At 52.5% G+C, this 115,343-nt stretch carries 106 protein-coding genes and 1 pseudogene (2 of these 107 cut by a window edge); 61 read left to right on the top strand and 46 right to left on the bottom strand.

The window, feature by feature from the left end; translation table 11 throughout:
- From ACUVOF_RS19015 to ACUVOF_RS18915, 21 genes are all read left to right on the top strand, one after another.
- A protein-coding gene (locus ACUVOF_RS19015) for a glycosyltransferase (RefSeq protein WP_447045830.1) crosses the window boundary here: on the top strand, nt 1-845 show its 3' portion. The gene continues 352 nt to the left of window position 1, outside the view; only the last 845 of its 1,197 coding nucleotides appear in the window; its start codon lies beyond the left edge, outside the window; its stop codon occupies nt 843-845.
- A 99-nt stretch (nt 846-944) separates the two neighbouring features.
- Nucleotides 945-2,024: a dTDP-glucose 4,6-dehydratase gene (gene rfbB / locus ACUVOF_RS19010; protein ID WP_447045829.1), complete on the top strand. Its 1,080-nt coding sequence runs from the start codon at nt 945-947 to the stop codon at nt 2,022-2,024.
- Nucleotides 2,021-2,887, top strand: coding sequence for a glucose-1-phosphate thymidylyltransferase RfbA (rfbA, locus tag ACUVOF_RS19005; protein ID WP_447045828.1), 867 nt, complete (start codon nt 2,021-2,023; stop codon nt 2,885-2,887). The genes rfbB and rfbA overlap by 4 nt, the downstream gene beginning before the upstream one ends.
- A complete protein-coding gene (locus tag ACUVOF_RS19000) occupies nt 2,884-3,963 on the top strand; it encodes a DegT/DnrJ/EryC1/StrS family aminotransferase (protein ID WP_447045827.1) in 1,080 nt (359 codons plus the stop codon). Before rfbA ends, ACUVOF_RS19000 begins: the two co-directional genes overlap by 4 nt.
- On the top strand, nt 3,960-5,144 hold the full coding sequence (locus tag ACUVOF_RS18995) for an ATP-grasp domain-containing protein (RefSeq protein ID WP_447045826.1): 1,185 nt from the start codon (nt 3,960-3,962) through the stop codon (nt 5,142-5,144). Before ACUVOF_RS19000 ends, ACUVOF_RS18995 begins: the two co-directional genes overlap by 4 nt.
- 69 nt (nt 5,145-5,213) lie before the next feature.
- Nucleotides 5,214-6,212: an NAD-dependent epimerase/dehydratase family protein gene (locus ACUVOF_RS18990; RefSeq protein WP_447045825.1), complete on the top strand. Its 999-nt coding sequence runs from the start codon at nt 5,214-5,216 to the stop codon at nt 6,210-6,212.
- Between the two features lie 8 nt (nt 6,213-6,220).
- The gene (locus ACUVOF_RS18985) at nt 6,221-7,693 is read left to right on the top strand and encodes a lipopolysaccharide biosynthesis protein (protein WP_447045824.1); all 1,473 of its coding nucleotides are present in this window, start codon (nt 6,221-6,223) and stop codon (nt 7,691-7,693) included.
- A complete protein-coding gene (locus tag ACUVOF_RS18980; protein ID WP_447045823.1) occupies nt 7,686-8,714 on the top strand; it encodes a glycosyltransferase in 1,029 nt (342 codons plus the stop codon). The genes ACUVOF_RS18985 and ACUVOF_RS18980 overlap by 8 nt, the downstream gene beginning before the upstream one ends.
- A 433-nt stretch (nt 8,715-9,147) precedes the next feature.
- Nucleotides 9,148-10,068 (top strand): glycosyltransferase family A protein, encoded by a 921-nt coding sequence (locus ACUVOF_RS18975; protein ID WP_447045822.1) that lies wholly within the window; start codon nt 9,148-9,150, stop codon nt 10,066-10,068.
- On the top strand, nt 10,065-11,210 hold the full coding sequence (locus tag ACUVOF_RS18970) for a glycosyltransferase (protein WP_447045821.1): 1,146 nt from the start codon (nt 10,065-10,067) through the stop codon (nt 11,208-11,210). The genes ACUVOF_RS18975 and ACUVOF_RS18970 overlap by 4 nt, the downstream gene beginning before the upstream one ends.
- Nucleotides 11,200-11,844 (top strand): sulfotransferase family 2 domain-containing protein, encoded by a 645-nt coding sequence (locus ACUVOF_RS18965; protein ID WP_447045820.1) that lies wholly within the window; start codon nt 11,200-11,202, stop codon nt 11,842-11,844. The genes ACUVOF_RS18970 and ACUVOF_RS18965 overlap by 11 nt, the downstream gene beginning before the upstream one ends.
- A gap of 3 nt (nt 11,845-11,847) precedes the next feature.
- Nucleotides 11,848-12,930: a glycosyltransferase family 4 protein gene (locus tag ACUVOF_RS18960; protein WP_447045819.1), complete on the top strand. Its 1,083-nt coding sequence runs from the start codon at nt 11,848-11,850 to the stop codon at nt 12,928-12,930.
- A gap of 26 nt (nt 12,931-12,956) precedes the next feature.
- Nucleotides 12,957-14,198 (top strand): ArnT family glycosyltransferase, encoded by a 1,242-nt coding sequence (locus ACUVOF_RS18955; protein ID WP_447045818.1) that lies wholly within the window; start codon nt 12,957-12,959, stop codon nt 14,196-14,198.
- A 3-nt stretch (nt 14,199-14,201) separates the two neighbouring features.
- Complete coding sequence (locus ACUVOF_RS18950) at nt 14,202-15,314, top strand: glycosyltransferase family 4 protein (RefSeq protein ID WP_447045817.1); 1,113 nt, start codon at nt 14,202-14,204, stop codon at nt 15,312-15,314.
- Nucleotides 15,311-15,979 carry a sugar transferase gene (locus ACUVOF_RS18945; protein WP_447045816.1) on the top strand — a complete coding sequence of 223 codons (669 nt, stop codon included), beginning with the start codon at nt 15,311-15,313 and terminating at the stop codon, nt 15,977-15,979. Before ACUVOF_RS18950 ends, ACUVOF_RS18945 begins: the two co-directional genes overlap by 4 nt.
- Nucleotides 15,976-16,809 (top strand): aldolase/citrate lyase family protein, encoded by an 834-nt coding sequence (locus ACUVOF_RS18940; RefSeq protein ID WP_447045815.1) that lies wholly within the window; start codon nt 15,976-15,978, stop codon nt 16,807-16,809. Before ACUVOF_RS18945 ends, ACUVOF_RS18940 begins: the two co-directional genes overlap by 4 nt.
- A complete protein-coding gene (locus tag ACUVOF_RS18935; protein ID WP_447045814.1) occupies nt 16,806-17,792 on the top strand; it encodes a D-2-hydroxyacid dehydrogenase in 987 nt (328 codons plus the stop codon). Before ACUVOF_RS18940 ends, ACUVOF_RS18935 begins: the two co-directional genes overlap by 4 nt.
- Nucleotide 17,793: 1 nt before the next feature.
- Nucleotides 17,794-18,843, top strand: a complete 1,050-nt coding sequence (gene galE / locus ACUVOF_RS18930) for a UDP-glucose 4-epimerase GalE (protein WP_447045813.1) — start codon at nt 17,794-17,796, stop codon at nt 18,841-18,843.
- A 2-nt stretch (nt 18,844-18,845) separates the two neighbouring features.
- On the top strand, nt 18,846-20,123 hold the full coding sequence (gene tviB, locus ACUVOF_RS18925; RefSeq protein ID WP_447045812.1) for a Vi polysaccharide biosynthesis UDP-N-acetylglucosamine C-6 dehydrogenase TviB: 1,278 nt from the start codon (nt 18,846-18,848) through the stop codon (nt 20,121-20,123).
- Between the two features lie 179 nt (nt 20,124-20,302).
- A complete protein-coding gene (locus ACUVOF_RS18920; RefSeq protein WP_447045811.1) occupies nt 20,303-20,473 on the top strand; it encodes a lasso RiPP family leader peptide-containing protein in 171 nt (56 codons plus the stop codon).
- Between the two features lie 191 nt (nt 20,474-20,664).
- Complete coding sequence (locus ACUVOF_RS18915) at nt 20,665-21,696, top strand: hypothetical protein (protein ID WP_447045810.1); 1,032 nt, start codon at nt 20,665-20,667, stop codon at nt 21,694-21,696.
- Nucleotides 21,697-21,798: 102 nt separating this feature from the next.
- On the opposite strand, the gene ACUVOF_RS18910 is transcribed toward ACUVOF_RS18915, so the two are convergent.
- The 7 genes from ACUVOF_RS18910 to ACUVOF_RS18880 form a co-directional block, all read right to left on the bottom strand.
- Entirely contained in the window at nt 21,799-22,272 is a 474-nt protein-coding gene (locus ACUVOF_RS18910; protein ID WP_447045809.1) for a lasso peptide biosynthesis B2 protein, read from the bottom strand.
- 8 nt (nt 22,273-22,280) lie between these two features.
- Nucleotides 22,281-22,574: a PqqD family peptide modification chaperone gene (locus ACUVOF_RS18905; protein WP_447045808.1), complete on the bottom strand. Its 294-nt coding sequence runs from the start codon at nt 22,572-22,574 to the stop codon at nt 22,281-22,283.
- Nucleotides 22,575-22,760: 186 nt separating this feature from the next.
- Nucleotides 22,761-22,904 (bottom strand): hypothetical protein, encoded by a 144-nt coding sequence (locus tag ACUVOF_RS18900; RefSeq protein WP_447045807.1) that lies wholly within the window; start codon nt 22,902-22,904, stop codon nt 22,761-22,763.
- Between the two features lie 620 nt (nt 22,905-23,524).
- Nucleotides 23,525-23,668, bottom strand: coding sequence for a hypothetical protein (locus tag ACUVOF_RS18895; RefSeq protein WP_447045806.1), 144 nt, complete (start codon nt 23,666-23,668; stop codon nt 23,525-23,527).
- Between the two features lie 96 nt (nt 23,669-23,764).
- Nucleotides 23,765-25,705, bottom strand: a complete 1,941-nt coding sequence (locus ACUVOF_RS18890; protein ID WP_447045805.1) for an asparagine synthetase B family protein — start codon at nt 25,703-25,705, stop codon at nt 23,765-23,767.
- The gene (locus tag ACUVOF_RS18885) at nt 25,702-27,363 is read right to left on the bottom strand and encodes a cobaltochelatase CobT-related protein (protein WP_447045804.1); all 1,662 of its coding nucleotides are present in this window, start codon (nt 27,361-27,363) and stop codon (nt 25,702-25,704) included. The genes ACUVOF_RS18890 and ACUVOF_RS18885 overlap by 4 nt, the downstream gene beginning before the upstream one ends.
- A 10-nt stretch (nt 27,364-27,373) precedes the next feature.
- Nucleotides 27,374-28,309, bottom strand: coding sequence for an AAA family ATPase (locus tag ACUVOF_RS18880; RefSeq protein WP_447045803.1), 936 nt, complete (start codon nt 28,307-28,309; stop codon nt 27,374-27,376).
- Nucleotides 28,310-28,732: 423 nt separating this feature from the next.
- Here ACUVOF_RS18880 and ACUVOF_RS18875 point away from each other — a divergent pair, with 423 nt between their 5' ends.
- Genes ACUVOF_RS18875 through ACUVOF_RS18865 form a run of 3 tightly spaced genes read left to right on the top strand, consistent with a single transcriptional unit; the run spans nt 28,733 to nt 33,085 of the window.
- A complete protein-coding gene (locus ACUVOF_RS18875; RefSeq protein ID WP_447045802.1) occupies nt 28,733-29,929 on the top strand; it encodes a nucleotidyltransferase domain-containing protein in 1,197 nt (398 codons plus the stop codon).
- Between the two features lie 21 nt (nt 29,930-29,950).
- Nucleotides 29,951-31,771, top strand: a complete 1,821-nt coding sequence (locus ACUVOF_RS18870) for an ABC transporter ATP-binding protein (RefSeq protein WP_447045801.1) — start codon at nt 29,951-29,953, stop codon at nt 31,769-31,771.
- Nucleotides 31,772-33,085: an O-antigen ligase family protein gene (locus ACUVOF_RS18865; protein WP_447045800.1), complete on the top strand. Its 1,314-nt coding sequence runs from the start codon at nt 31,772-31,774 to the stop codon at nt 33,083-33,085.
- A 47-nt stretch (nt 33,086-33,132) separates the two neighbouring features.
- On the opposite strand, the gene ACUVOF_RS18860 is transcribed toward ACUVOF_RS18865, so the two are convergent.
- The 7 genes from ACUVOF_RS18860 to ACUVOF_RS18830 all read right to left on the bottom strand — a co-directional run bounded on the left by ACUVOF_RS18860 (nt 33,133) and on the right by ACUVOF_RS18830 (nt 43,493).
- Nucleotides 33,133-34,443, bottom strand: coding sequence for an esterase-like activity of phytase family protein (locus ACUVOF_RS18860; RefSeq protein ID WP_447045799.1), 1,311 nt, complete (start codon nt 34,441-34,443; stop codon nt 33,133-33,135).
- Between the two features lie 350 nt (nt 34,444-34,793).
- A complete protein-coding gene (locus ACUVOF_RS18855; RefSeq protein ID WP_447045798.1) occupies nt 34,794-36,302 on the bottom strand; it encodes a YifB family Mg chelatase-like AAA ATPase in 1,509 nt (502 codons plus the stop codon).
- 101 nt (nt 36,303-36,403) lie between these two features.
- Nucleotides 36,404-37,312, bottom strand: a complete 909-nt coding sequence (locus tag ACUVOF_RS18850; protein ID WP_447045797.1) for an ABC transporter substrate-binding protein — start codon at nt 37,310-37,312, stop codon at nt 36,404-36,406.
- Between the two features lie 173 nt (nt 37,313-37,485).
- Nucleotides 37,486-39,588 (bottom strand): TonB-dependent siderophore receptor, encoded by a 2,103-nt coding sequence (locus ACUVOF_RS18845; RefSeq protein ID WP_447045796.1) that lies wholly within the window; start codon nt 39,586-39,588, stop codon nt 37,486-37,488.
- A gap of 159 nt (nt 39,589-39,747) precedes the next feature.
- On the bottom strand, nt 39,748-40,752 hold the full coding sequence (locus tag ACUVOF_RS18840; RefSeq protein WP_447045795.1) for an AraC family transcriptional regulator: 1,005 nt from the start codon (nt 40,750-40,752) through the stop codon (nt 39,748-39,750).
- A 49-nt stretch (nt 40,753-40,801) separates the two neighbouring features.
- On the bottom strand, nt 40,802-42,997 hold the full coding sequence (locus ACUVOF_RS18835) for a TonB-dependent receptor (protein ID WP_447045794.1): 2,196 nt from the start codon (nt 42,995-42,997) through the stop codon (nt 40,802-40,804).
- 139 nt (nt 42,998-43,136) lie between these two features.
- Nucleotides 43,137-43,493 carry an accessory factor UbiK family protein gene (locus tag ACUVOF_RS18830; RefSeq protein ID WP_447045793.1) on the bottom strand — a complete coding sequence of 119 codons (357 nt, stop codon included), beginning with the start codon at nt 43,491-43,493 and terminating at the stop codon, nt 43,137-43,139.
- 357 nt (nt 43,494-43,850) lie between these two features.
- Here ACUVOF_RS18830 and ACUVOF_RS18825 point away from each other — a divergent pair, with 357 nt between their 5' ends.
- The 3 genes from ACUVOF_RS18825 to glnK all read left to right on the top strand — a co-directional run bounded on the left by ACUVOF_RS18825 (nt 43,851) and on the right by glnK (nt 46,018).
- Complete coding sequence (locus tag ACUVOF_RS18825; RefSeq protein ID WP_007112359.1) at nt 43,851-44,189, top strand: P-II family nitrogen regulator; 339 nt, start codon at nt 43,851-43,853, stop codon at nt 44,187-44,189.
- 72 nt (nt 44,190-44,261) lie between these two features.
- Nucleotides 44,262-45,509: an ammonium transporter gene (locus tag ACUVOF_RS18820; RefSeq protein ID WP_447045792.1), complete on the top strand. Its 1,248-nt coding sequence runs from the start codon at nt 44,262-44,264 to the stop codon at nt 45,507-45,509.
- A gap of 170 nt (nt 45,510-45,679) precedes the next feature.
- Nucleotides 45,680-46,018, top strand: coding sequence for a P-II family nitrogen regulator (glnK, locus tag ACUVOF_RS18815; RefSeq protein ID WP_027957942.1), 339 nt, complete (start codon nt 45,680-45,682; stop codon nt 46,016-46,018).
- Between the two features lie 182 nt (nt 46,019-46,200).
- On the opposite strand, the gene ACUVOF_RS18810 is transcribed toward glnK, so the two are convergent.
- On the bottom strand, nt 46,201-46,977 hold the full coding sequence (locus ACUVOF_RS18810; RefSeq protein ID WP_447045791.1) for a ferredoxin--NADP reductase: 777 nt from the start codon (nt 46,975-46,977) through the stop codon (nt 46,201-46,203).
- Nucleotides 46,978-47,157: 180 nt separating this feature from the next.
- Between ACUVOF_RS18810 and ACUVOF_RS18805 the strand changes: the two genes are divergently transcribed.
- Nucleotides 47,158-48,084, top strand: a complete 927-nt coding sequence (locus ACUVOF_RS18805) for a LysR family transcriptional regulator (RefSeq protein ID WP_447045790.1) — start codon at nt 47,158-47,160, stop codon at nt 48,082-48,084.
- A gap of 4 nt (nt 48,085-48,088) precedes the next feature.
- Here the strand turns inward: ACUVOF_RS18805 and ACUVOF_RS18800 are convergent, their stop codons facing one another.
- The 6 genes from ACUVOF_RS18800 to phnD all read right to left on the bottom strand — a co-directional run bounded on the left by ACUVOF_RS18800 (nt 48,089) and on the right by phnD (nt 54,036).
- Complete coding sequence (locus ACUVOF_RS18800) at nt 48,089-49,954, bottom strand: methyl-accepting chemotaxis protein (protein WP_447045789.1); 1,866 nt, start codon at nt 49,952-49,954, stop codon at nt 48,089-48,091.
- A 124-nt stretch (nt 49,955-50,078) separates the two neighbouring features.
- Nucleotides 50,079-50,510: a host attachment protein gene (locus ACUVOF_RS18795; RefSeq protein WP_447045788.1), complete on the bottom strand. Its 432-nt coding sequence runs from the start codon at nt 50,508-50,510 to the stop codon at nt 50,079-50,081.
- A 77-nt stretch (nt 50,511-50,587) separates the two neighbouring features.
- Nucleotides 50,588-51,397 carry a phosphonate ABC transporter, permease protein PhnE gene (gene phnE, locus ACUVOF_RS18790; protein WP_447045786.1) on the bottom strand — a complete coding sequence of 270 codons (810 nt, stop codon included), beginning with the start codon at nt 51,395-51,397 and terminating at the stop codon, nt 50,588-50,590.
- Nucleotides 51,391-52,203 carry a phosphonate ABC transporter, permease protein PhnE gene (gene phnE / locus ACUVOF_RS18785; RefSeq protein ID WP_447045785.1) on the bottom strand — a complete coding sequence of 271 codons (813 nt, stop codon included), beginning with the start codon at nt 52,201-52,203 and terminating at the stop codon, nt 51,391-51,393. The genes phnE (ACUVOF_RS18790) and phnE (ACUVOF_RS18785) overlap by 7 nt, the downstream gene beginning before the upstream one ends.
- Nucleotides 52,190-52,987: a phosphonate ABC transporter ATP-binding protein gene (gene phnC / locus ACUVOF_RS18780; RefSeq protein ID WP_447045784.1), complete on the bottom strand. Its 798-nt coding sequence runs from the start codon at nt 52,985-52,987 to the stop codon at nt 52,190-52,192. The genes phnE (ACUVOF_RS18785) and phnC overlap by 14 nt, the downstream gene beginning before the upstream one ends.
- A 56-nt stretch (nt 52,988-53,043) precedes the next feature.
- Nucleotides 53,044-54,036: a phosphate/phosphite/phosphonate ABC transporter substrate-binding protein gene (phnD, locus tag ACUVOF_RS18775; RefSeq protein WP_447045783.1), complete on the bottom strand. Its 993-nt coding sequence runs from the start codon at nt 54,034-54,036 to the stop codon at nt 53,044-53,046.
- A gap of 174 nt (nt 54,037-54,210) precedes the next feature.
- On the opposite strand from phnD, the gene ACUVOF_RS18770 reads away from it, so the two are divergent.
- Nucleotides 54,211-54,807 carry a histidine phosphatase family protein gene (locus tag ACUVOF_RS18770; RefSeq protein ID WP_447045782.1) on the top strand — a complete coding sequence of 199 codons (597 nt, stop codon included), beginning with the start codon at nt 54,211-54,213 and terminating at the stop codon, nt 54,805-54,807.
- Nucleotides 54,808-55,006: 199 nt separating this feature from the next.
- Here ACUVOF_RS18770 and ACUVOF_RS18765 read toward each other — a convergent pair whose 3' ends face one another.
- The 6 genes from ACUVOF_RS18765 to hemE all read right to left on the bottom strand — a co-directional run bounded on the left by ACUVOF_RS18765 (nt 55,007) and on the right by hemE (nt 61,500).
- Nucleotides 55,007-55,735: an amino acid ABC transporter ATP-binding protein gene (locus ACUVOF_RS18765; RefSeq protein ID WP_447045935.1), complete on the bottom strand. Its 729-nt coding sequence runs from the start codon at nt 55,733-55,735 to the stop codon at nt 55,007-55,009.
- Between the two features lie 123 nt (nt 55,736-55,858).
- Entirely contained in the window at nt 55,859-56,959 is a 1,101-nt protein-coding gene (locus ACUVOF_RS18760; protein ID WP_447045781.1) for an amino acid ABC transporter permease, read from the bottom strand.
- A 15-nt stretch (nt 56,960-56,974) separates the two neighbouring features.
- A complete protein-coding gene (locus ACUVOF_RS18755; RefSeq protein WP_447045780.1) occupies nt 56,975-58,165 on the bottom strand; it encodes an amino acid ABC transporter permease in 1,191 nt (396 codons plus the stop codon).
- A 99-nt stretch (nt 58,166-58,264) separates the two neighbouring features.
- Entirely contained in the window at nt 58,265-59,290 is a 1,026-nt protein-coding gene (locus tag ACUVOF_RS18750; protein WP_447045779.1) for an amino acid ABC transporter substrate-binding protein, read from the bottom strand.
- A 231-nt stretch (nt 59,291-59,521) separates the two neighbouring features.
- On the bottom strand, nt 59,522-60,388 hold the full coding sequence (gene speE, locus ACUVOF_RS18745) for a polyamine aminopropyltransferase (protein WP_447045778.1): 867 nt from the start codon (nt 60,386-60,388) through the stop codon (nt 59,522-59,524).
- Complete coding sequence (gene hemE / locus ACUVOF_RS18740; RefSeq protein ID WP_447045777.1) at nt 60,388-61,500, bottom strand: uroporphyrinogen decarboxylase; 1,113 nt, start codon at nt 61,498-61,500, stop codon at nt 60,388-60,390. The genes speE and hemE overlap by 1 nt, the downstream gene beginning before the upstream one ends.
- A 249-nt stretch (nt 61,501-61,749) precedes the next feature.
- Here hemE and ribA point away from each other — a divergent pair, with 249 nt between their 5' ends.
- The 5 genes from ribA (at nt 61,750) to cheZ (ending at nt 65,977) form a co-directional block, all read left to right on the top strand.
- Nucleotides 61,750-62,385: a GTP cyclohydrolase II gene (gene ribA, locus ACUVOF_RS18735; protein ID WP_447045776.1), complete on the top strand. Its 636-nt coding sequence runs from the start codon at nt 61,750-61,752 to the stop codon at nt 62,383-62,385.
- Nucleotides 62,386-62,512: 127 nt separating this feature from the next.
- Nucleotides 62,513-63,682, top strand: a complete 1,170-nt coding sequence (locus tag ACUVOF_RS18730) for a zinc-dependent alcohol dehydrogenase (RefSeq protein WP_447045775.1) — start codon at nt 62,513-62,515, stop codon at nt 63,680-63,682.
- A 23-nt stretch (nt 63,683-63,705) separates the two neighbouring features.
- Nucleotides 63,706-64,227: a hypothetical protein gene (locus tag ACUVOF_RS18725; protein ID WP_447045774.1), complete on the top strand. Its 522-nt coding sequence runs from the start codon at nt 63,706-63,708 to the stop codon at nt 64,225-64,227.
- Between the two features lie 208 nt (nt 64,228-64,435).
- Complete coding sequence (trhA, locus tag ACUVOF_RS18720; protein WP_447045773.1) at nt 64,436-65,116, top strand: PAQR family membrane homeostasis protein TrhA; 681 nt, start codon at nt 64,436-64,438, stop codon at nt 65,114-65,116.
- Nucleotides 65,117-65,290: 174 nt separating this feature from the next.
- Nucleotides 65,291-65,977 (top strand): protein phosphatase CheZ, encoded by a 687-nt coding sequence (cheZ, locus tag ACUVOF_RS18715; RefSeq protein ID WP_447045772.1) that lies wholly within the window; start codon nt 65,291-65,293, stop codon nt 65,975-65,977.
- A gap of 8 nt (nt 65,978-65,985) precedes the next feature.
- On the opposite strand, the gene ACUVOF_RS18710 is transcribed toward cheZ, so the two are convergent.
- From ACUVOF_RS18710 to ACUVOF_RS18690, 5 genes are all read right to left on the bottom strand, one after another.
- Nucleotides 65,986-66,609: a glutathione S-transferase family protein gene (locus tag ACUVOF_RS18710; protein WP_447045771.1), complete on the bottom strand. Its 624-nt coding sequence runs from the start codon at nt 66,607-66,609 to the stop codon at nt 65,986-65,988.
- A gap of 95 nt (nt 66,610-66,704) precedes the next feature.
- The gene (djlA, locus tag ACUVOF_RS18705; RefSeq protein ID WP_447045770.1) at nt 66,705-67,469 is read right to left on the bottom strand and encodes a co-chaperone DjlA; all 765 of its coding nucleotides are present in this window, start codon (nt 67,467-67,469) and stop codon (nt 66,705-66,707) included.
- A 58-nt stretch (nt 67,470-67,527) separates the two neighbouring features.
- On the bottom strand, nt 67,528-69,450 hold the full coding sequence (gene dxs / locus ACUVOF_RS18700) for a 1-deoxy-D-xylulose-5-phosphate synthase (protein WP_447045769.1): 1,923 nt from the start codon (nt 69,448-69,450) through the stop codon (nt 67,528-67,530).
- Between the two features lie 2 nt (nt 69,451-69,452).
- A complete protein-coding gene (gene ispA / locus ACUVOF_RS18695) occupies nt 69,453-70,346 on the bottom strand; it encodes a (2E,6E)-farnesyl diphosphate synthase (RefSeq protein WP_447045768.1) in 894 nt (297 codons plus the stop codon).
- The gene (locus ACUVOF_RS18690; RefSeq protein WP_113270489.1) at nt 70,340-70,630 is read right to left on the bottom strand and encodes an exodeoxyribonuclease VII small subunit; all 291 of its coding nucleotides are present in this window, start codon (nt 70,628-70,630) and stop codon (nt 70,340-70,342) included. The genes ispA and ACUVOF_RS18690 overlap by 7 nt, the downstream gene beginning before the upstream one ends.
- Nucleotides 70,631-70,878: 248 nt before the next feature.
- Between ACUVOF_RS18690 and serA the strand changes: the two genes are divergently transcribed.
- Nucleotides 70,879-72,123, top strand: coding sequence for a phosphoglycerate dehydrogenase (gene serA / locus ACUVOF_RS18685; RefSeq protein WP_113270490.1), 1,245 nt, complete (start codon nt 70,879-70,881; stop codon nt 72,121-72,123).
- An 81-nt stretch (nt 72,124-72,204) separates the two neighbouring features.
- Here serA and ACUVOF_RS18680 read toward each other — a convergent pair whose 3' ends face one another.
- The gene (locus ACUVOF_RS18680) at nt 72,205-72,894 is read right to left on the bottom strand and encodes a pirin family protein (protein WP_447045767.1); all 690 of its coding nucleotides are present in this window, start codon (nt 72,892-72,894) and stop codon (nt 72,205-72,207) included.
- A gap of 208 nt (nt 72,895-73,102) precedes the next feature.
- On the opposite strand from ACUVOF_RS18680, the gene trhO reads away from it, so the two are divergent.
- The 5 genes from trhO (at nt 73,103) to ybiO (ending at nt 78,906) form a co-directional block, all read left to right on the top strand.
- The gene (trhO, locus tag ACUVOF_RS18675; RefSeq protein ID WP_447045766.1) at nt 73,103-74,053 is read left to right on the top strand and encodes an oxygen-dependent tRNA uridine(34) hydroxylase TrhO; all 951 of its coding nucleotides are present in this window, start codon (nt 73,103-73,105) and stop codon (nt 74,051-74,053) included.
- A 58-nt stretch (nt 74,054-74,111) separates the two neighbouring features.
- Nucleotides 74,112-74,918: an enoyl-CoA hydratase gene (locus ACUVOF_RS18670; RefSeq protein ID WP_447045765.1), complete on the top strand. Its 807-nt coding sequence runs from the start codon at nt 74,112-74,114 to the stop codon at nt 74,916-74,918.
- A gap of 155 nt (nt 74,919-75,073) precedes the next feature.
- Entirely contained in the window at nt 75,074-75,895 is an 822-nt protein-coding gene (locus tag ACUVOF_RS18665) for an IclR family transcriptional regulator (protein ID WP_447045764.1), read from the top strand.
- A gap of 16 nt (nt 75,896-75,911) precedes the next feature.
- Complete coding sequence (locus tag ACUVOF_RS18660; RefSeq protein WP_447045763.1) at nt 75,912-76,343, top strand: YqaA family protein; 432 nt, start codon at nt 75,912-75,914, stop codon at nt 76,341-76,343.
- 172 nt (nt 76,344-76,515) lie between these two features.
- Nucleotides 76,516-78,906: a mechanosensitive channel protein gene (ybiO, locus tag ACUVOF_RS18655; protein ID WP_447045762.1), complete on the top strand. Its 2,391-nt coding sequence runs from the start codon at nt 76,516-76,518 to the stop codon at nt 78,904-78,906.
- A gap of 131 nt (nt 78,907-79,037) precedes the next feature.
- Here ybiO and ACUVOF_RS18650 read toward each other — a convergent pair whose 3' ends face one another.
- A complete protein-coding gene (locus tag ACUVOF_RS18650) occupies nt 79,038-79,796 on the bottom strand; it encodes an SDR family oxidoreductase (protein WP_447045761.1) in 759 nt (252 codons plus the stop codon).
- 181 nt (nt 79,797-79,977) lie between these two features.
- Between ACUVOF_RS18650 and folK the strand changes: the two genes are divergently transcribed.
- Both folK and ACUVOF_RS18640 read left to right on the top strand, forming a co-directional pair.
- Nucleotides 79,978-80,424, top strand: a complete 447-nt coding sequence (gene folK, locus ACUVOF_RS18645; RefSeq protein ID WP_447045760.1) for a 2-amino-4-hydroxy-6-hydroxymethyldihydropteridine diphosphokinase — start codon at nt 79,978-79,980, stop codon at nt 80,422-80,424.
- A gap of 72 nt (nt 80,425-80,496) precedes the next feature.
- Entirely contained in the window at nt 80,497-81,315 is an 819-nt protein-coding gene (locus ACUVOF_RS18640) for a flagellin N-terminal helical domain-containing protein (RefSeq protein ID WP_447045759.1), read from the top strand.
- A 25-nt stretch (nt 81,316-81,340) separates the two neighbouring features.
- Here the strand turns inward: ACUVOF_RS18640 and ACUVOF_RS18635 are convergent, their stop codons facing one another.
- Entirely contained in the window at nt 81,341-82,894 is a 1,554-nt protein-coding gene (locus ACUVOF_RS18635; protein WP_447045758.1) for a BCCT family transporter, read from the bottom strand.
- A 280-nt stretch (nt 82,895-83,174) separates the two neighbouring features.
- On the bottom strand, nt 83,175-83,903 hold the full coding sequence (locus ACUVOF_RS18630) for a DUF481 domain-containing protein (protein ID WP_447045934.1): 729 nt from the start codon (nt 83,901-83,903) through the stop codon (nt 83,175-83,177).
- A gap of 142 nt (nt 83,904-84,045) precedes the next feature.
- Here ACUVOF_RS18630 and ACUVOF_RS18625 point away from each other — a divergent pair, with 142 nt between their 5' ends.
- The 10 genes from ACUVOF_RS18625 to urtE (ACUVOF_RS18580) all read left to right on the top strand — a co-directional run bounded on the left by ACUVOF_RS18625 (nt 84,046) and on the right by urtE (ACUVOF_RS18580) (nt 95,874).
- Entirely contained in the window at nt 84,046-85,755 is a 1,710-nt protein-coding gene (locus tag ACUVOF_RS18625) for an ATP-binding protein (RefSeq protein ID WP_447045757.1), read from the top strand.
- On the top strand, nt 85,748-86,479 hold the full coding sequence (locus ACUVOF_RS18620; RefSeq protein ID WP_447045756.1) for a response regulator: 732 nt from the start codon (nt 85,748-85,750) through the stop codon (nt 86,477-86,479). Before ACUVOF_RS18625 ends, ACUVOF_RS18620 begins: the two co-directional genes overlap by 8 nt.
- Before the next feature lie 172 nt (nt 86,480-86,651).
- Nucleotides 86,652-87,653, top strand: a complete 1,002-nt coding sequence (locus ACUVOF_RS18615; RefSeq protein WP_447045755.1) for a Bug family tripartite tricarboxylate transporter substrate binding protein — start codon at nt 86,652-86,654, stop codon at nt 87,651-87,653.
- The gene (locus tag ACUVOF_RS18610; protein ID WP_447045754.1) at nt 87,653-88,105 is read left to right on the top strand and encodes a tripartite tricarboxylate transporter TctB family protein; all 453 of its coding nucleotides are present in this window, start codon (nt 87,653-87,655) and stop codon (nt 88,103-88,105) included. Before ACUVOF_RS18615 ends, ACUVOF_RS18610 begins: the two co-directional genes overlap by 1 nt.
- Complete coding sequence (locus ACUVOF_RS18605) at nt 88,105-89,634, top strand: tripartite tricarboxylate transporter permease (RefSeq protein WP_447045753.1); 1,530 nt, start codon at nt 88,105-88,107, stop codon at nt 89,632-89,634. The genes ACUVOF_RS18610 and ACUVOF_RS18605 overlap by 1 nt, the downstream gene beginning before the upstream one ends.
- Before the next feature lie 413 nt (nt 89,635-90,047).
- On the top strand, nt 90,048-91,409 hold the full coding sequence (gene urtA / locus ACUVOF_RS18600) for an urea ABC transporter substrate-binding protein (protein ID WP_447045752.1): 1,362 nt from the start codon (nt 90,048-90,050) through the stop codon (nt 91,407-91,409).
- Between the two features lie 105 nt (nt 91,410-91,514).
- The gene (urtB, locus tag ACUVOF_RS18595; RefSeq protein ID WP_447045751.1) at nt 91,515-93,158 is read left to right on the top strand and encodes an urea ABC transporter permease subunit UrtB; all 1,644 of its coding nucleotides are present in this window, start codon (nt 91,515-91,517) and stop codon (nt 93,156-93,158) included.
- A gap of 3 nt (nt 93,159-93,161) precedes the next feature.
- Nucleotides 93,162-94,334, top strand: a complete 1,173-nt coding sequence (urtC, locus tag ACUVOF_RS18590) for an urea ABC transporter permease subunit UrtC (protein WP_447045750.1) — start codon at nt 93,162-93,164, stop codon at nt 94,332-94,334.
- Nucleotides 94,331-95,167, top strand: coding sequence for an urea ABC transporter ATP-binding protein UrtD (urtD, locus tag ACUVOF_RS18585; protein WP_447045749.1), 837 nt, complete (start codon nt 94,331-94,333; stop codon nt 95,165-95,167). Before urtC ends, urtD begins: the two co-directional genes overlap by 4 nt.
- On the top strand, nt 95,167-95,874 hold the full coding sequence (gene urtE, locus ACUVOF_RS18580) for an urea ABC transporter ATP-binding subunit UrtE (RefSeq protein ID WP_447045748.1): 708 nt from the start codon (nt 95,167-95,169) through the stop codon (nt 95,872-95,874). Before urtD ends, urtE (ACUVOF_RS18580) begins: the two co-directional genes overlap by 1 nt.
- Nucleotides 95,875-95,934: 60 nt before the next feature.
- Here the strand turns inward: urtE (ACUVOF_RS18580) and ACUVOF_RS18575 are convergent, their stop codons facing one another.
- The 7 genes from ACUVOF_RS18575 to ACUVOF_RS18545 form a co-directional block, all read right to left on the bottom strand.
- Complete coding sequence (locus ACUVOF_RS18575) at nt 95,935-96,855, bottom strand: metal ABC transporter permease (protein ID WP_447045747.1); 921 nt, start codon at nt 96,853-96,855, stop codon at nt 95,935-95,937.
- Nucleotides 96,852-97,958 carry an iron chelate uptake ABC transporter family permease subunit gene (locus tag ACUVOF_RS18570; RefSeq protein WP_447045746.1) on the bottom strand — a complete coding sequence of 369 codons (1,107 nt, stop codon included), beginning with the start codon at nt 97,956-97,958 and terminating at the stop codon, nt 96,852-96,854. Before ACUVOF_RS18570 ends, ACUVOF_RS18575 begins: the two co-directional genes overlap by 4 nt.
- Before the next feature lie 3 nt (nt 97,959-97,961).
- Nucleotides 97,962-98,744, bottom strand: coding sequence for a metal ABC transporter ATP-binding protein (locus tag ACUVOF_RS18565; protein WP_447045745.1), 783 nt, complete (start codon nt 98,742-98,744; stop codon nt 97,962-97,964).
- 24 nt (nt 98,745-98,768) lie between these two features.
- On the bottom strand, nt 98,769-99,737 hold the full coding sequence (locus tag ACUVOF_RS18560) for a metal ABC transporter solute-binding protein, Zn/Mn family (RefSeq protein WP_447045744.1): 969 nt from the start codon (nt 99,735-99,737) through the stop codon (nt 98,769-98,771).
- A 201-nt stretch (nt 99,738-99,938) separates the two neighbouring features.
- Entirely contained in the window at nt 99,939-101,309 is a 1,371-nt protein-coding gene (locus ACUVOF_RS18555; RefSeq protein WP_447045743.1) for a PepSY-associated TM helix domain-containing protein, read from the bottom strand.
- Nucleotides 101,310-101,392: 83 nt separating this feature from the next.
- The gene (locus tag ACUVOF_RS18550) at nt 101,393-103,525 is read right to left on the bottom strand and encodes a TonB-dependent copper receptor (RefSeq protein ID WP_447045742.1); all 2,133 of its coding nucleotides are present in this window, start codon (nt 103,523-103,525) and stop codon (nt 101,393-101,395) included.
- Nucleotides 103,526-103,600: 75 nt separating this feature from the next.
- Nucleotides 103,601-104,038 (bottom strand): DUF2946 domain-containing protein, encoded by a 438-nt coding sequence (locus ACUVOF_RS18545; RefSeq protein ID WP_447045741.1) that lies wholly within the window; start codon nt 104,036-104,038, stop codon nt 103,601-103,603.
- 121 nt (nt 104,039-104,159) lie between these two features.
- On the opposite strand from ACUVOF_RS18545, the pseudogene urtE (ACUVOF_RS18540) reads away from it, so the two are divergent.
- From urtE (ACUVOF_RS18540) to ureG, 9 genes and pseudogenes are all read left to right on the top strand, one after another.
- Nucleotides 104,160-104,833: pseudogene (gene urtE, locus ACUVOF_RS18540) on the top strand (urea ABC transporter ATP-binding subunit UrtE).
- A 193-nt stretch (nt 104,834-105,026) separates the two neighbouring features.
- Nucleotides 105,027-106,394 carry a diguanylate cyclase gene (locus ACUVOF_RS18535; RefSeq protein WP_447045740.1) on the top strand — a complete coding sequence of 456 codons (1,368 nt, stop codon included), beginning with the start codon at nt 105,027-105,029 and terminating at the stop codon, nt 106,392-106,394.
- 329 nt (nt 106,395-106,723) lie between these two features.
- Complete coding sequence (locus tag ACUVOF_RS18530) at nt 106,724-107,608, top strand: urease accessory protein UreD (RefSeq protein WP_447045739.1); 885 nt, start codon at nt 106,724-106,726, stop codon at nt 107,606-107,608.
- Between the two features lie 27 nt (nt 107,609-107,635).
- Nucleotides 107,636-107,938 (top strand): urease subunit gamma, encoded by a 303-nt coding sequence (ureA, locus tag ACUVOF_RS18525; protein ID WP_066320888.1) that lies wholly within the window; start codon nt 107,636-107,638, stop codon nt 107,936-107,938.
- A 25-nt stretch (nt 107,939-107,963) separates the two neighbouring features.
- A complete protein-coding gene (locus tag ACUVOF_RS18520; protein WP_447045738.1) occupies nt 107,964-108,332 on the top strand; it encodes an urease subunit beta in 369 nt (122 codons plus the stop codon).
- Nucleotides 108,329-110,044, top strand: a complete 1,716-nt coding sequence (gene ureC, locus ACUVOF_RS18515) for an urease subunit alpha (RefSeq protein ID WP_447045737.1) — start codon at nt 108,329-108,331, stop codon at nt 110,042-110,044. The genes ACUVOF_RS18520 and ureC overlap by 4 nt, the downstream gene beginning before the upstream one ends.
- 9 nt (nt 110,045-110,053) lie before the next feature.
- Nucleotides 110,054-110,587 (top strand): urease accessory protein UreE, encoded by a 534-nt coding sequence (ureE, locus tag ACUVOF_RS18510; protein ID WP_447045736.1) that lies wholly within the window; start codon nt 110,054-110,056, stop codon nt 110,585-110,587.
- Nucleotides 110,577-111,308: an urease accessory protein UreF gene (locus ACUVOF_RS18505; RefSeq protein ID WP_447045735.1), complete on the top strand. Its 732-nt coding sequence runs from the start codon at nt 110,577-110,579 to the stop codon at nt 111,306-111,308. The genes ureE and ACUVOF_RS18505 overlap by 11 nt, the downstream gene beginning before the upstream one ends.
- 45 nt (nt 111,309-111,353) lie before the next feature.
- The gene (gene ureG / locus ACUVOF_RS18500; RefSeq protein ID WP_447045734.1) at nt 111,354-112,010 is read left to right on the top strand and encodes an urease accessory protein UreG; all 657 of its coding nucleotides are present in this window, start codon (nt 111,354-111,356) and stop codon (nt 112,008-112,010) included.
- 60 nt (nt 112,011-112,070) lie between these two features.
- On the opposite strand, the gene ACUVOF_RS18495 is transcribed toward ureG, so the two are convergent.
- The 3 genes from ACUVOF_RS18495 to ACUVOF_RS18485 all read right to left on the bottom strand — a co-directional run.
- Complete coding sequence (locus ACUVOF_RS18495) at nt 112,071-113,936, bottom strand: TRAP transporter large permease (RefSeq protein WP_447045733.1); 1,866 nt, start codon at nt 113,934-113,936, stop codon at nt 112,071-112,073.
- Nucleotides 113,937-114,017: 81 nt separating this feature from the next.
- Nucleotides 114,018-115,010 carry a TRAP transporter substrate-binding protein gene (locus tag ACUVOF_RS18490; RefSeq protein WP_447045732.1) on the bottom strand — a complete coding sequence of 331 codons (993 nt, stop codon included), beginning with the start codon at nt 115,008-115,010 and terminating at the stop codon, nt 114,018-114,020.
- Between the two features lie 83 nt (nt 115,011-115,093).
- On the bottom strand, nt 115,094-115,343 hold the final stretch of the coding sequence (locus tag ACUVOF_RS18485) for an SDR family oxidoreductase (RefSeq protein WP_447045731.1). The gene runs 515 nt beyond the window's last position; only the last 250 of its 765 coding nucleotides appear in the window; its start codon lies beyond the right edge, outside the window; it ends in the stop codon at nt 115,094-115,096.

Raw genomic sequence — 115,343 nt, 5'->3', positions numbered from 1 at the left:
ATAATGGCGTATTTGGCGCTTATTTAAAGAAATTAGGATTTGCAAAAAAACTGGTAGTGACTTTTCATGGCCATGATGTTTCTTCCGCTTTGCAAGCCAGTACCTCTAAAAATATTTATAAACCTGTTTTTGAAGAGGCGGATCTGATTTTACCTGTGAGTGAGTATTGGAAAGATAAATTACTTGATATGGGGGCTCCCGAATCACGTGTGTTTGTGCATCGTGTTGGTATTGATGTTAATCGCTTTAGCTATAGAGAACGTGTTGCGAGTTCGAGCCCATTGAGAATAATTACAACGGCACGTTTTGTGGAAAAAAAAGGGATTTCCTACGCACTTCAGGCCGTAGCTAAGGTGAAAAATGATCATCCTGAAATTGCTTTTTATTACGACATCATAGGAGAAGGTCCCTTATCGGAAGAAATTGAGGATTTAGTCATCTCGCTTGAAATTACTGACTGTGTAACACTTCATGGCGGACTGCCCCATGGAGAAGTGCAAAAACTACTGTCTGATGCTGATGTCTTTATTTTACCTAGTGTTAAAGCTAAAAATGGCGACCAAGAAGGCATTCCTGTCTCACTAATGGAAGCGATGGCATCTGGAATGCCTGTATTGTCCACTTTACATAGCGGTATTCCCGAATTAGTTGAAAATGATGTCTCAGGATATCTCGTTCCCGAAAAAGATGTTAACGCACTAGCCGAAAAAATTGTCTGTCTCGCCGAACAGCCAGAATCATGGACGAAGCTAGGGGAAGCAGGTCGATCAAAAGTCGAGCAGGATTATAATAAAGATCATCAAAACACTCGTCTTATTGACATGTACCATAAGCTTATTGGTTAAGAAATAGTTTTAAAAGGCTTCACCTACTACTTAGCAGGGCGTTAGATTACACCGCTATAGCCTTAAAATATCTATTGTTAGTATTACACAAGGACTATTATGAAACTGCTGATTACCGGTGGCGCTGGGTTTATTGGCTCTGCCGTTATTCGTTATCTAATTGAACATACGTCGCATCATGTGGTTAATCTGGATAAGCTGACCTATGCAGGAAACTTGGATTCATTAGTCAAGGCGGCACAAGATCCACGCTACCTTTTTGAGCAAGTCGATATCTGTGATCAAGCCGAGTTAGAGCGAGTATTTAGCGAACACCAGCCCGACGCGGTTATGCATTTGGCCGCTGAGAGCCATGTGGATAGGTCAATCGATGGGCCTGTGGCGTTTATACAAACCAATATTGTTGGTACCAGCACGCTTCTGGAAGTTGCCCGTACTTACTGGCAGGCATTGAACGCCGAACGTAAAGCAGCCTTTCGCTTTCATCACATTAGTACCGATGAAGTATATGGCGATCTAGAAGGCCCAGAGGGCTTATTTACCGAGCAGACACCCTACGCGCCCAGCTCACCTTATTCGGCGAGTAAGGCAAGTTCGGATCATCTAGTGCGTGCCTGGCACCGCACCTATGGTTTGCCCGTAGTGCTTACTAACTGCTCCAATAATTATGGTCCTTATCATTTTCCTGAGAAGTTGATCCCGCTCGTCATTCTCAACGCCTTGGAAGGCAAAGCCCTTCCTGTATATGGAAAAGGTGAGCAAATCAGGGATTGGCTATTTGTAGAAGATCATGCCCGAGCCCTTTACACCGTGGTAAGCGAAGGAGAAATCGGAGAGACCTACAATATTGGCGGGCACAACGAAAAACAGAATATTGACGTTGTGCACACCATCTGTGACCTCTTGCAGGAGTTGGTGCCACCTACGGAGGGTGTTGGTATTACCCACTACCGAGAGCTTATTACCTTTGTAACGGACCGCCCAGGCCACGACCTACGTTATGCCATTGATGCCAGCAAAATCGAAAAGACATTGGGCTGGCGGCCGCAGGAAACCTTTGAGTCTGGAATTCGTAAAACGGTGAAGTGGTATCTCGACAATCGGGAATGGTGCCAGCGTGTACAAGATGGCTCGTACCAGCGTCAACGACTAGGCATGGCATCGGAGGCGACTGCATGAAAGGCATTATTCTGGCCGGTGGGTCCGGCACACGGCTTTACCCGATTACCATGGGCGTATCCAAGCAGCTGCTCCCCATTTATGACAAGCCGATGATCTATTACCCCCTCTCGGTATTAATGCTCGCGGGGATCCAGGAAATACTGATTATCTCGACCCCAGGTGATCTAAGCAGCTTTGAGCGCCTGTTAGGTGATGGCAGCAAGTTCGGTATTCAACTTAGCTACGCCGCCCAACCAAGCCCCGATGGTCTGGCACAGGCCTTTATTATTGGTGAGTCATTCATCGGAGATGACAGCGTTTGTTTGGTCTTGGGCGACAATATCTTTTACGGTCAAGGGTTCTCACCCAAGCTGAAAGAAGCTGCCGCGCTAACCAGGGGCGCTACTGTGTTCGGCTACCAGGTAAAAGACCCCGAACGTTTCGGCGTGGTTCAGTTTGATCGCAACAAACGAGCTATCTCAATTGAAGAGAAGCCCGAACAGCCAAAGTCGCATTATGCAGTTACAGGCCTCTACTTCTATGACAACGATGTCATCAATATCGCCAAACAAGTGAAGCCTTCTCACCGCGGCGAGCTCGAAATTACCAGTATTAATCAGGCCTACTTAGAACGGGGTGATCTGAACGTCCAGCAATTAGGGCGGGGGTTTGCCTGGCTTGATACAGGGACTCATGAAAGCTTGCTGGAAGCGGCCCAATTTGTAGAAACTATTGAGCGCCGGCAAGGCTACAAGATCGCTTGTTTGGAGGAGATTGCTTGGCGTAACGGCTGGTTAAGCACCGATGATGTAAAAGCGGCAGGCGACCGGTTAGCCAAAAACGGCTATGGGCAATACCTGTTGGATATTATTAAACCATGATCCCCGTGACTAAACCCTATCTACCCAGTCGAGAAAAGCTGAACCATTACTTGGATGGTATTTATGAGCGGGAATGGCTGACTAATAACGGGCCTCTGCTACAGGAACTCACTCAGCGCCTTGAAGCTTATCTAGGGGTTAAAAACCTACTATTAGTCAGTAACGGAACACTGGCACTACAGATTGCTTATCGAGTGTTGGGCATTAGTGGGCAGTCCACTTATGCTGAAGCTATTACGACGCCCTTTACATTTGCGGCTACCGCCAGTTCGTTGAAATGGGAAGGCGTCGCGCCGATTTTTACCGACATTCATGCGGATAGCTGGTGCCATGACCCCGCTGGTATTGAAGCCGCTATTAACGAGAATACTCGCGGTATTGTGCCTGTTCATGTATTTGGGAACGCGTGTGAGGTAGAGCAAATTGATGCGCTGGCACAGCGGCACAATCTCAAGGTGGTCTACGATGCTGCCCACGCGTTTAATGTCACCTACCGTGATAAGAGCCTGCTTTGCTACGGGGACGCCGCTACGCTCAGCTTCCACGCCACTAAGCTTTTCCATAGCGTGGAAGGCGGTGCCATTGTCTTCAAGCGCCAGGAAGATCTAGAGCGGGCTAAACAAATGATTAATTTTGGCATTACCGGTGCGGATACTATTGGCGAAGTAGGTATTAATGCCAAGATGAATGAATTGCAGGCAGCCATGGGGCTATGTGTGCTGGATGAGATTGAACAGAACCTCGCCGGTAGGCAAGCCGTGTGGGAAAGCTACGCAGACTCGCTGAATGGCAAAGCCAAGTTTCAACAGCGTCAGCCACATGTAAGCAACAATTATGCTTACTTTCCAGTCCTGTTAAATAGCGAGGCTGAAGTCAAGGCGCTTATTGAACGGTTAAACGAGCGAAAGATTTATCCACGCCGTTATTTTTATCCTTCACTCGATACACAGCCACAGTTTGGCGATCAATACTGCCCAGTATCGCGGAATATTGCCCAACGAATTGCCTGTTTACCTCTGTATCAGCGCATGACAAAAAATGATATTGCGAGCGTTGTAGGGGGGTGGAGTAAATGAAACAGCCAAAAAAACTGCTGGTGTTAGGTGGCTCGCCGTTCCAAGTCCCGTTGATCGAAAAAGCCAAAGAGATGGGGCTCTACGTAATAACGTGTGATTACCTACCCGAAAATCCTGGGCATGCATTAGCCGACGAATACCATAATGCGAGTACTACCGATAAAGAGGCGATACTAGCCTTAGCGCATAAGCTAGAGATAGATGCAATTACCACGTTTTGCTCTGATCCTGCAGTCCCTACCGTTGGCTATGTCGCTGGCCAGCTAGGCCTGCCCGGGCCGAGCTTAGCGTCGGTAGAGCAGTTAACCGAGAAAGATAAGTTTCGTAACCTGATGCAAAAGGTAAGGTTAAATGTACCCGCTTGCTTTACGGTCAAGGCAGGAGAATTGCCCAAGGGAATAGATCCGACACAGCGTTATATCGTCAAGCCTGTCGACTCCTCGGGCAGCAAAGGGATCACCCAAAGTACTGGCGAGGCTGAACCCCTTACACAAGCGATCAATTATGCGCTGCAATTTTCACGCGCCGGGCGTTGTATTATTGAAGGCTTTATCGACGGTAAGCAAGTGCACGGCGATGCCTTCGTCAAAGATGGCAAGCTGATCTACCATTACCTGGGCGATCATTACTTCTTTACTGATACCAACAGCTTCATACCTATTTCTACGCGCTGGCCGGCAAGCATTTCCGACAGTGCAATGCAGTCCGTAGTAACGCAAACGGAAAAGCTGGTACAAGCTGCGGGCTATTTGGATGGGCCAATTAATATCGAGGCTCGGATAGGTAGTGATGATAAAGCCTATATTATTGAAATCGGGCCGCGTAATGGCGGTAATTTCGTACCTATTATTCAGCAGCGCCTCTCAGGATTTGATTTTACGAAAGCAGTGATCGATATAGCGCTAGGTCTTAATTACACTGAGTCTATCAAAGACAAGTATATGGCAGGAGCACACTATATTTTGCATTCAGCAAGAGACGGGATTCTAAAATCTATAGGGGTGCCAGAGGAGTTAAAAAAGCATTTATTTTATGCGCAATATTTTAAGAAAGAAGGTGATTTAATAGCAAAGTATCAAGGTTCCGGTCAGTCTTTAGGTGTTTGTCTTTTTAATTTTAATAGCAGTAAGCTGAGAGATGACTTGATGAATGAATATTTACCTATAGTAGAGATCAGATAAAAATATAATTGAATGGATTAAGGAAAGTGATTAGTTTTTTTATTAGTATTGATCCAGGGGCATGTTTAAATGAATAAAGGTAAAGTGGTTGTTTTCGGTAGTACGGGTACTGTTGGCGCTTATACTTCATCGCTTCTATCAAAGAAAGGCTATGAAGTAATAGCAGTGGGAAGAAGAAGCGATGATGGGGGGTATTTTGATTCTATTGGGGCTAAATATATATCAATTGATATAACTGATAAAGCATGCTTTGAGCGACTTCCTAAAGCCGATGTTGCGGCTGTCTTACACTTTGCCGGGGTAATGCCTTCTAAAATGTTAGGGTATCATCCACAGAAATATATTGATTCTATAATTAAAGGAACAATGAATGTTTTAGATTATTGCCGAGAATCAGGCTCTGAGAAAATAATTTTTACACAGACGAGAGCAGACAGTCATTCGCACATGGGAACGGATAAGCCTCTTAATGATGATATAGTTAAAGGCTACCCAAAAACAGGGGATCATTCAATATATACAATATGTAAAAATGCTGCTGTGGATATTATCGAACACTACCATGAGGAGTATGGGTTAAAAAGATTTATATTTAGATTGCCCACTATATATGCCTACCATCCCGATTTTTATTTCTATGTCAATGGCCAGAAAAAGAAAAAGGCTTATTGGCAGATGATTCATAGTGCACAGGAAGGTAAGACACTTGAAATCTGGGGTGATCCAAGTAAGAAGAAAGAGATTTTTTATGTAAAAGATATGGCAAAAGCCGCGCTACTAGCTATTGAATCGAGAAAAGACGGAGGGATATATAATGTAGGGAGGGGGAAAGGGGTAACAATTGAAGAGCAAGTTATGGGTATTGCTGATGTCTTCTCGCCTTCAGCAGCGGGCACTGAGGTAGTATATCGTCCTGACATGCCAGACGGACGTCAGTTTGTACATTCAATTAAAAAGATTAGTGATGAACTTGGTTTTAGCCCTGACTACGATTATCTCGGTATGCTTCAAGATATGAAGAAAGAAATGTATGAAAAGCCATTTAAGTTGTTATGGGGTGAGGGGTAATTGTTAAAATGCTGAAAATGAAGACAGTTCATGGCGTATTATGGAGCTTTATAGAACAGCTATTACGCCGAGGCGTCTCTTTTTTGGTGACCCTACTATTAGCGCGCTTTTTGGTTCCCGAAGACTTTGGCCTATTGGCAATGATGGCAGTATTTATTGCGATCACTAATTCCTTAATGGACTCAGGAATAAAGCAAGCGTTGATACGCAAAAAGGATGCATCTCAAGTTGCTTTTAATACCGCATTCTATACTAATCTAGTTTTCGGCATATTTGCCTACGCGTTACTTTTTGGAGTCGCACCGTGGGTAGCTGAATTCTACGAGGAACCCCACCTCACACTACTTATTCGTGTTCTAGGGGTAGTCGTTTTAATTAATTCTTTTCAATTGATACAGAGCGCTATATTAAGTAAAGAGCTGAACTTTAAAACTCAGCTAAAAGCTTCGGTTCCTGCTAGCGTACTGTCAGGAATTTTGGCAATTATTTTAGCCCAACAGGGTGCGGGTGTTTGGGCTTTAATTGCCCAAATGGTAGTCAGTTCTTTATTGTTAAGCATTATATTATGGTATGTACAGCGGTGGAGACCAACACTAAGCTATGACTTTTCAATCTTTAAAGAAATGTATCTGTTCGGCTACAAGCTATTCTTGGCAAATCTTTTAAATATTATTGTTAAAAATTTATATATTATAGTAATTGCAAAGGTGTTTTCAGCAGGAGCTGCTGGGCTTTATTTTTTTGCAAACAGAATAAAAGAGCTAGTTGTTGAACAACTTGTCACCGCTGTGCAAAAGGTTACATATCCAGCACTCTCAACAATGCAAGATGACGATGTAAGGCTCAAAGCTGCTTATCGAAAAGTATTAAAATTAACTACATTTATTCTTTTTCCAACATTGCTGATGATTGCAGTACTAGCTGAGCCAATATTTCTTGTACTATTTTCAGAGCGCTGGTTGCCTGCGGTTATTTATCTTCAGTTAATGTGCATAGCCGCCTTGTTATACCCCTTACACTCAATCAATTTGAATATATTAAAAGTCAAAGGCCGTACGGATGTGTATTTAGGAATTTCTGTATTTAAAAAAATTGTTATTTGTGCCGTTTTGTTTGTTACGTACCGTTATGGGATTGTTGCCATACTATGTGGACAAATAGCACAATCAATTTTTTCTTATATACCTAATGGCTACTACTCATCACAACTAATAAAGTATCGTATGAAAGAGCAGGTTTTAGATATTTTACCGGGATTGCTATTATCACTTGCAGTATGTTTGGTAGTTTACTCACTATCCCAATTGTTAACATTAGAACCTGTCTGGAAGCTGTTGATGTTGGGGAGTACGGGATCTCTTACATATATTTTGTTTGCTAAATTATTAAATTTTGAGGCTTATAATATGGCGGAAGAACTATTTTTACAGAAATTTAGTACGACAAAAGTTTACAAGAGGTTTATGCGTCGCTATGGATGAGTTACCAACGGAAGAGTCGATTGTTTCTAAGTGGGATGGCGATCTCAACCATCCGAAAGTAAGTATTTGTTGTGCGGCATATAATCATCAGACCTATATTAGCGATGCGTTGACAGGATTTCTATCGCAACAATTTGATTTTCCTTTTGAAATACTCATTCATGATGACGCCTCTACGGATGAAACAGCTGATATTATTCGTCAATATCATGCTCGTTATCCCAATATCATAAAGCCAATATATCAAGTTGAAAATCAGTACTCAAAAGGCAATAAACCTAGCCGTCTTAATCATCAGCGGGCAAAAGGCGAGTATCTTGCTATTTGTGAAGGGGACGATTATTGGATTGATCCTAATAAACTGTCTCAACAATTTCAAGCACTTGAGAAAAACCAAGATATAGATTTATGTTTTCATAGCGCCTACTTGCTAGACATGACTAATGGGGAAAAACAGGCTATAGGAAAATATCGTGAAGGTGATGGTGTCGTTCCTATAGAAACGATTATCCAAAAAAAATATGGGCAACTACCCACGGCCTCTACATTTGTGCGAAGAGAAGTGATGAGTGAAATTCGTAAGTTTCGAGAGGCTCGGCCCTATCTGACTGTGGGAGATATTTACCTTCACTTCTTTGGCGCAAAACGAGGAGGAGCATTTTATATTGATAAACCGATGTCAGTCTACCGAGCCTTTGTTCCTGGTTCCTGGACCCAGAATAATCTTACCGATTACAAGAAACGTCTGAAAAATATCAGTGCACGAGTGAACTCCTATATTGAGCTGGATAAGCTTACTGACAATAAATATCATACATCTTTTGCTAGCGCGAATCGTCAATGGGTTTTGCGAGTATTAAAGGATAACCGTATTCCTTACAAACCGAAATTAAATTTCTATCGCCAGTATGCTCATTGCTTAACAATTAAGGAAAAATTAACTTTTTTCCCTATTGTAACAATACCGGGTGCACTTTCGTTAACCAAAGTGGTTTTTAGGAAGGGAGTTTCGCTGTTTTAATATATTTTGAAAGCATTTTACATCGCCTAAGCGGCGTGTTTTGAGTTAGGCAGCGATTTTGTTTATAAAATATCGCTGTGAGATACGGCTCGGTAGTTTGAGACAGTTTCACTTTAAGTTACTCGCTATCTATCGAAGGGGTTTGTAAATCTGCAATATTAGACTTAATGGTGCTGGTTTATAAATATTGTCTCACCTAGTGCTTAAAGCTTTCATTTGTTTACTGGTTGGTTAACTGCATTTGTGTTGCTTTGTATATCAATAGTCAATATGAAACGAACCGTTTTTCGGAATAGATGGGATACGTTAGTCGCTTTTACAGGTAAGGTAATGTTACAATATCAATTGACATTTAATAGTTTGTTTTATTGAAATCATCCAGTAAATGATTCGCAGACAGTATAAGCCCCGTACAGAAAGTGGATACTATGCTATGTTCTCTGTAATTATTCCTGTTCATAATAAAAAAGAACATGTCGTCGCGGCGATTGAGTCTGTTCTCGCCCAAACGTACCATGCGTATGAATTAATTCTAATTGATGATTGTTCTACTGATGGCAGTTTAGAACTGATCCTTCCTTACGAATCAGACAGGATTAAAATTTATAAACGGGATATACCTGGCCCAGGCGGCTATGCAGCTAGAAATTTGGGTGTCGAGAAAGCTAACTATCAATGGATAACATTTCTAGATGCGGATGATGTTTGGTATTCTAATCATCTTCAGACAGCCTATGAATTAATTCATAAATATCAGCAGGTAAGTTTTTATAGTTTCTCTCGAGATAAAATTTTTAAAAATGAAAAAAATAATTTTTCCCACGCTCAGGAAGAGCAGATTGATTGTGACGTAGCCTTGGAGAGGTTTTCACATAAAGACATCTTCCATACAAACGCGGTTGTCATAGATAAAGACCTTTTTATTGATACGGGGGGGTTTCCAGCGGGGCAATGTAAGCGAGGAGGCGATAGCGATCTCTGGCTCAGGCTATTGCTCAGCTGTAGTTCAATAGTGGTATCGCCTGTCATAACTTCATGTTATGCACTAGATAACAGTGGTGTTATATACGGTAAATCGAAGGTGGAAAAACAGCACCCCGTTCAGAAAACGGTTATGCGCTTTATAGAGAAAAACCCAGACAAGGAAATTAATATTTCGTTAAAACGATTATCTAATCGAAAGAATTTCTCCTGGCTGGCTGCACGAAAACGAAGCGGTGATCTTAACTTTTCAGACCTGAATATTATTTACTTCTCCTGTCTTGATAAGTCCGGGTTTAAACAACTGCTAAAATTCATGGTTCCACTTCCTGTTTCAAATTTTTCGGCTACATTCAAGAAGCGTTCATTATGAGAATTACTTTTGTTTGCTCATCATTTGGTGGCGGCGGTGCCGAGAAGGTTGCTGTCAAGCTATCAAGCGCTCTTGCTGACATGGGACATGATGTCAGTTATGTTTACTGGAAAACAAAGGAAGGACAAGAGTACAGCGTAGATGCTAATGTTAAGTTAAATAAAATTTATACTGCTAATCCTTTGGTAAGAGCATGGGCTATTAGCCGGTTAATTAAAAAAGATCGCCCTGATGTAGTTATTTCCTTTACTGATATTCCTAACATCATTGCATACCTAGCATGTGCGTTAGCTTGGCCTTATAGATGCTTGCGTGTGCCTAATGTTAGAACAGATGTGGCAGAGAAATATCGTAATTTGAGAAAAACGCCGTTGATAAGGCTACTTTCCTTTCTGCATGGCATGGCGTGTAAAAGGGCACCCATCGTGCTGGTAAATTCGGAAGATTCTGGTGCTTCTCTATGCGATTATTATCATTTCAGCGAAAATAAAGTGCACTGTATATATAACCCGGTCTTTGACGAGCTTCCCCATGTTTTTCCATGCGTAAAAAGTGCGGATATTGGGGAGAAAAAGAGAATAAAAGCGATCAATATCGGAAGGTTAACAGAAGCTAAAGATCAACTAATGTTAATAAGGGCTATTGATCATTCAATTAATGAGCTTGGAATCGATATAGAACTTGATATATATGGTGAGGGCGACTTATTTGATGAGTTGCAAAAAGAGATAGTCCGTCGGGGGCTTACTGATCGTGTTCATCTGAAATCTTTCGATCCGGATATAGAAAAGAAAATAAAATGTTATCATCTTTTTCTTTTTGCATCTCGCTGGGAAGGTCTTCCTAACGCATTGATCGAGGCGCTGGGAAGTGGTGTCGAAGTGATATCGACAGATTGCCCTAGTGGGCCGAGAGAAATACTCGATGATGGCCGCTTTGGTAGTCTCGTTGATATCGGAAACTATCAACAAATGGCAGAAACCATTGCGCGCCTTTATCCCGAAGGTGGTTACTTTATTCCCAATAACGCTAGTGCCAGGGAAATGAGTGATGAACTCAAGAGTCATCTTGAGAAATTTACTATCCCATTTGTGACGTCACAGTATGTACAATTGGTATCAAGGAAGATAAATGAACAGTAAAGACGTCAAGCATAAATTAAATTTGTTTCGGCGATATCCGCACTGGAAAAGTAATAATTGTATATATATACATATACCTAAGGCGGCGGGTACGAGTTTAAATAAGGCTATTTATGGTCGCACGTTAGGTCATTACACTGCTAGTGAGATACAGTCTCTCTTTCCAAAATTGTTTGGAAAAGCGTTTGTATTCTCTTTTGTTAGGAACCCATGGGACCGTGTTCTGTCGGCTTATCGTTTTGCGAAAGTCGGTAAGACCAATAGCATGGGTATGTATCGTCCTGAGCAATATCAGATTCCACAATTTGATAATTTTGAGCGATTTCTTTTTGAATGGCTTGCTAAACAAAACCTGGAAAAGGTTGATTTCGTCTTTCAGCCACAAAGCAAATTTATAGTGGGTAAACATGGTCATCTTCTTACTGATTATATAGGTAAGGTAGAGAGCATGGATGCTGACATTAAGTATGTCGAGTCGAAGCTGGAGAAGAGTATTAATGTCGGCCGCGAAAACACCACTTCTGATCGGTCCGACTATCGTAATGAGTATGTCAACGATGACATGGTTGAGTTGGTAAGGTCTATGTATAGCGATGATGTAAGTCGGTTCAATTACGATTTTAATAAGAGTTAGTTTATGAGAATTCTCCATGTTATCTCTTCTGCTGCAGCCGGTGGGGCTGAAATATATGTCAGAGATCTTTCTATAGAGATGGTCAAGGCTGGGCATAATGTATTCATTCTTTTTTTAGATAGAGCGGCAGAGGCAGGAAGAGACGGCGATTTTGAAGCAAAGTTTTTGCTAGAAATCGAATTGCAAGGCATTGAGTATGGGTTTATCGGCGCTGATGCTCGCAAAAAACCATGGCGTGGCATTAATAAATTGAATGCCGTGGCATCAGAGTTTTCACCCGATATCGTACACTGCCACTTATATTATGCAGCAATCTTTTCTCTTTTCGTGAAAAATGCAAAAGTCGTTTATACCCATCATAATATCCGCCTTGGTGCCAAACCAATAATCTATAAGCTTTTGGATATGAAGGTGTCCAGATACATAGGTATATGCCAGGCTTGTAAGGAACTGCTCGAAGGCGTATCTCGTAAAAAAGTGGTGCGAATTGATAATGGTGTTACCCCAGCGCGCATACAAAGAAGGCTAAGAGGTAGTGAAGAAAAGGGTAGTGAAGTAGTTAAATTGATAAGCGTCGGACGCTTGTCTGATCAGAAGAATCTTGTACTTCTTATATCTTCGCTTGCCAAGTTAGTTGAAGGTCGCTATCAATTGAAAATTGCTGGTGAGGGGCCTTTGCGCGAGAGCCTTGAGCAGCTTGCAAATGATAAAGGCATATCGGCCCATATTGAATTCTTGGGAAACGTGAGCAATGTCGATGAGCTACTTTATGAAGCCGATATTTTTGTTATGTCGTCTGCCTGGGAGGGCCTACCTATTGCGCAGATAGAAGCCACCCTGAGCGGTCTTCCAGTGATAGTGACCAATGTCGGTGGCTGTGCTGAAATCGTGCACAAAACATGTAATGGGATTGTTGTCGATGAGCTGGACGAAGAGTCTTATGCTCAGGCGTTAGATAAAATGCTAACAAACCATAGCCTGCATCATTTGTTTTCCCAAAATGCCCTTGCCTACTCGAGCGACTATTTGATAAAGACTTCTGCCGATAAGCACATTGCTTTATACAATGAAGCCCTGACAGCCTAGTTACTGTCCCTTTAAATGAGATTTATATGATACCGGCGCTATTCGTTATTGTTATGTTTGCACTGTCGTTAGTTTTTTGTTTGATAGTGTCTATAAAGCATCGCTGGCTGCTTTGGCCGATCATGTTTGGGTTTGCTTTTCGGTTGCTGTTGATGTTTCTTAACTACTACGGAATATTCGCTCCGCCGGGTGCTACGGGTGATGCCGTTGTATTTTCAAGAACGGCTTATGAATGGTCACAACTTGAATGGGATAGTTTATTCAATACCTTCAATTACAGTGCTTCTTATGTGTATAGCACAATGGGAGCCGTCTTTATCAAGGCCTTTGGTTATAATAACTTCGTATTACCTGTATTAAACTTTTTTGCAGGCCTGATAGGAATTTTTCTTACTGGCATTATGGCTTATCGCTTATGGGGAAGAAAGCCTGCAGTGATCAGTGCTTATATCATGGCCCTTTTCCCTTTTGCGGCGTTCAACTCAGTGATAGCGCTGCGCGAAGAATTTTCAATTGTTGTCTTTTTACTTGGTCTTTATTTCTTTTTAAATTGGGTTTCAGGTAAGGGTACCATCTGGATTTTTGCTGCATTCTCAATGTTCGCTGTGGCACTTATGATTCACCCAGGTTGGATCGGTGCGATGGTCGGAATTGCCTTATACCTGGGGTATTTCTCTTTTAGGACCCTGGTTGCTTCAATTAAGGGTGGGGCAACGACGCGCCAAGTCGCAAGTAAGTTCTTATCGGCTATTGCGCTCTTTTCTGTAGCAACTCTGATTGTCGTGGGTAGTGGGGGGATAAGTCTCGCCAAGGGGATAACTATTGGTGGTGATAACGAGGAAGAAGGGGTAGATGAACTGATTGAATCCCGTTTTCAGAGTGAAGGTCGAGGCGGCTCGGCTTATCCTGGGTTCATTGCAAAAGGTAACCCCTATACCCAACCGTGGTTAATTCCGATGCGAATCGTATACTTTGCCTTTTCACCATTTCCTTGGGATTTGCGCAGTCCGCGGCAAGTTCTGGGGATAGTAGCATCTGCCATGTATTTATTTCTTGCTTGGCGTCTCTATAAAGGCTGGCATCAGGTCAGACGTAAAGAGGAGTGTCTTGCGTTGATGTTTATGGCAGGTGCTTTGATATTCGTTTTCGCTATTGGGGTAACTAATTTTGGTACAGCAATCAGGCATCGAACGAAATTCTTGGCAATCTGTACGTTGCTTGCCGCTTCATCTTTCAATCAATTGACAATTCGACTGAAAAGGCATTGATTCGTGGATCTACTAATCATCGCAGGGAATGCACGCTCTCTGATAGCCAATAGAGGGGATTTAGTAAAGGATATGCAGGCACGGGGTTTGGTCGTGGCAGCGGCAGTGCCCACCGCAGACTATCTCCCTGAGGTGGAGGAGCTTGGCATTGAGATATTCCCGATCGAAATGGGGCGTACCGGTATCAATCCGGTACACGATCTCAAGACACTGTGGTCGCTTTACCGTTTGATTCGGCGGCTAAAGCCCAAAGCCACATTCGGGTATACCATCAAGCCCGTGGTTTATGGCAGCCTTGCCTCCAAAGCTGCCGGTGTACCCCGCATTTACTCCATGATTACCGGGCTTGGCCATGTGTTCACAACTGATAGCGCCAAGAATCGTCGCTTGATGAAGGTCGTTTCGCTGCTCTATCGCGCAGGTCTTGCCTGTAATCGTAAAGTCTTCTTTCAAAATCCTGATGACCTTCAAGAATTCACCGAGCGAGGAATTTTGCGCGATACAGGCAAGGCCGTTCGTACTTATGGGTCGGGTGTAGATATTCAGCGTTTCCCAGCCACTCCGCTCCCCGAAGGGGAATTGACATTCTTGTTTATCGGACGGTTGCTGACCGAGAAGGGAGTCGCAGAGTTTTGCAAGGCGGCAGTTCAGCTACGAGCTGAGCACCCTGCGGTACGTTTTATCGCCGTAGGACCGCACGATCCTAACTTACCGCACTCATGTGCTGCCGAAGACTTGCAGCGTTGGAAGCAAGAAGGGGGGGTGGAATTCATTGGTAACGTTGCGGATGTTCGCCCGTGGATTGCGCAGTGCTCTGTTTTTGTGCTGCCGTCGTATCGTGAGGGTACGCCACGTTCGGTGCTCGAAGCGATGAGCATGCGACGACCAATTATCACCAGTGATGCGCCAGGCTGTCGGGAAACCGTCGAAGATGGTGTGAACGGGTTCTTAGTGGCACCACGTACCAGTGTGCCTCTGCTTGAGGCAATGCGTAAGTTTGTCGAACAGCCGGCGCTATTGCCGCAGATGGCAGAAGCGTCGAGGACCTTGGTCGAGCGGCATTATGATGTTCGAAAGGTAAACAAAGTGATTCTTGAAGCAATGGAGCTGGCATGAGGGAAAGCATTAAGCGACTTTTCGATGTAATTGCCAGTGGCGTCGGCTTGATTGTGTTGTCGCCGCTGCTGTTATTAATAGCGGTATGGATCAAGCTTGATAGCAACGGGCCTGTGTTCTTTTTGCAACAGCGCGCCGGGCGCAATGAACGGCCCTTCAAAATCTTCAAGTTCCGTACCATGGTACATCGGGCGGCTGAAACCATCGACCAGCACAAAGAACAGGTGGTTAGCGCTAGGCATGATCCACGGATTACCCGAGCCGGACGCATCATCCGCGCCACCAGTCTTGATGAGTTACCCCAGCTTATCAATATTTTAAATGGTGATATGAGTGTAGTGGGGCCTCGCCCTGTGCTTATGGAACAGACCGAAGTGGTGCCCCCGGGTTATAAGAGACGCTTTAATGTTCGTCCAGGCTTAACTGGGCTTGCCCAGGTGAAGGGGCGTCGTAGCATTGGCTGGTTACAGCAACTAGCTTTTGACGCTGAGTATGTCGATAAGCAAAGCCTCGCATTCGATTTCAGAATCTTGCTGCTGACAGTCAAGGTGGTTGTGACGGGGGGCGGGGTTTACGGAGAGTCGGGACTGAATTGGCGTACCTACCGTGATCGACTGAATGGCCATCCTCCACGGGATAGTGATGTTGAGGAGGCAATGCGATGAGTCAACTCAGCTTAATGATGATTACCGCCAGCCCTGATGTAGCTTCCTTCATCGAACAACATGGCGTGGATCGAATTTTTATGGATCAAGAGGTGCTGGGAAAGGCTGAACGCCAAGGGCATTTGGATACCCATAAAGCCGCACACTCATTGGAAGAGATCGCCTCTGTCGCCAAAGTCCTCAAGCAGGCAGAGTTGATGGTGCGGCTTAACCCTCTACATGCATCGACCCGCCAAGAAGTGGATGCAGCCATTGCTCATGGCGCCCAACGTTTGATGTTGCCGATGTTTTCCTCACGTGCCGAGGTAGGTCAATTTCTGGATATGGTTAATAGCCGTGTCCCGGTTACTTTTCTCGCAGAGACCGCTGCCTCGTTGGTGCGACTACCCGATTGGCTAGGATTTCTTACGCCGGGGCGTGACGAAGTGCACATCGGCTTGAATGATCTCTCGTTAAGCATGGGCTTAAGCTTCCTGTTTGAGCCCATGGCGGCACGCTTATTAGACCCCGCCGCCGCCGCTCTCAACCAGGCAGGCGTGACCTGGGGCGTGGGTGGCGTCGCACGTATCGGACAGGGCGAATTACCCGCCGAAACGGTGATAGGCGAGCATGTTCGTCTCGGTTCGCAATGGATCATTCTGTCACGGGCGTTTCACTCCGGGGCCTCGACATCGGCTGACCTGCTCGAAACAATCGATTTCCCCGCCGAAATCACCAAACTGCATCAGGCTGAAACGCATTGGCGCAGCGCCGACGAAACATCATTACTCGCCAACCAGCGGCAACTTGCTGAATGTGCTTACCGCCTGGGTAGTCGGAGTGGGACATGATGTCATCACTTTCTGACCCCATCCGCTGTGTGCTCTATCTCCAAAGGCCCGAGGTGCTTTCAAAGCAAAAAGCGCTGGTAATTCAAATCTTACAGTCAGCGCTCCCGGATGTGGAGCTCCTCTTTGCCGGCAGCGTAGAGGCAGTACCGAGACATACGAAGGTCGATGTAATAATTACTCCGACGCTGCCATGGTTACCCGCTGCGCTGGCCCGATTGGACCACTATCGATGGATACACTTTCTCTCCGCCGGGGTCGAGAAGATCTGGGACATGGACTTCGACAAATCCTCAATTTTGATGACCAAGAGCAGCGGTGTGCATGGTGCTCCAATGAGCGAATATGCCATGGGTACCATGCTCTACTTTGCCAAGCAGTTTGGCCGCTTTCATGACTTGGCCAAGCAGGCGCTTTGGCAGCGCAGCTGGCTTGATGAACTCACAGGCAAACAGCTCACAGTACTCGGCTTGGGGCATATTGGTCAGAGCCTGGCCCAGCGTGCCAAGGCCTTCGATATGCAGGTGGTCGGCACTCAGCGCACTCCTCGCTCGATAGCAAATGTTGATCGTGTTGTCGCCCTTGAGGATGTCGGATCAGAACTGGCACGCTCGGATTTTTTAGTGTGCTGCCTACCACTCACAGAAGCTACCAGGGGCTTGGTTAGCGATAAGTTACTGAGCCAGCTTAAACCCGGCGCAGTGCTGATCGACATTTCCCGCGGTGGGGTAGTGAGGGGAGATGCAGTGCTCAGGGCGTTGGAGGCAGGGCGACTCAAAGGAGCCGCCTTGGATGTATTCGAACAGCAGCCACTGCCGCCGGAATCTTCTTTGTGGATGCGCGAGGATATTTTGATCACACCGCATGTGTCGGGGACTACACCGCACTATCTAGAGCGGGCGCTGGGCGTCTTCATCGATAATCTGAGCGCTTACCAGCAGGGTAACCCTCTTACAACGGCGGTGAACATTGATGCCGGATACTAAGATGCAACAACACAAAATTTTGGTGACAGGGGGCGCAGGATATATTGGCTCACATACCACGTTGGTACTTCTTGAGGCGGGTTATGAAGTCGTAGTGTTGGATAGCCTCGTTAACGCCTCACAGGAATCTCTACGCCGTGTAGAACACATTACGGGCCGAACCTTGACCTTCATCGAAGGCGATGTTCGTGATCGCGACTGCTTAGACCAGCTATTTAATAAGCATGATATCCATGCCGTGATTCATTTTGCAGGATTGAAAGCCGTTGGTGAGAGTGTCGCGAAGCCTTTGGCCTACTATGACGCCAACGTAGCGGGCACAGTCACTCTATGCCAAGCCATGCAGCAGGCAGGCATTTTCCGTTTGGTGTTCAGTTCATCGGCGACGGTTTATGGCCCTGATGCGTTGGTGCCGTATCACGAAAACATGCCACGTGGTCGGACTTCCAATCCCTACGGCACCTCTAAATCGATGGTAGAGCAAGCTCTTGAAGACCTTGTTCTGAGCGATAGCCGTTGGTCAGTAGCATTACTGCGTTACTTCAACCCGATCGGGGCGCATCCCTCAGGCCGGTTGGGGGAAGACCCGCAAGGCATTCCCAATAACTTGCTGCCCTATATCGCTCAGGTGGCGGTGGGGCGTAGGCCTTCATTGACGGTTTTTGGTAATGACTATGCTACCCCAGACGGCACCTGCGTGAGGGATTACCTTCATGTAATGGACCTTGCTGAGGGACATGTCAGTGCATTGGATCGGCTAACCTTCCCTGGCGCGCACATCTATAACCTGGGGACTGGCCATGGGCTAACAGTGCTACAGGTGGTGGCAGCTTTTGAGCGTATCAGCGAACGGCCGATTCCTTATCAGTTTGCCCCGCGGCGCGAGGGTGACCTCGCTGCCTTCTGGGCAGATCCAAGCAAAGCCGAAAAGGAACTAGGGTGGCAAGCGCGACGAGGCCTGAATGACATGATGGCCGACACCTGGCGCTGGCAGCGCGATAATCCCCAGGGGTATCGCTCCGAGATCAATACTACATCACAAGGAACATAGTAATGCTGAGCATAGATAACGTTCGTTTAGGCGTCATCGGCCTGGGATACGTAGGACTGCCACTCGCTGTGGAGTTTGGCAAGGTAATGCCTACTGTTGGTTTTGATATCAACGCTAAGCGCATCGCTGAGTTGAATGACGGTATCGACCGTACCTTGGAAGTAGAACAGGCATTACTGGCAGAATCTACCCAGCTTAGTTTTACCAGTGATTTGGAAGCGCTTCGTGAATGCTCTGTTTATATAGTCACCGTGCCTACACCCATTGATGAAAGCCGTCGACCCGATCTGACACCGCTGATTAAAGCGAGTGAAACCCTGGGGCAAGTGGTGAGTAAAGGTGATGTAGTCATATACGAATCCACCGTCTATCCGGGAGCGACAGAAGAAGACTGTATTCCTGTTGTAGAACGCATTTCTGGGTTGGTTTACAACCAGGATTTCTTTGCGGGTTATAGTCCCGAACGTATCAACCCAGGCGATAAAGAGCACCGCGTAACCACGATTAAGAAAGTTACCTCGGGCTCAACAAAAGAAGCGGCTGAGTTTGTGGATGCGCTCTACCGCCGGGTGATCACCGCGGGTACCCATCTAGCCAGTAGCATTCGCGTCGCGGAAGCCGCTAAGGTTATTGAGAATACTCAGCGCGACGTGAATATTGCGCTGATCAATGAATTAGCCCTGATATTTAACCGGTTAGGAATTGATACTGAGGAGGTTCTGGCGGCGGCTGGTACTAAGTGGAATTTTTTGCCGTTTCGTCCTGGTCTCGTCGGCGGGCATTGCATAGGGGTTGATCCTTATTATCTTACGCATAAAGCTCAGCAGGTTGGCTATCATCCTGAGGTCATTCTTTCAGGGCGCCGTATCAATGATGGTATGGGGGCTTACGTTGCTAGTCAGCTGATTAAGCAGATGATTAAAAAGCGTATTCATGTTGAGAAGGCACGGGTACTGGTGATGGGTTTAACATTTAAAGAAAACTGCCCTGACCTACGTAACACCAGAGTGGTAGATATCCTTGCCGAGTTGGCTGAGTACGATATACAAACAGATGTTTATGACCCGCACGTAAATAAGCAAGAAGCCGAGCAGGCCTACGGTATTTCGCCTATAGAGTCGCCAGAGGCCTCTGCTTACGACGCCATTATAGTGGCGGTAGCGCATAATGAGTTTAAAGACTTATCGGTCGCTTCCATGCGCGGTTGGGGTAAACCCCTTCATGTTCTTTACGACCTGAAATATTTGCTGCCTAACGGGGAAGCTGACCTGCGGCTTTAAGCGTTACTCGACTTTTCTCTTCCGAACCTTGTTTCAATTGTTTATTGTAATTTTGTGTATCTCTATGTAAAGTTGGTGGTGTTTAGCGCAGTTCTGTTGTGACAAGCATGGTTTACTCAGCCGCTTAAGTAGAATCAGTGAGCAGACCAAGCAATAAAACCAAAAAAAGGAGCTTAGAAATGGAAAAGACCAACGTACGTAAGGTATATGAGAGTCCTGCTCTAATAGAGATCGGCTCAATGGAAGAGATCACTGAAACCTTTTGGTGGGGCGGGGGTGGCTGGTGGTACGGTGGTCATAAGGGTGGTCATAAGGGTGGTCATGGCCATCCAAACTCCCCTGATTCCTAAGCGGTTTTGTAAACTTAGGCTATAGGGTTGTTCTTTTGTTGCCACGAATATTACATATTTATGCTTCTTAAGGCCTGCAGCGTTAATGAAGCTGCAGGCTTTTTTATGCCTCCAACAAGCGCTGATACATATTTAGTTGGTAACTGATACCAATAGCAATACGTTTGTCAGAATATATCAAGGGAATAAAGATGGCTGAGAGACATGCTACCAACACCGCGGATGATAGTCTGTTAGATCAAAAAGAGCGGCGGGGTAATCTACCCGCCATAGAAAAGCGTTATTACTACCTTACTTATGGTCTAAAAATTTGCTCCACGCTTGAGCTGCCTGAGCTACCTGAAATCGAACCATGCGGCCAACCGGATGTATTTGTAACGACTCCGGGCGTCGTCGATCGTCTTGAAGACGGTACCTATCTTAGAAACTGGTTGGAAGTGGGCGACGACCGTTGTCAGATTACAGTTGAAGGTATTGCTCGCTATCGTGTTGAGGAGGGGCAGCGCATTTTGCTGGACCGTCGTATGCCCCAAGGCGTAGATACAGTGGCTGATCCTGGCGATGTACGCCTGTTTTTGTTAGGTAGTGCCCTGGGAGCGTTGTTGCATCAACGTCATTGGCTACCGCTTCATGTAAGTGCGCTAAATACGCCTGCTGGTGCATGGGCATTTACCGGCCACTCAGGTGCGGGTAAGTCGACAATGAGCGCGTGGCTACACTATACGCAGCAGTGGCCTTTAATTACCGATGATGTGGCGGTAATCAAGCCTGATGAAACTGAGCCACTTCTTCATCCTGGACCAGCCCGCGCAAAGCTTTGGCGCGATGCGTTAACGGCATTAGGTATAGAAACGAAAGGGCTCGTACGCGACCTTATGCGTGCTGATAAGTTTCACATAATGATGAATAAAGGGGTTCGTTATGATGCCCATCGGTTAAGGGCATTAGTTCAATTAGAACGTGCTGATGAAGGGGAAGAGGCAAGTCTGGAGAAAGTGTCAGGTGTCGAAGCTTTCAAGATAGTGATGGGTGCTATCTATCGGCCAGAATTAGGCAGTGAATTTAATACAGATGAACAGCTTATGCGGGAATGTATTCGTTTGGCGCAGCAGATTCGTGTTTATCGCTTTCGGCGCCCATGGTCACTAGACGATATGGAAAAAAACTTAGCGCCATTACTTGATGAGATCCAAGACCAGGCGGAAGTGCAAAAAGGAAAATAAGATTAAGGGCTAATGTGGATAATTTGATTAAGCTTAAGGAAAGCTGGCGTAGTTAACGCCTGCTTTTTATTTATCGCATTATTTAAATTAACTATATCTTTATTAAGGTTTAGTGTAGCAACCCACAATTGTATAAAATTGAAAACTTTGTCCTCCGGAAACAGGTATACGGCCTGCAGTTACCCAAGCGTGTGCTTTAAATTCATGGGTATCGGGGTCCCGGCAAAGGCCGAAATAAAGCGAATAGGGGATGCGGTAGAGGCCCAGAAGAATACGTGCTGTAATCGCTTGAGGAAAGCAATTGGCAACCCAGGGACAGTAACGGGCGGTTAAACGAATAACACGCGCTATGTCTATCGCTTGCGCCTCTTGTTTGCTTGTCAAAAGGTGTGAGTAGGCACATAAGCCTACAGGTTTGCCAAGATAGGGAGCCAAGCGTCGGAAGGTTATAGTAATGATCAACAGCCGGCTAATGCCTAGCATTAGCCAAACCGGTACAAACCAAATCTTTGTAAAGGCTGGTTTCCGGAAAAAACTTAAGGCTTTCCCATTCGGTATTTTCAAGGAATTAAACACGCTAGACCTTACTTTTTGACTGGTTCAATCAAGTTGACCTTCATGAGGTCTTGTGTAAAACGTGTTATATCTTGATGGCAGGTGTCGTTATCTATGTCGTACTCCTGACAAATAGAGTTTACTAGGTCATCAACGGTTGCAGGCGTTTCAAGTAATTCCCAGGCACGGGCACCCACACCAGAGATACCGTAATAGCGGCCCAGTTTCTCATTCATCATGACGAGATCACCGTCAAGGTTAGCAGCGACCATATCGGGGTTGCGTTGCAATAAAGTAGTTGAAGAAAATGTCGTCGATGTCATTGTATTGTCTTCATTGTCCATATGAAAATTAATGAGGAGTCGGTTACTAACTATAGCAGATTATAATGGCATGAATTAAAAGAACATCATCGAAATACGTTTGCTACGTACAATTGCTACGCACCATAAAGCCGCACGCCACAAAGAGTGGCATGCGGTCACTGCTTACCAGCATATTACCCTTAATCATGAACCAGGGATGTATGCTGTGCCATTCGGTCCGTTAACTGTATCTGAATTTTCCTGGTTACCTAATTCGGTAATATCTTTCATAGCCCCTAGCTCTTGTAGCGTAGGGGTTTCATAGGTTTTGCGATCCGTTTGTATCATGTCGATCTCCTTTAGATGGTCGGTTGCATTGCCGCATGCAACAACCCCACTATAGTAACTTGTTTGTTACTCGTCCATACCTATTTGTTACATTTAATTACTATTAATTTTATTCATCATGGTGTATGAGATTTGTCATTAAAATCCTGTCATGTTCTTCCAAAACCTAACCTCATCCGGCTAGATGTTGCGTAGTGATGTGTTTTTAAAGCGAAGAGTGCTTGTTTTTCTGTCGGCCACTCTCCTGGAGGTCGAGGCCATGAAGGGTTTGCTGATAAAAAAATAGTCACGCCTATAGCCTCAACAGCGGCTGCTGGGCACCTGCTTGACTACCCCCGGTTACACGGCTCGTTAAATTATTTGCTTTCCATTGAGGTGCGGTTCAGAAGAGTGGGCCTAGGGGGCACTACATTGAAAAAGAAAAAGCTGAGGGAGAGGAGGAGAAAGGACCGTAGATATGTGCGTGATGAGTTTTCTAGTCGAAATATCATTACTGTGATAATTCGATTAATAGTCATAAAAACGTAGCTTGTATATACAAAAAAATATAGAAAGCGTAACCGCATGCCACAAAGCGTGGCATGCGGTGTACTACTTCAATGTCAGCTTTCTAAATTATTTTAGGAGCCGATATCGTGTGCAGTACCGTCTTCGCCATTAACAACATCAGCGAAGTTTTGGCTACCGTTTTCGGTAATCTCTTTCATTGCACCCAACTCTTGAAGCGAAGGGGCATGATAAGTTTTGCGATCAGTATGTAGCATTTCGATCTCCTTTGATTAATTGTCACCTCGAATGCGGCGACCAACCCACTATAGTAAGTTAATTGTTACTGGTCTATATGAGATTATTGCACTTTGTTACTCGTTTTGCTCATCAGCATAGCGTATAAAGCGCCCTACTGATAACCCACGCAGCATACGCGTTCGATAACGAAGTTCAGCTTCCTTGCTATTTAAGTCTTCTTGATTGGGCCAATCATCTAATGCTTTTTCCAGGCTTTGCAAATCCAAGTATCCGCTGGCACTGCCGTGAGCTTTGAGTTTTTCTAGCTCCTCACGTATTTGCGGTACGGCGCGATCAATTTGCTCATGCCAATCGGCTGACTGTAATCCGCGGGTTTTGATATCAAGAATTTCCGGCGGAAGCACGTCCTTCATTGCACGCCTCAGCAACCATTTAAATTGGCCATTACCTAGATACTGAGATTCGGGTACGGCTAAGCAGAATTCAATGAGTCGAAGATCTGCAGTAGGATCGCGCATTTCAATGTCATAAGTGTTCGCTAGCGCGTTATAGTCCCCGTTTTCCATCTTGTTTAGCGCCTGGATTCGTTGCTGGCGCCCTTGCCATGTGGGTTGGAAACTGGGGTCGAAATCCGCTTGCTTAAGCCGTTTTTGCGTGCCCATCTGTTTAGACCAGACAGGATTGATAGCCGCATATTTTTTCAACCCTAGTGCTCTACCACGCGTTGTCTCCCGAAACCTCCATATAAAGTTTGGCAGCAGTGGTACAAGGCATGGCCTAACCATGGTGCGCCATCGAATACCCCGTCGATGCTGCTTAAGCTCTTTATAGACGTTATATAACGTCAGCCATTGCCCCTTACGTGTCAGCCATGCTAAGTACGGATAACCGTCATAAGAGATACTGAAGTTGCCCATCGTTCCGGTTAAAAGTACTTTGATTCCACGTTGGGCGGCGTCCTTGCGAATAGCAATCCACCAGGCTAAATTGCATGCATTAAGAGGTGCCCGATCAAGCATCTCAACCACTTCCTGCAACTGGTCAAGCGGGGTTTCGTCTCCCGTTCGGACCAAAATATGTTCAACGTTCTTAAAGCGCTGTGCTAACGCTTTGGCTCCTATAGATTCATCCGCATGTCGGCCGTCTTGAATGACTTCATTAAACCCTTCGCGCGGTACCGCCGTGTAGGCCGTTAATGGCTGTTTGTGTTTGGACAATAATTTAGCAGCGGTTGCGGTTACGGTGGAGCTGTCTAAACCTGAACTTAGTTCGGCACCGATGGGCCCGTTTGATCGAAGGCGGCGATTGACTGCCTGTTCAAGCTGGTAACGAAACGCGTCTACATATGCCTCGTCACTTTCAAGTTGAATTTCGTGTTCTGGGTCAAAGCGATGGTAATAATGAGCCTCCCTTTCGCCATTTTCAAAAGCAACCACCTGCCCAGCTTCAATGCGATAAACGTTTTTATAGAAGGTCTCAGAGCCTAGCATCGGTATTAGACATATATAATCGTGTAGCTGTTCTTCGCTGATTACTTTTGTGAGGCCAGGTATGGCAAAAAGCGCTTTAGGCATCGTAGCAAATGCGACTAGATCATCCCGCAGGTACCAGTAGAGTGGACGCATGCCGAGCGGGTCACGCGCTAACCATAAGCGCTGACGTTGAGGCTGCCAGCAAGCGATTGCGAAGTCTCCAAGTAGATGCTTGGGCGCTTCTGACTCCCAACGAAGACAAGCATGGTAAACCAGTTCACTATCCGACATTAAGGCAGCTTGCTCAGTGCCTATCTCCAGCTTTTCGCAAAGCTCATCACGATTGTCTATTCGCCCATCAAACACGAGCGCCAACTTTTCGGTCCCGCGCCATAAAGGTTGCTGATCGAGACTGTCTTCGGGAGTTGTGCGTAGTAACGTACGGGTAAGGCCCACGTTTTGTAGGTGCCAACTATGCTGTGCATCGCGACCATAAGGCGTTAATAACGTCTGCATACGCTGCAGGGTGTCGCGGTCTACGGTACTCCCATCGAGGTGAATAAGGCCTGCAATAGCACTCATAATGAACCCTCACTGGTTTGCGCTGGCACTAGTAGGTCGCCTAGCTGTTCGAATAAGTTCTCCGCGACCGCTTCTGGACTACGGACGGTTAAAGCATTGTTATAGAAGCGTGCAACATCCTGACCAGTGCCAATCGCTGCCAGGCTGATGGGGCTTTTTTCAATATCACTAATAATGCGGCGTAGGTGACGCTCTAGAAATTCGCGCCCGTTGGCCTGGGCAGTTGCTTTATCGTAGGGGGCGCCATCCGATATAACGATCATTATTTTGCGAGGCTGTGGCTGGCGGCTAAGTCGATTAGCCGCCCAGTGCAGTGCCTCTCCGTCAATATTTTCATGCCTAGGCATCGGGCGTAGCAATAAGCTTAAATGATGCTTGGTTCGTCGCCATGGCTGTTCAGGGGTTTTATAAATAATATGCTGTAGGGCATTAAGCCGGCCCGGATACTCGGGTTTTCCTCGCTGTAGCCAACTCCTAAACACGGGATTGTCGGCGGTATAGCGGGTGGTAAAACCCAGCACTTCGCAGCGAATTTTACAGATTTCCAAGGTGTGAACTGCAAGTTCAATTGCCATGGCAGCCATCTGCCGACGCCGTAGATCCATTGAGCCGGATTGATCTACCAAGAGCGTCACACAGGCCTCAGGCATGAGGGCTTCTTTCTCAAAACGAAAAACGCGCTGAGTGGGCTTATCATCTAGTAACCTTGCTAAACGACGATTATCCAGCCTGCCGTCCTCTTGATCGAATAGCCATTGCCGTTGGCTAGCCGCTAAAAGGCGTCTTTGTAAGCGGTGGGCAAGCTGCTTAACGCGCCGTTGGTCAAGCTGATGCAATTGCTTAAGCGCTTCAGTATCTGTGCGTTGCAACCAGTAGCTAGCGGGTTGAGTTTCATCCCAAGCACGTGAGAACACGGCATACTGCTGCTTTTGATCGTCACGTTCAGCAAGTTCTTCGGTTAGTCCAGGTTGGGGCAGAGTCTCGCGGGCAGATTCATCCTCTTCTACCTCGTCGTCTTCCAGTTCAAAACTGCTTTCTACACGTGGATGTGATGTCTGATTAGAGGGATAAAAATGGGTGAGTTGTTCAACCAACGGGGCAACGACCTGCGCGAATGCAACGCTATCTTCTAAATGAAGAGCGGCCTCTAGCAGCGACGCTTGAAGTTGGTTATCTGTTAAAGAATGCGAAGGCTGAGAAGCAGGCGACTGTTGGCCTAATAGCTGACCCAATGTACGTTTTAATAACCTCTTCGAGGACTGGTTTATTGGCGAAGAAGATAAAATTTTTTCGGGCTGCGGCAGACCCTGGAAGGCAAAACGGGCAGCTCGGTAAAGCGCTGCCATCTCCTTATTAGCTGGTGCCGTCGCGGTAGGCTGCGCTAAGTTATGCTCCATACCAGGTAATTCCTGACTAGCCAATGTTTCAACACGAGCGCGTTCAAGCAAGCTGTACCAGCGTTGTTCATCGCTAGTAAAACGAGCCTGCTGGCGCGGGTCATGCCAACGTCGCCAAGCAGCCAGTGCGTCGGCAACCCCGCGATCTTTTAATGCAGCCGGTTGCGCACTAGAAGATAAAGAACGGGTAATGCGCCCAGACGAGTAGGTGCGTGTCCAAGCTTCAATCAGCGCTTGCTCTTTACTAGGGATGGTTGGCATTACATATCCCTCATGACAACTCAACATCAAAACAGCGTTGATAAATTTCATACACCAGAGAGCGTTCTACTTCGTCACAGCGGTTAAAGAAGCTCAATCGCATGGCTTCATGAGGATCACCTAGCAGTAACGCATTTTCTCCCCAGGAAATGAGCGTACGCAGTGAGATAAGCGTGGTTAAGTCGCCTTGCGCGAATGCTTGGCGGAGAAGGCCCGCACAGGTGACCATGCGTTGTACTTGCTCAGCAGGTAAATCACTGAGCTTTCTTTGTAACAGCTGTGTTTCTGCTTCCGCTGTCATATAGCCAAGCTCGGTAGTGACGTGCCAACGGTCAAGCTGGGCTTGGTTCAGCGCCTGGGTGCCTACATACAAGCCTGAAGCATCTCCCTGACCAGCAGTGTTAGCAGTAGCAAAAAGGCGGAAACAAGGGTGGGGAGTAATGACTTGATTTTGGTCAAGCAAGGTGAGTTTACCTTGCGTTTCTAGCACACGCTGAATCACAAACATGACATCAGGGCGGCCAGCATCATATTCATCGAGAATGAGCGCGATGGGGCGCTGCATGGCCCACACCAGCATGCCAGGCACAAATTCCGTTACTTGCTTGCCATCACGAATGACCACCATATCTCGGCCAATGAGATCAGCACGTGTGATGTGACCGTCCAGGTTAATGCGTATGCACGGCCAGTTCAGTCGGGCAGCGACCTGCTCAATATGTGATGACTTACCGCTTCCATGAGGCCCATACAAATAGACACGACGGTTTTTGGCGAACCCCATCAAAATAGCGCGTGTTGCACTTTCGACAAAATGAAAGTGCTGATCTTTTTCTGGCACGTGTTCTTCAGGCTGTGAAAACGCCGGGATAGCCCACGGCATGGGTACCTGAAAGACATCTTCAGAGGCACATTGTGTATCGGGTTGAAGTGTATAAGTCGTCATAGTCTCGATTAGTCGTCCTTTATGGGGCCTTGTCGCCTGAAGCACTCGATTTCACCTGAGGGTATGCAATTCTGCTGGGAGCCGGGCATTGCATCGCTAAAATATAAATTCTGTTTACATAAGGTAACATTAAATGTAAAGATAATAGTTAAATTAGGTGAAATACAGCACTATACATGTAATCCATTTGAGGCATTATCTGTAGCCATAGTCGCTAATACCACGCTGATTGGCTTCCCCTAGGCCATTAGCAGAAGTAACAATCAGTAACGTAGGTGATGGTGAAAATAACGATGTTCGTAGCTGGCACCATGACTGGTAGGTAGATGACTGGCATGTTGATGATTTGCATGTAGCAAGGATGAGAGAACCGTTTACCGCTTTCTAAAGTTGGAATAATTAAAGAATATGAATGAGCGAACGATGTCTGAATTCCCTGACCGTCTCATGGCGGACCCAAGTTTTCAGCTACTATTGCTACTATCTCGCCTGGAGCTAACCCAGGAGCACATTCGGGCGGTTGATGAGCTCATTCCTCGCGTAGAAGATTGGGATTCTTTTACTCGGCAAGCATCCGATCGCTTTGTGCTACCCATTGTTCATAGCCACCTTAGCAGGCGATGGAGAGATCGAGTTCCTGAGCCTTATATCGACGTGATGAAACTCTACACGTTGCGTGCCTTGCAGCATAATTTGAATATTTCAGCTGAGTTCAAGCATATCGTTAGAGATGTATTATCGCCTCTCAAAATTCCACACCTTTGTTTCAAAGGGCCTTCTTTGGCTTATCAATATTACCCAGAGCCTGCTCAACGTCTCTGTCGTGATGTGGATATTTTGGTTACACAAAAAGATTTACCGAAACTACTACAATATGCGCTTAAAAACGGGTATCGGGCTCATGATCCAAAGGCGTTAACAGCCAGTGAAGAAAGCGTGGCGTTTGTGGCTAACCATCAAAAAGTAGTCACCTTGCTTTCGCCTCGTAACGTCGCTGTGGAATTCCATACAAAAATTGACAATACCGGAAGTGTGTTTGATGCATCGCATATGCTTGAAAAACGGCAGCCCATTACTATCAGCTCTGTTGACACCTGGGTTATGCCTATTAGCGAGCTTTTTGTCTATTTATGCTGGCACCATACCAAGCATTACTGGTCCCGACTGCATTGGTTAGTTGATATTACGGCTATGCAAAACCATCAAGATTTCAATCTTGATGAAGTCTTAGCGCGTGCAGAGCACTACTCACTTGGCAATACAGTTCGTTCATGCCTGGAAATGATTGATTTTTTCAGTTCTCCAGTGAAGCGCAATACGGAAGAGTTGACACCTAATACCCGCGAGCTGGTACGTACTTCTATACTCGCCATGCATGGCGATGTTGAGTTTGAACACTCGCTAAGCCGCAAAAAACCTACCCCTGATTTTTCGTTTGCTTGGCAAACCTCTACTGTTGATATATGGCAGTGGCGTTTGTTGGGATGGAGGCGGATATTTCGACCCACCTATGATACCTATGTAGCTTGGCCACTGACTCGCAACTGGCACTGGGTCTATTGTTGTATACGCCCTTTCCATGAAGCTTATATGCGTTTAGGTCATAAAAAAAACGGTTAATTAACAAGGTGGTTTTGCTGCATGTCTATTGTCAATAAGCTTTTTTCATCTTTTTCTTCATTGGTGCGAATACTTTCGATATCTTGGCAAAGTAGCCGAAAGTGGACGCTTTTAAGTACGCTCTTCATGGGGCTTGAGATTATTTCAGGGCTTGGCGTACTTTATCTTCTAAAACAAATGGTAGATGTAGTCACCAATGTGCTTGCCGAGCCTGAAGCGGCAGAGAATGTGGGATCAGTTCTGTATTACGTAGTGTTAACGGGCCTGGGTACGCTGGCCTATGTTATTTCACGATCGTTAGCCGGGTTTTCTCGAGAAACGCAGGGTATGATGGTCGCTGACTATGTTGATAATATTGTTCAGAAAACCGCCATTAGTGTTGACCTTGCTTTTTATGAAAGCCCGCTGTACCACGATACGCTGGAGCGAGCCAGGCAATCCGGTAGCCAGCGTCCCGCCCAGGTAGCGAGCAATTTAATGCTGTTGGGCAAAAATGCTTTAATGCTATCAGCAATTATAGTATTGCTGGTGACAATTAATTGGCGACTGCTGCCTATTATTTTAATTGCTATTATTCCTGCGCTCATTGCAAGAATTTACTTTACTCGACTACTTTATGACTGGCAGCGTAGAAGAACCCAAATGGAGCGTCGAGCAGGGTATCTAGACTGGCTGATGACTTCGGATATTCACGCGAAAGAGCTTCGGCTTAACCAATTAGGTGATTTTTTAAGGCGCAAATATAAACGTATTCGTAGCGATATCCGTGAAGAAAAGCTTGCCATCAGTCGCAAGCGAACCACCGTTGAATCTATTGTTGCAGCTATAGCGTCGGTAATATTTTTTACTTCACTGGGTTATTTGGCGTGGAATACCGCCCAAGGAGAAAATAGCGTAGGCGATTTAGTACTGTTTTTGCTGATATTCCAACGCGCCCAATCGATGGGACAAGAGCTTGTACAGCAACTCTCCAAACTATATGAAGATCATTTATACATGGGAATGCTGTTTGAGTTCATGGATATGCGTCATACCGTTCCTCGGTCGTCTCAGCCCGTGGATATTGTTCAACCTGAGCAGACCACATTAGCGCTTAAAAATGTCTGTTTTGCTTATCCTGGCACTCATAAAGACGTTATCAAAAATGTGAATATGGAGATAAAGCCTGGACAAATTGTAGCTTTAGTAGGCGCTAATGGATCAGGTAAAACCTCGCTTATTAAACTAATGACGCGTCTTTATGACCCCACGGAAGGAAGTGTTAGCATTAATGGGGTTAACGCGCAAGACTGTGACATCGATGAATATAGACAATTGTTTAGCGTCATCTTTCAAGATTACTCACATTATGCCGAGTCAGTGCACGAAAATATTCGCTTTGGCCATATAAACGGTACCGATGCTGAACATACCGTGCCCCATGCTGCTGAAAACGCAGGGGCGGCCGCGTTTATCGAGGAGATGGATGATAAGTACGATACGATGCTGACTCGACTGTTCGATAATGGTAAAGAGCTTAGCGTCGGCCAGTGGCAGAAAATAGCTCTCGCACGTGCCTTTATGCTGAAGTCGAACATCGTCATCTTAGACGAGCCCACCAGTGCCATGGATCCTGTGGCAGAATCCGAGCTATTCGAAAATTTTCGCGAACGCATTAATCACCGCTCCGCCTTGGTGATCAGTCATCGTCTATCGACGATTCGCTTAGCTGACTATATCTATGTAATGGATGATGGGGAAATCAAAGAGTCGGGTACCCATGAGTCGCTGTTTGAGAAGAAGGGCATCTATCACGATTTATTTAGTCGCCAAGCTAAATACTATCAGCACGACCTTTCTTAAATGGAAAATATACATTCAATACAACAAAGTTGGGCTGGTAGGGCGCTCTCGATAGTGAATGGCTTTCTTATCTTTGGCTTTTCTGCAACGCTTGTTTTAATTCCAGAGGCCCATTGGTGGTTTGGGTTGGCAGCCCTTATGTCTTCGCTATTAGGATGTGCCGTTCTTGTTAGCTGTAAGACCTCCCCACTTGTCTTCACGGGTGACGACTACAAACTAGTGGGAGCTCTAGTATTCTTTGGTGTTGTTTGGGGATGGAGTGTATTCGATAGTGGTAGCTTGCCCTTCGTGGCTTATGAAGGGTATCACCATCTCTATCTTTGGCCTTTTGTAGCGGCTTTTTTTCTACTAGTAGTGCGTGTTTTTACTCCCTCGCCTTACTGCTTGTGGTTGGGTGTATGTTGTGGAGCGTTCGGAGCAGGGGTGATTGCAATATATGAAAGAGCTGTTATTGGCCTTGAAAGAGCCGATAATGGTATTAATGCGATTCCTTTTGGTAACTTATCGCTTCTTATGGCTGTGCTCTCTTTAGTGGCAGGTATTTATTATTTTCATCAGCGTCGGCAGTTTTATTATTGGCTATTAACGTTAGCCATTAGTGCCGCATTCCTAGGGTTTGTAGCGTCTTTATTATCAGGAACACGTGGTGGCTGGATCTCTATTCCATTTCTAGCTGCGCTGCTATTGCCAGCAACAAAGAATTTAATAACATCTAAGGTACGTAATATAGCGCTGCTCTTAATTATGATAATTGCTGTCGCTATCATTGCCTATCCGCCAACGGGTGTATGGTCACGCTTGATGGCAATATTTAATAATATTTATCAATACTTTATTAATAATGATGCGGATACTTCATTAGGCATGCGCTTTGAGCTTTGGCGAGCCGGATGGTACATGTTCAAAGATAGTCCGGTGATGGGGGTCGGCGAGGGAGGCGTCCAGGTTTGGCTTAAATCGTTGGCATCCGAGGGCTTGCTTCATGAAGATGTGGCTATTTACCCACAGTTACATAGCGATATTATCGATACACTGGCCCGCCGGGGATTGTTAGGCCTTATCAGTCTATTGTTATTGTACACTGTATTTGCTTACGCATTTGCCAAAAAAGTATTGCAGGCGAACGATAACGTGCGCTTTCGTCTTTTAGCAATTAGCGGTCTGATGGTTATTATCGCCTTTTTCGATTTTGGCCTCTCACAAGCAATGTTCAGGGACTTAAGAGCGTTTAGCGGTTTCCTGGGATTTAGTGTTGCTATATGGGCCTGTTTGGGGCATCAGACTCAACCCGGTGCACCGAATAAATCCCGCTAGGGGATTTATTCGGTGGGTTTAACCCTCTATATGCATGCTTATGCTCGCTACTCAGCGTTCAGGAAGTCCTCTACATTGAGCAGTATTAGCTCATTATCATCAGCGCGCTCTTGCTGGCGGCCAATCGAGAACGGGTAGTTATTGTCGTTGGCGACCACGATGGTGCGCTCATCGACACGATCGACGTTCTCAATGGTCACAAAGGGAAAGTTAAAGGTGCCGTTGATCGTGCCGCGCGGTGCAAGGCCCTCTGGATCCTGGATATCCATCAAGTCGATATAGGCGATTTTCTCAAGCACACCCTGCTCGTCCGTACGCTCGAGGTCGATGAGATAGATGCGTTTGAACTCGGCGGGATTCTCTGCCCACGCTTCTCGCGGATCGCCCTGGCGACTATCACGCTCGATGATTAAGCCGCGAGTTCCGCCAATCAGATTGAAGTCACCAATCGCATGATCCGCTGACGCCAAGGGGTAGTAGCGGGTTGTATTGCCCCATTCGCCGGTTTCGGTCTCGAGCTCGAACATTCTTAATACAAGAGTGCCATCAATGGCTTCGGGGGCATTGGCGTTGCTGTCCCAGATCGGTTTTTCCAACAACGGATAGAGGGTTGTTTGGTCTTCGGAGAGCGCCATGCCCTCATAACCGCCAGAGCGAAACACCACCACATCATCAGCGAGAGATGCGCCGGGGTTTGGGGTAAGGGCAAAGGCATTGTCGGGGGAGCGCATCAGCGTCCCGCCAGGATTGGTGGCCAGCACTTGCAGCACTTCGCCCGCACTATCTACCTGGATAATCCAAGGCCCGAACTCATCGCCAATCCAGTAGCTATCGCCCACCGGCTGTATCGATTCAATATCGAAATCAGCGCCGGTTAAAAAACGACCAGGAGTGGCTTCATTCATAATCGGAAAGGGCACCTTGCGGTTTGGATCCGATAGTTGAATGGTCTCCTCGATGATGACACGCCCGGTGTCCCAGTCGGTCTTAATGATGTTAAACATCAGAATGACGTCAGAGGAATTCGCCTTGGAACCAAAGCCGTTATCGGTCAACACCAGGAAACGATCATCGCCAAGCGAGCGAATACCTGAAAATCCCTGCAACGGCTGGCTGGGAAAGGGGAGCGCTAAGCCGGTGGCTTGCATATTGGTGTAGAGCTTCTCAACACGGCCCTCTGGGCCAGTAAAACGGCCTGAGACGTTGTAGTGCTCAGCGGCGCCGGAAGGAGCCGCCACAAAGGTACTACCGGGTAGCTGGGCATGGCCGGTTAAGGTGGCTGGGAAGACCTGCTGGGCGTGTGCCGTCCCGATAAATGCAAAGGCGATCAGAGTAGTGGCTAGTATCGGCTTTATCATTACTATTTCACCATTTATGAGAGAAGAGAAATCAGAGTCGTTACAGCTTTCTCTAATTTTCACCAGTAATAGTGATAGTTGAATGACAAGGAGCAGACGTTTTAATGGCAGCCATTTTTCAGGACAAACTTGGACGCCGAGTAGTAAAAAACGCCTTGCTCAACAGGCGTAAATGTTAAATGGAGAGGCTTTTCAAATACGTTATACAGAGAGGAAATGGCAATGGCATCATTGGTCGCAAAAGTTCTCATATTAGCGGACAGTGCCCGTGAAGGCTCGCTTAACAAGCAACTCGCTAAGTTTGCTGCCCTATGCCAACGGCTTGTCGATGTAATGGCCAATAACCATCGCTACCCTCCCTTCAGCATACGGTCCAACTGCCGATAGCCAATGGCCTCAATAAGGTGTGGTTGGGTGGGCTTAGGAGCGCCTTGTAAGTCGGCGAGTGTCAATGCTACCCGCAAAACGCGGTGGTAAGCGCGAGCGGAAAGCTTGAGCTTTTCAAGCACGCCCGCAAGCCAGGCACGTTCTTCATCATTAAGATCACAGGCGGCTTCCAGGGCTTTTCCGCTTAACTGGCTGTTCAGGGCGCCGCGCACCATTTGCCGCTCCCGGGCTACCATTACCCGCTCTCGCACGGCTGCTGATGATTCGCCTTGGGTTTGTGCCGTCAACTGCTCAGGCGGTAGCGCGGGCACTTCTACCTGGAGGTCGATGCGATCTAGCAGTGGCCCGGAAAGCCGCGCTTGATAACGCTGGATTTGGCTGGCGGTACACTGACAGCGCTGGCGGGGATCACCTAAGTGGCCACAGGGGCAGGGATTCATCGCGGCGACTAGCTGAAACCGAGCTGGGTAACGGCGTTCATGGCTAGCGCGAGCTAAATGGATACTCCCTGTTTCCAGTGGTTGTCTTAACACTTCTAATACATTGCGGGAAAACTCGGGCAGTTCATCCAAAAACAGCACGCCGTGGTGAGCAAGTGAAATTTCGCCTGGTTTGGGTTTTGAGCCACCGCCGACCAGAGCCGCGGCGCTGGCACTATGATGGGGTTGGCGAAATGGCCGTTTGCCCCAGTCGGCTTCAAGCGGCAAGCCGCATACGGAGCGTACAGCGGCAACTTCCAGCGCATCCTCCTCGGAAAGCGGCGGCAGAATACCCGGCAGGCGGCTAGCCAGCATGGTTTTACCCGTCCCCGGTGGGCCTGCAAATAATAGGTTGTGGCCCCCCGCTGCGGCTACTTCCAATGCACGCCGCGCCTGTTGCTGACCACGTACATCGGCGAGATCATCTACCGGGGCGGTCGTTTTAACCGAGGCGCTCAATTTGTGCGGTGGGATTTTCTCTTGCCCCAGCAGATGGGCGACGACTTGCCAGAGGGTGTCGGCAGGCAGCACCGGTAAATCTCCCGCCAGTGCCGCTTCATCGGCGCAGGTGCGGGGAATAATGAGTGCGTTTTTCGCTCTCCGTGTGGCGAGGGCGAAGGGCAGTATGCCGGGCACTGCACGCAGCTTGCCGTCCAAGGCCAGTTCACCAGCACACTCCATGCCTTCTAATGCTTCCACCGGGATTTGCCCGGAGGCCGCGAGAATGCCTAATGCAATAGGTAGATCAAACCGGCCACCCTCTTTGGGAAGATCGGCGGGCGCGAGGTTAAGGGTAATACGGCGAGTATTAGGAAAATCAAAGCCAGCATTGACGAGCGCACTGCGTACCCGCTCGCGGCTCTCTTTGACGGCGGTTTCCGGTAGGCCCACCAGCGTTAGGCCCGGTAAGCCATTGGCCAGATGCACCTCAACATGCACTGCGGGTGCGTCTAAGCCTACGCCCGCGCGCGTGGCAACAATGGCTAACGTCATTGCATTCCCTCGCTGACTTTGGTGTCAACCTAACCCCATTGAGGTTAAGCCTAGTTTGCTTGAGGGGTTAACGTACCGTAATTAAGAACCCTTTGGTAGCGTCATCCTCCCTTCATCATGGGGTGATCCCTATTCTCAGGCGCTAGCTTCAGTGCAGCGGTTAGCTCTCGTGCAAAGCGTTGGGCGGAGGGTAGCGCCCCGAAGCTCCACACTGGCGGTAGGCGTAGAAGGTTGTTGTTTTTGACGCTTGGAAGCTGCTGCCATAAGCCACTTTCGGCAAGTTGCGCTTCGACGCCGGCGGGCAGCGGATCGATGATCACCAACTTTGCCTCTGGGTAGCGTGCTAGCGCTTCAATCCCTACCAGCGAAAACCCCCAGGCGTTGGTGGCTTGTTCCCACGCATTGGGCAACTCTAGTTGCTCCAGCACCGCATTGTAGAGGCTGTTATCCCCAAACACCCGCACGTGGCGGGCATCCATAAACTGCACCATCAGCAGCGGCGCGATTTCTGACTGTGAGAGGGGCCTTGATTCACGCAGGCTGGTCATCAAGCCTTGGGTTTCCACGATCAGTTGCTCAGCCTGAGGTTGACGTTCGGTTAATTCACCGAGCTGGCGGGTCAGGGTTTGCATCTCTTGCCAAGTGTCGGTGCCGGGGGAATAGAGTGAGAACAAGCTAACCGGGGCAATACGCTCCAGGCGCGGCGTTAAGCCAGCGAACATTGGCGAAATGAGTATCTGCTCAGGAGGAGCTTGGGCTAGCAATTCCAGGTTGGGTTGAGAGCGTAGCCCCATATCGGTAGCACTGTTGGGGATACGGGGCTCGCCCACCCATGCGTGATAGTCGCTTTGTTGGGCGACGCTGCTGACAGGCGCATCAATGGCCAGCAAGGTTTCGGCAATGGTCCAGTCGACCGTTGCCCACTGCGCCTTGGCGGTAGAAACGACTAGCAGACAAGCCACGAATAGACCGCAGCGTGCAAATAAAGAAAACAGAATGGAGTGGCGCATGGTGGTGAGAGGTCATCAAAAAATATGAGCTGTATTTAAACGATAATATTTATTGTTTGCAAACCTCGTTCCAGATAAAAAATGCCCAGGTGCATTGGCCTGGGCGAAGTAACGTTATTAGTCGTGCTTAGAAATGAACGAGCATCTAGAACCGCGCATTTAGAAATGCGAACTTAGAAACGATAATGGACGCTTGCAGTCACGCCACGCTCGGCACCGAAATAGCAGTACTCCAGGGAGTTGCAGGAAGCCACATAGTCTTTATCCAGCAGGTTGCTTACGTTTAAGCGTGTTTCGACGCCTTCAACACCAAATTGGCTGAGATCGTAACCGATGGTCGCATCGACCAGCGTGTAGTCGGGCACGCTTTCGGTGTTGGCCCGGTCAGCGGCGATATCTGCATAGTGGCGGATACCAACCCCCATATCCACGCCGTTTAGCCAGCCGTCATTGGCCTCGTAGTGACCCCAGAGCTGCACTTGATGCCGGGGAGAGTAAATAGCGTTGTTGCCCTGGTTACCGTCGTCGCTTTTGGCGTAGGTGATGTCGGTGAAGCTATAGCCTGCCTGAAGTGAAAGGGTATCCGTTAACTGGGTTTGTGCTTCCAGCTCCAGCCCTTGGGATTCGATCTCCCCCACGGCGCGGTAAGGGTCGGTAGGCTGCTCTTTGGTGGCGACATTCTCCTGGCTAATCTGGAAAACCGCAGCACTGTACTGGCTTTGGCTGCCGTTAGGCTGGTATTTAACGCCGGTTTCCCACTGTTCACCTTCCATGGGCTGGAGCAGATCGCCACTCTCATCCACGAAGCTGGTGGGGGTGAACGCGGTGGAATAGCTCAGGTAGGGCGCTACGCCGTTATCGAACAGGTAGACCACTCCGGCGCGGCCGCTGAACTGGGTGTCGCTCAGGGAGCTGGTATCACCACTATCGCGGTTGGCATTGTCGATATTGACCCAGTCGTAGCGCCCACCCAAGGTGAAGCGCCAGTTATCGAGGGCGATCTGGTCTTGCAGGTAAACCCCGGTCTGGTCGATCTCATGGCGCTCGCGTACCGGGGCGTAAAACTCGATGGGGTCGCTACCGTAAACCGGGTCAAACGCATTGAGCGTTGGAAAATACCCTGAAGGCCACGATACGTCGTTTTCCCGCTGCTGGTAATCAATCCCAAAAAGCAGCGTGTGGTCCATAAGGCCGCTGCTGAGGTTGGCTTCTAACTGGTTGTCGAGCGTCCAGGCTTGCAATGATTCTTCACTGCCGGAGTAATAGCGGGTGAGTTCATCAGAGGTGGGCGACGTCCAGCCATAGCCGTAGACCTGATTCAGCACTACATCAGAATTGAGGTAGCGCATCAACTGGCGGCCAGTCACTTGGTCATTAAAGCGGTGCTCAAGGGCGTAGCCGACCATGCGCTGGGTACGTTCGTAGGTGTCGTAATCCTCTTCACCATCAAAGAAATTATTGCTGATTTTGCGCCCATTACGGGCAGCCACGGCCCCTTCAAAAGGAACACCAGAGTGGTAACCGCCTTCTGGTTCATCCTGCAAATAGGCTTCTACCGTTAGGCTGGTGTCATCGGTGATGTCCCAGGTTAGCCGTGGCGCAATGGCGTAGCGCTCCTCTTCAGCCGGGCCAAACTGGGTATCGGCGGCTCTGGCAATACCGGTCAGGCGGAAAGCAACCCGTTGCTCCTCGCCAATTGGCCCGGTGAGGTCAAACGCGGCGCTGCGCTGGTTATTATTGCCCAACCGAAAACGCAGTTCACCGCCCTGTTTAAATTCGGGGCGTTTACTATTCAAAGCCACCACACCGCCTGGAGAGGCGCGGCCATAAAGCACCGAGGCAGGCCCACGCACCACTTCAATGCTTTCCAAAAACCAGGGGTCGATGCGCATGCTGCTATGCGAGTTGGCATCGCCCATGACCTTCAAACCATCCAAGAAAGTGTTACTCAGGCTTCCATCAGAAAACCCGCGCAACACCAGGTAGTCGAAACGATTGGAGGCACCTATCTGATTGCTATAGACACCGGGCGTGTAGTCGGTGGCGCGCTGCACGGTACTCACCCCACGATTCTCCATCTGTTCTCGGCTAATGGTGGAAACGCTTTGGGGCGTTTCGATAAAAGGTGTCTCGACTTTGGTGGCGGCCTGCTGCGCGATTACTGTGACGGTACCCAGCTCGGTGCTCTCCTGGGCATATAGCGGTGATGCCCACAGTGCCGCGATAACCGCGGCGCTAAGGGGCGAGCGTAGAAAGCGATGTTGAGAATTAAACATGGGAGGCACCTGCAATAAGAAGCAATTAACTTTTGTGTTAATGAGAATTATTGCCCTTTATTGCAGTGGAAAGGTATGCGCAATGACAAAGGGGATATGCGTAGTGCTAAAAAACGTCCAACAGAGGAACTTAGCGCTCCAAAAACAACCCTGCGGCTTTTAATGGCGATGATGTACTTCATGGGGCGCAATGCCAAAAGCGCGCTTAAAGGCGGTGGCAAAATTGGTGGCGTGGCGATAACCGCAGGCGTGAGCGGTTTGCTGCACGCTATACCCTCTGCGTAAGTACTCTTGAGCCTGGGTCAGGCGGCAACGGCGTAGGTAATCGAAGATTGAGCAGCCGTAACAGCGCTGAAACTTGGTGCGTAGGCTGCTAGGGCTCATCGCGGCATTTCGGGCCAACTGCTCAAGCCGATAATCCTGGTTGGGGGAGTGTTCGAGCTGCTGACGCAAGCGCTCCAGACGTTGGTGATCGCGATGGGAGAGGCCCGGTGGGATGCTTCCCGCGCCCTTTTCGTCGCTGGGCTCAAAGCTAGCGATAGGCACAGGCAGTCCATGAGCTAACAACTGAAGCGCTAGGCCTTGCCATAACAGGCGCTGCCTTTCGATTGGCCAGTTCGAAGCCAGTGCCGTCTCCAGGCTATGAATAAGGAACTGCGGCACCTTCCAGGTATGCAGTACGGGCGTTACCGGAGGGGCAACATTGATAGGCGAACAGTTAATGGACGAGAAAGTGGGCGGCTCTGTGCAAGCGAGAAGCGAGACGTTGAGGTTGCGCAAACGCTGTGGCGCGGGCTGGAAGACCTCAAGCCCAGTCTGCTCGTTGAAATGCGCGCTGAAGGCATCACCGGCCTGCAACTGAAACGACTGGCGTCCGAGCCTGACTTGGATACGGCCCTCGAGTATCACGCTAAGAAACCACGGTGCGGCACGCCGGGAAGTGGAGGCGTAAGCGTGCAGGACGTCAAGATCCGAGTGTGTCACGCGCAGTGTGGGGTCTATCTCGACGTCCATCACCCGCCCACGGGCAACACAAGGCGCTGGCTGGGAGCGGTTGGGCGCTTCGGGAAAGCGGTAGGCGATCCCGAAGCGCTGACCAATAGCCAGCAGGTCATGGGTGGTCAGTGGTACGCAAGATGGCGTTATTGAGCCGAGTGTCGCCATCCCCGTTACCTCACCTTTGAGCGGTTGTCAGCAAGTAGCGAACCACCACTCAGTACTCCATCGACCAGTTCAGGGTGTAAGTACGCCCGCGGCCTTGGTAGTCGTAGAGGTACTCCGGGCCGTAGTAGGGCGAATAGAACATAGCGGCTCGCTGTCCCCAGACGGTGGAGTACTGATCATCCAGCAGGTTCTGCACTCCCAGGCTTAAGGTGCCAAAATCGGTTTCCTGGCTGAGCGATAAGTCGAGGGTGGTATTGCCATCGATCTCCCGGTCGGCATCGTCTTTCAGATCGAAGTTGTGGTTGGCTTGCAAGCGAGCTGAGCGTACATAGTCCGTCCAGCCAATAAAGGCGGTGGTGGAAGAGAGCGAGGCATAGCGGGCGTCACGCTTCTCCCACTCCCCTTGGTCGTTCTCCTGCTCGGAACGCACCAGGTGCAGAGTGCCCCCGGCCTCCAGGCCATTATCGAAGTAACGGGTCACGGCGCTTTCCAGGCCGAAGTCGCGCTTCTTCTCATCGACGACGCTGACGCTTAAATCCTCGGCGTTCTCTACCGCCTTGTCCGACCAGGCGTAGTAAAGCGCTGTTTGGGCCGTCCAGTTGCCCCCCTGGTAGCGCCAGCCTAGCTCTACTTGATCCGTCTCGATGGCAGATAAAGGGTTGTTATCGACACTTACATCGGGGCTCTTGCCGTAGTATTTGGCGGGATCTGGCAGTTCGAAGCCCTGACTAAACTGCAGCCAGTTCTGGTGACCGTTGCGGTAGTCGTAAAGGGCGCTGGCATTGAAGAGCGTTGCTTCATAGTCATTCTCGCCGCCAGGAATCCCCTGGAATTCATCCACCTCGACGTCCATGTGCTGCTGCCGCAACCCCGCGGAGAGCTTGAGCGCCTGGGTGGCTTGCCAGTCGCCCTGGACGAAGCCTGAAAGCCCGTCCACTTGATAACCGGGGTAGCGGGGCTCAACCCCCGATGCCTGCTGAACCAGACCGCCGGAAGCATCCGATATGTCGGTATCGAACAGCATCTGGCTGGCATCGAAGGTTTCACGATCCAGATCAAGGCCATAGGTTAGCGAAACGTCATCACCCAGGCGTGACTCAAACAGTGCTTTGATGCCGCTTACATCGGTGTTTTGTTGCGAGGCGCGAAATTGCAGGCCGTCGGCGACTGGGTAGGGAAATGCCTGAAAGCTGGACTCCTCCTCCCGGTGAAACGCCTGCAGGTAGAAGTTTTGCCCCCATAGGTTGGCATGGTGATAGTTGACGTTGACGAGCTTACGGTCGGTTTCTGGATCGCGCTGTGAACGATAGCCATCACGAATCTTGGCATCGTTCAAGTTGGGCGTGGCCGCGTCGAGGTTGGGAAAGTAAACACCCCGGTCACCTTCATAGCCTGAACGATACAACTGGGCACCCAGCTCCAGACTCTGTTCGTCGGTCAAGCGGAAAGAGAGGTTGCCCAATACATCAATACTGCGATTGTCCTGCAGGTCGGTCTGGGCGATATCGGGGAAGATTTCCTGGCCGCTGCCGTCATAGTGGCGCCCGTTGTCACCAATGGCAGTCCCCAGATAGCCTTGAACCCGCTCATTGCCGCCGCTGATCGATTGTGACAGACGCCGATCCATATCATCGCTGTTATTGAAGCCAGTGGTGATGCCTGCTTCGGTACGCCAGTTCAGGCCTTCTTCGCCTTTGCGGGTAATGATATTGATCAAGCCCCCCGTTGCACCGCCGCCATACAGGCTGCTGGCGCCGGAAAGCACTTCCACACGCTCAATATTGAAGGGATCAATGGCATCGAACTGACGGGAAAGCCCACGGGAACTGTTCAGCGACACACCATCGATGAGCACCTGCACGCCCCGGCCACGCATGTTTTGCCCATAATTGGTGCGCCCTTGAGGAGCCAGGTCCAGCCCCGGCACCAGATGCCCCAATGCTGTCTTTAGGTCTGCACCATTCCGGGTCTGCTGTTGCAGCATCTCTTTATCTATTACCCATACAGCACCCGGAATCTGACTGATCTGGCTGGGGGTACGCGACCCAACGACCACCATGGTGTCGTCGGCGCTGGCGCTAGACGCAGTACCAGAGGCAGTGTTTTGGGCGAAAACGCCGTTGGAGAAGCTCAGTAACAGGCCGGTGCCAATAAGACTCGATAGTGAAACAAACGACGGCGAAGAAAACGGCTTTGTAAAAGGCAGCTTTGCAAAAGACAGGTTTGAAAATGAAGGGGCGTGCATAGTAAACAATCCGCAGACGGTAAGGAAATCAAAGGCGGAGAGTATCATCACGAAAAACAAAGTCAACGATAGTGATTCGTATTTAATTTGAGGTGCGTGCAGCAATAGGCCATCGCCGTATTGCTGCTGCAAATGAAGCTTAAGCGTTATCGGGTTTGTTCTTCTCTTCTGCTGCATCTGATACCGGCTCATGCGGCTCTGGAACCGGTGGGGCTTCAGCTTCAAAAGGCGTGGCCGTTGTAGTTGGCGCGGAGGCCTCAACGGCGGCTTCAAGGCTAGCAACCTGACGCTCTAGCGCCTCTACCCGCGAACGCGTGCGCTGCAATACGTCCATTAAAATATCGAAATCTTCCCTTGAAACAAGTTCTAAGCGGTCAAACGCACCGCGCACAACTTGCTGCACGCCTTTTTGAATATCTTCCGGCGCCTGCGAGGCGTTCTGTAAACGGTCGCCAATCTGCTGGGCCAGCCGGCTGATGCGGTCTTGAGGGGCCATAGCTGCTCTCTCCTTAATTACTCGCTAAATGAATATATAAAAACGCTTACCCGTAAGGATACGCAACAGTTGGCAAATTCGCATGCGTCGAATGGTTTTACTGTTTAGCGAGTGGTTTGCATCGGAATAGAGCAGTCAACATTTTATGTTGCTCTTTTTTGGTGCAATAGCGGTGTTTTGGAGTTTGGTTTGATGAGAGTGAGCGTGGAAAGGGACTTTGGATTATTTCTTAATTAACTGATTTTTAATCAAAAAAAAGTCAGCTGGCACAGTATGCGCATTATCGGTTCAGGTGCTTATTCTGGCGGCTGTGCCGCTACCAATCTAGCAGGACTTATCCAGCAGGGGAGATCCGGGATGAAACTCATCACCGCTATCATCAAGCCATTCAAGCTCGACGATGTTCGTGAGGCACTCGCCGACAACGGCGTTCAGGGCATTACGGTTACTGAAGTGAAAGGGTTTGGCCGTCAGAAAGGGCATACCGAGTTGTACCGTGGCGCAGAATACGTCGTCGACTTTCTTCCCAAGGTAAAAGTGGAAGTGGCCGTGGACGATGCGCGTTTAGAAAGCGTGCTGGATGCCATCTGTAGTGCAGCCAACAGCGGCAAAATTGGTGACGGCAAGGTGTTTGTTACGCCACTGGAAGACGTGATTCGTATCCGCACCGGTGAGCGCGGCGCTGACGCCGTATAACGGACGCCACGCGAACAGGCTGCAGCGCCGTCTTTTACGTATAACTTCTCATAGAATAACGGGGAACACCTTATGAATGAGTTAGCTGATTTGAGCTACGCGCTCGATACGTTCTACTTTCTAATTTGCGGCGTGCTTGTGATGTGGATGGCCGCAGGCTTCTCTATGTTGGAAGCGGGCCTGGTACGCTCCAAAAACACCGCTGAAATACTGACCAAAAATATCGCGCTGTTTGCGATTGCCTGCACCATGTATCTGCTGGTGGGCTACTACATAATGTACTCCAGCAGTGCTGGTGGCTTTTTACCTAATCTGGGTTTCTTGATTGGCGCTGAGAATAGTGCTGATGCGGTGACCGCAGGCGGCGATGACGCCCCCTACTACTCAATGCGTTCTGACTTCTTCTTCCAGGTCGTGTTCGTCGCTACCGCCATGTCGATTGTGTCGGGTGCCGTGGCTGAGCGCATGAAACTGTGGGCCTTTCTGGCCTTTGCGGTGGTAATGACTGCGTTTATCTATCCTGTGTCTGGCTACTGGACTTGGGGCGGCGGTTGGTTGTCTGAAGTCGGTTACTCCGATTACGCGGGCTCAGGCATTGTGCACCTTGCCGGTGCAGCAGCGGCGCTAGCAGGGGTGATTGTGCTAGGCCCACGTAAAGGCAAATATGGCAAAGATGGTTCTATCCATGCCATTCCTGGTGCCAACATGCCGCTGGCAACGCTGGGTACTTTCATTCTGTGGATGGGTTGGTTCGGCTTCAACGGTGGCTCTGAGCTCAAGCTGGCGGCCGTCGATTCTGCTAACAATGTGGCACAGGTATTTGTGAACACTAACGCTGCGGCAGCAGGTGGTGTTATCGCAGCACTGATTCTGGCCAAGCTGTGGTTCCGCAAAGCTGACCTGACCATGGCGCTAAACGGTGCACTGGCAGGCCTGGTCGCTATCACCGCTGACCCGCTTTCTCCGACCGCACTGGGCGCCACGTTTATTGGTGCAGTGGGCGGCATCATCGTCGTCGCTGCCATCGTGACCCTTGATAAGGTAAAACTGGACGATCCGGTTGGTGCGATCTCTGTTCACGGTGTTGTCGGTATCTGGGGTGTGCTGGCGGTACCGTTAACTAACGACGGCGCGTCATTTGGTGCGCAGCTTATTGGTATCGTCGGCATCTTCGGCTGGGTGTTCCTGGCAAGCCTAGTGGTGTGGTTGATCCTGAAAGCCATCATGGGTATCCGGGTTAGCGAAGAAGAAGAGTATGAAGGCGTTGATATCGCTGAATGTGGTCTCGAAGCCTACCCTGAATTTGGCATTAAAAAGTAATGTGATGCTGATTAAGTGAGCTGGTGTGCTCTGTCTGGCCTCCCCTTAGTGGGAGGCTTTTTTATTCTCTGCCGATAGCGGTGTATGCTATTTGTCAGCGGTTAACGGTTACGACACCAGCAGCCGAATAAACCAATCTCATCACGGCCACCCATTTAGAGGATAGGGTAATGAAATTGATCACAGCTATTATCAAGCCGTTTAAGCTCGACGATGTACGCGAGTCGCTCTCCGATATCGGCGTGCAGGGTATTACGGTGACGGAAGTGAAAGGTTTTGGACGCCAGAAGGGGCATACCGAATTGTATCGCGGCGCTGAGTATGTGGTTGATTTCCTACCAAAGGTGAAGCTGGAGGTAGCAGTAGACGATGACATGGTCGAGCAGGTGATTGATGCAATTACCCAGGTCGCTAACACAGGGAAAATCGGCGACGGCAAAATCTTTGTTATGCCGTTAGAGCAGGTGATCCGTATTCGTACTGGCGAAACGGGCAAAGACGCGGTTTAGGTTTGTGAACTGTGAATAGTGAGTGGTGAATGGTAAGAAAAAAGCAGTAAGTTGTTAAACTGTAGTAGTAAGCAGCACAAAGCCCCTGTGGACCATCTCCAGCAGGGGCTTTGTATTAGTGATGTAGTCATTACAGCGGCTAGAATTTTTCTACTCACTACTCACTACTCACTACTCATTACTCACTTCTCGACAAACGCGCGTTCAATCACGTAGTCGCCCGGCTCGCCCATACGCGGAGAGATATTAAGGCCCAGCTCGTCTAACAGTGCACTGGTATCGTCCAGCATGGCAGGGCTACCGCAGATCATGGCACGGTCTTGGCGTGGGCCGATGGGCGGCAAGCCCGTATCTTCAAATAGCTTGCCTGAACGGATATGGTCGGTCAGACGTCCCATCGTGTGAAATTCTTCACGGGTAACGGTTGGGTAGTAAACCAACTTTTCTGTGATATCTTCGCCCAAATACTCATGTGCCGGGAGTTCTTTGGTGATGAAGTCCGCATAAGCCAGTTCAGAGACTTCACGGACACCATGTACTAACACTACTTTCTCGTAACGTTCATAAACCTCAGGGTCCTGAATCAGGCTCATAAACGGTGCCAAGCCAGTTCCGGTCGAGAGCATATACAGGTTTCGACCGGGTAGTAGGTCGTCGGTCACCAGCGTGCCGGTTGGCTTGCGGCTGACCATAATCTGATCGCCTACTTTCAGGTGCTGAAGACGTGACGTCAGCGGGCCGTCAGGTACTTTGATGCTAAAGAACTCAAGGTGGTCCTCGTAGTTGGGGCTGGCAATCGAGTAAGCGCGCATCAGCGGCTTGCCATTCACTTCCAGACCAATCATCACAAACTGACCGGTTTTGAAGCGCAGGCTGCGCTCGCGAGTAGTGCGGAAGCTGAACAGGGTATCGTTCCAATGGTGAACGCTAAGCACTTCTTCCAGAGCAAACTTACTCATGCCATTTCTCCGTTAGCCGACGCTGGCCCTAAAACCGCATCGATCATATTCTTAAAAAGAATAAAAATGATTAAATATGTTTCCAGCAAGTCTAAGCAAATGATGGTATATCTGTTAAGCGAATTATATTGATAACGCTTATCTGAAAAACAGATATAGGTCAATTTTAGGTCAGATTTTATGCACTACACCTTGCGACAGTTGGAAGTCTTTGTGGCGGTTGCTCAGCATGAGAGCGTCTCCCATGCGGCGCGAGCGCTGGCCATGTCTCAGTCGGCGACCAGTACGGCGCTTGCTGAACTTGAGCGGCAGTTCGATTGCCAATTGTTGGACCGCATCGGTAAGCGCTTAAAGCTCAACGCTCTGGGTTTTCAGCTGTTGCCCAAAGCGGTCGCACTGCTCGACCGAGGTGAGGAGATCGAGGAACTTCTGCGCGGCCAGCAGGGGGTTGGGTCGCTTGATGTGGGCGCCACGCTAACCATTGGTAACTACCTGGCTACGTTACTCATAAGCGACTTTATGCAACGCCACCCCGGTAGCCGTGTGCGCTTAGCGGTGCGCAATACGCGCCATATCATCGAAAACGTGCGTCAACATTCGCTGGATTTAGGATTGATTGAAGGGCAGTGCGACGATGAGATGATCATCAGTCAGCCTTGGGTGGAGGATGAGCTGTGCGTGTTCTGCTCACCGCGACATCCATTGGCAGGTCGTGAGCACCTTGAGCTCGAGCAGTTGTTGCGTGAAGACTGGATTATGCGTGAAGAGGGGTCCGGCACGCGTATGACGTTGGAGCACGCTGCCCGCCATCGCCGCAGCCGGTTTAACACCTTGCTAGAGCTAGAACATACGGAAGGTATTAAACGCGCCGTGGAGTCAGGGCTGGGCATTGGCTGTGTCTCGCGCTTAGCGCTGCGCGATGCCTTCCGGCGTGGCAGCTTGGTACCGCTGCCGACGCCGGAGTTGGATCTAAAGCGTCAATTCACGTTTATCTGGCACCGGCACAAATACCTCACCACCGGTGTGCGCGAGTTCCTGCGCCTGTGCCGTGAGATGACCGCTGGGGCCAAGCGCAGCGACGATATTGCGCTACCCCCGATTCCCTAATCTCTCAAAACGATGCCAACGCTTTGGCTTTGGGCGAGTTTAACGTTAGCGGAGCAGGTGGGTGTTGAGAGAGTTTGAAACTGCCGATGGTGACCGCTAAATGGTCGGCTTGCTCTTTCAACTGTTCGGCAGCGGTAGTGGATTCTTCCACCATGGCCGCGTTCTCCTGGGTCATGCGATCCAGCTCTGCGACAGCGATGTTGACTTGCTTGATACCTTCGCTTTGCTCGCTGGTGGCCGCATTGATCTCCTCCAGGACATCGGTAACACGGGTGATATGCGCTACGATCTCCTTCATGGTGGTGCCAGCATTGCGCACTAAGCTGGTGCCGTTGTTTACCTTGCTCTGCGAATCCTCAATCAGTTTCTGGATATCGTTGGCCGCTTCACTGCTGCGCCCGGCCAGCTTACGTACCTCATCTGCCACCACGGCAAAACCACGGCCATGCTCGCCAGCCCGCGCCGCTTCCACCGAGGCATTAAGTGCCAGCAGGTTCGTCTGGAAAGAAATGCTGTTCATTAACGTGACGATATTACCGATCTTGTCCGATGCTTGGGTAATATCTTCCATAGTAGTCACAACATTCGCGACGACCTTCCCGCCTTCGTTGGCTACCTCTGAAGCGGTTTGAGAAAGCTTGTTGGCTTCCTGTGCCGAGGCGGCGGTATGTTGCACGGTACTGGTGATTTCCTCGATCGATGCGGAGGTTTGCTGCAGGCTAGCGGCCGCATTGTCGGTACGGCGCGATAAATCCTGTCCACCCATGGCGATTTCGTTAGCCGCATGGTGCACGGATTCACTGCTCGCACGTACGTCCATCAATACAGCTTCCATCTTGCCCACAAAGCGGTTAAAGGCGCTGGCAATTTGGGTAACCTCATCATTACCCACTTCGGGCAAGCGCTGGGTCAAGTCGCCTTCACCTGAGGCGATGTTATCCATTGCATCACGTGCAACCATCAAACGGCGCAGCAACAGTGAAATAAGCAGGCCAAATACCACGGCAGTAATCACGGCTACTATCAGCAGCGTGACTGCCGATGTAGTGGCAATGGCGCGCAGGCCTGCGGTCGCTTCGGCTTTATCCAGCGCGACAACCAATTGCCAATCGCTATTGCCACCTACTGAACGTCCAAGTAGCAACTTACTACTTTCTTCCAGTTTTATTTGTTGTGGACTAGTCGCTGAAGCGAGTTGTTGTAGGTAACTGGCGTTTAATTCACTACTCAAAGCGGTAGATGGCTCAAGAGTAAGCGCACTATTGGGATGAGCAACTAGGGTGCCATCGCCCGTTACCAGGAAGCCGAAGCTGGAAGGAGTAGGAGATATCCCATCAACGATTGCCACCATATTGCTAATGTTAATGTCGGCACCTACTACCGCATGTAGTTGATCGTTTTGGTAAAACGGTCGGGCAAAGGTGACAACAAGGTCACCGCTCTGAGCATCGACATAGGGGGCAGTAACAATGGTGTCTTTGGCATCTACGGCTGCCTGATACCAGGGGCGCGTGCGAGGATCGAAGTCAGTCGGCGGCTCCCAGCCATTAAAGAAAATCGTTTCGCCACTTTCCGCATAACCGATATAGGACGCCATAAAATCGCCAGATGTCGTTAGCTGGCGCAGTGCAGCACGGGGGTTGCGGCTAGCTGCAGCTTCTTCCATGCCGGTTAGCATAGTGCTACGTGATTCCATCCATTCATGGAGCGCGCTGACGTTGCCGCTAACGACTGCGTTAAGGTTACGGGTTATTTGCTGATTATTATGATGTTTTACCGTGGTGTAACTGGCAATGCCGTTAATCACTAAGGCAAGAGTAATCACTACTAGCGCAGCTAGTAGAATGCGTGCTCGGAGGGTAGAAAACATGGTCGCTCTCGACGTTGAAGTTATTGTCAGTACCCAGGGGGAGGTACTGTTAGTGCAACTCCTGAGTATCGGCGAGAGCGATCGCTACTTTAGGGCTAATGATTAAGTTAAAAAGTTAATGTGGTTAACGTAAATCGCTGACGGCAGCCTGTATGTCCGCCATTGATGCTTTGCTGAGGTCTTTAGATAGCGTGTGAGTGACCAGCTTCTGAGTAGGACCATCCAATTTATCACGCAGCAACCCCAAGAATTTTGGGGGAGCGACCATGATTAACTTCTCCAGGTTATTGCCAACACGTGCTTTGTAGAGATGCTGCGCAACCTTTTTGGCAAACAGTTCGTTTTCGTGCTTCGAGGCAACTTCTTCTTCTCCCGACGAGCGTGTTGCAGAAGATGTCGACTCTTGCACATCTGCGCCGCGGCGATCTGTAATCAAATCGCCTTCGTGCAGCCTTCCTGCTGCATGTACCAAGCTTTCCTTTTCGGCAAGATTAAGCGAATCACGGGTAAAAATACGTGCGCGAGCGGCGTCGGCTACCACAATATAGGTTGTCATCGCTGTGCATTCTCCATGTCGTTGATGGTCTGTTAACCATGGCAAGCGTTTGGCGCTAGGTCAAACGCTTAGACCGTCTACAATACTTTGCTGCGCAACAGGCTAGTCACGGCTTCACCAATCAACACCAGCACAATAATGGCAATCAAAATGGTTGCTACGGTAGGCCATGCGAAGGTATCAATCGCGCCCTGAAGAATGACTCCAATACCACCGGCACCCACCAGCCCCAATACTGTCGATTCGCGGATATTGATATCCCAGCGCAGAATCACAATGGCAAAAAAAGCCGGCATCACTTGAGGCACAATCGCGTAGGCGACCATTTTGGCTTTGGAAGCACCCGTGGCTTCCATGGCTTCTACAGGCCGCCGGTCAATCTCTTCGATGGCTTCGCCCATTAACTTGCCGATAAAGCCGATGGAGCGAAATACAATGGCAAGAATGCCCGCTAACACCCCTGGGCCAAAAATGGCCACGAACAGCAGCGCCCAAATGATAGTGTTCACCGAGCGGCTGGAAACCAGGATAAAACGCCCCAACCATAGACAAGCACGGTTGGGTGTGGTGTTTTGGGCAGCGATGTAGGCCACCGGTAATGCCAGGAAGATCGTTAAGAAAGTGGCCAGGGTAGCAATATGCACGGTCTCGATAAGCGCCGCGATTATGCCGTTTAACCCCGCAGTACTGGGTGGCCACATGCGTGCCCCAAGCCCAGAAATTTGATTGGGCGCATCCCATACCCAAGGCCAGAAAATATCAATATCGCGCACCGCCCAAACCACCACCATCAAGGTGGCTAAGAGTACGGCATAACGAATAAGGCGCTGTTTGCGGTCGTAGCGTTGCCAAATACGGTCGGCAAGCTGCTGTGCGTGATCTACCATATTTTTTTCCTTACCCAGCCACTGATACCTTCGCTGAACAAAATGACCGCGATGATAATGAGCAGAATTGCGAAGGCAAAATCGTAGTCATAGCGTCCAAAGGCGTTCATTAGCGTGCCGCCAATACCGCCTGCCCCGACAATGCCGACCACTGCAGAAGCGCGCAGGTTGCTGTCTAGCTGGTACATGGAGAGCCCTACTTGGCGTGGCAGTATCTGCGGGAAAACGGCATAAAACAGAATCGCCACATAGCCCGCACCAGCGGCTTTCATCGCCTCTACCTGGCCCCAGTCGATCTCTTCAATCTCCTCGGCGAGCAATTTGCCCACAAACCCGATCGAGTAGAGTGTCAGGGTCAAAATGCCCGCTAATGGACCAAACCCTACGGCGGCAACAAACAGAATCGCAACGATCACCGGGTGAAAGCTGCGCGATACAATAATCACTGCCCGGCCAATCACATAGATAGGCATGGGAGCAATATTGCGGGCCGCCATTACGGCAAAGGGTATCGACAGAAAAACGCCCAGCAGCGTGGCCAGAATGGCGATTTGAAAGCTCTCTTTAAAGCCCGTTAACAGGAGCTCATAGCGCTCTAGATTGGGCGGAAAGCCGCCACTAAAAATACGCGCTGCGCGGGGCAACCCTTCAGAGATGCGCGCCCAGTTAAACGGTAGCGAGCCAAACGCCCACACCAAATAGACGACCGCTATAATAATCAGCCCGTAGCGCAGCAGCGGGTTAGCAATAAACGGCGGCTTTCTCCAGATGCGGGGTACGTTTGAATGGGCGTCAGGCGGAGTCATGGGAGCGCTCCTCCATGGGCGTATCCGTAATTGCATCGTCCGGTGCTTCAATGCCGCCGTAAATAGCATCTAACGCATCTTTATTGAAGTCAGCAGGCACGCCATCAAAGATCATCTTGCCGTGGCGCAGACCTACAATGCGCTCGGTATAGGTTTTGGCCTGAGCGACGTTGTGGATATTGATCAGCACCGGTAGTGACAGCTCACTGGCTAGACTCTGCAGCAGTATCATAATCTGCTCGGAAGTACGTGGATCGAGAGAGGCAGTGGGTTCATCGGCAAGCAGGACTTCTGGTTCCTGCATTAATGCGCGCACCACACCTACCCGCTGGCGCTCGCCGCCGGAAAGTTCATCAGCACGTTTGTTGGCGTAGTGAGCGATACCGACACGCTCCATTAGTACAAACGCACGTTCTATATCGGCCTCGGGGTAACGGCGCGAGATCGCCTGATATAGATTGACATAGCCTAAGCGCCCGGCCAGCACGTTTTCCATGACGGTTAAGCGATCAAGCAGGTTAAAGCCTTGGAACACCATGCCTATTTTGCGACGCGCACGGCGCAATTCAGCGCCTTTAAGGTTCACCAACTCATTACCGTTGAGCTTGATAGAACCCGACGTTGGTTCAACCAAACGGTTGATACATCTCAGCATGGTGCTTTTACCCGCACCCGAGGCGCCTACGATAGAAACAACGCTGTTTCCCTCTACCTTGAGGTCAAGCCCTTTCAGCACGGCTTCATCGTGGCCATAACGTTTGACCAGATTGGTAATTTCCAGCATGTGTCCGCTTCCATCGTCGAGAAAATAACCGCACCGCCGGTGGCGGTGCGTTACGTTTACTCTTCCAGGTTTTCTGGTGTATAGCTCACATCATTAGCGGCTTGGATGGTACGAATCACCTTCCAATTATCCTGGTAGTTGATGGGGATAAATTTCTCGACGCCTTCAAACTCTTCGCCTAGCTCGGTGCCGGCAAAATCGAAGGTGAAGAAGGCTTCTTCAATTTTTTCGACAAGGTCCGGGTGCAAGTTGTGGGCGTAGTTATAAGACGTGGTGGGGAAGCGGTCAGACTCAAAAATCAGCCGCACATCCTCTTCATCGTAAAGGTCACGGGCGGCCATCCGCTCAACCACTTCAGAGGCTACTGGGGCAGCATCGTAATCCTTGGCCACTACGCCCAGCATGGATTGGTCATGGCTACCCGAGTAAACCACTTCGTAATCCTCATCGGGCGTAATGCCAAGTTCAGGCAGTAATGCGCGCGGGGCTAGGTTACCCGAGTTGGAGGTGGGAGAAGTGTGGGCGACGCGTTTGCCTTTAAGATCCTCTACCTCATGAATATCGGAGTCGACGTGAGTAAACAGTTGCAGGGTGTAACCAAATTGGCCGTCATCAGAGCCCATTAACGCAAACGGCACGGCACCGGCCAAGTTCACCGCAAACGGGGTGGGACCTGTGGAGAAACCGGCGATATGTAAGCGCCCGCTGCGCATGGCTTCAACTTGGGCAGCGTTTGACTGTACCGCAAAGAAGCGCACATCCCGCTCGGTGACCTCTGCCAAGTGATCGATAAACGGCTGCCAAATGTCCGAATAAATAGCCGGGTCTTCTACGGGAGTGTAAGCAAAAATCAGCGTATCGGGGTTAACCCACTCAGACTCATCAGACGGACGGTCAGCGACCATATCGCCGTCTTCATCGCAATAAATAGCATCCAAATCGCCGCGTTCACACTCAGCGAAAGCTGGCGTTGTTAGCAGGGCAAGAGGTAGAAGTGATGCTGCGGTAAGCAACGCAAGCGGGCGCTTGCGGAAGAGCGAAGTTGCCATGGTATGCCTCGTTTGTGCAGTTATTGTTGTGTGCTTGCTATAGATAAAACTGTTTTCTCTTCACTGCGCTTTGCCATTATCGAAAACGGAAAATGTTCCGTAAGTAGACATTTCGCGTGAAGAATGGTTATTTTCGAAAGCAGACACCTTCAATCTAGGGTTTGTGACAAACTTATGTCAAATACTTTACAGCAGCTCTCCGACTATTGGCGCAATCGCTACTTATTAATGCGCCATGGCCATAGCCAAGCAAACCAACAGGGGTTAATTATTAGCAGCCCTGAGCGCGGCATTAACGAGTTTGGACTCTCTGTGATTGGCGAGCGCCAGCTAGCCCAGGCGGTCGCCGAATGGGGCTGGCCTGCCCCCACCAAAATAGTGCATTCAGATTTTTTACGTACCACACAAACGGCCGCCCGCGTGGCGAACGCTTTTAAGCTTGAGATGGCCGTTGATAAGCGCTTGCGAGAGCGCATTTTTGGCGATTTCGAAGGGCAGGCTGATGCGCACTATCCCGATGTATGGGCGCTGGATAGCCGTAATGCCGAGCATGGTCAACATCAGGTGGAAGCCGTTAGCTCAGTAGCGGCGCGAATGAGCGCCGTGATGGAAGGGTTAGAACAGCAATACGAAGGTGAGACCATCCTGATAGTCAGTCACGGCGACCCGCTTCAAATCCTGCTCACGGCGTTGGCGAATAAGCCGCTTACCCAGCATCGCGAGCAACCAGCGTTACTACCCGCGAGTATTACCCAAATAGGACGTACGTAACTAGAACGTTAGGCGTTCTCAGCAGCAGGTGGAATCCAGGCAATCATATCGACTTCCATATCAGCGCCGCCCGCAAGGCCGGTCGGGTAGGTAATGGCTGGAGGAAGTAGCTGGCATAGACCTTTTAAACAGTATGAGCCCCAAGCGAGGCCCATAATGCCGTACTTATCCACAGCTGTTTTGTCAGGTGGGCTGTGGATTAATGGCCCAGAATCTGGCTGAGGAATAGCTGGGTGCGCTCCGATTGCGGATTATTAAAGAACGGCTCCGGCGCGTTCTCTTCAATGATTTGCCCTTGATCCATAAAGATCACCCGGTCGGCTACTTTTTTGGCGAAGCCCATTTCGTGGGTCACGCAGATCATGGTCATGCCCTCTTCCGCCAGCTCAACCATGACATCGAGTACTTCCTTGATCATCTCGGGGTCGAGAGCTGAGGTGGGTTCGTCAAACAGCATGACATCGGGGTGCATGCACAGTGAGCGGGCAATCGCCACGCGCTGCTGCTGACCGCCCGATAGCTGCCCTGGGTACTTGGTTGCCTGCTCGGCAATCTGGACGCGTTCCAAATATTCCATTGCCAGCGCTTCGGCCTCTTTGCGGGGCTTTTTTTGCACCCACATTGGCGCGATGCAGCAGTTTTCCAGCACTGATAAATGCGGAAACAGATTGAAGTGTTGGAACACCATACCGACGCTGCGGCGAATCTGCTCAATACGCTTAACGTCTTGGGTTAGCGGCACGCCGCCGACCACAATTTCACCCTTTTGGTGCTCTTCAAGGTGGTTAATGCAGCGAATCAGCGTTGATTTACCCGACCCCGAAGGGCCACAAACCACAATGCGCTCGCCGCGCTTTACCTCAAGGTAGATATCCCGAAGTACGTGAAAGTCGCCGTACCACTTGTTGACGTTGTGCATTTCGACCATCAGGTCAGAAGTACGGGTGTCAGGAGTACGCGTGTCAGAGGTATTGGTGGCTGCTTGTGTCATGTTGAAGTCCTACTCAAAACGTAAAGAGATTCGGCAATCGTACTTAAGCGAGTACTTGAACTAGTGTTTATGGCCGGTATTTAGCTTGCGTTCCAGGTACTGGCTGTAGCGCGACATGCTGAAACAGAAGATCCAGAACACGAACGCGGCAAAGACATAGCCTTCAATTGAGAAGCCCAGCCAGCGCGAGTCGGAAAGCGCCGCTTGCACAATGCCCAACAGGTCAAACAGCCCGATGATCATCACCAGGGTGGTATCTTTAAACAGCGATATAAACGTATTGACGATACCGGGGATCATCATTTTCAGCGCCTGGGGCATAACGATGAGGCCCATGCGCTTCCAATAAGTCATCCCCAACGCCGCGGCGGCTTCGTCCTGGCCTTTGGGTATGGCCTGTAAACCACCGCGAATAACCTCCGCCATGTAGGCGCTCTGGAACAGCGTAAGCCCGATCAAGGCGCGTACCAGGCGATCCACACTGATTTCTGATGGAAGGAACAGCGGCAGCATCACCGAGGCCATAAACAGAATGGTGATGAGTGGCACGCCGCGCCAGAACTCAATGAAGATCACACAAAAGGTTTTGACGATGGGCATGTTTGAGCGTCGCCCAAGGGCGAGCACGATACCAATGGGCAGCGCGCCAATCATTCCCACGCTGGCGAGTAGCAGCGTCAGCATTAAACCACCCCAGCGGTGGGTAGAAACACGCGGTAGGTCGAAGTAGCCGCCGTGGAGTAGCACGTAAGCAATCACTGGGAAAATCAGTAGCGCAAACAGGGCCATCCAGCGTTTAAACGGCAGGCGCGGGATCACCATCCAGGCAATAATGCCCGCGAACATGGCAAATACGATGTTGGCGCGCCAGTACTCCTCGCTTGGGTAGAGACCGTACATAAACTGGGAAAAACGCGCGTTAACAAATACCCAGCAGGCGCCTGCCCGTGTGCAGTCTTCGCGGCTATCGCCCACCCAGTTGGCATCGATAAAGGCCCACTGAATGGTGGGTACCACCAGTAGGTAAAGCACGTACAGGCCCAATAGCGTAAAGATGCTATTAATGGGACCGTTGAACAGGTTGCCGCGTAACCAGGCAACCGGACCGATCGTGCCTTTAGGCGCTGGACGCTGAGGTATGGTTTCTTTGTTGTGAATCATGGGGTCGTCTCCGGCCTAGCGTTCTACCAGCGCAACGCGAGCGTTGAACCAGTTCATGAACATGGACACCAGCAAGCTGATGATCAGATAAACCGCCATGGTCATGGCAATCACTTCGATTGCCTGACCGGTCTGGTTGAGCGTGGTGCCGGCGAAAACCGACACCAAGTCGGGGTAACCAATGGCGGTGGCCAGAGACGAGTTTTTAATTAGATTGAGATATTGGCTGGTAAGCGGCGGAATGATGACGCGCATTGCTTGGGGAATCACTACCAGGCGCAGTACCAGTTTGCGTGGCAGGCTCAGCGCCTGGGCGGCTTCCGTTTGACCATGGGGTATGGCTTGGATGCCCGAGCGCACAATTTCGGCTATAAACGACGCGGTGTAGATAGATAGTGCTAGCCATAGTGCCAAAAACTCCGGAATGATGGTTATCCCACCACCGAAGTTAAAGCCACGCAGTACTGGCATTTCCCAGGTGACCGGGACGCCAGTCGCCACTAGAACCAGCAAGGGCAGGCCAAAAATAATCACCAGCGACATCCAGAAAACCGGTAAGCGTTTGCCGGTCGCTTCGTGGCGGCGCTTGTTCCAGACAATCAGCGCAATGCTGGCGATGATCGCCACCACAAACGTGATAGGAATAAGCCCGAAACCGGATTCAAACAGCGGTTGCGGCAGGTAAAGCCCGCGCACGTTCAGGAAGATGGCTTCGCCAAATGCCATGCTTTCTCTAGCACTGGGTAAGGTTCGCAGTACCGCGAAGTACCAAAAGAAGATCTGTAGCAACAACGGGATATTACGAAACGTTTCGATATAGGCGTTGGCTAGCTTGGCGATCAGCCAGTTGGGCGATAGCCGCGCGATACCAACGATAAAACCAATAATCGAGGCAGCCAGCACCCCCAGCCCCCCGACCAACAGCGTGTTGAGCAAGCCAACCACGAAGGTACGGCCATAGGTACTTTGGGAGGAGTATTCGATTAAGGTTTGACCAATACCAAAGCCGGCTGTGTTGCCCAGGAAGCCGAAGCCTGTGGTGATGCCGCGGGCATTCAGGTTGGCTTGGGTATTGCCGATAATATAGATCAGGAAAGCCGCAACAACGGCGACTAAAATAATTTGAAAAATAAGTGCGCGCTTAGCACGGTCTCGCCAAAACGGCGGCTTGTGGCCGACGGGGCGAATGTTGGGTCTTACAGACATGGATGGCGTCTCCGCTACACGGACGGTCAATCAAATGGCCCGCCTATGCCCTTAAAACAGATAGCTAAAAGGGTGGCGGGCCGGGGTCAAGCGAGACGCTTAGCGAATCGGCGGTGCGTACTGAATGCCACCTTCAGTCCACAGGGCATTCACACCGCGTTCAATCTCGAGCGGGGAGTCCATACCTACGTTGCGATCGAAGATTTCGCCGTAGTTGCCCACCTGTTTGATAATCTGATAGGCCCAGTCAGCATCCAGACCCATCGCTTCGCCGTAGTTATCACCCTGGCCCAGGATACGTACAATGTTAGGATCTTCGGAGCTCATCATGTCGTCGACATTGGCGCTGGAGATGCCATACTCCTCGGCATTGATCATGGCGAACAGCGACCATTTGACGATGTTGAACCAAGTGTCGTCTCCCTGGCGAACCACCGGGCCTAGCGGTTCCTTGGAAATGATTTCCGGCAGAATCATAGAGCCTTCCGGGTTGTCGAGCTGGATGCGTAGTGCGGCCAACTGGGAGGTGTCCGAGGTCAGCACGTCGCAACGGCCTGCCTGGTAGCCGCCCACGGTCTGCTCGGAAGTATCGAAAACGATAGGATCGAACTGCATGTTATTGGCGCGGAAGTAGTCGGCCACATTGAGTTCAGTGGTAGTGCCGGATTGAACGCAGATAGCTGCCCCGTCAAGTTCTTGAGCGCTGGAAATGCCCAAGTCCCGATTGATCATAAAGCCGATACCGTCGTAGAAGGTAACGCCAGTGAAGTTCAGGCCTAGGGTTGTGTCCCGCGTGGTCGTCCAGGTGGTATTACGCGATAGTACGTCAACTTCGCCGGACTGTAGGGCGGTGAAACGTTCCACGGCATTCAGTGAGATGTAGTTAACCGCATCTGCGTCACCTAGTACCGCAGCAGCAACGGCACGGCATACGTCAACGTCCAGACCTTGCCAATTACCATCGTCATCGGGTGCTGAGAATCCCGGCAAGCCATCGCTCACACCACACTGTACGGCGCCCCGCTCAATGGTGTCTTCCAAGATATCGGCTTGAGCAGTCGTCATACCGGCTAGCGTCATTGAGCCAGCAGACGCCAGCAGTACTAGGTGCTTTTTATTGAACATTTAGTTTCCCTCGGCGTAATTGGAATAGTTGTGCATGCCGTAGCATGTGACTAAACCTAGCAAGGAAGATGCCAACAAGGGTACAGGCGTTAATTCAGCGCTTTTCAACGCTACTCAGCAAATCCGAGACGAACGTCTAGGTGCAAAAAATGTTACCGCCCACCTCACTTTGCACCTTTAAAGGGCAAGCTGGGGTGGGCGGTGAGCGCTAGAATGGTGATAGGCGGGTATTTATTCGGTCGCGAAGGCTTTGCGCATAAACGGCGGTAGGGCGAGGGCGCCGCGGTGGGCATCAACGCTGTAGTAATCAAGTGACAGGCCGTGATCAGCGGCTGCTTGTTCTCGGAACGCATTAACGTCGGTGTCTTTACCCGCCAGGGTCACACTCCACCAGCCTGATGGATAAACCGGCTGCGGGAAAGGCAGCGTAGCAACACTGTCAAAGCCTGCTTCCTGCATGTCGTTACGTAGTTCTCGGATAATCGAACCACTGTGATAAAGAGGTGACTCGCTCTGTTGCACCATCACGCCCCCGCTTTTCAAAATACGGTGGCAGCGCTTTAGAAAGTCGGTCTTAAACAGGCCTTCCGCAGGGCCTACCGGATCGGTGGAGTCGATAATCAGCACATCGATGCTCTCATCAGGTGCATCATCTACCCATTTCACACCATCGGCGAACAGTAGCTCGGCGCGCGGATCATTATTCGATGTCACCAGCGTTGGGAAAAAGCGCTCAGAGGCCTTGGTGACCTCTTCGTCGATATCAATCTGAGTGACTTTTTCAACGCCGGGGTGCCGCAACACTTCTTTTAAGGTGCCGCAGTCGCCGCCGCCGATAATCACCACCCGTTTAGGGTCTTGATGAGTAAACAGAGCCGGATGCGCAATCATCTCATGATAGAGGAAGTTGTCGCGGTCGGTCAGCATCACGCAGCCATCCAGCACCATCAGGTTACCGTAAGTCTCGGTGGCGTAAACTTCCAGGTGTTGGTACGGGCTCTGCACATCCAGCAGTTTTTCGGAGATCTTCAGCGAGAAGGCGCTGCCGTGGCTATCAAAGACTTCGGTAAACCACTGGTCGTCGCGTAATTCGCTCATCAATTGGCTCCTGAGTGCACTGTATTGGGTTGAGTTGGAATATCCCGATGGTACTGCGGGCTAAGCTCGTGCAGCGCCTCCATGAAGGCGGTGACGTTGTCTGGGTTGGTAAACTGGCTGATACCGTGGCCCAGATTAAAAACGTGACCGGGGCCGTGGCCATAGCTTTCCAACACGCGGGCCACTTCAGCACGGATAGCCGAGGGGCGGGCAAATAGTACATTAGGGTCAAGATTGCCCTGCAGCGCTACCTTGTGGCCAACGCGGGCGCGGGCATTGGAAAGCTCGGTGGACCAGTCGATACCCAGCGCATCGGCACCGGTAGAGGCGATATGCTCAATCCACTGACCGCCATTTTTGGTAAACAAAATCACCGGGACGCGGCGCCCGTCGTGCTCGCGGATCAGTCCAGCGACGATCTGCTCCATATAGCGCAGCGAAAACTCCAGATACGCAGGCGTAGAGAGCGCACCGCCCCAAGTATCAAAAATCTGTACCGCCTGAGCGCCTGCACGAATCTGCGCATTCAGGTAGTCGGTCACCGCGTGAGCCAGCGTGTCCAACAATTGGTGCATGGTGTCTGGGGTGTCGTAGAGCATGGTTTTCAGGTGACGGAAGTCTTTGCTCGATCCGCCCTCTACCATATAGGTCGCTAGCGTCCAGGGACTGCCGGAGAAGCCAATTAACGGCATGCGACCGTTTAGCTCGCGACGGATAGTCGATACCGCGCGCATGACGTAATCCAGGTCACGTTCGGCATCAGGCACGCTGAGCGCGGCGACTTCTTCCTGGGTGCGCACGGTTTTGCGGAATTTGGGGCCTTCGCCGGTTTCAAAATAGAGTCCCAGGCCCATAGCATCCGGAATGGTCAAAATATCCGAAAACAGAATGGCTGCATCTAATGGGTAACGTTCCAAAGGCTGCAGGGTGACTTCGCAGGCCAGATCATGATTGCGACATAGGTCCATAAAGCTGCCCGCATCAGCCCGGCTAGCGCGGTATTCCGGCAGGTAGCGGCCCGCTTGGCGCATCATCCACACCGGGGTGCGGTCAACGGGCTGACGCGCCAAGGCGCGAAGGAAACGGTCATTTTGCAATGGTGTGGTGGTCATAGACACTTGCTCTTAAGAAATTTGCCCGCATCTTACGTGGGATCGTATGGGGCAATTGTACTTGAAGTTAGGCGCTAGAGCGGCGTACTGGGTGGCAAAAATCGTCGCACCCAGCCAATTTTTCTCCGCTAATTAACCGATTTAAGCCGCGTTACCATCGTGAGGCGGGCGCCGCTTCCTGTTAGAATACTTGCCCACTTTGCCAACACTGGTGTGGTTAACTGGTTTGGTCAATCAGCGAGGTAACCTGTGACCATTCGCTTCATTGCCGCTTCTCAACTGCCCACGCCCTGGGCAACTTTTACCATGCATGGCTTCGAAGACGAGGCCACCGGCAAGGATCATATTGCTCTAACGCTGGGTGATGTGACTGGCGACGAGCCTGTGTTAGGGCGGGTGCATTCTGAGTGTTTGACGGGTGATGCGCTCTTTTCAATGCGCTGCGACTGTGGCTATCAGCTACAAGAAGCGCTTAAGCGCATCGCTGAAGAGGGCCGCGGTGTACTGTTTTACCTGCGCCAAGAAGGGCGCGGTATAGGGCTATTAAACAAAATTCGCGCTTACCACCTGCAGGATCAGGGCGCTGATACAGTTGAAGCCAATGAGCAACTTGGCTTTGGTGCCGATATGCGTCGCTACGACCTGTGCGTGCCGATGCTCAACCATCTGGGCATCACATCACTGCGGTTAATGACCAACAACCCACGCAAAGTGGACGCACTGACCCGCGATGGCGTCAACGTAGTGGAACGCCTACCGATTACCACCGGCCTGAACCCCCATAACGAGCAGTATCTTTCCACCAAAGCGGGAAAACTCGGCCATATGATGGCCCTGGGTGACTTCACTCATGCCAGCGATGTGGATATTGAGCGCAAGGGGTGATGACCAGGACATGATGCTGTAGCGACGTCGGAAACTTGCTTTTTTTTAATCTTTTTTGCCCGGCAACTGAGCTATGTTGAATAGAGCAGGAGGCTAACCTAGGGGAAAATGTTAAGGAGAAGCAACGATGAAAGCACTTTGCTGGCACGGCAAAAATGATGTTCGTTATGACACGGTACCGGACCCGGAAATTGAGCACCCTCGCGACGCTATTGTTAATGTAAGTAGCTGTGCGATCTGTGGCTCAGACCTTCATCTATACGATCACTTTATCCCCAGTATGCAATCGGGCGACGTACTTGGCCATGAATTCATGGGCGAGGTGATGGAGGTCGGCAGCGAAGCGAAAAACCTGAAAGTAGGCGATCGGGTGGTGGTGCCTTTCACCATTTTCTGCGGTGAATGCGAACAGTGCCAGCGCGGTAATTATTCGGTTTGTGAGCGTTCTAACCGTAATAAGAGCCTGGCTGATAAGGCGTTTGGCCATGGTGGTGCAGGCCTATTTGGCTATTCACATCTTACGGGTGGGTATGCCGGTGGTCAGGCAGAGTTTGTCCGGGTGCCGTTCGCTGACACCACGCACATTAAAGTGCCCAGCACCCTAACCGATGAACAAGTATTGTTCCTCGGTGACATCTTCCCCACGGGCTGGCAGGCAGCAGTTCAGTGCGACATTCAAGCTACCGACACGGTCGTGGTTTGGGGCGCAGGCCCCGTGGGCCAGTTTTGTGTTCGCAGCGCGGTGCTTTTGGGCGCAAAACAAGTCGTGGTCATCGATAACGTTCCCGAGCGACTCTCCATGGCAGAGGCGGGTGGGGCGATTACTATCAACTTCGACAAAGAAAGCGTTTTGAGCCGATTGAAAGATTTAACCAACGGTAAGGGGCCTGAAAAATGCATTGATGCCGTAGGCCTTGAGGCGCATGCGACCCGTTCACTGGACTCTGTTTATGACCGAGTAAAGCAATCGATGATGTTGGAAAGTGACCGGGCCCACGTACTTCGCGAGATGATCTATGTCTGCCGTCCTGCTGGGGTACTGTCTATTCCTGGCGTCTACGGCGGTCTAGTCGATAAAATCCCCATGGGCGCATTAATGAACAAAGGGCTGACTGTGCGTACCGGTCAGACGCACGTTAATCGTTGGACCGATGATTTGCTCCGTCGCATTGATGAGGGGCAGATCGATCCCTCATTTGTTATCACGCATTCCGTTGGTTTGGACCAAGGTCCCGAAATGTATAAGACCTTTCGCGATAAACAGGATGGCTGCGTCAAGGTGATTCTCAAGCCTTGAACAAGCCAGACACGGAGGTAATGATGCATAAGCCAAGTATGACTCATTCGCAAAGCTCATCAGACAAACTCGCCCGTGGGCTCGGCTGGCTAAGCTTGGGTATGGGGCTCTATAAGCTGCTAGCGCCAGGTAAACTTACCCGTCAGCTCGGTATGCAAGGCAATGAAAACAGCATGCGTGCCTGTGGGGCAAGAGAAATAATGTGTGGTATTGGTGCGCTTTCAGATAACCCCACTCCCGCAATATGGAGCCGCTTGGGAGGCGATGTCATTGATCTTGCCGTACTCACGTATGCCTTAAAAGATGAACACAATACCAAGAAAGAAAACGTCTACTTGGCATTGTCCGTCGTGGGCATCCTTACAGCCATTGATTGCGCCTGTGCCAAGGCATTAAGCCCACGACATGCCTATCAAAGAGGCATAACGCCCGATTACAGTCATCGAAGCGGTTTTCCTCAAGGACTAGCAAGCGCACGGGGGGGCGCTCAAGATTTTCAAGTGCCCGCCGATATGAAAGATGCCTTGCCTTATCCAACGCTTTAAGAGCGTCAGCGAGAATCTGCAGAGAGCAAAGTAATGGCTCTATCAAGAACCGAACTCGGCATGCGTGTCCGGGTTCGGTTTTATTCTGTTAAGTAGAGAACCAACTGCTGCGAGCAGTTTCTTGATGAAGGCGACTCGTCATTTTTGCATGCCCAAGCTATAAAATAATTAAACGACAAAATCGTAAGGGCGTTTAGAGGAGCCTCCAATGAACAGCACTCGTGTCGACGATCCGCTGGGCGAATTCAGCGTTATCGAAGAGTGGCTACACAGTATTACCCACGGTATTGGCGCTGTGCTCAGCCTGGTGGGAATGGTTGTACTGCTGGTTGCGGCGAGCTTAACGGCTCATGTCGACCCATGGAAAATCGTCAGCTTAAGCCTATACGGCACTACTTTGGTGCTGCTTTACACCGCCTCGACCCTTTACCACGGTATTCCTCATCGTCAGTGGAAGCAGCGCTTTCAACTACTGGATCACTGTGCGATCTATCTCCTCATTGCGGGTACTTATACCCCCTTTCTGCTCGTCAATATGCGCGGACCAACGGGCTGGATCTTGTTTGCCGCTGTATGGTCGCTGGCGCTGGTGGGGATTGCCTGCAAGCTACGTTGGCCGCATCGCTTTTCGATGTTACGAGTAGCAATTTATCTCCTCATGGGCTGGATGATCGTACTGGCAGCTGGCGAAATGGCGACAAGCTTATCGGCGAACGGCATCGCACTACTAGCTGCCGGGGGTGTGGTCTACACACTAGGCGTTATCTTTTACGCCGTGCGTGCTATCCCCTATAACCACGCTATTTGGCATTTATTTGTCATTGCCGGAAGCGTCTGTCATTACTTTGCCGTTTATAACGCCGTATTGCCCCATTCCTCATCTACATGAGCTTCGATGGCGGCTTTCTCACAACTATTGTAAGGTCCGTCGACAGACGTTTTATATCATTAGTGTCGCCAATGTTTTTCTCATAAAAAGGTAGTATCGCTTTGAGATACTTATCTTTAATGGGCAAGACCAAAAAGGAGAAGCTTAACGAGCTTTTCCAAAAAGAGGATTAGCATGAGTTCGACAAATAATGCCCACGACTCGACGATGCCGTCGGTGCTGGCAAAGCAAGGCAGCGCCGATGACATGGTTCATCGTATAGGCCACTTAACAAGACTGCTGCGGGACAGTATGAAAGAGCTGGGATTAGATCAGCAGATCTCCCAGGCAGCGCAAGCGATACCTGATGCCAATGACCGGCTCAACTATGTTGCCTCGATGACGGAGCAGGCCGCAGAACGTGCACTAAATGCCGTTGAACGCGCGCAACCCTTGCAAGATAGACTGGAAGATGAAGGCGCCGCGCTTAATAAACGTTGGCAGGCAGCGGTAGCTAATCTCGCGGTGGTAGAAGAAGACCCTAACCTCGTCGAGGAGACGCAGGATTTTTTGGGTAGCAAACTGCCCGCCGCCACCGGCGCTACGCAAAAAGAGTTGCTAGAAATTATGATGGCTCAAGACTTCCAGGATCTCACCGGCCAGGTGATTAAGAAAATGATGGAAGTCATTAAGCTAATCGAAGAACAGCTTGTTCAGGTGTTGGTGGATAATGTTCCTAATATCACCGATGGGGTTAAGACTGACGATGATCGAGATGAACACGCCAGACTACGTAATGGGCCGCAGGTAACCCAAAACAAGACGGACACAGTGGCAGGACAGGATCAGGTAGACGACCTGCTTGATGAGCTTGGCTTTTAAGAGATACTTCAGCTCTTTGCGGCCGTCTGTTCTTTTTCGATTGCCTTAGCCATGGCGGGGCGCTGAGTATGGCGTTTGCGATAGACCTGTAACGGCTCGGGCAAGCGATGCTTCATGCTGACTGCCCACGACAGGGTATGCGTTAAAAACAGATCCGCCAGGGTAAAGGTGTTGCCTACCAGGGTTGCTTGGCCATTGTGGCGGCGCTCCAGAGCGCTTAACGCACGCTGAAACTCCCAGGCACAGACCGGTAAAATGGCGGGTACACGCCTATCTTGGGGCAGGGCAAACTTATGCTTGGCTTGATTCCACAGCGGCTGCTCAATTTCTGTAATGATAAAACTGAGCCATTGATCGACCTGAGCGCGGGCGGCAGGATCGCTGGGTAGCAGCGTTCCATCGCCATAGGTATCGGCTAGATAACGGCAAATGGGCGCCGACTCAAACATCTGAATATCGCCATCCACAATGACCGGTACCTTACCGTCCGGGTGGCGCGCCAAATGCTCGGCTGTTTGGCCCTCCCCTTTATCCAGCGCCACATGCTGGCACTGATACTCCAGGCCTAGCTCCTCAAGCGTCCACGCCGCTCTTAGCGAGCGCGATTGGGGAAAGCTGTATAGCGTAATCATGGCGTGCTCCTGACGACAATAATTGATGCTTCAATATCGATGCTTCAATCTAGCGGTGGTTCGTGGCGCTGTCGATTACCTAAGCATGACGATCTTCAAGCGCTGCCCCGCGCTTCGCGGATCCGCTCGTAGGCATTGCCGATTTCGCTGGTGCGTGCCTGTGCGATATCACGCATGCTCTCGGGCAGGCCTTTGCCGGCCAGTTTGTCCGGGTGGTTTTGGCTCATCAGGCGGCGGTAGGCTTTTTTAATCTCGGTGTCGCTGGCATCTTCAGAGATCCCCAAAACGCGGTAAGCATCTTTAAGGGCTTCTTCGCTGGCGCCTTTGGAGTTAGCGGCCGCGCCGTGCAGCATCGCTTCAATCTGCTGAACTTCGGCATCGCTGCAGCCCACGCCGCGCGCGACGCGCAGGATCATCTCTTGCTCGGCGGGGTGGAGCACACCGTCAGCGGCGATGGCTGAAAGTTGAACCTGGATAAATACTTGGCGTAATACGGGCTGGCGCTGGGTTAACTGGTTAACGGCGGCCAGCTCGGTGTCTAGGTTGAAGTCATCCGCGCGGCCACGCTCAAAAGCAGCGCGGGCCTTGGCGCGCTGTTCGCCCTGAAGCCGCATTTGGTCAAATAACTTCTCGGCTACATCCAGCTCGCCATCCGTTACTTTACCGTCGGCTTGGCAAAGGCAACCCATCACAGAGAAAATCGACTCTAGAAAGCCTTCCTGGATGCGTGTCCGCGCGATATTCAGTCGACGGCTGATGCGCCGCCCCAGCCACCAGCCCAGGCCGCCGCCGATCAATAGCCCCACTGGGCCACCGAACGCAAGACCGATCAGGCCGAAAATAACAATAAGCAATAGCATGGCAATCTCAAATGTCGTTTTAAAGTAAGGGCCTAGGGCCGCAGTCTAGTTCCGCAGTCTATGGCAGACGGGCGCGAATGGCGCGCTCGATGCCTTCGCTATCCAACTGACAGTCGGCAAGCAGCTGTTTGGGTGTGCCGTGCTCCACAAAAGCGTCTGGTAAGCCGAGGTTGAGCACCTCTACCAGCACCCCTTCAGCGTGGAGTAACTCATTCACGGCGCTGCCCGCGCCACCGGCAATCACGTTCTCTTCCAGTGTTACCAATAATTCATGCTCATCGGCAGCATTGAGTATCGCATCGCGATCCAAGGGTTTAATGGAGCGCATATTGATATGGGTAGCGTTAAGCCGTTCGGCGACGTCGGCGGCAGCGCTATTCAGGCTGCCAAATGCCAGCAGTGCGATACGTACGTTATCGTTCGTCGCCTGGCGGCGCACCTCGGCCTTGCCGATGGGAAGCGGTTCAAGGTGGGCAGGGATCTCCACGCCTGGGCCGGTGCCGCGGGGGTAGCGCACCGCAGCGGGGCCAGGATGATGGTAAGCCGCACTGAGCATGGCACGGCATTCGGCTTCATCGGCCGGCGCCAGGATCACCATGCCCGGTACGCAGCGCAGAAAGGAGAGGTCCATGCTGCCATGGTGGGTGGGGCCGTCTTCACCGACGAGCCCCGCCCGGTCAATGGCGAAGGTGACATCCAGATTCTGCACCGCGACGTCATGAATCAACTGATCGTAGCCACGCTGTAGAAAGGTTGAGTAAATCGCCACCACCGGCTTCATGCTTTCGCAGGCCATACCCGCCGCGAGCGTCACGGCGTGCTGCTCGGCAATCGCGACATCGAAATAGCGTTGTGGGTACTCTTTGGAGAAGCGAATCAGGTCGGAGCCTTCGCGCATCGCGGGCGTAATACCCATCAGGCGCGGATCAGCAGCGGCCATATCGCATAGCCAGTCGCCGAACACGTTGCAGTATTTTTTCTTGGCGACGCTCTTAACCGCCGGCTTGCTAACCGTCGAGGCGCTGACCGTGGTGCTTGGCTTCTCCAATTTGGTGATCGCATGGTAGCCAATTTGATCTGCTTCAGCTGGCAGGAAACCTTTACCTTTTACGGTTTTGATATGCAGAAACTGCGGGCCGTCTAGATCACGCAGGTTTTCCAGCGTATCGGTGAGCGATTCGAGGTCGTGGCCGTCGATCGGGCCAACGTAGTTAAAGCCCATCTCTTCAAACAGCGTGGCGGGGCTCACCATGCCTTTCATATGCTCTTCGGTGCGCCGGGCAAGTTCCAATGCGCCGGGCAGATGCGAAAGCACTTTTTTGCCCTCTTCGCGCATCTTGAGATAGGGCTTGCTGGAGAGCACGCGGGCGAGATAGGTCGCCATGCCGCCGACGTTCTCGGAGATCGACATTTCGTTATCGTTGAGTATCACCAACAGGTTGGCATCAACATGGCCCGCGTGGGCAAGGGCTTCAAATGCCATGCCTGCGGTGAGCGCGCCGTCGCCGATAATCGCGCACACTCGCCGTTTATTGCCTTGGGCCTTCGCCGCCAATGCCATACCTAGCGCCGCCGAAATCGACGTACTGGAGTGGCCGACGCCGAAGGTGTCGTACTCCGACTCGGCGCGGCGTGGAAACGCCGCCAAACCGCCGTGCTGGCGAATACTCAGCATTGTCTCGCGCCGGCCGGTGAGAATTTTATGCGGGTAGGCTTGATGGCCCACATCCCAGACCAGACGGTCATGGGGTGTATGGAAGATGTGGTGCAAGGCAACGCTCAGCTCAACCACGCCGAGCCCGGCGCCAAAATGACCACCCGAGACACCCACACTATAAAGTAGATAGGCGCGTAGCTCGTCAGCCAATTGGCCGAGCTGTTGGGCGTTCATGGCCCGCAGGGCCGCGGGGTGGTCAAAGGAGTCGAGCAGCGGCGTCGCGGGGCGCTCGCGGGGTATTTCGTCGAACAGCTTCATGGGCATCTTTAGTGGTCGCGCTCGATCATGTAGTGGGCTAAGTCGGCCAGCGGTGCGGCACGTTCGCCCAATGGGGCGAGCGCGGCAATGGCCTCGTCAATCAGGCTATGTGCTTTTCGTTGAGCGCCCTCAAGCCCCAGCAGACTGGGGTAGGTGGGCTTGGCTCGGGCGGCATCAGCGCCTGACGTTTTGCCTAGCGTAACGGTGTCGCCGATCACGTCCAGGATATCGTCTTGAATCTGAAAGGCTAGACCAATGGCGCGTGCGTAGCGAGTCAACGCGGTTAAGCGGGGGTCATCGTCAGCCACCGCCACCAAGCCGCCCAGACGGACAGCCGCCACAATGAGGGCACCGGTTTTATGGGCATGCATATGAGCCAAGGCGTCAACATCGGGGTGGCCGCCAACGGCGTCTAAATCCAGCGCCTGCCCTGCCACCATGCCATCTCGCCCCGAGGCGACAGCTAACGTGTGTATCATATTCGCCACACGTGGATGGGCAGTGCTGGCGAGTACTTCAAACGCTAGCGCTTGCAGTGCATCGCCGGCCAAAATCGCGCTCGCCTCATCAAAGGCTTTATGCACGGTGGGCTGGCCGCGGCGCAGGTCGTCGTCGTCCATGGCGGGTAAATCGTCATGGATCAGCGAGTAGGCATGGATTAATTCAATGGCCGCGGCGGGCGCATCCAAGTCGTCGTCTTTAGCACCTAGCGCATGGCCGGCCATATACACCAGCAACGGGCGCAGGCGCTTACCGCCCACCAGCAGGCCATGACGCATGGCGGCCTCAAGTCGCGGCGCTACTGCTGGACGACTATCAAACAGGGCTGCCAAAGTGGCATCAACGCGGGCAGTGCTGGTATGGCGCTGGGTGGCAAGCGGACTTTGCTGCGTGGCTACCATGGGGGCGTCTCCTTGCTCTCTTCGTCGGCCGCATCCTTGGGGTCGTCGGGGCCATCAAACGGCGTTACGTTTAGACGGCCTTCGCGGTCTTCACTGAGCGCACGAACCTTAAGCTCGGCGCTATCCAGACGCTGCTGAGCATCGCGCGTTAGCCGCACGCCTTGTTCAAACGCGGTCAGCGCATCTTCCAATGAGAGCTCGCCTGACTCAAGACGTTCAACGATAGTTTCGAGTTGTTCAACCGTCGCGGCAAAATCCTGCGGAGGTGATGTCGTATCGCTCATGGGGTGCGCCTGCAAACCGGTATGTTCTTAAAATAAGCTGAAATAAGCGCACAGTATACACCGACGCCAGGGGGGGGCGTCTGCCTTTCAGCCTACGCTTATAGTAACGACTTGCGTTGTATTCATTGTCAGTACGCACACTTTTCATCATCTAGACCCGGCCTGAATGGAGTGGGCTGTGCTACGATATGCGCCTCCCGTGAACCGATACACGGCGCATGCCGCCGACCATAGAGGTTGATTCAGCCATGGCCAAAACGTCCCTGGACAAGAGCAAGATCAAGATCCTGCTACTCGAGGGCGTCCACCAAAGTGCGGTGGACAATTTTCACAACGCCGGTTATGAAAATATCGAGCATCTTCCCACGTCGCTTGATGAAGACGCGCTGATCGAAAAGATCCGTGATGTGCACTTCATTGGTATTCGTTCCCGCACCCAACTGACTGAGCGCGTGTTCGAGGCGGCCGAGAAGCTGGTCGGCGTTGGCTGTTTCTGTATCGGCACCAATCAGGTCGATTTAACCGCCGCGCTTACGCGTGGTATCGCGGTGTTTAATGCGCCGTATTCCAACACCCGCTCGGTGGCTGAGCTGGTGCTGGCGGAAGCGATCATGCTACTACGCGGTATCCCCGAGAAAAACGCCCGCGCTCACCAAGGGGGCTGGCTAAAGTCGGCCAAGAATTCCCACGAAGCGCGCGGTAAAACCCTGGGTATCGTGGGTTACGGCAGCATCGGTGCGCAGCTTTCCGTACTGGCCGAATCATTGGGCTTCAACGTCATTTATTACGATGTGATCACCAAGTTGGGTATGGGTAACGCCAGTCAGGTCGCCAGCCTGGAAGAGCTATTGGGGCGCGCCGATGTGGTTAGCCTGCACGTGCCCGATCTTGCCTCTACCCGCTGGATGATCGGCGCAAAAGAGATCGCTGCCATGAAGCCAGGTGCGATCTTTATCAACGCCTCTCGCGGTAGCGTCGTTGAAATCGAACCGCTTGCTGAGGCGCTTAAAGCGGGCAATCTTAACGGTGCAGCGGTCGACGTTTTCCCGGTCGAGCCCAAAGGCAACGACGAAGAGTTCGAAAGCCCGCTACGCGGCCTAGAGAACGTGATTCTGACGCCGCACATCGGTGGTTCTACCCTGGAAGCCCAGGAGAATATCGGTATCGAAGTGTCGGAAAAACTGATCACTTACTCCGATAACGGTACCACCGTGACGTCGGTCAACTTCCCCGAAGTGGCGCTGCCCGCTCACCCGGACAAGCACCGCTTACTACACATTCACGACAACGTGCCGGGCGTGCTATCGCAGATTAACCGCGTGCTGTCTGAAAACGGCATTAACATCTCAGGCCAGTATCTGCAGACCAACGAGAAAGTCGGCTATGTGGTCATCGATGTGGATAAAGCCTACGGCCCTCAGGCGCTGGAAGCGTTGCGTGAGGTAGATCACACACTAAAAATTCGTGCGCTCTACTCGTCACAAAATAGCTAATTCTGTTAGCTAAAACATTGTTTCAGAAATTAAACGGCCCCTTAATTGGGGCCGTTTTGGTTAGCGTCGAAAAACAACTAATCAAGCGAGGTCAAACAGCAGCACTTCGCCTGCTTGTTTACCAGTGAGATTAATCGCCTCATCCGGTTGGAACGCTGCAGCGTCGCCTGCGTGAAGCGTCTCACCATTTACTTCCATTTCGCCATTAACAACATGCAACCAAGCGTAGCGCGCAGGCGGCGGGGTTGGCTGTTCGCCAGCGTTGAACAAGCCTGCATAGAGGTTCACATCCTGATTGATGCTAACCGACCCGTCGCGGCCTTCTTCAGAAGCCACTAAACGCCACTGGCCCTGCCGCTCGGCGGTAGGAAAAGCCTTCTGCTCGTAGCTGGGCTTAATGCCGAGTTGTTTAGGCTCAATCCATATTTGCAGGAAATGCAGCTCGTTCTGTTTGGAGTGATTGAACTCGCTATGCAGCACGCCGGTACCCGCCGACATGCGCTGCACATCGCCTGGGCGCATCACCTCACCGTTGCCCATATTGTCTTTATGCTCCATTTCCCCTTCCAGCACGTAGGAAATAATCTCCATGTCCCGGTGAGGGTGGGCGCCAAAGCCATGGCCGCCGGCGACGCGGTCTTCATTGATCACGCGCAGGGCGCGAAAGCCCATGTGGTTGCGGTCAACGTAGTTGGCAAATGAAAAGGTATGGAATGAGCGTAGCCAGCCGTGGTCGGCATAGCCCCGCTCGTTTGAACGACGAATAATCATGGTGTGCTCCGCAGGTTGCGTGAGGGAATAGTGACAATATACGCCTCGTTGGCATCGCGTGGGGTGAAGGTTTCAGCACGTTCCTGTCGAATAAATCGATGCATTAAATGTAATCGCCAGCGCTAAACTTTTGGTTAGCTTTCGAGTAAAATCGCGGCCTGTTTAAACCCGGTCCGCCCTTTACGAGGGCGACTACCTGGAGCACCCCATGACAACCACTCTTCAAACGCCGCCCATCGTGGTCGCGGCGCTGTATAAATTTGTCACCCTGAACGACTTCGAAGCGCTGCGCGAGCCACTGCGGCAAACCATGCTTGATAACGACGTAAAGGGCACGCTGCTGCTCGCCAAAGAGGGCATTAACGGCACAGTCGCTGGCAGTCGTGAAGGTATTGACGGCTTGCTTGCCTGGCTGACCGCTGACCCACGCTTGGCTGATATCGATCATAAAGAGTCTTATTGCGACGAAACCCCTTTCTATCGCACCAAGGTGAAGCTCAAAAAAGAGATCGTCACGTTAGGCGTGCCCGATATCGATCCCAACGACACTGTCGGTACCTATGTTGAGCCCGAAGAGTGGAACGACATCATCGCTGACCCGGAAGTACTGGTGATCGATACCCGCAATGATTACGAAGTGGCGATCGGTAGTTTTGAACGGGCGATTGACCCTAAAACCACTACTTTCCGTGAATTTCCCGAGTATGTGCGTGAGCACTACGACCCGGAAAAGCACAAGAAAGTGGCCATGTTCTGTACCGGTGGCATCCGTTGTGAAAAAGCCTCAAGCTTTATGCTCAAAGAGGGCTTTGAAGAGGTCTATCACCTGAAAGGTGGTGTGCTGAATTACCTGGAAAAAGTCCCGGAAGAGCAGTCGCTATGGCGCGGTGAGTGCTTTGTATTCGATAACCGGGTCACGGTGCGTCATGACTTAAGTAAAGGTGAATTCGAGCAGTGTCACGCCTGCCGCATGCCCATCTCAGCCGAGGAAATGCAGTCATCAGCGTATGAGCCGGGAATCAGCTGCCCCCACTGCATCGACTCGCTGCCAGAGAAGACGCGTGCCGCTGCTCGCGAGCGCCAGCGTCAAATCGATCTAGCGAAACAGCGTGGCGAGCCGCACCCCTTAGGCCGCGACACCCGCCTAATGAAAAAATGAACGAGTGTCTTGTGCGCTAGACTGATGGGCAACGCATTACTCACATTAGGAGTTTTCCATGCCCATCAGCTCAGACAATCCATCTTCTACTGCTTCTCTTCTCCAACGCCTTGAGCATCAAGGCGTCGTAACGTTGACGATGAACGCACCCGAGCGATTTAACGCGCTCTCGGAAGCCATGCTGCAAGCCCTTCAAGAGGCGCTAAGCGATATTGCCGATGATAGCAGCGTGCGCTGCGTGGTACTTGCCGCCGAAGGTAAAGCCTTCTGCGCCGGGCATGACTTAAAGCAGATGCGTGCCAACCCCGATAAAGCCTACTACCAAGCGCTATTTTCCCGCTGTAGCGAAGTGATGCAGGCCATTGTGCACCTGCCGGTACCGGTGATTGCCAAAGTGCAGGGCATCGCTACCGCCGCGGGCTGCCAACTGGTCGCGAGTTGTGACCTGGCAGTAGCGGCGCGCAGCGCCCGGTTTGCCGTCTCCGGCATTAACGTTGGCCTGTTTTGCTCCACCCCGGCCGTACCGCTCTCTCGTAATATCCAACGCAAGCGCGCTATGGAAATGCTGCTCACCGGGGAGTTTATCAGCGCCGATCAGGCCGCCGAGTGGGGCTTGATTAACCGTGTAGCAGAAGACGATGCGCTGGATGAGGCAACTGACGCGCTGACCGCCAGCATCTGCGCTAAAAGCGCTGTGGCAGTGCGAACGGGCAAAGCGATGTTTGCTCGCCAGCTTGCCATGCCACTTGAGGAAGCTTACGCCTTCGCCGGGGAAACAATGGCCTGCAACATGCTGGCTGAGGATGTCAGCGAAGGAATCGATGCGTTCATGACTAAACGATCACCACAATGGCGGCATCGCTGATAAAGCCCGCCAATGAATGGAATTCGTTTCCGAAAGCGCGACAGCGGCTATGTTGGCACGTTATCCTGGCGCCCTTTGTGTTTTAGGAAAGGCATCTTAGTCAAAGGCGCTTTAGGTAAGAGCGCCTTTTGTAAGCGTCTTTAGGAGAAAACCAGGTGAGTGAAGCCAAGCGCAGGACGGTCGGTCGTCCGGCGAATACCGCCAAAGCTAGCGGCGGCCATAGCCAGTCGCTGGTACGCGGCTTAACGTTGCTGGAGTATCTTGCAGCGAGCCCGCTAGGATTAGCCCTTTCGGAAGTGGCAGAAATGGCCGAGTTAGCGCCATCGACGACCCATCGCCTGTTACAGGCGCTGCAAAGCCAGGGGTTTGTGACCCAAGAGAATGAGCAAGGGTTATGGCGAATTGATGTTAAAACCTTCCGTATCGGCAATAGCTTTCTTGAAGCGCGCGATGTGGTGGCGACCAGCCGACCATTGTTGCGCCGCCTAACGGCCGAAACCGGTGAAACCGCTAATTTGGGTATCCGCGATGGGGATACGGCGGTGTTTCTCGCCCAGCATGAATCTCCCCAGATGATGCGTATGATCACTCGCCTAGGCTCCCGCGCGCCGCTGCACGCTTCCGGCGTCGGTAAAGCGCTGCTGGCGTGGATGCCAGATGACGAGCGCGCTCAATTGCTAGATGGCCGTGAGTTGGTAAGAGTGACCGCCAATACGCTTTATCAACCGGAACCCCTGCAAACTGAGATGGCACAGATTCGCGCTCAGGGTTTTGCCTGTGACCGCGAAGAGCATGCTATCGGTTTGCACTGCGTGGCTGCTTGCGTATTCGATGAGCGCAGTACGCCACTGGCGGCGATCTCGGTGTCAGGCCCGATGGCGCGTATTCCTGAGGCTCGATTGTTAGCGCTCGGCGAATTGGTTCGCCAACTGGCGGATGAGATCACCCAACAGTTGGGCGGTCAGGTGCCACGCTAACGTGGCCCGCTGAGCTATGCTGAGCCTGTTTTTTGTCGCCTTGGCGAGCGCTACACTGCTACCCGGTGGGTCAGAAGTGTGGCTGGCGCGATTGTGGTGTCTGGGAGAGGCGCCGCTGGCGCTTTGGGTGGTGGCTACCACGGGGAATACCCTGGGCAGTATGGTCAACGTAGCCCTGGGACGCTATGCACGGCAGTTTCAGGACCGTCGCTGGTTTCCCGCATCACCGCGGGGCTTGGCTCGCGCTGAGGGCTGGTATCACCGCTTTGGCGAGCTGAGCCTGCTGATTTCATGGGCGCCGATTATTGGCGACCCTCTTACCGTGCTAGCCGGTGTGTTTCGATTGCCCTGGTGGCGGGCGTTAGCGTGGATTGTGGTCGCCAAAGGTGCCCGCTACGCCGTGGTATTATTGCTAGCACACCATTGGCTAGCGCCGTTGTGTCAGTGAAACACCTAATTAACCAACTCATGTTACCCTGTACAACTTTTTAACAAGCTGCGCTGGCAGTGTACAGTGCAGGCAGTAGCGATTGTCTCGCAGACTTGCTTAAAACGGTCGGTTTGGTAAGGCCAAGCAGCCGTTAGATCGAACAGAACACTCACCCAAAGGAGGCTAAGGTGTGAAGCCACTTCGTTTATTACCCTGGCTAGCTGCATGGCTATTAGCGATGATTGCTATTATGGCCATGCCAGCAATGGCGCAGAGCACGGCAACTGAGTCTGCCAGCGCCGAAGAAGACGCAGCAGAATCAGCTGAGTCGTCGCCTACGTCCTATGAGGCGTTGGCTAATCTGCTGGAAGATGAGCAGGCGCGGCAAGAGCTGATTGAGATGTTGCGCAGCCAAGCCTCAGCGCTGCCCGATGGTATTGCCGATGAGCTCTCGCCAGAAGCGGCTGCCCAGGGCAGCGAAATAGCGCCTGAAGATGTGTCGTTGCCACGCCAGTTAGCTGAACTCACCAGTCGCGTAGTAAGCGATGTGGGTGGCCAGTTTGAGCAAGTGGTTAGCATCGTGGGAGAACTGTTTACGGGGCAAGAGGCAGACAGTGTCTTTGATATGGCCGCGTTCATCAGTGCAGCGATCAATCTGGGTATTGTGATTGTCGCTACCTTTGCCATGTTTATGATTTTCCGGCGACTAGCGAAGCCGCTGTTTACTAAAATTAGCGGCTGGTCGCTGAATGGCACCAATTTAACACCGGTACTGCGTTTGATTGCCTGCGTAGCGATTGCCGCAGTCATTGATGTATTGCTTGTCGCCTTTGCCTACGTTGGCGGCAACTTACTGGCTACGTTTGCCATTGGTGAAGCCGGTGAGCTTTCCACTCGCGCCTCGCTGTTTTTAAACGCATTCTTGATTATTGAGTTACTCAAGGCCGGTGTGCGGATGTTGTTCTCTTCACGCTACGAAGGGCTTCGCCTGCTGCCTGTTTCGGCCCAGGAAGCGTCCTACTGGAACCGCTGGTTAGCTCGCCTGATCGGCATGGTAGGTTACGGCCTGATGGTCGTAGTACCGCTGGTCAACTTCTACGTGGCGGCCTCGCTGGGTCAAGCGCTAGGCACGCTGATTATGCTGCTGGCATTTATCTATGCGGTGGTGGTCGTGCTTAAAAACCGCAAGCGTCTGCGCGATAACCTTAATGATATAGCTGCCAAGTCAACGCTAACCGCCAGCCGTGTTTCGCTGCAGCTATTTGCTCGTACTTGGCACCTGTTCGCGCTGCTGTATTTCTTGATCGTATTTGTACTGACATTAACGCGCCCCGGCGATGCGCTGCCGTTTGTGTTGTTTGCTACTCTCAAGTCCCTGGCTGCGATTGTCGTCGGATTGTTGGTGTCGTCTTTCCTTAGCCAGACCATTGGCCGTCGTATCACGCTGTCCGACGACCTGCGGCGCAAACTGCCCTTGCTTGAAAAGCGTTTAAATAGCTATGTACCTAATGCATTGCGTGTGCTGCGCACGATCATTTTGATCGTGGTCGTCATGGTTGTGCTGAATGCCTGGGGCGCCTTTGATCTAGCCGCCTGGTATGCCTCTGAAGGTGGCGCTAATCTGGTCGGCAACCTGACCAGCGTTGCGGTGATTCTGATTGTAGCTCTCGCCGTCTGGCTGGGTCTGGCGAGCCTGATTGAGCATAAGCTCAACCCGGAAACCGGCTACGGCGAGCCCTCTGCGCGGGCGAAAACCCTGCTCAGCCTGTTCCGCAATGCGCTGGCAATCGCCATGGTGACGATTACCGGCATGATCGTGCTGTCGGAAATCGGCATCAATATCGGCCCGCTGATTGCCGGTGCCGGTGTGCTGGGTCTGGCCATTGGTTTTGGTGCCCAGAAGCTGGTGCAGGATGTGATTACCGGGGTGTTCATCCAGGTAGAAAATGCCATGAACACCGGTGACGTGGTCACGGTGGGTGGCGTCACAGGTACCGCTGAACGCCTCAGCATTCGCTCGGTCGGTATTCGTGACCTGTCAGGCACCTACCACATCGTGCCGTTCTCAAGCGTGGACACCGTTTCCAACTACATGCGTGAGTACGGCAACCATGTGGGCGAATACGGTATTGGCTACAATGAAAGCATTGACGAGGCGATTGAACAGCTCAAGCTGGCCTTTGAAGATCTCAAAGCGAGCGAGGAGCACGGCAAAAAGCTATTGGACGACTTAACCGTGGCAGGCGTTACTGCGCTGGCGGATAGCTCTGTGAATATCCGCGTGGTGATTAAAACCACGCCGGGCGATCAGTGGGGTGTCGGTCGCGCCTACAATCGCCTGGTTAAACTGCGCTTTGATGAAGCGGGTATAGAAATTCCTTTCCCGCACACCACGCTCTACTTTGGTGAGACCAAAAATGGGAAGACACCACCTGCCAATGTGCGGGTCTTGGAGTCGACCGCTAAAGAGAAGAAAGTGGAAGAGGCGCCCATTGCTCAGGACGATACCCAGCAAAGCGTGCAGCAAACTAATGAGCCTGACCATCTTAAGCCCGACCATGATGACGTCGATGAAACCTAACCAGTGGTTGTTGTAAATCGGCCGTTATTAAGCGCTTCAGCGGGGCCACCTACGGGTGGCCCCGCTGCGTTTTAAGGGTTACTATTTTTTATGTCATTGTTTTAATGTCATAGTTTCTAATGTCACGGTTTTTAAGGGCTATAGTTTTCTGAGTGTCGCCCTTCGACATTGATTGATTCACCGCCATCGACAAACAGGATCTGGCCAGCGACAAAGGCATTGTCCAGCAGGTAGTGTAAAGCTTGCACCAGATGGGCCGGCTCGCCTCGGCGCTGAAGGGGGATTCCTTCAGTGCGCCACTCAAGGTAGTCGCTAGTACGCTGAGAGGCAGGCAGCACCACGCCAGGCGCAATGCCGTTAATCCGAATGCGTGGAGCGAACTCCAGCGCCGCCATTCGAGTCATCTCCGCCAAGCTCTTTTTCGAGAGTAAATAGGCCGCGTAAGGGTATTGGTGGTAGGCCACTTTGTTGTCAATGATATTGATCACTTGGCCCTCACGAACCGTCTCGGCAAAGTGGCGTGTTAGCAAAAGCGGGGTAAACATATTGACCCGGAACTGCGTTTCCAGCATAGCGAGTTCTGTAGCGGCAATGGGTGCAGGCTCATAGGCGGAAGCGCTATTGAGAAGCAAGTTAAGGCCAGGAAAGCGTCGCTTCGCCGTCTTAAGTAAACCGCTTAGTTCTTCGCTCAACTGATCGCTCAAAAAATCGCAGTGAAAAATTTCACACTCGCGTCCCTTGGCGCGAATGCCCTTAGCGACTTCTTCAGCTTCGTTGCGAGAGCGATTAACGTGCAAGGCGATGTCATAACCCGCATCGGCCAAGGCTTCAGCAAAGTGCCGGCCTAAGCGAGTGGCACCGCCAGTTACCAGAGCAGCATGTTGGTGCATACAGCGTTCCCTACTGTTTAATGGGCATAGAGATTAATGGGCATGAAGAGACTTTCTGCGTGAGTGTAACGTTTGTCAATAACTTATACAGGGCTTGCACGCAGCGCTGGCCTGGAGGTATTCATACCGCTGTTTCACAATAGAGCTGTTCTAGAAAGTGCCACTTAAATAGGATGTTGCAATGCCATCACCCTCTTTACCTACCGAGCAGGCTACCACCCTTCATGAGTGTTTAATCTCATTGGGATCGAATATCGATCCTGATCACTATTTCGCTCAAGCTCTCGACATTATTGGTCGCGAATGCAATTTGCTGGCTCGTTCAAAAGCGATTCTCACGACGCCAGTGGGTTTCCAGCAACAACCTGATTTCTTAAATGCAGCGCTGTTTGTCAGTACGCACCTTGAGTATGAGGCGTTTCGAGCCTATCTCAAAGAAGTAGAAGATCGTTTAGGCAGGGTGCGGGGAACAATTAAATCGGGACCGCGTACGATGGATCTGGACATTGTGGCATGGGATGGAAAGGTGGTTGATGAAGGCTACTATCAGCACGACTATGTAAGAACACCGGTCGATGAAGTGCTCGCTAGCAGCGGTCGTACGCTTGAGCCTGCAAAACGTTCATGATTTCTACCAGAAGGTCGATAATAGCGTTATAGCCACTCGTGTCTGGGTCGGCTAACGCCTTGGAGGCGCGCGTTGCTCAGCCTTAACACCAACTTGATGTCTCTCATCGTGCAAAATAACCTGCGCGGCAGTCAGCAAGCGATGCAGACCGCTATGCAGCGCCTCTCATCCGGGCTACGCATCAACAGTGCCAAGGATGACCCGGCCGGGCAGGCGATCGCCAACCGTATGACGGCACAAATCAGCGGTATGACCCAGGCGATTCGCAATACCAATGATGGTATCTCCATGGTGCAGACAGCGGAAGGTTCGCTCAATCAGATAAACGATAACCTTCAGCGCATTCGCGAACTGAGTGTGCAAGCCGCTAACGGTACCAACTCCTCTGATGATCTTGTTTCGATTCAAAATGAGATCGGTCAACGCTTGGAAGAGATCGACCGCATTGCCGGGCAAAGTAACTTCAACGGCATTGGGCTGAACAATGAGACCAGGTCGTTACATATTCAGGTCGGTGCCAACGCTGGCGATAGCATCGCGGTGCGTTTTGAAGCCATGAATTTACAGGGGCTGGGGCTGGAAGGCTTTAGCGTTTTGGAAGGAAGCGCGACAGAAAGCCCAATAGATGCAATGGATGAAGCCATTAAGCGTGTGGATCGCCAGCGCAGTTACCTGGGCGCTGTGCAGAATCGCTTTGAGAGCGTGATCGATGGCCTCAATAGCAGTATTGTTAATACCTCCGCTGCCCGTTCGCGCATCCAAGATGCCGACTATGCCCAGGAAGTTTCAAATCTTATTCGTGCGCAAATCTTGCAGCAGGCGGGCATCGCGATATTGGCCCAGGCCAACCAGCAGCCGCAGATGATTCTGCGCCTGCTGGAAAGTCTTTAAGGGATCTGGGGCTAGAGCGGCTTACCTATTCAATGATGCCCTGTTCCCGCGCCATGGCATAAGCTGCCTGAGGGCCATTCCAGAGCGACGGCAGCAGTATCAACGACACCGGTATAGCGGTAATGACGATAAACTGCTGCAGCGCGCTAATTTGTCCGGTGCCCATATACAGCAGCACAGCGGCCATCAGCGCCATGGCAATTCCCCAGAACGCACGCATCACCGGGCTGGGGTCGTCATGGCCCGCGCCGACCACCGCAATGGCGTAGCTCATCGAGTCGCCGGTGGTCGCCACAAAAATCGTCGTCAGCAGCAGAATCGCCAATGCCATCCAGGTGCCGCCGGGCAACGCCTGGGCAACGGTTAACGTGGCGACATCAAACTGAAAGTTATTCAGCGCTTCGGTTAAGTCGATGATGCCGTTGAGCTGGTAGTAAATGCCCGACCCACCGAGCAGGGTAAACCACACGGTGGTAGCAATCGGCGCCAGCACCGCCACGGCGACGATCATTTCGCGGATACTCCGACCGCGCGAAATACGCGCCACAAAAATGGCCATCACCGGTGCGTAACCGATAAACCAGGCAAAGAAAAACACCGTCCACCACTGCATCCACCACGCGGGTGCCGTCTCAGCGGTCATGGTCGCCATGGTGAAGAATTCGCTGATATAAGCGCCCATGCCGGAAACGTAACTATTAACCAGAAACAAGGTGGGGCCAAAGACAATAATCACCGCCCCAATAGCGAGCGCCAACAACACGTTGAACCGGCTAAGTAATTGAATACCTTTATGGACGCCGCTCATGGAAGAGAGCACATAAATGCCGACAAGCACGCCCAGAATAATCAGTTGGCCGGTGTAGCCTTCCGGCAGGCCAAACAGCTCATGAAGACCAAAGCTAACCTGCGTGGCTAGAAAGCCAATGGGACCCACGGTACCCGCCACTAGCGCAATCACACAGCAGGCGTCGACCAAGCCACCCAGAGGACCACGCATTAAGCGCTCACCCAGAATAGGGTAGAGCAGCGTACGTGGCTGCAGTGGCTGCCCTTTTACGTAGTGAGCATGAGCCAGCACAACCGCCGTCAATGACCCTAGTACGGCCCAGGCCATAAAGCCCCAGTGCATAAAGGACTGCCCCAAGGCACCGGAAACGGCTTCTGCAGTGCCCGCTTCGCTATCAAAGGCAGGAGGCGTCACCACAAAGTGATAAACCGGCTCACCCGCAGCAAAGAAAACCCCGCCACCTGCCAGCAGCGTGCACAGAATGATCGAGAGCCACTTGAACGTGCTCATTTCTGGTGCATCCAGGTTGCCGATTTTGGCTTTTCCCGCCGGGGTCATGGCCAAGCCGATGGCAATGAAAAACGTCATTAGGAGTAGCAGTTGGAAGTAGCTACCCAGCACCAGTGCCGTCCAGGCAAAACCGGCACTGATGCTGTCCGCGACCAGGGAAATGTCATAGAAGGACAGCCCAAGAAAAGCGACGATAAAGCCGATACTGAGGGTCAGCACTAATGGATCGCCAAGCGGTAACCGTTGGGAGCCCTCAGCGTGGGGGCTTGGTTGGGTCATATCAAATACCTTATGGGGGAGCGGGAAGGAGCGGAAATCTAGCCTATCAAAAGGCGCCGTTAAGCGGATTAACGCCGCATGGCAGTGAAGAGGTTCCTGAACACACAAAGGGAAATTGCAGATAAAAAAAAGCGCCATTCAAAGAATGGCGCGAGGACAGGAAACTGATCGCAGTATACCGCTTATTTAGACCAACGTCTAATATGTTTTATGTTGGTGCGCTAGAATAGCGCCAGCGCACTTTTTTGGTTCATGGTGATATGCCAGCTAGATATTAAGTTCACCAACGATAGAGCAGTGACGCGCTGGTGGTGCTGTCGGTGCGTTCGCTAGTGTCGTCAGGTGGCTGGGAGTTGTGTTTAACTTCATGGGATAAGCGCAGCGACAGTTTTGAATTAAGCCTTGCGGTGAGCGCTGTTAGCGACCGAGAGGTAACGTTCTGATCGGTATACTCAAGCGACATTTCCTGCTGAAGATCGGCGTAGTCAGAAAAATTCCAGTGGTAAGCCAGCGCTGTGTAAGCCACTGCCAAACGATAATCGCTATGTTCACGAAGTCGGTCGTGACGATAGCCGGGCCCCGCTTCTAGTGACAACGTATGGATGTCACTCTCTAAAATTTGTCTCCCATAGCCACCAATTGCCGAAAGTTGCTGGTCATAACCGGCAAAGCGGTCTTTCTCCCAACGGGCAAACCCAAACAGATAGTGCGGGCCATCTAGCTCATACCGCTCGCGTCCTGAGACCAAGTACTGTTCAGCACTGGTTTCATCATCCTTACTGACGGTACGCACTTCTCCGCGCAGTGTGTAGGTGAATTTACCGGTTAGCCACGTTAGCAGCGTTTTCCCGATGAGTGTTTGGCTATCGGTATTCCCCGACAGGTGAGTAAAGCCGAGCTCAGCATCGCCACTGAAAACGGGGGCGTCATCAGGCGGTGGAGGAGGACCATAAAACGGATTGGCATGAGCCGCCGTTAACCATAGTGGCCAGCAGGCCAGCACGAACATCCATCGAACGATAACCACAACATCCCTCCGTGAGTAAGGCATTCAGCCATTATATCAGCGAACGATGGCATAAAGTGCCGGCGATTAACGCCGTTTGCTGGCGCGTGCCATAATGGCGCGGTCACGCATTTCGAGCCTATTTATGAGCGCATCTCGCCCCCGAACGTTAGCTGACCTGCAACGCTGGCGCCGTACCCGCGCAAGGCGCAGTTGGTATAAGCGCAGCTTTCGTCTACAGGTAATGCTGTTAGTCGGACTATTGCTGGCAGGAATGCTACTGGCACAGGGCACGTATCTCAATCTTCGCAAGGCAGAAATTATTAGCCAGCAGATGGGCGAACGAGCGCTGGCGGTGGCCAAAACGGTGGCGGCGATGCCACAAATAATCAATGCGTTTGAGATACCTAACCCCTCCCTCGTTATTCAGCCGTTGGCAGAGCGAATTCGTCATGAAACGGGTGCTCGCTATGTCGTCGTGGGTAATGCCCAAAGTATTCGCTACTCCCACCCCGTGCCAGAGCGGATAGGGCATCCTATGGTGGGCGGGGATAATGATCAGGCGCTGATACATGGTCAATTTTATGTCTCGGAGGCGACCGGATCATTGGGCACTGCCATGCGTGGTAAAGCACCGATCTGGGATGAAGAAGGTAATATCATCGGTCTGGTTTCCGTCGGTTTCATGATGGATCGCGTCGAGATGGACGTGGCGCGCTATAACAGCTTTGGATGGGTGCTGGTGGCGCTAATGATCTGCCTGGGCTTTGCCGGTGCTTTCTGGCTATCACAGCATCTTAAAAAGGTCATTTTAGGCCTGGAACCCTACGAGATTGCGCGGTTGGCCATGGAGAAAGAGGCCATTTTGCAATCGATCCACGAAGGGATTTTAGCGATTAACCGCGACGGCCATATTACCTTGGTCAATCAACAGGCGCGGCGCTTTCTCAATTTAGATGATGAGCACGTGCTGTTGGGGCAGCCTATTCGTGAGGTCGTTCCCAACTCGCGGCTGCTGGAGGTGCTTCGGCGCGGTGAGCAGGAATTCAACCAGGAGATGTGGCTGGGCGACCATCCTGTGGTGGTTAACCGGGTACCGATACTGCATGAAGGAGAAATTGAGGGGGCGGTGGCAACCTTCCGTAGTCGGCGTGAGATCGTCGATCTCTCACACGCGCTAACCCAGGCCAGCCGTGACGTAGACATGCTGCGCGCTCAGGCTCACGAGTTTTCCAATAAGCTCTACACCATCTCTGGGTTACTGCAGTTACAGCGGATCGACGAAGCCCTGGCGCTGATTCATCAGGAAACCGAACGCGCCCAGGCGCAGATGAGCTTTTTAATGCGCAACGTGGCCGATCCCGTGCTTAGCGGCACACTACTGGGTAAACTGACCCGCGCGCGTGAGCTAGGCGTGGCGCTGGAAATCGATGAGCAAAGCTCGCTCTCCTGCCCGCTAACACCGACGGGCCAAGAGGTGATGATGAGCGTGGTGGGTAACTTGCTGGACAACGCTTGCCACGCTGCGCTGAATGGGCCGAGTAAAGCGCCCAAAGTGCGGTTATTTTTTACCGATTTGGGCGAACAGTTGCTGATCGAAGTGGAAGATAACGGACCGGGAGTGCCCGCTCAATTTGCAGAGTCAATTTTTCAGGAAGGTTTCTCGACCAAAACGGGCAAGCACCAAGGCATAGGCCTAGCGCTGGTGGCCAGGTTTTGTCGCCAGTATGGCGGCGCGGTGACGCTGGAAGAGAGTGAGCTGGGTGGCGCGTGCTTTATTGCGGTACTTGACCGCTCGCTATGCCAAAAAAACCATAATAATGATCATAACGGTGAGGGGGAAGGCAATGTCTGATAGGCAATACGGCATCTTGGTCATTGAAGACGATTTTCGCATTGCCGATATCCACAGCGCTTTTATTGAGCAGAGTGATGGCTTTTATGTAGTGGGTATGGCGCGTAATGGCAGCGAAGCCAAGGCGCTGATGGCGGAACACGCCGCTAACATCCAACTGATTTTGTTAGATGCCTACCTCCCCGATGTCGAAGGCTTAGAGCTGCTATGGGCGATTCGCCGCGACTATGTGCATGTGGATATCGTGATGGTCACTGCTGCGCGGGAAGTAGAAACCATCAGCGAGGCGCTGCGTGGTGGCGTATTCGACTATCTCATTAAACCGATTGAAGCCATACGAATGAGGCAAATGTTGACCCGCTTTCGTCGCGAGCGTGAAGCCTTGGCCAACCGGGCAGAAATGAACCAAGACGAACTGGATTCTGTGCTGGCGCGCTTGCAGCCCGGGGAGTCGTCGCGTGCCAAAACTCAAACGCTGCCCAAAGGCATTGATCGGTTGACGTTGCGCCGGGTGGTCGATGCCCTGGCCGATGCCCCCGACTCCCTCACCGCCATGCAAATGGCGCACATCATGGGCGCTAGCCGCTCCACCGCGCGCCGCTATTTAGAATTTCTAGTCGCCGAGCAGGCGGTAAGTGCTGAGCTGGGCTATGGTGACGTAGGACGGCCCGAACGTCGTTATCGGCTGTTGAAGGCGGCACATGACTGGCTAGATTCTCTATAAGAAAGCGCTGTGAGCTAGCAGGCGTGAACAAAATGAACAAAATGCTCGTAAAGAACTTTTTGTCTTTTATGCGCACAAGCTTGTCGGTCAGGGTGGCGGTCTTCTAACGTTCGCGACGTGCAGTCTCACAATAAGACGCCCCATACAACAACACTGACACGTGGAGAACGCCATGATCATTAAGCCTTCCTTTAAGTATTTAACGTTGCTGGCCCTTCCGCTAGCGACGCTTACCACTTTTGCTAGCACCGCTGCAGCCTTCGAGCCAGAAGGAAAGGTGGAGTGCATTGCGCCGTCTGATCCGGGCGGCGGCTGGGATTTTACCTGCCGCAGCGTAGGTAACGTCATGCAGGAACTTGATCTAGTTCCTGCGAATGTACAAACCATCAACATGGCTGGCGCCGGTGGTGGTGTAGCGTTTGCCCATACCGTCAGCAAGCGCGCTGGCGACGACCATCTGCTGGTTGCAGCCTCTACTGCCACGACCACTCGCTTGGCCCAAGGGCAATTCCCTGGGTTGACGGCTGATCAGGTCAATTGGATCGGTGCCCTTGGGGCGGATTACGGGATTATCGCCGTGGCCGCTGATTCTGAGATTGATGACCTCAATGAACTTATGGAATCGCTTAAGGAAGATCCACGCAGCGTTAAGTTCGCTGGTGGCAGCGCCAAAGGCGGATGGGATCATCTCAAAGTGCTGATTGCCGCTCAGGCAGCCAATGTCGAGAACCTTCCGCGCATTGCCTACCTCTCGTACAACAACGGTGGCGAAGCATTAACCCAGGTGATCGGTGGGCACGTGGACGCCTTTACCGGTGATATCACCGAAGCTCAGGGCTTCATGGAGTCTGGCGACTTGCGAGTATTAGCGGTCCTCTCTGAAGAGCGTCTGCCTGGTGAGCTGGCTGATATTCCCACTGCCCGTGAACAAGGCATCGATGCTATTGGCCCCAACTGGCGTGGCTTTTATATGCCGGCGGATGTCTCTGAAGAGGCTGAAGCGTATTGGACCGATGCCATGGACACTATTTATCAGAGTGAAGAGTGGCAGAGTGTCATGGCCCAGAACGGTTTGATGCCATTCCACATGACCGCTGGCGAGTTCGAAGAGTTCGTACTCAATCAGATCAATGACATTGAACAGCTTTCTAAAGATATTGGGCTAATCCAGTAATGACTTTCAACGACCGCATCTTTGGGGTCCTGATGATCGTCCTGGCCGTCGCGTACGGCTGGGCCGCGACTCAGTTCCCTGAACCGTTTGGTGGGGCCGAAGCCGTTGGCCCAGACACTTTTCCGAAGTTGCTCGCCGTGGTGCTGGCAATTTCCAGCCTTTATCTGATTGTACGCCCTGATCCCGACAACGCTTGGCCCTGGAGCCGAACGGGTGTCGAGCTGATTATCGCCGTGGTAGTACTGATCCTGTACGCCATGTTGCTGCAGCCGCTTGGCTTTATCATTAGCACCACGCTTGCCGTGGGGACGCTTTGCTGGCGGATGGGTGCGCGCCCGGTCGCAGCCTATCTGACCGGGGCGATCTCAAGCGTGGTGGTGTATTTCTTGTTCAGTTTTGCGCTGGATCTCGCCTTGCCGCTGGGTCTGTTGTCATTCCTGGAGGTGAACTGATGGAAACTCTAGGTTACCTAATGGATGGTTTTGGCGTTGCTCTGCAGCCCCATAACCTGATGTTCGCCCTACTAGGTGCTTTCCTGGGCACCTTGATCGGCGCCTTGCCGGGGTTGGGTCCCGCCAATGGCGTGGCCATTCTGATACCGCTGGCGTTTAGTTTGGGACTCGCACCAGAAACGGCTCTGATTATGCTGACGTCAGTGTATGCGGGTGCCATGTACGGTGGGCGTATATCATCGATTCTATTGAATATTCCCGGCGACGAACCGGCCATGATGACCTGTCTTGACGGTTATCCTATGGCCCAGAAGGGCAAGGCTTCCGAGGCACTGGCAATCTCTGCCGTGGCCTCCTTCATCGGTAGTTTAATCGCCACTATTGGTTTGATCCTACTAGCGCCGCTGCTGGCTAACTTCGCCCTGACGTTCGGCCCGGCAGAATATTTCGCGCTCTTCCTACTGGCGTTCGCTACCTTAGGCGGTATCACCGGTAAAAACCCAATCAAAACGGTGGTCGCCGCCAGCATTGGCCTAATGATCGCCACTGTAGGTATCGACAATACCGGCGTGCAGCGCTACACCTTCGGCGTGCTTGAACTCTTTGAAGGCGTGGACTTCATTATCGCTATCGTCGGCCTGTTTGCTATTTCCGAACTGCTGTTCTTCATCGAAGAACGGGCCGGTGGCGGTAAGGAAAAGATGAAGGTCAACAAACTTTCGCTCTCCTGGAAGGATATTCGCGACATTCTACCCACCAGTTTCCGTGGCGGGGTGCTGGGTTTTGTTGCCGGTGTGCTACCTGGCGCTGGTGCTTCGTTGGGTAGCTTCATCAGCTATACCCTTGAAAAACGCGTGTTAGGTAAGAAAGGCTATTTTGGGCAAGGCGACCCGCGCGGTGTTGCGGCGCCTGAAGCTGGTAACAATGGCGCGTCCAGCGGTGCTTTGGTTCCTATGTTGACTCTAGGTGTGCCGGGTAGTGGCACCACGGCGGTGCTGTTGGCTTTGTTGATTTCGTTGAATATCACACCAGGACCATTGATGTTCACCCAGAATGCCGACATTGTCTGGGGCGTGATAGCAGCGCTGTTGATCGGTAACTTCTTGCTGCTGGTCCTCAACATTCCGTTGGTGGGCATCTTCGTCAAGCTGCTGTCTGTGCCGCCGATGTACCTGCTGCCGATCGTCACGATGATTGCCTTCGTGGGTATTTACTCGATCAGTAACACCATCTTTGATCTCTACTTCATGGTGGCCTTTGGTGTGGGCGGTTACGTCCTGCGTAAGCTTGAAATTCCGCTGGTGCCAGTGATTCTTGGTTTGTTGCTGGGGCCTGAGATGGAGAAGAACTTACGCCATGCCATGGACATCTCCGATGGTGATTGGATGATTCTATGGAATAGCGGTCTGGCAATCGGCCTCTGGGTATTTGCCGGGCTGGGGTTGATCTTGCCTTATATCTTGGGTCCCCTGCTGCGTCGGGGAATGAAGGGAGCGACACCCAATTCAGGCTCGCCTGAAAGCGATTGATACTTAAAGAGTTCAGTCTGAAGCAATGGGGCGCCGATGAAAGCCGGCGCCCCATTTATTATGTACAGTGCAAAAGTGAGTTGGCTGGTCTACACACCAACAGGCCGAGTATCTAGTGGGTGCGCTGGTTCTAATTGGTGCAACGGTTCTGATAGGTGCATTGATAGGGTGCTTTAGCAGCGTTCAAGCGCTTTATTGTGGTGCATGTAGTGAGTATTGAGATTTTATGGCGGTTATTAAGTGGCTGATTAGAGAGCTATAAAGCAACTTTGTGCCAATCTGGCGCATCCCTTGCAGATGTTAATGGCTAGTGGACGTATTGGGGAGCTAACACAGCACCCCCAAGTGCGAAGCCAATCATCAAGCCCCGGTCATAACAAACCCCAGTCATAAGGGGTGCAAGGAGATTAACAATGCACACTCTCAAACGCTCGACACACCCACGCCCATACCTTTCAAGTGGCCGTTTTGCGACCGCTCTACTCACCGCCGCCATCATGGGTGTCAGTACCCACGCCATCGCCCAAGAAGATGACCCGATTAAAGTCGGTATCCTGCACTCCCTCTCGGGCACCATGGCGATCAGTGAAACGGTTCTTAAAGACACCGTTGAAATGCTTATCGAACAGCAGAACGAAGCCGGTGGCCTGCTGGGCCGTCAGTTGGAAGCCGTGGTGGTGGATCCTGCCTCCAACTGGCCGCTATTTGCCGAACGCGCCCGTGAGTTGCTAGCCCAGGAAGAGGTCGATGTCATCTTCGGTAACTGGACCTCGGTATCGCGTAAATCCGTCCTGCCCGTCGTAGAGGAACTTAACGGCCTGCTGTTCTACCCGGTGCAGTATGAAGGTGAAGAGTCTTCTGAAAACGTCTTCTACACCGGCGCGGCGCCTAACCAGCAGGCGATTCCTGCGGTTGAGTATTTGATCAATCAAGTGGGTATCGAGCGCTTTGCGCTGGTGGGTACCGACTATGTCTACCCGCGCACCACCAACCGTATCCTCGAAGCGTACCTAAAGGATGAGCACGGCATCGCGGACGAAGACATCATGGTCAACTACACGCCGTTCGGTCACTCCGATTGGCAGAACATCGTGGCAGAAATTCGCCGTTTCGGTGAAGAGGGTAAACCGACGGCGGTGATCTCGACCGTGAACGGCGATGCCAACGTGCCGTTCTACACCGAGCTTTCCAACCAAGGCATCGACGCGGCCGATATTCCGGTTATCGCCTTCTCGGTGGGTGAGCAAGAGCTGACCGGTATTGATACCGCGCCGCTAGTGGGTCACCTGGCTGCCTGGAACTACTTCATGAGCGTCGATAACGACGACAACTACGACTTTATTGATGCCTGGATCGAGTACACCGGCGACGATATGGCCGTCACCAACGACCCCATGGAAGCGCACTACATTGGCTTTAACATGTGGGCCGAAGCGGTTCGCAAAGCGGGCACAACAGACGTCGACACGGTTAAAGACGCCATTATCGGCGTGACCGTTCCTAACCTTTCTGGCGGCTATGCGGCGATGATGCCCAACCACCACATCACCAAGCCGGTGTTGATCGGTGAAATTCAGGACAACGGTCAGTTCGATATCGTGTGGCAAACGCCGTCTACCGTGGCGGGCGATGCCTGGTCTGACTACCTACCTGGCTCGCGTGACCTGATTGCCGATTGGCGCAAGCCGATGGAATGCGGCAACTTCAACGTCGTGAACGGCTCGTGCGGTGGCAGCACCGCAGCAGAAGAAGCCGAAGCGGCACTCGCTGAGTAAAGCATAACACCCCTTGTCGCGCCGTGGTTCGATGTTGGCGCGGCAAGGAGCACGCTATCTTTCCCTCTTAGATAACCGTTTTTAAATAACCAAAGGAAGAACCCCATGAGGCGTTTCCTTTCCTTGGCGCTGCTCTGCTTCCTGCTGTTGGGGGCCACCCTCACTGCGCAGGCACAAACAGATGCCGCCAGTAGCGCTGATAGCTCTGTTTCTGATAATGCGGGCGCTAACAACAGTGCCGCCCTTGAATTGCTAGAAGCACTGGACGTTGAGTCCTACACCGCCAAAGGCAAAGCCATTACCGCGATTTTGCAAAGCGACGATGAGCGCGCCCGTGATTGGCTGCAAGCCCTGCTGGATGGCCGCCTACAGCGCACCGAAGAAGGCCGCTTTGTACTGGTATTGGAAAACCGCGGCCGCGACTGGCCGGTAGCCGATGTACTGACCGGCGAAGCGTTGGGTGAAATGTCCCGCCGTGACCTGGAGCGTATCGGCATTAACAACAACCTGCGTAATCAACTGCGCAGTGCCATCGCGGTAGTTGACCTCTACTCGCCTAACGTTGAACGCCGCCGCACCTCGGCCGAGCGCCTGTTAGGTGAAGTAGACGGTGAGCTGGTGCCCACACTCGATGATCTGATCGAACAGGAAGAGGACGAGCAGGTGCGCTACCGGCTGACTCAGGCCGTGGCGATCTACCGCGCTGAAGCCGGTGAAATGGCCGGGGTCGAAGCGCTGGACGGCAGCCTGCACCCGCGTTCGCGTGTAGCGTTAAGCCGGGCAGCCAACAGTGATGATCCGGTCGTCGCCAATGCCGCTGCCGCTTCACTGGCGGGCATCGAGCAGCAGCTCAAGATCAACCGCGGCCTGGAAACCCTTTATTTCGGTTTGAGCCTTGGCTCGGTATTGGTGCTAGCCGCCATTGGCTTGGCGATTACCTTCGGGGTCATGGGCGTGATCAACATGGCCCACGGCGAGCTCATGATGCTGGGCGCCTACACCACCTGGGCAATGCAGCAACTGCTGCCTGGCCAGCCGGGCTTGGCGTTGATTCTATCGATTCCCGCAGGCTTTATGGTTGCCGCCTTAGCGGGTGTGGCGATTGAGCGCGGCGTGATTCAGTTCCTCAAAGGCCGCCCGCTGGAAACCCTGCTAGCAACCTTTGGTATCAGCCTGATTCTGCAACAGCTGGTGCGCACGGTGATTTCACCGCTCAACCGTACCGTCATTACCCCCGAGTGGATGAGTGGTTCGCTAGTGGTGAATGATGCGCTGTCGCTGACGCTCAATCGCATGTATGTGCTCGGCTTTGCGCTGGTGGTGTTTGCAGGCCTGATGCTGATCATGCGCCGCACACGGCTGGGGCTTGAGGTGCGTGCCGTGACCCAAAACCGCGCCATGGCGCGCTCCATGGGCATTCGCGCGACCCGCGTGGATATCATGACCTTTGCGCTAGGCTCCGGCGTGGCCGGCCTTGCCGGTGTCGCGCTCTCCCAGCTTACCAACGTCGGCCCTAACCTGGGGCAAAACTACATCATCGACTCCTTCATGGTGGTGGTGTTTGGCGGCGTGGGCAACCTGTGGGGCACGCTGGTGGCTGGGCTGTCGCTGGGGGTTATCAACCAAGTACTGGAACCCTGGGCAGGCGCGGTATTGGCCAAGATCATCGTGCTGGTCTTCATCATCCTATTCATTCAGAAACGCCCGCGTGGACTCTTCCCGCAGAAGGGCCGGGCTGCGGAGGGCTAAACGATGTCACTAACGACCGAATCATCGACGAATTTTTGGCTAACACGCCCATTCAGCGAGCTCTCGACACAGATCTTTTTGGGCGTGCTGGTCGCCGCGCTGACGCTGGTCACTATCCTGCACGTGGCGATTCCGCCAGAGAATCCGCTGCATGTGGGCGCCTACACCGTCAACCTGTTCGGTAAGTACCTGAGTTATGCGTTGCTGGCCGTGGCGGTGGACTTGGTGTGGGGCTATCTGGGTATTTTAAGCCTCGGCCACGGCGCCTTTTTTGCCATTGGCGGTTACGCCATGGGCATGTACCTGATGCGCCAGATTGGGGATCGTGGCACCTACGGCCACCCGGTGCTGCCCGACTTTATGGTGTTCCTGAACTGGGACAGCCTGCCGTGGTTTTGGCACGGCTTCGATATGGCTTGGTTTGCCTTTGCCATGGTGTTGCTGGCACCGGGGCTGCTGGCACTGGTGTTCGGCTTTCTGGCGTTTCGCTCACGGGTTACTGGGGTGTATCTATCGATCATCACCCAGGCGCTGACCTTTGCCTTGATGCTGGCTTTCTTCCGCAACGAGATGGGCTTTGGCGGCAATAACGGCCTGACCGATTTCCGCGAAATCGTCGGCTTCGATTTACGCAGCGACGCCACACGCTTAGGGCTATTCCTGGCCACCGGCGTGGCGCTGGCGCTGGGGTATATCCTGTGCCGTGCGATCGTGACCAGCAAGCTGGGTCGGGTGAGCGTGGCTACCCGCGACGCCGAAGCGCGCACGCGCTTTCTCGGCTACCGGGTCGAGCGCTTTCAACTGTTTGTGTTTGTGGTTTCGGCCATGCTGGCGGGCTTGGCAGGGGCGCTTTACGTGCCGCAAGTGGGGATTATCAATCCCAGCGAGTTCTCGCCGATTTTCTCCATCGAGATTGTGCTGTGGGTAGCGCTGGGTGGTCGCGCCACGCTCTATGGCGCGGTGATAGGCGCCATTTTGGTTAACTACGCCAAAACCATCTTTACTGGCGTGTTGCCCGATGCCTGGCTGTTTGCCCTGGGCGCGATGTTCGTACTGGTCACGGTGTTTCTGCCCAAAGGGGTGGCGGGGCTGTTTCGTTATCTCAAGCGCCGTAAGCGCGAGGATCAAACGACCAATCCTGACCACCAACAGACATCCAAGGAGGCCTCCGCATGAGTTTGCTGCAATCGCTGACCCAGCGTGACCGGGTGTTCGATTTCATGGCGCCCCAGGCCTCACCGGTGGACGTTCGCCATGGGCCGATTCTGTATATGGAAGACGTCACCGTGAGCTTTGATGGTTTTAAAGCCATCAATAACCTCAACCTAACCATCAACGACGGTGAGCTGCGCTGCATTATCGGCCCCAACGGGGCGGGCAAGACCACCATGATGGATATCATCACCGGCAAAACCCGCCCCACCAGCGGCAGTGTATGGTTCGGTAGCCGCCATAACCTGCTGCACATGAATGAACCCGATATTGCCAGCCTGGGCATTGGCCGCAAGTTTCAAAAGCCGACAGTCTTCGAGGCGCTCTCGGTGTTTGAAAACCTGGAACTGGCCATGGCCGCCGACAAGCGGATTTTCCCCACCCTAACCGCCCGCATGACCGGCGAGATCAAAGACCGCATCAACGAAGTGCTGGAAACCACCGGCCTGACGGCACTGCGTCATCAGCCCGCAGGGATTCTTTCCCACGGCCAGAAGCAGTGGCTGGAGATCGGCATGCTGTTGATGCAGCGCCCGCGTCTGCTGCTGGTGGATGAGCCGGTGGCGGGCATGACCGAGCAGGAGATGGAGCGCACCGCCGAACTGCTCACCGGACTGGCCGGTAAGCAATCGGTGGTCGTGGTCGAGCATGATATGGGCTTTGTGCGCTCCATTGCCCGCCAGGTGACCGTGTTGCACCAGGGCAGCGTGCTGGCGGAAGGCAGCATGGATCAAGTCTCCAACGACCCCAAAGTGATCGAGGTCTACCTGGGTGCCAATGACGAGGAGGCCGCCTAATGCTAGCCATTGAAAAGCTCAACCAGTTTTACGGCGAAAGCCACACCCTCTGGGATCTGGATCTTGAGGTGCCCGCCGGGCAGTGTACCTGTGTGATGGGCCGCAACGGCGTGGGCAAAACCACGCTGCTGAAAGCCGTGATGGGCGAGGTGGCCGTCAAAAGCGGTGAGCTGCGGTACGCCAGCGAGGCAGGCGAGATCCAACTGACAAAACAAGCCATTGAAGCGCGCTCGCGGTTGGGGATTGGCTACGTGCCCCAGGGGCGGCAGATCTTTCCGCTGCTGACCGTGGAGGAGAACCTGCGCACTGGCCTAGCCGCCCGCAGCGATGGGCTGAAAAAGATTCCCGAGCGGGTCTATGAGCTGTTCCCGGTGCTTAAAGAGATGAATCACCGCCGTGGCGGTGATTTATCCGGAGGGCAACAGCAGCAGTTGTCGATTGGCCGTGCGTTAGTGATTGAGCCCAAACTGCTGATTCTCGATGAGCCGGGGGAGGGCATTCAGCCCAATATCGTCGCCCAGATCGGTCAGGTAATTCGCCAGTTGATCAACGAGGATGGTTTAACCGTACTGTTGGTGGAGCAGAAACTGCCTTTCGCCCGTAAGTACGCCGACCGCTTTGTGATTATGGACCGTGGCCGACCGGTTGCCAAAGGCGAGATTGGCGAGCTCTCCAATGAACTGATCAAGACTCACCTGACAGTTTGAGTTATCCACACCCTGTTGATCATCACCCAGCAAAGCGCCCGCCTTTTGGCGGGCGCTCGGCTAAGATAACGATGGCGGCTCCACCGGCGCCTGGCGCGCCCGGCGGCGTTTGACCAGTTGGGTGATCACGCCATAGCGTGGCCCGCCCAAAAAGGCGAGTATCAGAAAAACGCCGGTCATCACGGCCATCATGCCGCCGATGGAGACGTTGAGATGCACGGCAAGATAGTAGCCCGAAATGCTGGAGGCGATGGAGATCAGTGCGCCAATGACAAACATCATCCATAGCCGGTCGGTCATCAAATACGCGGCAGAGGCAGGCACAATGGCAAAGGCGATGAACAGCACCGCGCCCACCGCATCAAAGGCCGCCACAGCGGTGGAGCTGGTTAGCATCAGCAGCACGTAGAAGAGGATCGACGGCATAAAGCCAAAGGTTTTGGCCAGCGAGGGGTCGAAGGTGGCAAGCTTGAGCTCTTTGTAAAATAGAAAGATAAAGCCGTAATTCAGTACGGTCATCACACCCATTGAGACCAGCGCCTGGGGAATCGGCAGGCCAAACAGGTCAATAGTATCCAGCCAGACAAAACCGATCTCACCGAGCAGTACCGTGTGCGTGTCGATATGCACGTCGTGGGCGTAGATATTCAACAGCAGCACGCCAATAGAGAACAGCGCCGGGAAGACCAGACCGATGGCGGCGTCCTGCTTTACGCGCTTGGTGCTGGCCAGCGCTTCGGTCAGAAAGACGGTCAAAAGGCCGGTCAGGGCGGCGCCGACGAGTTGCACCGGTCCGCTCTGCTGCTTGGTGAGCAGCCAGACAATCACGATGCCAAACACGATGGAGTGGCTGATGGCGTCAGAGAGCATGCTGTTGCCGCGCAACACTAAAAAGGTGCCCACCGCCGAGGAAGCAATGCCTACCATTGCGCCGACCAGAATAATTGGCAGGGCGGTTGTGGTGAGTAGCTCCGCCATCATGGTGCTGGCTCCTCAAAGGCTGCGACCACTCTTCTGGCTTCCTCCTGGCCCCTTGCGGTTAGCTCCCAGCCGGTATTGCGTGATGGGGCGTTGTGCGGGGAGCGCATTAGGTAGCCTTGCCGCTTCAGCTTGTTGAGCAGCCTGGGTGAATTGAATGTTGATGGAGAAACTGTAGACACTGCCGAATGTTTATACAGCGCATAAAGTAGCTGCTTTTTGCGCAGTTCTGTCTTTTGGCGATAATGCCTTATCGCGCCCCACAGCAGGCCACGGCCAGGGGCCAGCGCTAGCGAGGTAAGCACGATGGCGGTCGCGGTCAAGATGATCAGCGGGCCGGTTGCCAGGCCGCGCGATAGCGTACTGATGGTTGCCCCCGAGACGCCGCTGACAATACCGACGCCTGCGGCGATGGCGAGCATGCCGCCCAAGTGGCGGCTCCACTGCCGGGCCGCCGCAGCGGGCGCTACAATCATGGCTGCCATCAGAATAACGCCGACCATCTGCAAGCCGACGACCACGGCCAGTGCCACCATGGCGGTAAGCGATGCCTCAATCGCGGTCGCGGGCATGCCCAGCGTGCGGGCATACTCGGCATCGAAAGTGACCAGCTTGGCCTGTTTCCAGAAAACGGCGAGTAGCAGTAAGGTGACTAGCGTAATGCCGCCCATGACCCATAAGTCGGAGCGCAAAGTGGCGGCGGCTTGGCCGAAGAGAAAGGCTTCCAGCCCCCCCTGGGAGGCGTTATTGGTGCTTTGAATATAAGTTAGCAGCACGATACCCACAGCAAAGAAGATACTCAGGCAGACGCCTAACCCTGCATCGGTTTTCAGACGGCTCATACGGGTCAGCATTAGCATGGTCAGCGCGGCCAGCGAGCCGGTGGCCAGCGAGCCAATAATAATCCCGCCGATATCGCGGCTGCCGGTGATGATAAAGCTTAAACAGATGCCGGGAAGGGCCGCGTGGGAAATGGCGTCGCCCAGAAGGCTCTGGCGGCGCAGCACCGCAAAACAGCCCAGCGGGCCGCTGATCAGCCCCAATAGGGACGCGCCAATCACCACGTTTTGGAAAGTGTAATCAGACAGGAGATCGAACCACTGCATGCGTTATGTCACCTTCGACGCGGGGAACATGAGTGCATCGTTATCGTTAAGTAGCGCGATCTGGCCGCCATAGGCTTGGCGAAGATGCTCAAGCTTGAATACGTCATCAGCCTGGCCGCTGGCTACCACGCGTACGTTAAGCAGCAGCAGCCAGTCGAAGTAGCTACGCACCGTTTGCAGGTCATGGTGCACCACAATCAGCGTTTTACCCGCATCGCGCAGGCGGCGCAGAATATCAATAATCGCCCGTTCGGTGGTGGCATCGACACCGGCCATCGGCTCGTCGAGAAAGTAGACATCTGCCTGTTGCACCAGCGCGCGGGCTAGAAACACCCGCTGCTGTTGACCGCCGGATAGCTGGCTAATTTGGCGGTCAGCGAAAGCGCTCATGCCGACCATTTCCAGTGCTTCCAGCGCCTCACTGCGTTCTTGACGGCCCGGCCGCCTAAACCATCCCAGGCGTCCATACAGGCCCATAGTGACCACATCCAACGCAGTGGTGGGAAAGTCCCAGTCGACGCTGGAGCGCTGCGGCACATAACCCACTCGTTTGCGCTGCGTGGTGTAAGGGCGTCCATGCACCATGACCTCGCCGGAAAGCGACGGCACAAGCCCTAGTAAGCTTTTAATCAGTGTGCTCTTGCCCGCGCCGTTAGGGCCGACAATGCCCGCCATCACACCGGCGGGGATGTCCAGGTCAATGTCCCAGAGCACGGGCTGGTTATGGTAACTGACCGTCAGATTGCGGATGCTGAGTGCCGCGTCAGTATTGCCAGGTGTGGCCATTTATAGTGCTGCCTTATCGGATGCTTAGCGAGCGAGTTGCCACTCGTTCGCCCAATCATCCAGTTCCGTGGGTAAAGGTGCTAGCGAACCGCCCAGCGCCTCGACAATATGTTGGGTGTTGCGGTAGATCATGCCCATGTACGTGCCGTCGAGCGTACCTGCATCGCCCATGGCGTCCGAGTAGAGCTCGCCGCCGATCACCACATCATGGCCGCGCTGCCCAGCGGCATCAATCACTGCCTGAATAGTGCGCGGGTTAATCGTACTCTCGATAAAGACCGCTGGCACGTTTCGCGAGACAACACTATCCGCCATACTGCGAATGTCGGCGATGCCCGTTTCGGTTTCGGTGCTGATCCCCTGGATACCTTCAACGTCGATGTCGTAGGCACGGCCAAAGTAATTGAAGGCATCGTGAGCGGTGACCAGAATACGCTGCTCTTCCGGAATGCTGGCGATACTCTCGGTGACCCAGTCATGCAGAGCCAGCAGGTCAGCCTGATAGCGCTCGGTATTGGCCGCAATCGCATCGGCGCACTCAGGGCGTGCTTCACTGAACGCCTCGCTTAAGGCGGGTAGCGTCTGTGCCCAGAGCGAGACATCCATCCACAGGTGTGGGTCGATCCCGTAGACATCCTGCGCGGTAATCAAGTCGCCAGGGTCGATGGATGTCGGCGAAACAGCCAGCGTGGGGGTTCGTGCCGAGAAATTTTCCAACACGTTCCCCAGTTGGCCCTCCAGCGAGTAGCCCGAATAGAGTATCTGCTCGGCGCCCCGCAGCATCGCTACATCGTTGGCGCTCGCCTGGTAGAGGTGGGGGTCTACGCCTGGGCCCATCATGGCGTTAACATTGACACACTCGCCGCCGACCTCTTGAGCGACGTCGGCAATCATGCCGATGGTGGCCACGACATTTAGTGGTTCGTCATTAGCGGATACCGATGCTGCGAGCGGCAGTAGTCCCAATAGTGTCACTGCATATCTTGTCGCCATGATTAAACTCCCAACGTTAAGTGAGTATTAGCCTAGGTTGCACCACGATTTTTTGCGTTGAGTAAGAAGTATAGCCATGGCTAAGTTTCTTGCATGAAGGGTAAAGTGTCAAGCGAATAGCGAACCGGCGTTATGCATCGTTAAGTAGAGCGTGGTTTGGGAGATGATACCGCCCGACGCTTTTACACGCCGGGCGGTTGACTAAGTGGTCCGCTTATTTAAACGCCGTTCCTGGCGTGGGCGGATAAGCAGCCAGTCGATGGCCAGCATGGCGATGAGTGAAGCGCCTACCAGCGGGAACAGGAGGCCACCTAGTGCCAGAATGGCTATCAAGCCGCGGAAGACCCGTTTATCTGTCGGCAATGGTGGCACGCCCATTTTGCCCTGAGGACGGCGCTTCCACCACATGGCCCCGGCGGAAACACAGAGCAGGATGATGGCGATACACACCGCCAAAAAGAATAGCTGATTGGCTAGGCCGAACTGCTGGCCCATATGCACGTTGATACCAAACTCTAGCCAGCGCCCCAGCGGGCCGTAATCGGCGTAGCTCATATCCAGTAAGGGCTCGCCGCTGTACTGATCCAGATGTACCACGCGCTGCTGACTGAGGTCGTTGGGGTAGATTGAGCCGGTATATACGCCGGTATCGCTGGTAGGCAGGCTAACCGAATAACCTTGGTGCAGCCCCAGCTCATCGAAGGTGGCAACCGCTTGGTCGATACTCAGGCGCTCCGCTGACGCTGGTGGGGTGGCCGATTCAGGCAACTGCGCTTGCTCCATGGACCAGCTTGTCGGACTTTGCTCGTTCAAACGAACATTCGACATCGGCACTTCCACCCGCACGCCGGATGGGTAGCCGAAGTTGTTACCATTCGCCCACTGATTAACCTGCGCGCCCCACACGCCGGACCAGGGCATGCCGGTAATCGCCAGAAAAACGATAAACCCGCCCACGAAAATGCCTGTTACCGCATGCAAGTCGCGCCAGAACACGCGTTTTTTGGGCTTGCCGCGTACGCTGACCACGCCGTCGGTGCCTTTACGCCGTGGCCACCACAGGTAGATACCGGTGAGCACCAGTAGAATCGACCAGCCGCCAGCGATTTCAATCAGTTTGCGCGCCGTTGGGCCAAAGTATTTCAAGCTGTGTAAATAGCGAACGGTCCACATCACTGTGCCACGGTCATCCAGTGCTCCCAGTACATTAGCCGTATAAGGATTAACGTAAACCGCTAACCGCTCGCCCTCCGCTGTGTTAACTGTGATCTCTGCGGAGCTTTTCGGGGTAGCGGGGTCGGTGAATTTTACAGCGGTGCCTGGGTGAGCCGTCAGGGCCGCGCTGACCAGCGAAGAGGGCGGTTGCGTTGCCTCTTGAACGGCCACGCGTTTCATATCGGCGTGTATCAGTGCATCCAGTGCGTCCTTGAACAGATACAGCCCGCCGGTGATCGCCAGGGTAATCATAAACGGCAGCACCAACAGGCCAGCGTAAAAATGCCAGCGCCAAACGGCGCGATACAGATCGAAGGTCTTGCGCTTACCTTCTTGTGGGGGTGATGCAGTCGACATGCAGTCTCTCCAAGCCACCAGGCATCTAGCCTGGCGGCTAATCAATAAGGGCAAATAGGTGCTCTATTGAGCACCTGAGTGAATTAGAAGCTGAAATCGGCTCGTGCCCACACCATTCGGCCAGGCTCGTTAATACCGCGATCCAAATCAGCGGGATAGCCAAAGGCCGCATTACCTGCCAGGTTTAAGTGCTCGGTGTACGTGGTGTCGAAAACGTTATCCACACCCACGCTTAGCGTTAGGTGGTTGCTCGCTTGATACGTGCCATTGAGCGAGAACACCCCGAAACCTGAGGACGATTCCAAGTCTTGGCCGACGACATTGCCTTTTTCTAGGGCTGTGCGGTTTTGTGCTGCAACGCCACGCCATAGGCCACCCACGGAGTAAGCATTGCGTGCATAGGTCAGACCTACATTGGCTTCTAGCGGGGGAATTTGAGGTAATGCCTCATCGTCGTCGGCATTACGTCCCCAGGCATAGGCCAGCGAGGCGTTGCTTACCCAGTTGTCGGTCAGTTGATAGCTGGCGCCCACTTCGGCACCCGCAATCTGAGCGTCGATATTATCGATTTGAGTACCGCCCATGCCCGCGGTGTTGTAATCAAACAAGATAAAATCGTTAACATACCCAGCATATCCGGACACCCATGCGCTTAAGCGCTGCTCGTTGTATTGCGCGCCGATATCCAGCTGGGTGGTTTTTTCGGCTTGAACCCCGTCGAAGGCGTTCAAACTACCGGCCGGGCCTGCTTGGCTGGAACTCAGTTCCCAGTAGTCGGGGAAGCGCTCCACATGCCCAATACCGGCATACCAGGTGATCGGCGCTGAGGCTAAATCTTGCTCGTAGCGGACAAAGGCGCTGGGCAGGGTGTCACGGCGGGTAAGGCCTGCGGTCGCCGTATCCAGATTCTCGTCACTGACGCGATAGCGGTCTACGCGGGCACCGCCAATAAGACGGTCACGTTCACCGATATAACGGGTGACCTCGCTGAAGGCGCCGAACTGGGTCTGCTCGTAATCGGGCTGCCAGCGCTCGCTATCCAGGTTGCGGTGCACTTGATGTTCAACGTCGACACCGGCGATCCACGTGGTATTTTTCCATTCCCACGTTGACGCGACACGGGCGCTCCTAGTACGACGGTCTAGCCGCATGGCCATGCCGTCACTCATATCCATGCCGCCACCCATGTCCATGCCGCCGCCCATGTCCATGCCGCCACCCATGTCCATGCCGCCACCCATATCCATGCTGCCCGGTGAACGTAGCGTGAAGTTATCCATAATATGGTCGGCATAGGCATAGTTGGCCTGCATTTCCAGACGTTTCCAGTGTTCACCTAAATTCTCGCGCCGGAAACGGATGCCCACGGTTTCGCGGAGAAACTTACTGCCATCCATGCCACGCCCTGCATAGCGCGCTTCGCCGTCTCCTCGGCCTGCGGTGACTTCAAGCCAGGTATCGTCGTCGGGTGTCCAGCCAAGCGCTACGTCACCGTTCCACTTATCCCATAACGAGGGCACGGCGTTGCCATCGCCACCCTGATAGTCATTGGCTTCGGATTGGTTACCGGTAATGCGCAGGTAGCCGTCTTTATTGCCCACAGCGGCATCAATACGGCGATCAAAGCGCCCATAGGTACCCAGCATGACGCTGCCATCCAAACGTACGCCAGCTCCATCGAACTCCTCCGGGCCGCGGTCAAAGCGCACTGTTGCCGCTGAAGCGCCGGGGCCCCACAGAACGGACTGCGGACCTTTGGTGACGGTGAGGCTGTCGTAATTTTCAGGTGAGATATAAGACGTAGGCGCATCCATTCGCGCCGGGCAGGCGCCTAGCATTTGGCTGCCATTGGTCAGCACGCGAAGACGTGAGCCAAACATGCCACGGAAAACCGGGTCACCGTTAGTGCCGCCGTTACGAATGGCAGAGAACCCCGGAATGGTCTGAAGATAGTCGGCGCCGTCGCTGGCAGGGGCCGGTTGTCGCGGTATGCGTGGGTCAGTTTCTACCGTAAGTGGTGAACTAAGCGGTACAGCGGTCACGACCATCGTGTTTAACGCATGATGGTCGTGGTGAGTGGTGGATGACTGAGCCCATGCGCCTTGAACAGTCAAGCTTGATGCCGCGGCGATGCTTAATGTCAGTGCGTGTCGTTGAAAACAGTTTTTTAACCGGGCAGGCGCGACGACGCCATGCACAATAGTTGAGTGTGACATGATGATCCCTTTTTTTGATATAGACAGCCGCCAGCCAGAAGCGAGCTTCAGGCTGAAAGGGCTGACGATGTGGCGTTATACACGTCGAAAAAAGGGCGGTGCTCGCGTTAGCGCGTGGGGGTAGTTATCACAGGACTGCATAGCCTGTGTCGGCTGCGTCAGCAGTTGGTCGTGCGTGATAAACGCTTGCAGGCTGATCGCGGGAAGAAAGGTATGAGCCGTTGGAAACTGTTGCCAGACGGTGCAGTAGCCACATTGGTGAAACCAATTGAAGATCGGTTCTACTGATTTAGCATGACCTGCATGATGATGGTGGCTTGTTTGAGTGGCGGTATGCGAGTGGTAGTCGCCTTGATGGCTTGCGTGATGACTAGCTTCCTGGTTAGCGTGATGCTGCCCACCGGACTGGTATTGTGAAATCAGCGGCCCCGTCAATAGCAGATGCATCGCTACAAACGCCATATAAAGCGCTATGCGATACCAAAGAGTCGCTATTGAACGTGATAGTTGCATTTACTCGATACGCTTTGTGGGCCGTGTTCTGTTTTTTATATAGATTGCTTCGGAATTTTAGCTGAAATTTCCTTATGAAAGCGTGAGAATTGTGCGGCCAATTGACACGTTTTGACGGCTAGTGACAGATGGGAGCTATTGGTATCTGGATCTTGATATGCCTGCAGGCCAGTGCACCTGCGTGATGGACCGCAACGGCTTGGGTAAAACCACGCTGCTGAAAATTGTAATGGGGAGGTGGCGGTCAAAAGCGGTGAGCTACGCTACGCCAGCGAGGAAGGCGAGATCCAACTGACTAAAAAAGCCATTGAAGCGCGCTCGCGGTTGGGGATTGGCTACGTGCCTCAAGGGAGGCAGATATTTCCGCTGCTGACCGTAGAGGAGAACCTGCGCACCGGCCTAGCCGCCCGAAGCGATGGGCTGAAAAAGATTCCCGAGCGGGTCTACGAGCTGTTTCCCGTGCTTAAGGAGATGAAAAACCGCCGTGGCGGTGACCTCTCCGGCGGGCAACAGCAGCAGTTGGCGATTGGTCGCGCGCTGGTCATCGAACCCAAACTGCTGATTTTGGACGAACCAGGGGAGGGCATTCAGCCCAATATCGTCGCTCAAATTGGCCAAGTGATTCGTCAGTTGATCGATGAGGATGGTTTAACCGTACTATTGGTGGAGCAGAAGCTGCCTTTTGCCCGCAAATACGCCGACTGTTTCGTGATCATGGATCGCGGACGACCAGTCGCCAAAGGCGATATCAGCGAACTCTCTAACGAGCTAATCAAGCAGCACTTGACGGTTTAAATAGTAAAAAATCGTGGTTCATAAGGAAGTGAGCTACGGTGCACTAGGCATTAGCTCGTCGTTCTCAAAGACGTTATTAATACGTAACAAGGTGTTATACCTAGTTAAAAAAAGCTTTCTGTGTGCGTGTTGAAGGTTTTCGTTTACGTGTAATATGCCACGCTTAATTCTAAAAAAACCGGGTGGGGTGTATATGCGTCATAAAGATAAAGACCAGCTTGCTGCTGAGTGGCAAGCGCTTTTAGAACGCACCCCTAAGCCGATGCGTCAAGCAGTAGAAACGCTGGTGGAATCTCAATGTCACACCTTTGCCGATCGTTTCTATTCGGTAATGATGGAAGATCCCCATGCATCGTTATTTCTCTCCAACGACCAAGTTCAGCAGCGCTTGAACCCCTCTATGCGCCGTTGGTTAAGCGCGATGTTTTCAGTGGAACATGCGGACTTTGAAGCCCTTGTTGATCTACAGGAAAAAGTGGGGCAAGTGCACGCCCGCATCGACATTCCTGTGAACCTGGTACTTAGCGGAGCAAGGCAACTTAAGCAGGCACTTTATGAGCAGATCAATGCCTCTTTTAAAAGCCCTCTATCGCCAGGTGATGCCTCGGTTTATGTATCCGATCACATCGATATGGGCATGGAGATTATGAGTCACGCTTACTCTGTAGCCAGCGACCGTAACGCGCGCACAGAAGAAGCTTATAAGCTCTTTTCCTTGACCCAAAATATCGGAGACGAGCGTGAACGTCAGCGATCAGCATTGCTAAGTTGGGAAAATGCGTTGATGTTTTCGGTTGCAGTGCAGCAGAACGTTAGTCAACTTCCTAAGCTTGCCAATTCTGAGTTTGGTTTATGGTATTTCCATAAAGCCTGTCACGCATTTGAGGGTGCACCAGAAATTACTACTATCTCAAGGAATATTCATCAAGTCGATAACGAATGGTTAGACGCCTTGGCCCACAGCACGACAACCGAATCAATGAAAGCATTAAGTAATATTCGTGATGCAACACGAACTATATTAATGCTGTTGGAAGACGTGCTGAAGCGTGCCTCCAGTTTAGAAGCTGGACGCGATAGTTTGACCCGGTTACTTAACCGCAAGTTTCTATCCGTGGTGCTTAGTAGAGAAATTGAACTAGCGCGCCACTCTGAGAAGTGCTTTGCGTTGCTCATGGTTGATATCGATCATTTTAAGTCGATCAATGATAACTATGGTCATGATGCCGGTGACAACGTACTTCAACAGGTAGCTAGTATCTTAGACCGTTCCACTCGAGGGGGAGATTATGTATTCCGGATGGGAGGTGAAGAATTCCTGATCATACTGGTTGATACCGACCAAGACGGTAGTCGGCTATTTGCTGAACGCCTGCGCCAAACGGTAGCAAAAGAGCCAATGCTTGCCGCAGCAGATACGTTAATTAAGGTGACTGTTAGTGTAGGAGTCACTATGCACGATGGCTATCCTGACTACCAGCGCTCTATGCAGCGGGCTGACCAAGCCCTTTACCAAGCGAAACGCAGTGGTCGTGACCGAGTCGTGGTGCAAATGGGTTAAGCCCGGCGAGTGCTTTAATTGTCAATCAAGTATGGGGATTGTCGATTAGGGTCTGCACTCTTTCCTATTATTTATTCCTATTATTTACTTTGCTTCTATTTTAATTAATGACAGCTCTTTATGACATCACAAAGGTGGAGCTTTTAAGCGCTACCTTGTGGTGCAAGCTGCTTTCATATTGCTCTATTTTGGTGCTTCAAAAGAGTAATACGGACCACTCTCAGTATCTTGACTCTGTATAACGGTCGCAGAACTTAGTCTTTCACCATTTTGGCGCATTAATTGCACTGCTTAGCTAACGGCTTACTGAAAGGAAGCGATAGCTAATTATGATGCAATGCGATATCGCAAAATCTCCCCTTGCCTCTGGCCACCGCTTTGATCAAGGCCGCCACTGGGCGGCTTCGTTGGACCTGCGTTTTGCCCCGCGCGACGGCGTTACCCGCATGGTACAGGCGCGCCACCAGGGCCCGCTGCGGGTGCAACGGCCGTTTTACCCGGAAGGCCGGAGTGAGGCGTGCCATGTGTACGTGCTTCACCCACCAGGCGGGCTGGTGAGCGGCGATGCGCTCACTGTTAGCGCTCATGTCGAGGGCGGTGCCCATGCGCTACTTACAACGCCTGCCGCCAATAAACTCTACAAAGCCGACAGCCAGGGCGTGGCATGGACTCAGCACACTCGATTAAGCGTTGAGAATGGCGCCACGCTGGAGTGGTTGCCCCAGGAGACTATCGCCTTCGATGGCTCGAAAGGCGAGCAGCGCACCCATATCGAGCTGCATGGCAGTGCCCGCTGTCTGGGCTGGGAAGTGATGGCGCTGGGGCGCCCGGCGAGCGATTTACCCTACCTTTCAGGCCGCATTGAGCAACACTTCCGCTTAACCTTGGACGGCAAGCCGCTGTGGTTAGAGCGCCAACCGTTAGACCCACTTCACCCACGCTTTGCTGGGCGCTGGGGGCAGGGCGGCGCCACGGTGCAGGCCACGCTCTGGACGGTAGGCATTGTCGATGCGCCTGCGGCTATCGAGGCCCTACGTGAAGCGCTGCCGGATAACCCGCGCTGGGCGGTGACCGTCCGCCACGGTGTCCTGCTGCTGCGCTATTTGGGCAACTCACGTAATGAAGCCTGGGCTTTATGCGAACAGGCCTGGCAGCTACTGCGCCCTCGGTGGATCGAGCGAGAAGCCCATACGCCGCGTATTTGGCTAACCTAATTTGGTATCACTCTGGAGAGACGCCCCATGGAATTAACCCCAAGAGATAAAGACAAGCTGCTGCTGTTCTCTGCTGCTCAACTGGCGGAGCGTCGTAAGGCGCGTGGTTTAAAGCTCAACTACCCCGAAGCGGTGGCGCTGATCAGCTTCGAGATTATGGAAGGTGCCCGGGATGGCCGCAGTGTGGCCGATTTGATGAGCTACGGCCGCGAGATTCTTAGCCGTGACGATGTGATGGAAGGCGTGGCTGAAATGGTCGACGAGGTGCAGGTGGAAGCCACCTTCCCTGACGGCACCAAGCTGGTCACTGTCCACACACCTATCAACTAGTTTTCAGCAACCAGGAGAGCGCCTGATGATTCCCGGTGAGTACCAATTAAAAGAGGGTGATATCGAACTGTGCGTGGGGCGTGAGCGAATTAGCGTTGAAGTGGCCAATACCGGCGATCGCCCCATTCAGATTGGCTCCCACTACCACTTCGCCGAAGCCAACCCGGCGCTGATGTTTGATCGCGACAAAACACGAGGCTTTCGCTTGGATGTAGCCGCCGGTACGGCGATTCGCTTTGAGCCTGGCCAAACCCGTGAGGTCACGCTGATTCCCTATGTTGGTAAGCGCGAAATTTACGGTTTCCGCGGCGATGTCATGGGCGCGCTACTCTCTAACGCGCCCGATGCCGCGCGAAATGAACAAAAACCAGGCGAAGCGGGAGGTCTGTCATGAAGCCTGCCAACAAGATCAGCCGGCAAGCCTACGCCGACATGTATGGCCCCACGGTGGGCGACCGCGTGCGCCTGGGCGATACTGAGCTTTGGATCGAAGTCGAGAAAGACGCCACCCACTACGGCGATGAAGTGAAGTTCGGCGGCGGCAAAGTGATCCGCGACGGCATGGGCCAAAGCCAGCGTGCCGATGACGCGGTGATGGATACGGTGATCACCAACGCTCTGATTCTGGACTGGTGGGGCATCGTCAAAGCCGATGTGGGCATTCAGAATGGCCGCATCGCCGCGATTGGCAAGGCAGGCAATCCTGACGTACAGCCTGATGTCGAGATCGTCATTGGTCCCGGCACCGAAATCATTTCCGGCGAAGGCAAAATACTGACCGCAGGCGGCATCGATTCCCACATCCACTTTATCTGCCCCCAGCAGGTCGAAGAAGCGCTGATGAGCGGCGTGACCACCATGCTCGGCGGCGGCACCGGCCCAGCCACCGGCACCAACGCCACCACCTGCACCCCCGGCCCCTGGCATATCGGCAAAATGCTCCAGGCAGTGGACGATATGCCGATGAACATCGGCTTTCTGGGCAAGGGCAACGCCAGCCTGCCCGAATCCCTGGAGCTTCAGCTCCAAGCAGGCGCCATGGGGCTCAAATTGCACGAAGATTGGGGCACTACGCCCGCCTCAATCAACAACTGCCTGAACGTCGCCGATGCCTACGATGTGCAGGTGGCGATCCACACCGATACCCTAAATGAATCAGGCTTTGTGGAAGACACTCTGGCCGCATTCAAAGAGCGCTGCATTCACACCTACCACACCGAAGGCGCAGGCGGCGGCCACGCGCCGGATATCCTTACTGCCTGCTCGAAGGCCTACGTATTGCCGTCGTCCACCAATCCGACACGGCCCTACACGGTCAATACCATCGACGAACACCTCGATATGCTGATGGTGTGCCACCACCTCGACCCCAATATCCCCGAAGACGTGGCCTTCGCAGACTCGCGCATTCGCCGCGAAACTATCGCCGCCGAGGATATCCTCCATGACCTGGGCGTGATCTCGATGATCGCCTCGGACTCCCAGGCCATGGGGCGGGTCGGTGAAGTGGTCTGCCGCACCTGGCAAACGGCGCATAAGATGAAGGTGCAACGTGGCCTGCTGCCGGAAGATGAAGCACTGGGTGCCGATAACCTGCGCGCCAAGCGCTATATCGCCAAGTACACCATTAATCCGGCGATCACTCACGGTATCGCCCACGAAGTGGGCTCCATCGAAGTCGGTAAGCTGGCGGATCTAGTGCTATGGAAACCGGCCTTCTTTGGCGTGAAGCCATCAATGATGATCAAGGGCGGCATGATTGCAGCAGCGCCTATGGGCGACCCCAATGCTTCGATTCCCACGCCGCAGCCGGTCCACTACCGCTACATGTTTGGCGCCTTTGGCCGCGCCGCGAGCCAAACCCGGCTCAGTTTTGTCAGCCAAGCCGCGTTGGATGCAGGCATTAAAGAGACCCTGGGGCTTAATAGCGAATTGGCGGCATGCAAAAACGTACGCCAAGTACGCAAGCAGGATATGAAGCTAAACGATGCCTGTCCCGATTTGACCGTCGACCCGCAAACCTACGAAGTGCGCTGCGATGGTGAAATTTTAACCTGCGAGCCCGCCACCGAACTGCCGCTGGCCCAGCGCTATCATTTGTTCTAAGGAGTCCTCATGCTAAAACTGATAGAACGTTTAGGACCAGTGGCGGAAAGCGCAGCCAGCGACACGCTGACGCTGCCCTTCGAGCTGCGCATTCGTGGGCGCTTAAAAACCAAGAGCGATGGCGGCCGCGAGCTGGGATTGTTTCTTGATCGCGGCCCGGTGCTGCGCAGCGGTGAAGGCCTGAAAGCCGAAAGCGGCGAAGTCGTGCGTGTCTGTGCCGCCGTAGAACCGGTAGTTACCGCGCGAGTGAGTGCTGGCTTACCGCTGGCGCGGCTGGCCTACCACCTAGGCAATCGCCACGTACAGCTGGCGCTAGGTGAAGATGAAAAGGGCGGCTGGGTGCGCTTCCCACCAGACCACGTGCTGGAAGAACTCGCCGAGCTGCTAGGCGCCGAGCTGGAGCATCACAACGCCACCTTCGACCCGGAGCCGGGCGCTTATAACCAAGTGGGCGGCGGGCATTCGCATTCCCACGGTCATGCCCATTCGCACGATCATTCACACGACCACGACCACTCGCATGAGCATCACCATGCACACTGAGCTTACCGCGTTAGAAAGACAAAACGACGAGCTGGCGCTGTTGGGGCTGTTGCAACTGGTAAGTCCCGCGTTGCCCATCGGCGCCTTTGCCTTTTCCCAAGGGCTGGAGAGCGCTTTCGAGCTGGACTGGGTACGCGATGAAACGAGTCTTGCTGAGTGGTTAAGCGGTGTACTGGAAGATGGCCTGACCCGCTGCGAGCTGCCCGTGCTGGCGCGGCTGCATGAAGCGTTCGACCAAGCGGATAGTCAATCAATCGCTACATGGGATGAGTGGCTGGCCGCCACCCGGGAAACCGCCGAGCTGGCCGCTGAAGACAGCCGCTTGGGCGCCTCGCTTAAACGCTTGCTGGGCAGCTTGGATTTATTGCCAAGAGATCAGCAACTGCCAAGTGAAGACTTACTAACGCCTTTGCTCCCGCCTCAGGCAGGCTATGTGACACTGTTTGCCTACACGGCTTACTTGCGTGGCGTGTCCGTACGCCAAACCCTGCTGGGCTTTGCCTGGGCGTGGTTAGAGAACCAACTGGCGGTGGCCTGTAAAGCCTTGCCGCTAGGCCATACCGCTGCTCAGCGGGTGATTGAGCAACTGCGCCCAGCCTTGGTGGATGCCGTTAACCAAGCGCTAACGCTAGAAGATGACGAGCTAGGCCCGGTACTGCCCAGCCTAGCACTGGCAAGTGCGCTACACGAAACCCAATATTCACGCCTGTTTAGAAGTTAAATAGCTTAGATATTGAATCGCTTAGAAGTTAACGAGGAGAGAACGATGACTCACTGTTTACGCGTTGGCGTGGGCGGCCCAGTAGGCTCCGGCAAAACTGCGCTGCTCAAGCAACTCTGTTTAGCGCTTCGTGACTACTACGATATCGCCGTGGTCACCAACGATATCTATACCCGCGAAGACGCCGATTTTCTGCTCAAGCACGATGCCCTCCCGGCGGATCGTATCCTAGGCGTAGAGACCGGCGGCTGCCCGCATACCGCGATTCGTGAAGATGCCTCGATGAACCTGGCCGCCATCGACGAGCTGCAGGCGCGCCACCCGAAGCTGGAGCTTGTGATGGTCGAATCAGGTGGTGACAACCTATCGGCCACCTTCAGCCCCGAGCTTTCCGACCTGACGCTTTACGTTATCGACGTATCCGCTGGCGATAAAATCCCCCGCAAGGGTGGGCCAGGCATCACCAAGTCAGACCTGCTGATTATCAACAAGATCGATATCGCCGAGTATGTTCACGCTTCACTAGACGTGATGGAGCGCGATTCCAAGAAAATGCGTGGCGAACGGCCCTTCGTATTTACCAACTTGTATAACGGGGTAGGCCTTGAAGAGATTATTCGCTTTATTCTCGACAAAGGAATGCTGGACGAGAGGCGCCCGCAGGCTGATAAAGCGGCTGCCGTGAGTACAGGGGCAATTTAGTAAGTCCGCGATGCACAAAGGCCGCCAAATGTTTGGCGGCCTTTGTTGTTTAGCGGCTTATTATTCCAATAGGTTCCACAGGCCAATGGTGAGTGCGGGGAACATGCACAGTAGCAGGACGATCACCATGGTCGCAGCGATGAAAGGTACCGCCGCACGGAACACGGCGGAAGGCGATACCTTGGCGATCTGCGATGTGATAAATACCAACAGCCCCACGGGTGGGGATATCCCCCCTAGCTGTAAGGTAATAATCATCACGATCCCCAATTGCACCGGGTCGACGCCGGCATTGGTCATCATTGGTAAAAACAGGGGAGCGATGATCAGCATCGCTGGCGTTAAGTCGAGAAACATGCCGGCCAAGGCAAGGACCACTAAAAGGATGATGAACAACCCGAACTGACTGTCGGCCGCCGTGCCTGCCCAGCCGACTATTTCCTGGGGTACCTGCTCAGCAATCAATATCCATGCGAACGGTACCGAGGCCGCGATCAAAAAACCGACCAGCGCGGCGTCCGTCCCGCACTCAACGAAGGAGCGGTAAAACTGCTTCCAGTCGTACGCGTTGAATACCAGTTTGCCAAGCACGAACGTCCAGAGCAACGCCACAACACCCGCCTCGGTGGCGGTAATAACCCCAAAGCGGATCCCGCCCAATACACCGACGGTGATCACCAACACCGGTAGCGCCCGCACGAAGGTATGCCAGATCGTCGCCATTGGCGCGCGTGCGGTAGCTGTCTGGTACTGACGTCGCACGGAGATCCAATAAGCGACCAGCATCAACGCACCGGCGGCCATCAGTGCAGGCACGATACCAGCCATGAACAGGCGGGCGATAGAAACGTTGGCGACCGAGGCATAGACCAACATGGCGATGGCTGGAGGTACCACGTTGGGCAGAATAGCCGATGAGGCGGTGACCGCGCAGGAGAACGCTGGCGAGTAGCCGCGTTTGACCATCTCAGGCACCAGGATTTTGGTGCTGCTGGCCGCATCGGCACTCGAAGAGCCTGAGATACCGCCAACCATCAGGCTGTTGAGGATGTTGACGTGGGCCAGGCCACCGCGCAGGTGGCCGACCAAGCTTGTGGCGAAATCAATTAAGCGAGTCGAAAGCCCACCAAGGTTAAGTAGGTAACCGGTAGATAGAAAGAAGGGAATCGCTAGCAGGATGAACTTAGTCGAACCGGTGACCATGTTCTGAACCACCGCTGGCGCCGGCAGAATAAACGAGGCCGAACTGGCCAGAAATACCCCGAACATCAACGAAAACGATACCGGTACACCAACCCCAAGTGCCAGAAAGAAAACCACCAGCATGATCAGGCTTGGTGAGATGCCCTGTAAGGGCCCTAATAGGCCTTGATCCAGCCCTGCATAGATCAAGCCAGCGATGACTATCGCCGCCAAGTTGCGGATCAGGATACCTGTATTGTCAGCGTCGCGAGCGAGCAGGAAAACTAGCGCGATGACACCGGAAATTGGAATGACGGCGTACTTGATAGCCGTGGGCCACTGTAAGCTGGCGCTGGTGCCACCCACCATGTCGGCTAGTTGGTAGCCACCGAACAACATCATGATCAGCGTCAGCGAAAGGATAAGATTCTGGGTGAAGCCCAGTACACCGGCGAGCCAGGCTGGCAGATCTTTAGGCAGGAAGTCACCAGCAACATGGCGCTGTTGGCGTACCCCTAATGCCGCGCCGAGAAAGATTAACCAGGTAAAGCACCAGATCGCGAACTCTTCGGTCCACGAAAAGGAGTCATTGAAAACATAGCGAGAAACGACACCGGCGAGCACCGCCAAGGTCATGGCCAGCAAAATACCAAAGACGAGGAAACGCACCAGGCTTTCCAGCCCGGTGGCGGCGCGGCCGATGCCCAATGATGAGGTTGCAAGGGAAAAACGGTAGGCAGACATCCGATACGCTCCAGAAGGGCGGCGCCAGTGAAGACGCAACAAACACTCGGCCCCACCGTAGCGGAGGGGCCGACAGGGTTGTTATTCCGCGTTTTCGATCAGCGAAACAAGTGCTTCGCCATTCGGGATTTTTTCAACATATTCGTCGCGGATTGGCTTCATAGCTTCTTGCCATGGCCCTTTGTCTTCGATTTCGATGATCGTCGCACCGTCGGCAACGGTTTCATCCAGTGCCGCCTGGTCGTCACTCTTACGCATTGCGGGTAGCTCTGCCTGAACCTCCAGTGCCGCCTCAGTGATCACCTCTTGGTAGTCGTCAGGCAGACGCTCCCACCAGTTCTGTGAAACTACCCAGGTACCCATAGCGAAGATGTGATCGGTTTTCACATAGTACGGAGCCACTTCATAGAAGCGGTTGGTCAGATAGTTAGTCGCAGTGTTATCAAAGAAGTCGATAACCCCCGTCTGCATGGAGTTATATATTTCAGGTGCGGGAACTGGCGTTGGGTTGGCGCCAGCTGCTTTCCAGGCGTCGACGTGCAACGGGCTCTGGATGACGCGCATTTTCTTGCCCTGGATGTCGTCAATCGAATGAATAGGGAAACTGCTCATCAACTGACGGATACCATTGACGGAGAAGCCAAGCAGATGGAATCCCTGCTCTTCAAAGTTGGCAGAGAGTTCTTCGGTCAATGGTTCGCTGAGCGCTGTCGCCTGCTCCTCGCCATCAATCAAATAAGGCAGATCGAGCACTTGAACCTCGGGAATCCAAGAGGTCAGTACAGAGCTGGTGATGATGCCCATCTGTACCGAGCCCAACCGGATGCCTTCGGCAGATTCGCTTTCTCCGCCCAGCACGCTGTTAGCGAACAGCTGGATATCGACATTATCGTCTGTGCGTTCACGCACCAGATCGGCAAACTGCTGCGCCGCTTCATACTTGGTATTGCCTTCCGGCACATCTAGCGAGAGCTTGGCATTGTAGTCCGCCGCTAGTGCGGACGTGCTGCTGATGGCGAGCGCCAATGCCGTCAGCACAGCGGGTGTTGAGGTTAAAGCATGTTTGATTTGCATGAGCCTAGTCCTTGTATGTTGTTATATAGGTCGTTCATCCGGTCATACCGGTGTTGTTGTCTCTCTCGGGTTTTAAATTGCCGTTAAAGAACGGCCAGCATGCCGCCGTCGACGTAAATGATCTGGCCATTTACGTAGCTCGACGCCGGGGATGCGAGGTAGACCACCGTGCCGACGAGATCCTCGGGAACACCCCAGCGCTTGGAAGGGGTGCGGCCAACGATCCAGTCATTGAATTTCGGGTCGTCGACCAGAGGCTGGGTCATTTCCGTGATCATGTAGCCTGGGCCGATGGCATTGGTCTGAATGTTATGTTCAGCCCACTCCGCTGCC

The organism is Vreelandella sp. H-I2, from assembly GCF_052959335.1.
Note: the sequence above shows the minus strand (reverse complement) of the source record. Positions and strands in the feature narration are given on the sequence as shown.

Bases quoted from the DNA above. Each gene is read 5' to 3' on its own strand.
- rfbB (WP_447045829.1), top strand. From the start codon at position 945: ATGAAACTGCTGATTACCGGTGGCGCTGGGTTTATTGGCTCTGCCGTT.
- rfbA (WP_447045828.1), top strand. From the start codon at position 2,021: ATGAAAGGCATTATTCTGGCCGGTGGGTCCGGCACACGGCTTTACCCG.
- ACUVOF_RS19000 (WP_447045827.1), top strand. From the start codon at position 2,884: ATGATCCCCGTGACTAAACCCTATCTACCCAGTCGAGAAAAGCTGAAC.
- ACUVOF_RS18995 (WP_447045826.1), top strand. From the start codon at position 3,960: ATGAAACAGCCAAAAAAACTGCTGGTGTTAGGTGGCTCGCCGTTCCAA.
- ACUVOF_RS18990 (WP_447045825.1), top strand. From the start codon at position 5,214: ATGAATAAAGGTAAAGTGGTTGTTTTCGGTAGTACGGGTACTGTTGGC.
- ACUVOF_RS18985 (WP_447045824.1), top strand. From the start codon at position 6,221: ATGCTGAAAATGAAGACAGTTCATGGCGTATTATGGAGCTTTATAGAA.
- ACUVOF_RS18980 (WP_447045823.1), top strand. From the start codon at position 7,686: ATGGATGAGTTACCAACGGAAGAGTCGATTGTTTCTAAGTGGGATGGC.
- ACUVOF_RS18975 (WP_447045822.1), top strand. From the start codon at position 9,148: ATGTTCTCTGTAATTATTCCTGTTCATAATAAAAAAGAACATGTCGTC.
- ACUVOF_RS18970 (WP_447045821.1), top strand. From the start codon at position 10,065: ATGAGAATTACTTTTGTTTGCTCATCATTTGGTGGCGGCGGTGCCGAG.
- ACUVOF_RS18965 (WP_447045820.1), top strand. From the start codon at position 11,200: ATGAACAGTAAAGACGTCAAGCATAAATTAAATTTGTTTCGGCGATAT.
- ACUVOF_RS18960 (WP_447045819.1), top strand. From the start codon at position 11,848: ATGAGAATTCTCCATGTTATCTCTTCTGCTGCAGCCGGTGGGGCTGAA.
- ACUVOF_RS18955 (WP_447045818.1), top strand. From the start codon at position 12,957: ATGATACCGGCGCTATTCGTTATTGTTATGTTTGCACTGTCGTTAGTT.
- ACUVOF_RS18945 (WP_447045816.1), top strand. From the start codon at position 15,311: ATGAGGGAAAGCATTAAGCGACTTTTCGATGTAATTGCCAGTGGCGTC.
- ACUVOF_RS18940 (WP_447045815.1), top strand. From the start codon at position 15,976: ATGAGTCAACTCAGCTTAATGATGATTACCGCCAGCCCTGATGTAGCT.
- ACUVOF_RS18935 (WP_447045814.1), top strand. From the start codon at position 16,806: ATGATGTCATCACTTTCTGACCCCATCCGCTGTGTGCTCTATCTCCAA.
- galE (WP_447045813.1), top strand. From the start codon at position 17,794: ATGCAACAACACAAAATTTTGGTGACAGGGGGCGCAGGATATATTGGC.
- tviB (WP_447045812.1), top strand. From the start codon at position 18,846: ATGCTGAGCATAGATAACGTTCGTTTAGGCGTCATCGGCCTGGGATAC.
- ACUVOF_RS18920 (WP_447045811.1), top strand. From the start codon at position 20,303: ATGGAAAAGACCAACGTACGTAAGGTATATGAGAGTCCTGCTCTAATA.
- ACUVOF_RS18915 (WP_447045810.1), top strand. From the start codon at position 20,665: ATGGCTGAGAGACATGCTACCAACACCGCGGATGATAGTCTGTTAGAT.
- ACUVOF_RS18905 (WP_447045808.1), bottom strand. From the start codon at position 22,574: ATGACATCGACGACATTTTCTTCAACTACTTTATTGCAACGCAACCCC.
- ACUVOF_RS18900 (WP_447045807.1), bottom strand. From the start codon at position 22,904: ATGATACAAACGGATCGCAAAACCTATGAAACCCCTACGCTACAAGAG.
- ACUVOF_RS18895 (WP_447045806.1), bottom strand. From the start codon at position 23,668: ATGCTACATACTGATCGCAAAACTTATCATGCCCCTTCGCTTCAAGAG.
- ACUVOF_RS18890 (WP_447045805.1), bottom strand. From the start codon at position 25,705: ATGAGTGCTATTGCAGGCCTTATTCACCTCGATGGGAGTACCGTAGAC.
- ACUVOF_RS18885 (WP_447045804.1), bottom strand. From the start codon at position 27,363: ATGCCAACCATCCCTAGTAAAGAGCAAGCGCTGATTGAAGCTTGGACA.
- ACUVOF_RS18880 (WP_447045803.1), bottom strand. From the start codon at position 28,309: ATGACGACTTATACACTTCAACCCGATACACAATGTGCCTCTGAAGAT.
- ACUVOF_RS18875 (WP_447045802.1), top strand. From the start codon at position 28,733: ATGTCTGAATTCCCTGACCGTCTCATGGCGGACCCAAGTTTTCAGCTA.
- ACUVOF_RS18870 (WP_447045801.1), top strand. From the start codon at position 29,951: ATGTCTATTGTCAATAAGCTTTTTTCATCTTTTTCTTCATTGGTGCGA.
- ACUVOF_RS18865 (WP_447045800.1), top strand. From the start codon at position 31,772: ATGGAAAATATACATTCAATACAACAAAGTTGGGCTGGTAGGGCGCTC.
- ACUVOF_RS18860 (WP_447045799.1), bottom strand. From the start codon at position 34,443: ATGATAAAGCCGATACTAGCCACTACTCTGATCGCCTTTGCATTTATC.
- ACUVOF_RS18855 (WP_447045798.1), bottom strand. From the start codon at position 36,302: ATGACGTTAGCCATTGTTGCCACGCGCGCGGGCGTAGGCTTAGACGCA.
- ACUVOF_RS18850 (WP_447045797.1), bottom strand. From the start codon at position 37,312: ATGCGCCACTCCATTCTGTTTTCTTTATTTGCACGCTGCGGTCTATTC.
- ACUVOF_RS18845 (WP_447045796.1), bottom strand. From the start codon at position 39,588: ATGTTTAATTCTCAACATCGCTTTCTACGCTCGCCCCTTAGCGCCGCG.
- ACUVOF_RS18840 (WP_447045795.1), bottom strand. From the start codon at position 40,752: ATGGCGACACTCGGCTCAATAACGCCATCTTGCGTACCACTGACCACC.
- ACUVOF_RS18835 (WP_447045794.1), bottom strand. From the start codon at position 42,997: ATGCACGCCCCTTCATTTTCAAACCTGTCTTTTGCAAAGCTGCCTTTT.
- ACUVOF_RS18830 (WP_447045793.1), bottom strand. From the start codon at position 43,493: ATGGCCCCTCAAGACCGCATCAGCCGGCTGGCCCAGCAGATTGGCGAC.
- ACUVOF_RS18825 (WP_007112359.1), top strand. From the start codon at position 43,851: ATGAAACTCATCACCGCTATCATCAAGCCATTCAAGCTCGACGATGTT.
- ACUVOF_RS18820 (WP_447045792.1), top strand. From the start codon at position 44,262: ATGAATGAGTTAGCTGATTTGAGCTACGCGCTCGATACGTTCTACTTT.
- glnK (WP_027957942.1), top strand. From the start codon at position 45,680: ATGAAATTGATCACAGCTATTATCAAGCCGTTTAAGCTCGACGATGTA.
- ACUVOF_RS18810 (WP_447045791.1), bottom strand. From the start codon at position 46,977: ATGAGTAAGTTTGCTCTGGAAGAAGTGCTTAGCGTTCACCATTGGAAC.
- ACUVOF_RS18805 (WP_447045790.1), top strand. From the start codon at position 47,158: ATGCACTACACCTTGCGACAGTTGGAAGTCTTTGTGGCGGTTGCTCAG.
- ACUVOF_RS18800 (WP_447045789.1), bottom strand. From the start codon at position 49,954: ATGTTTTCTACCCTCCGAGCACGCATTCTACTAGCTGCGCTAGTAGTG.
- ACUVOF_RS18795 (WP_447045788.1), bottom strand. From the start codon at position 50,510: ATGACAACCTATATTGTGGTAGCCGACGCCGCTCGCGCACGTATTTTT.
- phnE (WP_447045786.1), bottom strand. From the start codon at position 51,397: ATGGTAGATCACGCACAGCAGCTTGCCGACCGTATTTGGCAACGCTAC.
- phnE (WP_447045785.1), bottom strand. From the start codon at position 52,203: ATGACTCCGCCTGACGCCCATTCAAACGTACCCCGCATCTGGAGAAAG.
- phnC (WP_447045784.1), bottom strand. From the start codon at position 52,987: ATGCTGGAAATTACCAATCTGGTCAAACGTTATGGCCACGATGAAGCC.
- phnD (WP_447045783.1), bottom strand. From the start codon at position 54,036: ATGGCAACTTCGCTCTTCCGCAAGCGCCCGCTTGCGTTGCTTACCGCA.
- ACUVOF_RS18770 (WP_447045782.1), top strand. From the start codon at position 54,211: ATGTCAAATACTTTACAGCAGCTCTCCGACTATTGGCGCAATCGCTAC.
- ACUVOF_RS18765 (WP_447045935.1), bottom strand. From the start codon at position 55,735: ATGGTCGAAATGCACAACGTCAACAAGTGGTACGGCGACTTTCACGTA.
- ACUVOF_RS18760 (WP_447045781.1), bottom strand. From the start codon at position 56,959: ATGATTCACAACAAAGAAACCATACCTCAGCGTCCAGCGCCTAAAGGC.
- ACUVOF_RS18755 (WP_447045780.1), bottom strand. From the start codon at position 58,165: ATGTCTGTAAGACCCAACATTCGCCCCGTCGGCCACAAGCCGCCGTTT.
- ACUVOF_RS18750 (WP_447045779.1), bottom strand. From the start codon at position 59,290: ATGTTCAATAAAAAGCACCTAGTACTGCTGGCGTCTGCTGGCTCAATG.
- speE (WP_447045778.1), bottom strand. From the start codon at position 60,388: ATGAGCGAATTACGCGACGACCAGTGGTTTACCGAAGTCTTTGATAGC.
- hemE (WP_447045777.1), bottom strand. From the start codon at position 61,500: ATGACCACCACACCATTGCAAAATGACCGTTTCCTTCGCGCCTTGGCG.
- ACUVOF_RS18730 (WP_447045775.1), top strand. From the start codon at position 62,513: ATGAAAGCACTTTGCTGGCACGGCAAAAATGATGTTCGTTATGACACG.
- ACUVOF_RS18725 (WP_447045774.1), top strand. From the start codon at position 63,706: ATGCATAAGCCAAGTATGACTCATTCGCAAAGCTCATCAGACAAACTC.
- trhA (WP_447045773.1), top strand. From the start codon at position 64,436: ATGAACAGCACTCGTGTCGACGATCCGCTGGGCGAATTCAGCGTTATC.
- cheZ (WP_447045772.1), top strand. From the start codon at position 65,291: ATGAGTTCGACAAATAATGCCCACGACTCGACGATGCCGTCGGTGCTG.
- ACUVOF_RS18710 (WP_447045771.1), bottom strand. From the start codon at position 66,609: ATGATTACGCTATACAGCTTTCCCCAATCGCGCTCGCTAAGAGCGGCG.
- djlA (WP_447045770.1), bottom strand. From the start codon at position 67,469: ATGCTATTGCTTATTGTTATTTTCGGCCTGATCGGTCTTGCGTTCGGT.
- dxs (WP_447045769.1), bottom strand. From the start codon at position 69,450: ATGCCCATGAAGCTGTTCGACGAAATACCCCGCGAGCGCCCCGCGACG.
- ispA (WP_447045768.1), bottom strand. From the start codon at position 70,346: ATGGTAGCCACGCAGCAAAGTCCGCTTGCCACCCAGCGCCATACCAGC.
- ACUVOF_RS18690 (WP_113270489.1), bottom strand. From the start codon at position 70,630: ATGAGCGATACGACATCACCTCCGCAGGATTTTGCCGCGACGGTTGAA.
- serA (WP_113270490.1), top strand. From the start codon at position 70,879: ATGGCCAAAACGTCCCTGGACAAGAGCAAGATCAAGATCCTGCTACTC.
- ACUVOF_RS18680 (WP_447045767.1), bottom strand. From the start codon at position 72,894: ATGATTATTCGTCGTTCAAACGAGCGGGGCTATGCCGACCACGGCTGG.
- trhO (WP_447045766.1), top strand. From the start codon at position 73,103: ATGACAACCACTCTTCAAACGCCGCCCATCGTGGTCGCGGCGCTGTAT.
- ACUVOF_RS18670 (WP_447045765.1), top strand. From the start codon at position 74,112: ATGCCCATCAGCTCAGACAATCCATCTTCTACTGCTTCTCTTCTCCAA.
- ACUVOF_RS18660 (WP_447045763.1), top strand. From the start codon at position 75,912: ATGCTGAGCCTGTTTTTTGTCGCCTTGGCGAGCGCTACACTGCTACCC.
- ACUVOF_RS18650 (WP_447045761.1), bottom strand. From the start codon at position 79,796: ATGCACCAACATGCTGCTCTGGTAACTGGCGGTGCCACTCGCTTAGGC.
- folK (WP_447045760.1), top strand. From the start codon at position 79,978: ATGCCATCACCCTCTTTACCTACCGAGCAGGCTACCACCCTTCATGAG.
- ACUVOF_RS18635 (WP_447045758.1), bottom strand. From the start codon at position 82,894: ATGACCCAACCAAGCCCCCACGCTGAGGGCTCCCAACGGTTACCGCTT.
- ACUVOF_RS18630 (WP_447045934.1), bottom strand. From the start codon at position 83,903: ATGTTCGTGCTGGCCTGCTGGCCACTATGGTTAACGGCGGCTCATGCC.
- ACUVOF_RS18625 (WP_447045757.1), top strand. From the start codon at position 84,046: ATGAGCGCATCTCGCCCCCGAACGTTAGCTGACCTGCAACGCTGGCGC.
- ACUVOF_RS18620 (WP_447045756.1), top strand. From the start codon at position 85,748: ATGTCTGATAGGCAATACGGCATCTTGGTCATTGAAGACGATTTTCGC.
- ACUVOF_RS18615 (WP_447045755.1), top strand. From the start codon at position 86,652: ATGATCATTAAGCCTTCCTTTAAGTATTTAACGTTGCTGGCCCTTCCG.
- ACUVOF_RS18610 (WP_447045754.1), top strand. From the start codon at position 87,653: ATGACTTTCAACGACCGCATCTTTGGGGTCCTGATGATCGTCCTGGCC.
- ACUVOF_RS18605 (WP_447045753.1), top strand. From the start codon at position 88,105: ATGGAAACTCTAGGTTACCTAATGGATGGTTTTGGCGTTGCTCTGCAG.
- urtA (WP_447045752.1), top strand. From the start codon at position 90,048: ATGCACACTCTCAAACGCTCGACACACCCACGCCCATACCTTTCAAGT.
- urtB (WP_447045751.1), top strand. From the start codon at position 91,515: ATGAGGCGTTTCCTTTCCTTGGCGCTGCTCTGCTTCCTGCTGTTGGGG.
- urtC (WP_447045750.1), top strand. From the start codon at position 93,162: ATGTCACTAACGACCGAATCATCGACGAATTTTTGGCTAACACGCCCA.
- urtD (WP_447045749.1), top strand. From the start codon at position 94,331: ATGAGTTTGCTGCAATCGCTGACCCAGCGTGACCGGGTGTTCGATTTC.
- urtE (WP_447045748.1), top strand. From the start codon at position 95,167: ATGCTAGCCATTGAAAAGCTCAACCAGTTTTACGGCGAAAGCCACACC.
- ACUVOF_RS18575 (WP_447045747.1), bottom strand. From the start codon at position 96,855: ATGATGGCGGAGCTACTCACCACAACCGCCCTGCCAATTATTCTGGTC.
- ACUVOF_RS18570 (WP_447045746.1), bottom strand. From the start codon at position 97,958: ATGCAGTGGTTCGATCTCCTGTCTGATTACACTTTCCAAAACGTGGTG.
- ACUVOF_RS18565 (WP_447045745.1), bottom strand. From the start codon at position 98,744: ATGGCCACACCTGGCAATACTGACGCGGCACTCAGCATCCGCAATCTG.
- ACUVOF_RS18560 (WP_447045744.1), bottom strand. From the start codon at position 99,737: ATGGCGACAAGATATGCAGTGACACTATTGGGACTACTGCCGCTCGCA.
- ACUVOF_RS18555 (WP_447045743.1), bottom strand. From the start codon at position 101,309: ATGTCGACTGCATCACCCCCACAAGAAGGTAAGCGCAAGACCTTCGAT.
- ACUVOF_RS18550 (WP_447045742.1), bottom strand. From the start codon at position 103,525: ATGTCACACTCAACTATTGTGCATGGCGTCGTCGCGCCTGCCCGGTTA.
- ACUVOF_RS18545 (WP_447045741.1), bottom strand. From the start codon at position 104,038: ATGCAACTATCACGTTCAATAGCGACTCTTTGGTATCGCATAGCGCTT.
- ACUVOF_RS18535 (WP_447045740.1), top strand. From the start codon at position 105,027: ATGCGTCATAAAGATAAAGACCAGCTTGCTGCTGAGTGGCAAGCGCTT.
- ACUVOF_RS18530 (WP_447045739.1), top strand. From the start codon at position 106,724: ATGATGCAATGCGATATCGCAAAATCTCCCCTTGCCTCTGGCCACCGC.
- ureA (WP_066320888.1), top strand. From the start codon at position 107,636: ATGGAATTAACCCCAAGAGATAAAGACAAGCTGCTGCTGTTCTCTGCT.
- ACUVOF_RS18520 (WP_447045738.1), top strand. From the start codon at position 107,964: ATGATTCCCGGTGAGTACCAATTAAAAGAGGGTGATATCGAACTGTGC.
- ureC (WP_447045737.1), top strand. From the start codon at position 108,329: ATGAAGCCTGCCAACAAGATCAGCCGGCAAGCCTACGCCGACATGTAT.
- ureE (WP_447045736.1), top strand. From the start codon at position 110,054: ATGCTAAAACTGATAGAACGTTTAGGACCAGTGGCGGAAAGCGCAGCC.
- ACUVOF_RS18505 (WP_447045735.1), top strand. From the start codon at position 110,577: ATGCACACTGAGCTTACCGCGTTAGAAAGACAAAACGACGAGCTGGCG.
- ureG (WP_447045734.1), top strand. From the start codon at position 111,354: ATGACTCACTGTTTACGCGTTGGCGTGGGCGGCCCAGTAGGCTCCGGC.
- ACUVOF_RS18495 (WP_447045733.1), bottom strand. From the start codon at position 113,936: ATGTCTGCCTACCGTTTTTCCCTTGCAACCTCATCATTGGGCATCGGC.
- ACUVOF_RS18490 (WP_447045732.1), bottom strand. From the start codon at position 115,010: ATGCAAATCAAACATGCTTTAACCTCAACACCCGCTGTGCTGACGGCA.